The following is a 115,343-nucleotide window of genomic DNA, read 5'->3' as shown; positions in this document are numbered from 1 at the left end:
TCTGGTTTACCGTTCGTTTACGTGGTATTCAGGTCCGCAGATTCAAAGACATGGTAAAATGTCTGACAGAAAAGGGAGATAATAAGAAAGATACCGGTCTTTCAGCGTTTCAGGCATTTGCGACAACCGTAGGAGGACGTGTCGGTACCGGTAATATTGCAGGAACTGCAACCGCTATATTTATGGGTGGACCGGGAGCTCTGTTCTGGATGTGGATAACAGCAATCCTGGGAGCTTCCACCGGTATTGTGGAATGTATTCTTGGTCAGGCGTATAAGACCAGAAATTTAGGAGAGTTAACAGGCGGCCCGGCATTTTATATGTCAAACGGGTTCAAAAATAAGAAGGTTGGAAGAATCCTGGCAGTATTATTCTGTATTGCGGTTTTCATTGGACCTGGTTTTCTGCTTCCTGCAATGCAGACACAGACTGCAGCAACTGCGATCAAAGGAGCATTTGGAATTCCGTTTATCGTAGTTGGAATTGGTATGGTCCTTATTGTTGGAGTAGTAACAATGGGCGGTATTAAACGTATCGGTCAGGTTGCAGAAGTCCTTGCACCGATCATGTGCGGAATTTATTTCTTGATCACCATTGCAATTTTTGTTATGAATTATAAAGAAATTCCGGGGATGTTTGGTTCTATTTTTGCCAGTGCATTTGGAAAGGATGCAATATTTGGAGGAATTGTAGGATCTGCTGTGGCATGGGGAATCAAGAGAGGCTTCTTCTCAAATGATGCAGGAAACGGAATGAGCCCGCTGATCTCAGCGACAACCGATACTTCCCACCCGGTAAAACAGGGGCTTGTACAGGGACTTTCTGTATATATTGATACACTTCTGGTGTGCAGCTGTACCGGATTTTGTATTTTACTTGCAGGTACATATAATGTAGCGGCTGACGGAACAGGAGCAGTACTTCTTGTAGAACAGGTACCGGGAATCCAGTATGGTATTTCTTTCATGCAGGAAGCACTCAGGGTATCAATTGGAAAAACAGGGGCCATGTTTCTGGCAGTAATGCTGTTTATCTTTATTTTTACTACAATGTTATCCTACTCCTATCAGCTGGAGTCTACCTGCAAATATCTGTGGGGAGAAAACAAAGTAGTAGTTACCATCGTACGTATTTTGTTCCTGATCTTCTGTCTGTTCGGAATCCTTATTGACGGAGATACGATCTGGTCAATGGGTGATATCGGAGTTGGCTGTATGCTCTGGGTAAATACATTCAGTATCCTTCTTCTGACGCCGCAGGTTATTAAAATTGTCAGAGATTATGAAAAACAGAAAAATGCAGGGCTTGATCCGTTATTTGATCCGGAGACAGTTGGTATCAAAGATGAGGCAAACGTGTGGGGGCCATACGTGGAAAAGAAAAAAGCCAGAGGGGATTATAAGAACCCGGATCTGGGATATATAAAAAAATAAAACAGGCGGCGGAACAACGAATGCTTGAGCTGAAACAGAAAAAGAAAAGAGAAAAGCACAAGGGACGTTAAAATCCCTTGTGCTTTTGCTCAAATAATCATTTATGACTTGATAAATAAACGACCGTTTACTAAAATAGGACTGTAAACGGTCGTTTATTTGTAGTAAGGGAGATGATTATGTATGGGAAGTACAAAGGAAGAGATTATGACTGTGGCCCTTCACTTGTTTGCGAAAAATGGATATGAAGCTGTATCTGTGAGTCAGATTGCAGGGGTTCTTGGAATGACTAAAGGAGCGTTATACAGACATTATGAAAATAAGAGAGACATATTTTTGCACATTGTGAAACGAATGGAACAGCAGGACAGTGAACAAGCCAGGCAGAATGAAGTACCAGAAGAAAGTATTGAGAAAATGCCGGAAGAATATCAGAACGTATCAGTAGAAGATTTTGTAGGATACAGCAAATCAATGTTTGAGTATTGGACAGAGGATGATTTTGCATCATCATTTCGGAAAATGCTTACGCTTGAACAATTTAGAAATGAAGAAATGCAGAAGTTGTATCAGCAATATCTGATATCTGGACCGGCAGAATACGTGAAGGATCTGTTCAAAAATATGAAAATAGAAAATCCAGAGGAGACTGCAGTTAAATTTTATGCAAATATGTTTTTCTATTATAGTGTGTATGATGGAACATCAGATAAGGTGAAAGTAAAATGTCAGTTTGAGCATATGCTGACCGAAATCACAGAAGAAATTAGAAATAGCAATAATTAAAAAACATAAGAGCCAGACGCTTAGACGCAGAGCCATTAATTTTGATAAATGCAAAGTAATCAAAATTAGTGGCTTTTTATCTAGAATAATTTGAAAGGATATGAAAGAAATGGAAAAAAGTAATATTACGATTCGTTTAGAGAAAAAGGAAGAACATCAGAAAGTAGAAAATCTGGTAAGAGAAAGTTTTTGGAATGTGTATCGTCCAGGATGCCTTGAGCATTATGTATTGCATCAGCTCCGAAATGATCCGGCATTTGTTCCAGAACTGGATTTTGTGATGCTTCTTAATGAAAATGATGAAGATGGTAAGTTGATCGGTCAGAATATGTTTATGAGAACAAGTATTAAAGCGGATGATGGAAGAAATATTCCAATTATGACTATGGGACCGATTTGTATTACTCCAGAACTGAAAAGACAAGGATATTGAAAAGTCTTACTGGATTATTCATTAGACAAGGCTGCGAAATTTGGTTGTGGTGCAGTCTGCCTTGAGGGAAATATTGATTTTTATGGGAAAAGTGGATTCAGACCGGCAAGAGAATTTAACATTCGTTATCATGGACTGGAAGAAGGGCAGGATGCGACTTTCTTTTTATGCAGAGAGCTGATTCCTGGCTATCTGGATGGTATTACGGGAGAGTATGCGACACCAGCGGGATATTTTGTAGACGAAAAGGAAACCGAAGAATTTGATAAGTTGTTTCCTTATAAAGAGAAGAAAAAACTACCGGGGCAGTTATTTTAGTGAAGTGGATTGTGAATATCCACTTCACATGTAAAGGGCAGGAGATTTTACTGGTAAACCATCATCGGATAATGATATTCAATTAATGGTTTATTCGGGACGGAATTAAAGTAAAACATGTACTTGAATTATGCAGATCAATGTGACTGAGTGCATCCAATGCACCATCACTCAGGTTATGGAATCAACTGAGCAGTCTGTATAATGTATGTACTTTGGTATGTGCCATGATGGTGTGTCTCGGAATTCAGAAAAAAGGAACCCGGCTTTTAAGAAGTGGAGTTTATTTATTTACGATCATGGAGTGGGTGTCTGCAGTTGGTTTTGGAATGTTTCCGTTAAGTGACAGCGGATATGCTGGAACATTTCAGGATCAGATGCACATTTTGTCAACGGTAATCGTTGTATTGTTATCTATCATATCACTAATCTTAATCATTATTTCCGGGATAAAAAACAGAAGCTGTTGTTCCTATGGGGTATTTGCAGGAATAGCACTTGGAATGATGATGGTTGGTGCATTAGGTATGAACATTGTTCCGAAAGAGTATTTTGGAATAGTCGAGAGGTTCAGTGTTTTTGCAGCAACAGGTTTTCAGGCGGTTTTGGGAATGCACCTTTATAGGATGGAATTAAATAATTAAAGGAGACGAGGAAGAGTGAAATCAATCATAACGGATAAATGGATTTTATGTCCAGAGTGTAAAGCGAAAACAAGGACGCAGGTTTTGGAAAACACAGAACTAAAAAATTTTCCTTTGTTTTGTCCGAAATGTAAAAAAAATTTTATTATCAATGTAAAAGATCATATAGTGGAATATAAGAAAGACGCCAGACGCTAAGACGCAGAGCAGAAATAAAAAATTTTTGCCTGTGTCTTTTTTTGTACAATAAGCAGGAAAACCGCTGATAAAAGATTTGTTTATATGAAAATTAGAGACAAAATAAAATAAGCTATCTGTGGAGAAAGCAGGAATATAATTGTGAGTAAATACAAGAAAAACAGAAAACATAAGAAAAGGAAATATTCAGTCTTGAAATACGGGCTATTGACAGTAGTGGCTTCTGTAGCTTTGCTTGGGAGTATTTATTCTTATTTTGGCGGACTGGGAACGGGAAAATGTGCCGATATAAATGAATTTGAAAAATATGCGGTAACAGTTGAAGATATTTCAATTCCAGAACAGGCAAAGATTGTTGCATTAGGTGAAGCAACTCATGGAAATCAGGAATTTCAGCAATTATTTGTGTTGGGTGCGGGAACATCCAGTAAAGTCGATCTGTAAAGAAACAAATATTTTATATGGAACTCAGGATGAAATGATCCCGTATAAGATTGTAAAGAGATTTTCGGAAGAAAATAATTGCCGACTGAATTTTGTGGAAAATGGGCAGCATTGGCTTCATACAGACAGGGAAGTAGCGGCTATGCGGAAGTGGGAACAGACCGTATTGGAAGAAAGCAGGAGTATAATTCCAAATAAATAAAGAATTGCATCAAAATATGATATATCCACTAAAAAATAGAGAGAAATAAAATAATGAACAAAAAAATCAATCATCCGGTATTTCAAATCAACGACAGTACCTGGGGACATCTCATAAAAACGGTAAATCCCGATACTTATACCATCGAGTATGGGCACATTGCAGGTTTTTCATCAAAGGAAGAAGCTGAAAAAAGTTACAGGGAGTATGTGAATTCTTATCAGACGCAGATTTTCAGATTAAAAGGATCCAGAAACATGCCTTCCGTTTGCAGATTCCTTCCAAAAAGAAAAATTATCGTAACCAGATAAAGGCATCTTCGAAAGTTCCAGTCGGTAAAATTTATGAAAATCCGTTTGACGACGATTATCTGCTTGAACTTATGGAATAATCTAGGTATAATAGGAACATTATGGGGTGTTCAGAAACTCCAGGTCAAAAACTCTTATGGCAGCTTGAAAAAAGTTTGTGACCAAATAGATTTTTTGATGAATGATAAGCTCCAAAAGTGCTCACAGTTTTGTACACTTTTGAAGCCTGTTCAAAGACAATAACTGCATACTCATCCTTAAATTATATACCTGTTTTTGTTGAGTATGTACAAAAAATTGAAAGGATAAAGATGAGAAAGTTAGCATTAAGTGATAAAATTTTACTTAAAGTTGATAAGGCCGCCCGCTATATCGGTGGCGAAGTCAACTCTGTCATGAAAGATAAAAATGAGGTAGATATCCGTTTTGCAATGTGTTTCCCGGATGTCTATGAGATCGGCATGTCAAATCTCGGCATGATGATCCTCTACAACATGTTCAACCAGCGTGAGGACGTATGGTGTGAGCGCCTTTTTTCTCCATGGCCGGATCTGGATAAGGTGATGAGAGAACAGAATATCCCGTTATTTGCACTGGAGTCCCAGGAGCCGATCCGTGATTTTGATTTCCTTGGGATCACTCTTGGTTATGAAATGTGTTATACCAATATCCTCCAGGTACTGGATCTCAGCGGGATTCCGCTGAAAAGTGCGGACCGTGGTGAGGATTTCCCGATTGTGATCGGTGGTGGTGCCTGTGCGTATAATCCGGAGCCGTTGGCGCCGTTTTTTGACCTGTTTTATATTGGAGAGGGCGAGACGGTTTACGATGCTCTTTTTGATGCTTATAAGGCCAATAAGAAGGTCGGGGGCAGCAGGAGAGATTTCCTTCTGGCAGCAGCTAAGATTCCGGGAATTTATGTTCCATCTCTTTATGAGGTTACCTATAAAGAAGACGGCACGATTGCGTCTTTTGTACCAACTGAGGAAGGTGTTCCGGAAAAAGTCCAGAAACAGCTGATCATAGATATGGAAAAAGAATATCGTGCAGTGGAGGCACCGGTTGTTCCACATATCAAGGCTACACAGGATCGTGTGACTCTGGAAATCCAGCGAGGATGCATCCGTGGATGTCGTTTCTGCCAGGCAGGAATGATCTACCGTCCTACCCGTGAACGTGATGTTGAAACTCTGAAAGAATCCGCACGGGTCATGCTGAAAAATACAGGACACGAAGAGATTTCCCTCAGTTCTTTAAGTTCCAGTGACTATTCTCAGTTGAAAGAACTGGTGAATTTTCTGATCGAGGAGTTTCATGGAAAAGCGATCAATATTTCTCTTCCGTCCCTCAGGATCGATGCCTTTGCGTTGGATGTTATGAGCAAAGTGCAGGATGTAAAGAAAAGCAGCCTGACTTTTGCACCGGAGGCAGGTTCACAGAGACTTCGTGATGTTATTAACAAAGGACTGACAGAGGAAGTAATCCTCCATGGCGCTGGCGAGGCGTTTAAAGGCGGCTGGAATCAGGTAAAACTTTATTTTATGCTTGGCCTTCCAACAGAAACAGAAGACGATATGAAGGGAATCGCACATCTGGCTCAGAAGATCGCGGAAACCTATTATGAAGTGGTTCCGAAAGAACAGAGGAAGGGCAAAGTACAGATCAATGTCAGCACCTCTTTCTTTGTACCGAAACCGTTTACACCATTCCAGTGGGCACCGATGTATACAGAGCAGGATTTTGTGGAAAAAGCCAAAGTGGTTAAGAGTGAGATCCGTGCACAGCTGAACCAGAGAAGCATCCGTTACAACTGGCATGAGCCGGATGTAACAGCACTGGAGGGATTCCTGGCACGAGGTGACAGACGATGTGCAGATGTGATCCTGAAAGCTTATGAAAAAGGTGCTCTCTATGATGCATGGACAGAAAATTTTGATTATGGTATCTGGAAAGAAGCTATGGCTGAATGTGGCGTGGATATGACATTCTACACACTTCGTGAAAGAAGCCTGGATGAGATCCTTCCATGGGATTTCATTGATACTGGTGTCAGCCGTAAATTCCTGGAGCGTGAATGGCAGCGTGCAAAAGAGGGTGTTGTGACAGAAAACTGCCGTCAGAAATGTTCTGCATGTGGAGCTATGAAATTTAAAGGAGGTGTCTGCCTTGAAGGTAAGAATTAAATTCAGTAAAGAGGGTCCTATGAAGTTTGTGGGACATCTGGATACCATGCGTTATTTCCAGAAGGCGATACGCCGTGCAGAGCTTCCAGTGGCTTTTTCGGGAGGATACAGTCCCCATATGATCATGTCTTTTGCAGTTCCTCTTGGAGTTGGAATGGAAAGCCTGGGAGATTATTTTGACTTGGAGATGGCAAAAGACATGGCTACGTCTGAGATTGCGGCTCGTCTGGATGAACAGATGGCAGAGGGGATGCATATCGTAAGTGTCCGCAAGGTAGAGGATGGAAAAGCTGGTAAAGCGATGGCGCTGGTGGCAGCAGCAGATTACCTTGTGGAGTTCCGGCTGGGCAAGGAGCCTTCTATTGAATGGAAAAGCCGAGTGGAAGAATTTCTGGCACAGCCGGAGATCAAAGTGACCAAGCAGACCAAGCGCAGTGAAAAGGAAATCGATCTTCGACCGAATATCTATAAAATGGAAGTAAGGGAGAATGGCTTCTTTTATATGCTGGCATCTGCAAGTTCCAATTACACGAAACCAGAACTGGTAACAAATACATTCTTCAAATGGCTGGGAGAAGAACTTCCGGAATTTGCCTTTACAGTGAAACGTCTGGAAATGTATGCAGACCAGGGAGAAAATGCAAGCCCGCGTTTTGTAACGCTGGAATCATTAGGTGAGGAAATTGAGTAAACTGATCATAACAAGGATGGAGATCCATGATGTTCCGTGTACAGTTGCGGCTCTTATTGAAGAGGAACGGATTGTGGAGGTCCGGCTGGAATCCGATCAGGAAAAATCCATTCTTGGAAATATCTATACCGGACAGGTTGAAAATATCGCATCCAATATCCAGGCGGCTTTTGTCCAGATCGGATCTGGAAAGAGATGTTACTATCCCCTTGCGGAAGCGCAGAGAGCTGTTTTTTCCGCAGGAAGAAAAGGAAACGGACCATTGCGGCCGGGAGATGAACTTCTGGTCCAGGTGAGCAGGGATGCCATGAAGGGAAAACTTCCTGCACTGACGTCTAATCTGAATTTTACAGGAAGATATCTTGTTCTTACCACAGGAGATAAAAAATTTGGCCTGTCTTCCAAACTGACACAGGAAGACCGTCATCGTCTCAGCGGATGGCTGAAAGAAGAAGCAGACCGCCCGGATAAAGAATTCGGGATCATTGTCCGTACCAATGCCGCAGATGCTTCCAAAGAAGAAATCCTGAAGGAACTGGAATGGCTGAAGGGCCGTTACCATAAAGCTGTGGTTCAGGGACGGAACCGTACCTGCTTCAGCCTTGTTCTGGAGACCGAACCATTTTATGTGGCGGCTGTACGGGATGCCTATGGCCGTGATCTGGATGAGATCATCACCGATGTGCCCGAGATCAGGGAAGTGATTCAGGGATATCTGGAAGAGATCAGTCCAGAGCTTAAAGAAAAGCTTCGTTTTTATCAGGATAAACTACTTCCTCTTTATAAGTTGTATCGTGTGGAAACGGCACTGGATACGATCCAGAAGGAAAAGGTATGGCTGAATAGCGGTGGTTTTCTGGTGATCCAGCAGACGGAGGCTTTTGTATCGATTGATGTAAACAGCGGAAAATATACCGGAAAGAAGAAAATGGAAGAAACTTTCCGTAAGATCAATCTGGAAGCTGCAGCGGAGATCAGCCGGCAATTACGGCTTCGGAATCTTTCAGGCATTATCCTGATCGATTTTATCAATATGGAAAACCCGGATCACAGAGATGAACTCTTCCATGTTTTACAGAAGCTTCTCAGAAAGGATCCGATAAAGAGCCGGGCCATTGATATCACGCCATTACACATCCTGGAAATGACCAGAAAGAAAGTAAGACGCCCTGTGATTGAAGATATCCGGGAAATTGCAAAAAAATAATAAAAATGTCAAAAAAACTATTGACAGAACAGTAAGTCGCTGTTATGATAATCGAGTATGCCGCACAAAGAGGTTAAAGAGCTTCAGTTTTAAGACAGAAGCCACCGAATTTGGCGAGTAAATAATTAGGAGGTGCCACAGATGTACGCAATTATTGCAACAGGTGGTAAACAGTACAAGGTTGCCGAGGGTGACGTAATTAAAGTTGAAAAGCTCGGTGTAGAAGCTGGTGAAACCGTAACATTTGACAACGTAATCGCAGTTAGCAATGACGGATTAAAAGTTGGCGAAGATGTAAAAGATGCCAGTGTTACCGCTTCTGTAGTTGAAAACGGTAAGAATCGCAAGGTCATCGTTTACAAATACAAACGCAAAACTGGATATCACAAGAAAAACGGACACAGACAGCAGTACACCAAAGTTAAGATCGAAAAGATTAACGGTTAATCTGGTGTCATCATGATTACAATTAAAGTCAGAAAGAAAAACGGATCTTACGTAGAATTTATTTCGAAGGGACATGCCGGTTATGCGGAAGCTGGACAGGATATTGTCTGTGCTGCTGTGTCTGCACTGATTATTACCACTGTAAATTCTCTTGAGAAGTTTACAGATGATAAATTTGATGTGCAGGAAAAGGATGGATTTGTTTCCATTCATTTCAGAAATGATCTTTCTGAACGGGGGATGCTCCTTATGGATTCCTTACTTCTCGGTCTGACGGAAATTGCTGGTAGTTATAACAATCGATATTTGACAGTAAAAGTCAAGGAGGTGTAACAACAATGATGAAGATGAACCTTCAGTTATTCGCACATAAAAAGGGAGTTGGTTCTACAAAGAACGGTCGTGATTCCGAGTCTAAGAGATTAGGTGCGAAAAGAGCAGACGGACAGTTTGTAAAAGCCGGAAACATTCTTTACAGACAGCGCGGAACCAAGATTCACCCAGGTGAAAACGTAGGCTGCGGTAAAGACTATACTTTATTTGCACTTACAGACGGAGTCGTAAGATTCACAAGAAAAGGTCGCGATAAGAAACAGGTTTCTATCGTTCCTGTAGACGCAGAGTAATGAAATAGGTAAAAGGCTTCAAATCGATCCGGTTTGGAGCCTTTTTTTGGAATAGAGGTGTAATATGTTTGCAGATAGAGCAAGGATCATTATCCGCTCCGGTAAAGGCGGCGACGGACATGTAAGCTTCCGCCGTGAGCTGTATGTGCCGAATGGTGGCCCGGACGGCGGCGATGGCGGTCGTGGCGGTGATGTGATTTTTGAGATCGACGAGGGGCAGAATACTCTCGGAGACTACAGACACAGAAGAAAATATAAAGCTGAGGATGGCCAGGAGGGCGGTAAAAAACGCTGTCATGGCGCCGATGGCAAAGATGTTGTCCTGAAAGTTCCGGAAGGAACGGTCATCATGGATGCGGAATCCGGCAAGGTCATTGCGGATATGTCCGGTGAGAACCGCAGACAGATCGTGTTAAAGGGCGGCCGTGGCGGAAAAGGCAATCAGCACTACGCAACAGCTACTATGCAGGTACCGAAATACGCACAGCCAGGACAGCCGGCTCAGGAGCTTGAAGTTCTCCTTGAGCTCAAAGTGATCGCTGATGTTGGTCTAGTAGGATTCCCGAATGTTGGTAAATCCACTTTCCTTTCCCGTGTGACCAATGCACAGCCGAAGATCGCCAACTATCACTTTACAACATTAAGCCCGAATCTTGGCGTTGTAGATACGGATAACGGCGGTTTTGTTATCGCAGATATCCCGGGACTGATCGAGGGTGCATCGGAAGGTGTGGGACTTGGACATGAATTCCTCCGTCATATTGAGCGTACACGAGTTATCATCCACATTGTAGATGCAGCTTCCGTAGAAGGTCGTGATCCGGTAGAAGATATCCACAAGATCAATAAAGAGCTGGAAGCTTACAATCCGGAAATCGCGGCAAGACCGCAGGTGATCGCAGCCAACAAGATCGACTGTATTTTCGACGATGGAGAAGAAAACCCCATCGACCGGCTGAAAGCAGAATTTGAACCGCAGGGTATTTCTGTATATCCGATTTCAGCAGTTACCGGACAGGGTGTCAGAGAGCTTCTTTTCCATGTGAAAGAGCTTCTGGACAAGAGTCCTATGAAACCGGTTGTGTTTGAACAGGAATTCTTCCCTGAAGATGTTCTGGTAAATGAGAATCTTCCGTTTACTGTGGAACGCAGTGAAGAAGATCCGGAAGTCTTTCTTGTGGAAGGTCCTAAGATTGAAAAAATGCTTGGCTATACAAATCTGGATTCTGAGAAGGGATTTGCGTTCTTCCAGAGATTCCTGAAAGAAGGCGGCATTCTGGAAGAACTGGAAAAAGCAGGTATCCAGGAAGGCGACACAGTTCGTATGTATGGCTTTGATTTTGATTATTATAAATAAGAGGTATGACAAATGACAAGTAAGCAGAGAGCATATTTAAAAGGTCTTGCCATGACCATGGATCCGATTCTTCAGCTTGGCAAGGGAGGTCTTACTCCTGAAAATACTGCTGCTGTTGAGGAAGCTCTTGCAGCAAGAGAGCTGATCAAGATCAGTGTTCTTCAGAACTGTCTGGAAGACCCACGTGAAATGGCACAGGTCCTTGCAGAGAGAACAAGATCTCAGGTAGTACAGGTGATCGGTAAAAAGATCGTTCTCTACAGAGAAGGTAAAAAGGATAAGAAAAAGATCATTCTTCCGTAATTTCGGGAGGTCATAATTGAGCAAAAAAGTAAAAAAAATAGGAATCATGGGCGGCACTTTTGATCCCATTCATATGGGGCATCTGATCCTGGGAGAAAAAGCCTATGAACAGCTGGGCCTTGATAAGGTTTTGTTTATGCCCTGTGGAAATCCCCCGCATAAACGAAACCGGAAAGGCCGGGCTACCGATGAACAGCGTGCAGAAATGGTTCGTCTTGCCATAAAGGACAATCCTCATTTTGAGCTGTCTCTGATCGAGATGCATGAGGAAGGCTATACGTATACTTACCGGACGTTGGAACAGTTGAATGCAGCGAATCCGGATACAGAATATTATTTTATTATCGGTGCGGATTCCCTTTATAATTTTGATACCTGGAGGGAACCGGGACGCATCTGTCAGGAAGCAGTGCTGGTAGTAGCAACCAGAGATCATACCCCGTTAAAGGAGCTTGATCAGCAGATGGAACTTCTGGCACAGAAGTACAGCGGGAATTTTATCCGATTGGATACGATGAATATTGATGTTTCCAGCGAGCTTCTCCGTTCCTGGCATAAAAGTGGACAGAGTCTCCGCTACTATGTTCCTCAGCCTGTGATTTCCTATATTGAGAAAAACGATATATATAAAGGAAATGATTCAGATGGGAAAATATGATTTTATCAAGATAAAAAAGAAACTTTCCAAATATCTGGATGAAGCCAGATTTGAGCATACGATGGGAGTTATGTACACCTGTGCCGCACTTGCCATGGTTTATGGTTATGATCTGGAGGATGCACAGGCTGCTGGTCTTCTTCATGACAGTGCAAAGTGCATTCCTAATAAAAAGAAACTGAAACTGTGCAGCCAGCATGATATTCCGGTATCAGATTTTGAAAAGGATCATCCATTTCTTCTTCACGCAAAACTGGGGGCTTATGTGGCCAGCAGTAAATATGACATTAAAGATGAAGAGATCCTGACAGCGATCACGTATCATACGACAGGAAGACCGGGAATGAGTCTTCTTGAGAAGATTGTATATATCTCAGATTATATCGAACCAATGCGTGACAAAGCCCCGAATCTTCCAAAAGTTCGAAAGATCGCTTTTGAAGATCTGGATGAGTGTATGTATGAGATTTTGAAAGATACACTGGAATATCTGGAGGAAAATCCCAAGGAGATCGACAGTACGACCAGGGATGCTTATGTTTATTATAAAGACCTCCATGACAGAAAAATGCAGGATGCAGCCAACAGACAGGAGGATTAAAATTCTATGAGTATCGAAAAAGAGATGGTCCGGATCGCCTGCAAGGCACTGGATGATAAAAAAGCAAAAGATATCAAGGTCATTGATATCCATGAGGTTTCCGTGATCGCAGATTATTTTGTGATCGCAAGTGCTTCTAACCAGAATCAGGTACAGGCTATGGTTGACAATGCAGATGAAATGCTTGACCGTGCCGGATACGAGGCAAAACAGATCGAGGGAACCAGAAACTCCAGTTGGGTTCTTATGGATTACGGTGATATGATCATTCATATCTTTGACGAAGAAAACAGACTGTTTTATGATCTGGAGAGAATCTGGAGAGACGGAAAGATTCTTGACGCACAGGAATTTCTGGCAGAGGGTGAAGAATAAATTTTGTTTTAAAGTTTACTGTAAAAACATTATGTAAACCATGAAAGGCAAAGAATAACTTCGTATAGAGTCAAGCGGATATTCGCAATCCGCTTCGCTACTTACTTGATTTGGTTAAACAAGCTGAACAAAAAATGCGGTATCCTTTAAACAGATACCGCATTTTTGCTGCTTTCATATAACTGGAAACTGCAGTTTAAGAAAAGAAGCGGAACACTCCAAATACCTTGCCAAGGATTTTCAGGTTTCCAGTGATAATAATCGGTTCCATATTGTCATTTTCCGGCTGAAGACGATAATAACCATTTTCTTTATAGAATGTTTTGACTGTGGCAGAATCATCAATCAGAGCAACTACCATATCTCCGTTTTCGGCGGTGGACTGCTGTTTTACAAGCACCTGATCGCCGTCAAAAATACCTGCGTTGATCATACTGTCACCTTTTACTGTTAACATAAAGCTCTGTTCATTTGGCATATATTCTGCCGGGATTGGAAAGTAGGCATCAATGTTTTCGACAGCCAGGATCGGCTGTCCGGCTGCAACGGTACCTACAAGTGGGACATTGACAACCTCACGGCGTACCAGATTGAAATTATCGTCTATAATTTCAATTGCACGGGGTTTGGTTGCATCTCTGCGAATATATCCGTTTTTTTCGAGAGCTTCCAGGTGAGAGTGAACAGAAGAGGTGGACTTCAGATTTACTGCTTCACAGATCTCACGTACAGAAGGCGGAAAACCTCTGTTGAGAATTTCATTTTTCATGTAATCCAGTATTTCCTGCTGTTTTTTGCTGATTCTGCCATATGTCATATGTATTTACCTCCCTGGGTTAAAGTTTATCTGCTGCCGGATATGATATGACAGCGTCACGAAATTATATTTTGAATATTATAACATACTTTTGCGAAAATAGCAAACGGATATTCGGAAAGTATGTTCGCCCGTTTTAGAGCTTGTATTCAGGAAAAGAAAATGTTACAATAAAACGGATTTTAAGAGATGAAAGATGTAAAGGAGGCATTCATTTGCCTGATAATAAAACGCATTCCAGCAGCACACCTGGAATACTGGCAAAACTTCGTAAAATTTTTGGTCTGAACATTGGAACGGTAATGTTTGGAGCGATACTTATCTATATGATTTTCAGTGTGATTCTTTATCTTACGGCTTCTCATATGGAGTCCTATCAGGTTCCGTCAGGTCCTTTGTCCATGAATGAAACATACACCGGATTGTCTATTATGACAGAAAATGTAGTACAGGCAGATGCTGGTGGGTATGTTACCTATTATGCAAGAGAGGGAACCAAGATCAATGCAAATGGAGCTGTATACAGTTTAAACAGCTCCAAGGCTGCGGGCAGCGGTTCTTCTCTGAGTAAGGAGGAGCTGACGGATATCCGCAGTAATATGCAGAGTTTTTCCAAAGGGTTTGATGCAAGTAAATTTAACAGTACATACAGTTTTAAATATCAGCTGAACGGAAGCATTCTTCAGTATGCTTCTGATAACTCCAGTGTATCTACGACCAGTACAGTGAACGAAGACGGGGAGGAAGTTACAACAACTACAACAACAGCTTCCAGTGACCCGAATATACGTCGTGCCCAGACAGACGGTATTATTTTGTATTCTACGGATGGATATGAATCCAAAACCGTCGATACCGTTACAGCAGCTGATTTTGATCAGAATTCTTATCAGGAAACAGATCTGAAAACAGATGGCCAGGTAAATGCCGGAGACGATATTTATACAATTATCACGGATGAACGATGGAGTCTTTTGATTCCGTTAAGTGAAAAACAGGCTGCCAATCTGAAAGACCGCACATCCATACGTGTTAAATTTTTAAAAGATGATCTGACTCAGACCGGAGATTTTTCCATTAAGGAGATTGATGGATCTAAATATGGAAAGATTGATTTCAATAAAGGTCTTATCCGTTATGCATCGGATCGTTTCCTTGAAATAGAACTGGTTACCAATAATGTGACCGGACTGAAAGTTCCGTTATCATCTATAGTAACGAAGGAATTTTATGCAATTCCCTCGAAATATATGACAACGGATAAAGATACACAGCAGTCAGGCTTTATGCTTTCAGGCAGAAACAAAAAAGGAAACAGCATTACAACGTTTATAAATACGGGTATTTACGGACGTGATGAGGCTACGGATGAAAAAACACAGAAAGTAAGTTATATTTATTACGTTGATAAAAGTAAATTCAATGAAGGCGATGCAATCATTGATCCGGACAGCGGAGAAAAGTTTGTAATCGGAGATACAGAAGTTCTGGAGGGCGTTTACTGCATCAACCAAGGGTATGCTGTATTTCGCAGAATTGAAATTCTGGATGAAAATGAAGAATACGCGGTTGTTTCCAAAGAAACATATAATGGACTTGTCAGATATGACCGTATTGTAAAAAATGCAGATAAAGTAAGTGAACAAGATATACTCTATTAATAAAGGAGGCTTTCGGCTATGGTAGCGGAAAATTTAGTACAGGTACAAAAAAATATTGAAGAATCCTGTAAGAAGGTAAATAGAGATCCGGGAGAGGTGACACTTATTGCTGTCAGCAAAACCAAACCAGTGGAAATGCTTCAGGAGGCTTATGCCGCAGGTGCACGTGTTTTCGGAGAAAATAAAGTACAGGAGATTGTGGATAAATATGATCAGATGCCGTCAGATGTTCAGTGGCATATGATCGGACATCTTCAGCGCAATAAAGTAAAATATATTGTGGATAAGGTTGCGATGATTCATTCTGTAGATTCTCTTCGACTGGCTGAAACCATAGAAAAAGAGGCAGAGAAAAAGGATGTAGTCGTACCGATTCTTATAGAAGTAAATGTAGCTCAGGAAGAGAGCAAATTTGGATTAAAGCCGGAAGAAGTTTTGCCGTTTATTGAACAGATTGCAAGTTTTCCACATATACAGATCAAAGGTCTTATGACAATTGCTCCTTATGTAGAAAATGCTGAGGAAAATCGTGAAATTTTCCGTGAACTCAAGAAATTAAGTGTTGACATTGCAGCTAAAAACATTAATAATGTTACTATGAGTGTTCTGAGTATGGGAATGACCGGAGATTATATGGTCGCCGTGCAGGAGGGCGCTACAATGGTGCGTGTAGGTACCGGTATTTTCGGTGCAAGAAATTACGCAATATAAGACTAATAAGATTGGAGATTTAAAATGGGCGTTTTAGATAAATTTTTAGATGCCATCAAACTGAACGACGATTATGACGATGACGAATTATTGGATGATAGTATTCTTGAGGATGAGGACGATTATGATGATGACGATTTCCTCGATGATGACGATGATATGGAAGAGAAGCCAAAGAAGAAATTCTTTGAGAAGTTTTCCAAGAAAAAGAATGTAGAAGAGGAAGACGATTTTCTGGACGATGAGCCGGAGGAAGAACCGATGAAGGTTTCTGCCCCAAAAGTAAGTGCAAAAACAGCTGCTGCCAAAGCTCCTGTAAAACAGGAACGTGTTTCCAGACCAGCGCCTTCGTCTAAGATCACACCTATGCGTACAAGTAAACGTTCCTCACAGTCAGTAAATATGGAAGTGTGTGTAATTAAACCAACTACTATGGAAGAGGCAAGAGAGATTGCAGATACACTTGTTGAAAATTCTACAGTGATTCTGAATCTTGAAGGAATTGATGTGGAACTTGCTCAGAGGATCATTGATTTTACTTCTGGAGCATGTTATTCTCTTGGAGGAAGTCTTCAGCAGGTATCCAGCTATATTTTTGTACTTGGACCATACAATGTGGATATTACCGGTGATCTTCAGAATATCCTTGGAGGATCTGTACCATCTGTAAGAGTGGGTTACTGATTCCATGGATAAAGAAGAACTTTTTATCAAGAGAATCCGTGAGTTGGCAAACATGGCATATCAGCGGGATATTACCACATTTACGGATTTTCTTAATTTAAATGAACAAAATATTTTAAACAGTCAGAATTTTCATAAGCTGGGCGTAACAGCAGAAAGTTTTGGAGGATATGAAAATGCAGAGCGTCAGATGGTAGCCTTTCATTCTGATGCTCTTACTTTTACATGGGAATATCCCATTGATTGCATCCGCCTGGAGCCCAAAGCAGTAAAATTTTCGGAAGATTTGACACACCGGGATTATCTTGGAGCAATACTGAACCTTGGCGTTGACAGAAGTGTTGTGGGTGATATTCTCATAGAAGACCATACGGCGAGTTTCTTCTGCCTGCATAGAATGACAGATTTTTTTCTGGAGAATCTGTGCCGTGTAAGACATACCACCGTTGTGGCTTCCAGGATAGAAGACCCCGGTGAATTTCCACAGCCGAAAATGACACCAATTACAGGTACCTGTGCTTCTGTACGTCTGGATTTATTGATCGCACTGGCTTTTGGGACGTCAAGAAGCAGTATTGTACATTGTATTGAAGAAGGTCTTGTATTTGTAAATGGAAAACTGATTACATCCAATGGCTATGAGCCTAAAGAAGGCGATATTATATCCGTTCGAAAAAAAGGACGTTTTATTTTTGATGGAGTATCCCGCCGGACGAAAAAAGGACGTCTCGGTGTACGTATTCTGCTTTATATCTGACAGCAAGGAGGAAAACGCGATGGCTGAATCAAAATTACTTGTAAAGCGTGAGGGGGATTTTAGATATCCAATCTGTTTTGAAGAGGATTTTTCCAATCTGGCTCAGGTTATGAGAGAAGAAGGACTTGCGGACAGAAAAATCTGTATTGTAACAGATTCTAATGTAGGTCCATTGTATGAAGCACCTGTAAAAAAAGCTTTAAGTGAAGTAAGCTCTGATATTTCCGTGTTTACTTTTGAGGCCGGAGAAAAAAATAAAAATCTGGATACCGTTTCCAGCTTGTATCAGGCACTGATTAGTAACGGACTTGATCGAAAAAGTCTTCTTGTTGCTCTGGGTGGCGGTGTTGTAGGTGATCTTACCGGATTTGGAGCGGCTACTTATCTTCGGGGAATTGATTTTATTCAGGTTCCAACGACGTTACTTGCTCAGGTAGACAGCAGCGTTGGTGGAAAAACAGGAGTAGATTTCCAGCAGTATAAAAATATGGTTGGAGCTTTTCATCAGCCACGTCTTGTTTATATGAATATGAGTACTCTTTCTTCTCTGCCGGCAGAACAGTTTGCGTGTGGAATGGGTGAGATCCTGAAAACAGGACTGATCTGTGATGAAGAATTTTTCCGTTTTGTATGCCGTGAGCAGAAAGAGATTAAAAAGCTGGACATGAAACGGATTGCCAGAATGGTACGCAAATGCTGTGAGATCAAAGCTGGTGTTGTGGAGCGTGATCCAAAGGAGCAGGGAGAGCGTGCACTTCTCAACCTGGGACACACCGTAGGTCATGCGGTAGAAAAACTCAAGAATTTCACCTTGCTTCATGGGCAGTGTGTGGGAGCCGGACTGGTAGCTGCGGCGTATCTTTCCATGAAACGAGGACTTTTGACAGAAGAAGAATATCAGGAAATTCGTCAGGGATGTGCGGACTATGATCTTCCTGTACATGTAGATGGCCTTATTCCGGAAGAAGTTCTTTTGGCAACAAAGAAAGATAAAAAAATGGAACAGGGTCATATTAAGTTTATCCTGATGGACGGCATCGGAAAAAGTTTTATTGACAAAACAGTTACCGATGAAGAACTGTTATCCTGTATTCAGGAGATAACTTTATGATCAGCCGTGTTAACCATCATCAGAAAATGTCTCCTGGCAAATGTCTGGCAGGGGATATTTTCCTGATGATCTTACTTGTAGCCGCAGATCAGGTGGCGAAATGGCTGTCATATCTGTATCTGAAAGGGCAACTGTCGATTTCGCTGATTCCCGGTGTACTTGAACTTCATTATCTTTATCCGGAAAACAGGGGAATTGCTTTTGGAATGTTTCAGGGAAGTGTACTTTTCTTTGCAATTGTAAGTGTGCTGTTTCTGGGAGTGATTCTCTATGCATGGATCCGTATTCCAAAAGAGCGTTTTTATCTGCCGTTACTTACGATTGCTACCGTACTTGCTGCCGGTGCTCTGGGAAATTTTATTGATCGTTTTTTCAGAGGATATGTGATTGATTTTATCTATTTCTCCCTGATTGATTTTCCGGTGTTTAATCTGGCAGATATTTATGTGGTTGCAAGTGGGATTTTTCTGATTCTGTTTGTGTGTACCAAATACAGAGATGATGATTTTTCATTTCTGAATATTAAACGGTGATTTGGTCAGAGGATGATGGATTCATCTGATTTTGCAGGAGATATAAAATGGAAATATACGATTATACAGTAGAAAAAGAAGAATCAGGTATACGAATCGACCGCTATCTTGCAGAAAAAGACAGCGGTCTTTCCAGGTCGTTCATTCAGAAACTTCTGAAAGATGGACAGATTACAGTTGGGGATAAGGCTGCCAAATCCAATTATAAGGTCAGGGAAAACGACAGAATTCATCTGGAGATTCCGGATTCCAGTGAACCGGATATTGTTCCGGAGGATATTCCGCTAGATATTCTTTATGAGGATGAAGATGTGCTGATCGTTAATAAGCCCAAAGGAATGGTGGTACATCCTGCTGCCGGGCATTATCAGGGAACACTGGTAAATGCGGTTATGGCCCATTGTGGTGACAGCCTTTCCGGGATTAACGGGGTGATGAGACCTGGAATTGTCCACAGAATTGATAAAGATACTACCGGTGCGCTTCTGGTGTGCAAGAACGATACGGCCCACCGGGATCTGGCAGAACAGCTGAAATGCCACAGTATCCGGAGACGTTATCGTGCAGTTGTACAGGGAAATCTGAAAGAGGACGAGGGAACCATAGAAGGTCCTATCGGACGTCATCCAACAGATCGTAAAAAAATGGCCATCAATTACAAAAATGGGAAAGATGCGGTAACACATTACAAAGTACTGGAACGTTTTGGACAGGCAACCTATGTGGAATGCCGGCTAGAAACAGGGCGTACCCATCAGATCCGCGTGCATATGGCCAGCATCGGACATCCACTTCTGGGAGATACGGTATATGGGTCTTCAAAAAATCCCTATCATCTGGAGGGACAGGCTCTTCATGCAATGATTCTTGGGTTTGTTCATCCACGTACCTGTGAATATATGGAATTTACAGCTCCACTTCCGGAATATTTTGTTAAATTGCTGTCAAAATTGCGAAAATAACTGGAAAACTTGTGAAATATATTGTATAATAGCTATATTAAAGAGGAAGCGGAGCTTATATTTGTAAATTCGCTGAATCGGAACAGAAAGGATGTGGCTGTTATGAGTAACAATACAACAAGTTCTATTATTACAATCGGTCGTAAATATGGTAGTGCCGGAAGACAGATCGGTCAGGAAGTTGCCAAGTATTTTGGAATTAAATGCTATGATAAAGAGCTGCTGGAGCACGCAGCCAATGACAGTGGAATCTGCAAGGAACTGTTTGAGCATCATGATGAGAAGCCGACAAACAGTTTTCTTTATTCTCTTGTAATGGATACGTATTCTTTTGGATATTCATCAGCAGGGTTTACAGATATGCCTATGAACCATAAGATTTTCCTTGCACAGTTTGAGGCGATCAAGAAGCTTGCTTCAGAAGGCCCCTGTGTAATGGTAGGCAGATGTGCAGATTATGCACTTGCAGATAATCCGGATTGTTTCAGCGTATTTGTCCATGCAAACCTTGACTGGCGTATCAACCGTATTTCCCAGAAATACAATAAGAACGCCAAAGAAGCCAAAGACATGATCAACAAAACAGACAAGAGCCGTTCCAGTTACTATAATTATTACACCAATAAGAAATGGGGATCTGCCGACAGCTATAATCTTTGTCTGGACAGCAGCAAGCTTGGTATTGATGGAACTGCAAAGGCCATTATTGAAGCCATTCACATTTATGACAGCCTGAAAAAATAAACGTCAGATTTTTATAGGCACCCTGCCATTTTATGGCAGGGTGTTTTCGGTATCAGCGAAAAAATACAGACAGAATTCATCCTTATGAGTTTTGAGAGAGAATGTTTATGCTTTTTTTAGACACAAACCGGAGATGCTATGTTATAATCACATGGTGGAGGAAATTACTATGAAAATTCGTTGGAATCATCGCTACGTGCAGTTAGGTGTGACTGCATTTCTGGTCATTGCTGCCAGTATTTTATTTTATTACGGGATTTTCCATATGAAATCCCTGGTTACCGGAATTAAAACATTTTTCAGCATTATGGCGCCGATCATTTATGGAGCCGCCATAGCATATCTGTTAACCCCCATTGTTAATTTTCTGGAGCGGAAGATTATTTTTCCTATTTTTGAAAAAAGACACAAAACCCTTCAGAAAAAGGGCAGAAAAGTAGTACGCTGGATCTGTGTAATTCTTTCTGTGTTTTTTATGTTCCTGATCATTTATGCCCTTGTCATGATGATCCTTCCGCAGTTGATCCGAAGTATCATGAATATCATCTACAGTTTTCCTCATTATGTAAATGTTGTGGAGAACTGGCTGAATTCCGTTGTGGAAAAGGGCTGGAAGCTGAATCCGGATATGATCAGCCAGATCAACCAGTATTCCAGCAGATTGCAGGAATATCTGACAAATACGATCCTTCCTCAGATGCAGTTCATGATGAAAAACATATCTGCGAGTTTTCTGGATCTTCTTGTTTTTTTGAAGAATTTCCTTATTGGAGCGATTGTATCACTTTATATCCTGGCAGATAAAGAGGGATTTGTTGCAAAGGCCAAAATGGCTACCTATGCGGTTCTTCCGGCCAAATGGGCGACTTTTCTTGTTCATTCCATGCGTTTTACGCATAAGACTTTTGGCGGATTTATCAGTGGCAAGATCCTGGATTCTGCAATTATCGGTGTATTGTGTTATGTGGGAACATCCATCATTGGAACGCCATATGCGATTCTGGTCAGTGTGATCGTTGGCGTGACAAACGTTATCCCGTTTTTTGGACCATATCTTGGAGCGATTCCGTGTATTCTTCTTATTTTGCTGGTAGATCCGATTCAGAGTCTGTATTTCCTGATCTTTATTCTGGTTCTTCAGCAGTTTGATGGAAATATTCTTGGACCTAAGATTTTGGGGGAATCTACCGGATTGTCCAGTTTCATGGTCATTGTTGCAATTATGGTTGGCGGTGGTTTATTCGGAGTTCCGGGAATGATTGTCGGCGTTCCGGTTTTTGCGGTTCTGAATGCGGCTGTATGGAAGCTGATCGGACGTAGCCTTGATGAAAAAGAGATGTCTGCAGATGCTGAGTTTTATAAAGATATTGACTGTGTAGATCCCGTTTCCGGAAAAGCGTTGCCCATGCCGGTAAAAGAATCTGCAACAAAAGCAAAAATGCAGGCAGTTGCAATAAAAGCAGAAAAACACAGAGTGTGGACAGGAGCATGGAACGAAATCAAACGAATGTTTGCATTTTTGGCCAAGTTTGTCCAGGCAAAATATATAGGTTTTCGACTGAAACAGAAAAACAGACGGAGGAAGAATAAACGATGAAATTTGTAATTCAGCGTGTAAATCATGCAGAAGTTAAAGTAGATGGAGAAACAGTTGGAAAAATTGGAAAAGGATTTCTTGTTCTGATCGGCGTTGGCCGTGGGGATACCAGGGAAGATGCAGACTGGTATTTGAAAAAACTTCTGGGACTTCGTATTTTTGAGGATGAAAATGGAAAGACCAATTTATCCCTGGCAGATGTAAACGGGGAATTGCTTTTGGTTTCACAGTTTACTTTATATGCAAACTGCCGTAAGGGAAATCGTCCAAGTTTCATAGAAGCCGGTGCGCCAGATGAAGCAAATAAATTATATGAATATATTATTTCAGAAGCCAGTAAACAGGTTCCGGTTGTGGAACACGGAATTTTTGGTGCAGATATGAAAGTATCTCTGGAAAATGACGGACCGTTTACCGTTATTTTTGATGAAAACCTCAGAGGGTAACGACAAATAATAATAAAAAGTGCTTCCATAAGGAGGCACTTTATTTACTTGAAAATTTATCAAAAACAGGCAATTTTGCAGGAAGTAGCTGTTTATACTACCCATCTATTTGAAAAACTCGGGTTTGTCGTATAGATATAGATGAGTGAGTAACTACTTCTTATGAGGGATTTCTGGTTATCCCAATCTGTTCCTGGTTTTCTGGAAATATGGTTGTTTTTGTGATAATATAAAATAGGTTTGTGACAATTATTATAAAGGAGTTTTTATGGAGAATAAAATTACTTACCACGAACAAAATGACATTGACAATGTTTTAAAGCTTCGAGAAGTTTTGAAAACGCTTCCTCCATTTTGCCGGGATTATTTTCGTGCTATTGATGCAACCACAACGACCAAGACCAGAATTTCCTATGCGTACGATATCCGCATATTTTTTCAGTTTTTATTAGATCAGAATCCAATGTTTAAAGATAAAACAATGAAGGATTTCACGGTGGATGTCCTGGACCAGATCAAGGCTGTTGATCTTGAGGAATATGAAGAATATCTGAAGGTTTATAAATCCGCGGACTCTTCCAAAACCGAAACAAACGGCGAACGCGGTGTCAAACGTAAAATTTCTGCGCTGCGGAGTTTTTATGCTTATTATTATAAGCACGAAATGATCACCACGAATCCGTCAGTTCTTATTGATGTTCCCAAGATCCATGACAAAAGTATCATCCGCCTGGATACAGATGAAGTCGCTCTGCTTCTTGATTATATTGAACATTGTGGGGATACTCTGACTGGTCAGAAACGTATGTATTATGAAAAGACAAAGGACAGAGATCTTGCTATTGTTACTCTTCTCCTTGGTACGGGAATTCGTGTGTCTGAATGTGTCGGACTGGATGTTGAGGATGTGGATTTCAAAAATAACGGGATCAAGGTCACACGAAAAGGTGGAAATGAGATGGTCGTTTATTTTGGTCCGGAGGTAGAAAAAGCTCTGAAAAAATATCTGGAAGTGCGGGAAAATATTACACCTCTGGCCGGCCATGAGCATGCACTCTTCTATTCTACCCAGCGTCGCCGGATCGGTGTCCAGGCTATCGAGAATCTGGTGAAAAAATATGCCAGAGAGATCACAACTACCAAAAAGATCACGCCTCACAAGCTGCGAAGTACATATGGCACAGCGCTTTATCAGGAAACCGGCGATATTTATCTTGTAGCGGATGTTCTTGGACATAAGGATGTCAATACTACCAAGAAGCATTATGCGGCTCTGGACGATGCCAGGCGGCGTCAGGCGGCCAAGGCTGTACGGCTTCGTGAGGACTGATAAGCTGCGTAGCAATTATTTGGTTATGAGCAAGTAGCGAAGCGGATTGCGAATATCCGCTTGACGTATCCTGAGATGTATGGGTGTAAATAATAATATAGAGGTGGTTGGTTCACATAATATACGTTATGTAAATCGACCGCCTCTATATTTATATACGTTTTATATCCACTATTAAAACAGATATAGAATATTATTTATCAAAATCCGTTTCAAATACGCCTTCTGGAGTACGCATGGTAAGAACACCCAGATTAAACTCGCTGTCCATGATCGTGATATGATATTCAAAGATCACATCATCATCAAACTTGGAAAGCAGCACATAACTTCCGTTTTCCTTTCCGTCAATCTGATCACAGATGTCATCGTAAACCTCTTCTCCGGAAATCTTTCGCGGGTATCCGCTTTCCTTGATCTTCTCCTCGATCGCTTTATATAATTCTTCCATACTTTATCCATATCCTTTCTGAAATTAATTTGCTGATAAACCAGATATGTTTTTATCATACCAGATTTATCAGCAAAAATCAGCAAATATTTGGTTGTTTCCGATAAATTTTCAGAGAAATACAGGCTGTATAATTTGTATCATATGAAGGATCTTATTTCTTCTCGTAAAGGAATTCTTCCGGCAGAGTTACTTTGAAATCTTTTGCAAGGGCACGGAAATCATTCGGTGTGATAGTCTGCAGTTTCTGTGGAGCCATGGATAAGATCTTAACCAGAATCTCTGCGGATTTTTCAACAGTATGAAGAAGGCCGAAGGTCAGGTCAAAGTCCTCGCCGGAGCAGAACATTCCATGATGTGCCCAGATGACGACGTCATATTTTTTCATCAGTTCTGCGGTTTTGACAGCGATATCTCTTCCGCCTGGAACCATCCATCCGATGACACCAACACCATCCGGGAATACTACCGGACACTCCGTTGCAGATTCCCAGAGTTCACGGGTGAATACTTTGTCATCCAGAGGAAGAACAAAGGTAAGTGCAATGGTATTGGTAGTATGTGCATGGTAAATAACACGATGTTTTCCGTTGGTAAGTTTTTTCTTTACTTCATGGTTCATCAGATGAGTTGGAAGCTCACTGGTCGGACGGCCACCTTCCACCAGTCCCCAGCGAATACGGTAATTTGTTCCTGTTTCGTCAAGCTCGATGATCGCAAGACATACTTCCGGGTCAACGATAATATTACGGAAATATTTGCCGCTTCCGGTTACCAGGAAAAACTCTCCTGCAAGCCCCGGAACTTCAACACCAATAGGGATCCACTCTCCTGGGGCGTTCAGTCGTGGACGGATCATCTCCACTTCTTCTGCTTTCAGACGATAGCTTAAGTTTCCGCCGTTTCTCTCATGCCATCCCTGCTGATATCCATCATCCGCCATTTTGATAAAGCCCTGTACAAATTTAGATTCAAGAATTTTCATATTATATTCCCTCCGTGTTTATATGTGGTTTGTTGTTGAGATTTCAATCTTTTTATATTGTTTCTTGTTGTTTGTGGCTTTATTATACGACCGATGATGTGGATTTGTAAAGACCTTTTTTGAAAAAATGTCAACAAATCCACACTCACAACACAAAAAACATTGTAAGCATTCAACAAACCACATAAAAGTAAACATAAAGCAACAAAAAAGCAAACAATCAATGGAAATATCATGTGATTTGAATGTGGTTTGATGTTGTTTTATAATGTGGAATTTATAATATTGTAAGAAAAGAAAAAGCAGGAACATTTTCGTATTCTGTAGCTTAAATACTTATACGAAAATATTCCTGCCAGTTTAACCGAATCAGGCAAGATATCCATCTGCTTCTGTATGTGCAGCCTTTTTCTGAAGCATACTGAGATAAGAAGTCTGTACAGTATCTGACATGTGATATCCCAATATGGCAAGAAGATCTTCCATCCTGGATAAAATTTCTTCCCGTTCGCTTTCCTGCTCTGCGATCACTTCAAGCTCCAGAAAGTCTCCAAGTCCCTCTACCTGATCCAGACAGGCGGTAAATCTGCCGCATTTCAGGTATTTTCGCAGTTTTATAACCGACGCTACAGGAGAAAAATCCAGATGGATGAGAATATTTTTAAGCACTTCTGTATCGGATACTTCTGTTTCCAGTTCCATTCGGGACATGGAGACTTTATCCAGTTTTGGACCTTTAAAATTAATCTGAGTTTTGGAAATACCGGATCTGCAGTCTGTGCTTGTTCGGATTCGCAGTGCTTCATCACGTTTTTTCACATCATGGTAGATGCTGTTAAAATAGGTATCTTCTTCCCTGATTTCTGCTGTCTCATGAAATCCCTGATCTGTCAGAAGTTTCAGAGTTTCCTTAAGATTCTTTAATGGAAGCTTGACCTCAATTTCAAACTGATCCATGCTATTACTTCAGAATTTCAGATTTTTTGTTCAGAAGTGCTTCGCAGGCTGCACATGCCGGGCAGTCACAGTATTTTGCACCTGCAGCTTTGATCTCCTCAGCGTGAGCCAGGATCTTTTTTGCGCCATCTGCGCCAAATACCTGAGCACCCATGTCAGAACCTGCAAAAGAGATCAGTCCGTCGATGGGCATGATATCTGCTTCCAGTTCTTTTACGTAAGCAGTTGCCGCATCTGCTTCTTTCTCAGTTCCTGCAGCATCCAGATAATTCTGTGCCGCTTCTTTTACTTCTTTGCATGCAGAGGGTGCCTGAAGAAGATCCTGTGTTAATTCTTTGATTGTTTTTGCCATGGTAATTTCTCCCTTCTGATTATAGCATTCCCGGAAATGATTGTATCAGGTTGAACTGTACAAAACATGAATTGCTGGAATTGCTATAGTAACAGATAAAATCTTTCTGTTATGTATTTATAACAATATCATACCACAACTCTGGATTATTTGCAGAAAATATTGAAACGTTTTTTATAATGGCATGCAGGAGCATCCGATCCCCAGCCCGTCCGGACCAATATGGCAGGAAAGACCAAGGGAAAGATCATCACACATCACATCCATTCCCGGAAAGCTTTCCCGGATCTGTGAGATCCAGTCTGCGGTAACTTCCGAAGTACTGCTGGATGCAGCCATAAGATATATTTTTCCGGCCTCATATTCTTTTTTGAAAGTTGTTTCCAGTTCGTTGTGCATGGCATCGAGCATGGCTTTTCTCGATTTCTTTATGCCTCTGCATTTCTGAAAAATATCCAGCTTACCGGTCCCAAATTTCATAACCGGTTTGATATTGAGAAGATTTGCGGCCAGTGCTGTGGTGGCATTGATGCGTCCTCCTTTTTTCAGATATTCCAGTGTACTTAAGCCAACATAGATCACGGTTTTTTCACGGGAAGCCTCCAGGATATCCTTGATCTGCTGTGCTGTATATCCATCTTCCACCAGGTCTATTGCATCCAGAATAGAGCGGTGAAGAGGTGTGGAAACCCGTCCGTTATCTACCACAAACACTTTATTATCGTATTTTGGTTCCTGCAACAAGGCAGAAGCAGTCATGCAGGAACCACTTAAACTGCTGCTTAACGGAATGTAGAGGATCTGCTCATAAGATGAAAGCATTTCGTCCCACATTTCCATAACCTCCTGAGGGGAAGGCTGTGAAGTTGAGACATCTGCTCCTTCACGGAGTTTTTCATAAAATCCTTTTCTGGAAAAATTTAAGTCTTCCTGAAAAAGTTCTCCGTTCAGATAAAAAGGCATGGGAAGAACATGAATATCCAGTTCCTCTGCTTCCTTTTTTAAAATACCGCTGTGGCTGTCAGCCATAATTCCAATTTTTCTCATATCATATTTTCTCCTGTGTAATTCATAAATGCATTTCTCAATGGGTTTTCTTCTGATAAAGAGCTACGCTTTCCCGGAAGCGTTTTTTGTTCAGCTCCCGCATCTGGGAAACCTCGTTTTTCTTTATGAAACCATGGCTTTCCATAAACGCTCTGTGATCCAGCTGGTCCATATATATAGAACAATCGGTATTTTTTTCTGCTAAAATCTGTTTAAGAAGCCCGGTACCGATTCCGTTTCTGCGATAATCTTTGCTCACATAAAGAAAGAGGATATTTGGGGAAGCGGAGTTTTCGCTGGAAATGGTCAATTGTTTTTTCATATCCTGAAGTTTGTTGAAATGTTCCAGATTCTTGCGGCCTTCTCTGGTAAGTTTCAGGCGCAGGAAATGATAGCCTTTTTTCAGACGAAAAACCGGAGCAAAACGGACCTTGGATCCTTTGCCGGTTATAAGCACTCCAACTACCTGATCGCGGTAGGTTGCCACGGTAATACTGTCTCTGGAAATCATATAAGTATAAAACAAAAGTCTGGTCAGGCGTTTTTCTGTATGTGCTTCCTCAAATTCCCAGCGGTCTTTATAATTTCTCCGGATAAATTCCCGGATCAGTGGAAAATCTTCCTTTTCTGCCTTCCTGTAGGCAGGTTCTTTTTTTAATAACATATTTCACATCTCCTGTTTTTTTATAAATAACTATCTTATACTTTAAAAGATGATCTGCAACCAAATATCAACTGTTTCTCAACAATTGTTGAAGTTTATAAAAAAATTTGTGCAAAATAAAAAACAACGGAAACACCTCATTGTAGTAAAAATAAGATGTCCGTTGTTTTCATTTTCAAGATATAATAAAGTATTTATTTTACAGTATAACAGTAAAACGGCAGCCACTTCCGGGAATATTTTCTACAGAGATCGTTCCCTTGCACAGATTCAGGATCTGTTTTACAAGGGCAAGTCCAAGACCGTTCCCCTCCTGTTTATGGGAACTGTCGCATTGGTAAAATTTGTCAAAAATATGTTTCATGGAGTCTTCACGGATCTGGGGCCCTTCGTTTTCTATGGAAAAACGGATCTTTTCCCCTTCCGGCATCATCCGGATATAGATCGTACCACCACAGGGACTGAATTTGATGGCATTGGAAAGCAGATTGTCCCATACATGGCAGATGAGATTCTCATTTCCCAGATACTCCACATCTACCATGTCCACATCAAATTCGAGCTCTTTTTCGGACCATTTCGGTTCCAGCATAACAATGGACTGCCGGATCTGCTCATCCAGGCGGTACCAGTTCTGGCGGGTCTGGATCGCCTGATGCTCAATTTTGGACAATAGCAGGATATTTCCAGCCAGGTGTGAAAGCCTTCCGGTATTAAAAAGGATTTTGTCTATGTACTGTTCCTGCTCTTCTGATATAGGCATGTCACTATCCTGCAAAAGAGTTGCATATCCCTCAATGGCACTGATGGGTGTTTTAAATTCGTGGGAAACATTGGAAACGAAATCTGTCTGCAGAATTTCCGTTGCTTCCAGTTCCTGGACCATCAGATTAAAATTGGAATAAATGTCCTGGATTTCCTTCAGATGTTTTCCGGTTTTTAGTCGGACGGAGAAATCTCCCTCTGCTACCTGCTGCATGGCTTTTTCCAGCTTTAATACAGGGCCAAAATACCGGATACTGAGGAAATTGTTGAGAACGCCCCCTGCGATCACACTGGCCAGGATGATCCATACAATGTACGGAACATCTGAAATATGCAGTACATCCATAACAATCCAGGATATCAGAGATACACAGATAAGCTCCAGCATGATCATAAGTATAAAACGTATGCGGATGCTTAAATTTTCGAAAGGTTTCTTTTTCATGCTTTTACCACCTTATATCCAACTCCACGGATCGTCACGATCTTAAAATCCGGATTATCGCGGAAACGTTCCCGAAGCCTTCCGATGTGGACATCCACAGTATGGGCATCACTTGCGGAATCATATCCCCAGATATCATCCATAAGCTGTTGCCTGGTAAAAATCTTTCCCGGAAAGGATACCATTTTATACAAAAGCATGAACTCCTTCTGAGGAAGAACCATATTTTCCGAGGAGGTGGATACCGTCAGGGAATCGCACTCCAGGATGGTATCCCCGATCCGCTGTTTCCGCTCATTGATCATCTGTGCTCTACGAAGAAGGGCACCCACCCGCAAAACCAGTTCATTGATATTAACTGGTTTTATCATATAATCATCCGTACCGGACAGAAATCCCATACGCATATCATCAAAAGCATCTTTGGCGGTAACCATAAGTACAGGAATGGAATCTCCGGCATCTCTGAGCGAACGGACCAGTTCATAGCCGTCCATGTTTGGCATCATAATATCCGAGATGATCAGATCATAATAGTCTTTTTCCAGGGCATTCAGTGCTTCCTGTCCGTCGGAAACCCCTTTTACCGTATAACCGTTTTTCAGCAGGATATGCTGGAAAAGCTGGCGAAGTTCCCGGTCATCTTCCGCAATGAGAATTTTAAACATTTTTACATCCCTATTCTTTGATCTTTTCAATATCCATGTTTTCAGGAAGGATACAGCTTAAAACAATAGATATGATAAACACAACAGCAACTACATTTTCCGCAAAAACAGACTGTATGATAGACGGGAAAATATCCCAGATCCCGCTTTCACTTGCTGTGGTAAATCCAATTCCCACGGCCAGGGAAAGAGAAACAATGGTAATGTTCCGCTGGGAAAAACCGCAGGAAGCGATCATCTGTACACCAGATGTCAGAATGGAACCGAACATCATAATGGTACATCCGCCCACAACAGAATCCGGAAGTGAAGCGAAAAAGTTTCCGATGGGTGGCAGCAGTCCGGCCAGGATCATACATACAGCTCCTGTCATAATGGTAAAACGATTTACGACTTTCGTCATAGCAACCAGTCCTACATTCTGTGAGAAGGATGTTACCGGAGGACATCCGAACAGGGAAGAGATCGTGGAAGCATAACCATCACAGGCAAGAGAACCGGAAATTTCTTTTCCAGTGATCTCACGGTCCAGTCCGGAAGAAACAAGTGCGGAAGTATCGCCGATGGTCTCCGCCGCAGATACCAGGAAGATAATGCAGGTGGAAACAATGGCTCCTGCATGAAATTCCGGTTTTACAGGAAGCAGATGAGGAAGGGAAATAAAGCCTCCGGATAAGATGGAACCAAGGTCGACTTTTCCCATAAAAATGGCAATGATGTATCCGACTACCAGTCCGGCAAGCACAGATAACTGTTTCAGATATCCTTTGCTGAGTACATTCCAGAGAAGACACACAGCAAGTGTGATAGTACCAAGAAGCAGGCTCTGCGCAGAGCCGAAATCTTCATTGTACCCGCCGCCAAAAGATCTGGCACCTACGGTAAACAGTGAAAATCCAATAGAGGTTACGACAGAAGCGGCAACTACCGGTGTGATGATCTTCCGCCAGTATTTTGCAAGGAGGCCAAGGGTTCCTTCCATGATACCGCCGATCATAACTGCACCGATCACGGCAGGATAACCGTAATTGGCTGCAACCGTACTTAAAACAGTGACAAAGGTAAAACTGACTCCCATTACAACCGGAAGTCTGGAACCGATCTTCCATATGGGGTAAAGCTGGATCAGCGTAGCGATTCCTGCCACAAACATGGCATTCTGGAGCAGGATTGCGATCTGTGCCTGGGTAAGAGCAGGCTGGGCTGAGGCTGCGATCAGCGTGATCGGTGTCAGGTTTGACACAAACATGGCAAGGATGTGCTGAAGTCCAAATGGGATCGCTTTTGCGACAGGGACTCTTCCCTCCAGCTGATAAATGTTGTTGATGCTGCTTTGCATTCTTTTAAATTCTCCCTTCTATTATAGAAAAAGTTACGGAACAATCATAACATAGCTTTGTTGCAGAAACCAGAGGTATGCACGAAAAAATAAAATACCCTCTTGCATTTTCGGAATTTTTACTGTAGAATTATTAATCAGGTAAACACAAATGTATGCCATACCCGAACACTGATTACGAAGATGTAACCAATCTTAACTGTATCAGTGTTTTTTAATATACAATGGGGAAACGAGGAAAAGATTATGGAAAAAAAGCATGAAATGATGAGTCTGGAGGACTCCGAACAGCTGAAAGGCAGAATGAAATTCTTTGAGCAGGAGCTGCTGAAGCATCACCACATTGATCCCAATCTCTATGTGGAATATGATGTAAAAAGAGGCCTTCGTGATTCTGCAGGTAAAGGTGTACTTACCGGTCTTACTGAAATTTCTGATGTTACCGGATATAAGCTGGTCAATGGCAGACGTATTCCGGCAGACGGTGAACTGTATTATCAGGGAATCAATGTACAGGATATCGTAAACGGTCTGAAGGACAGACGTTTTGGCTTTGAGGAAACGATCTATCTTCTGATCTTCGGTAAACTTCCAAGTAAAGATGAGCTGTCCAGGTTCCTGGAACTTCTCTCTGATATGGAAGATCTGGGAGGACGTTTTGTACGTGATGTTGTCATGAAGGGAACCAATGCCAACATTATGAATGCCATGGAGCGCTGCGTACTTGCTCTTTATACATATGATGATAATCCGGAGGATATTTCCGTAGAGAATGTGCTCCGCCAGTCTCTGGAGCTGATTGCCAAGCTTCCTGAGATCGCGGTTTACTCCTATCACGCATACTGCCATTTCCGAAAAGATGAAACACTCTTTATCCGTAATCCGCAGAAGGGACTTTCCCTTGCAGAGAATATCCTGCTGATGCTTCGTCCGGACGGCAAGTATACAGAGCTTGAGGCCAAGGTTCTTGATATCGCACTTGTGCTTCATGCAGAGCATGGCGGTGGTAACAACTCTACATTTACCACACATGTAGTAACTTCTTCCGGAACAGACAGCTACTCTTCCACAGCCGCTTCTATTGGATCACTGAAGGGTCCGCGTCATGGTGGTGCCAACCTGAAGGTCCAGAATATGTTCACAGATCTGAAGGCAAATGTAAAAGACTGGGAAAGTGACGAAGAGATCACGGAATATCTGCAGAAAGTGCTGAATAAAGAAGCCTTTGACCATGCAGGGCTGATCTATGGTATGGGACATGCAGTCTATACCCTTTCTGATCCGCGAGAAGTGATCCTGAAGCGTTTTGCACAGGCTCTTGCAGAGGAGAAAGGCATGACAGACGAATTCAAACTTTACGATAAGGTTGAAGGTATTGCAGGCAAGCTGATCATGGAGCACAGGAAGCTGTTCAAGAATGTCTGTGCAAATGTAGACTTCTACAGTGGATTTGTATATACCATGCTTGGTATCCCGGAAGAACTCTTCACTCCGATCTTTGCCATTGCGCGTATGCCTGGCTGGAGTGCACACCGTCTGGAAGAACTGATCAGTGCAAACAAGATCATCCGTCCTGCTTACAAATATGTGGGACATCATACAGATTTTGTGCCGTTTGATGAACGATAATCAATATGGATAAACGAAAATGGCGGAAGTTTAAGGCTTCCGCCATTTTTTGTTTACCTGTATGAAGTGCAACTCCTGCTTCAAAGTATACATGTTAGCTGCTGCTGTGTGATGCAGTGGATATTTGTCTCATCAGGATCGATCCAATCTTTCAGCCAGATGACCTTGTTGTATCCAAGGCTCTTGGCAGTGAGGCCGATAATTACGCGAAAATCATCCAGAAGAACCTCACTGTTTTTGTATTTGGGATCAAAAAGATCCGCATAAGAAGTAATATCATCGGATATACAGACAAAGGCGGTCCGGTATGAAACCAGATCGCCTTTGATTTGTATATCATCATTAAATTGAGTTTATTTTACTATATTTTTGCAAAAAATCAATATACAGATTTATAAAAAATAAGAATAAAATTAGCAGAAAATTCTGTGATCTGCGCAAAATTACAAAATATTTATAAATCATGTTCTGAATTTTAGCGGAAGCTCTTCAGCCAGTTTACAAGGGAATCATGCCAGATGTTGTCGTATACGGTTTTTTTCATCTGGTCTGTGACCGGTCCGTTTCCTGCCATTTTTGCAAGGATAGCAGCCTGGAGTTCGCCTACGGTCATTTCTTCCGGTGTTTTATCCGGATTCGATACCTCCGCTGCTGTTTCCTGTGAGCTGGAAGCTTCCGCTTCAGGAGTGGATGGAGCTTCTGCTACAGAGCCTGCTTCAGCCGCCTGATTCTCTTCTGTCTCAGGCGCATTGCTTTCGTTCTCTTTTGCTGCGGCAGTTTCTGGAACTTCAACCTGAACCGGTTTATATTCCGGCATATCTCCAGCTGGAAGCCAGATCTCACCACTGTTTGCAGCAATACTGACACGGATCCTTCCGTACTCTACCCGTACTTTTTTACCTGTAAGAGCGCCAACATATTCATCTGCGCTTCCGGTTGGAAGATTCATCTCCGCCTCACTGTCATCATTATTAACGGTAACGATCACGCGTACCCCATCCAGATCCCTGGCAAAAGCAAACTGCCGGTTGGTAAGAGCAAGCTCCGAATAGCTTCCGTAACTTAAAGCAGGCGTACCCTGACGGACTTTACCTAAAGCAGCGATCAGAGCTGTGCATGGATTTTTGGTAACGGCATCTGCATAATCCTTCAGATCAAGTGCCGGTCTTAAACTTGCATCGGAAAATTTCTCTTTTTTTCCATCAATTCCGAATTCAGATCCATAATAAATACTTGGAACACCAGGCAAAGTATAAAGAAGCACATGTACCGGTGCAAAATGTGCCTTATTCTGAAGTTTGGTATGGATCCTCTCCACATCATGGTTGTCCACAAAATTATAAAGATCCAGATCTCCCATATTCTGAAGATATTTTACTGTGTGGGCAATCTCAAAATAGTTGTGATCATTGTGTCCGCTGTAAAGAGCTTTATGAAGGGCGTAGTTGGTTACGCTGTGAAGGGTCTGTCCGTTTACCCAGCGGCTGTAATCTCCGTGGATGACTTCACCCATCAACCAGAAATCCTTTTTGACTTCATCTGCTGTATGACGGAGAACACGCATAAAATCAAAATCCAGGACATCAGCGGCGTCCAGACGGATTCCGTCAATATCAAACTCGGAAACCCAGAAACGGATCACATCACAGATATAGTTCTGAACTTCCGGGTTACGCTGGTTTAATTTCACCAGAAGGTTGTAACCGCCCCAGTTCTCATAGGAGAATCCGTCGTTGTATTCTGTGTTACCGCCGAAATTTACATTACAGTACCAGTTTACGTAAGGAGAATTCTCCCGGTTTTTCTGGATATCCTTGAAAGCAAAGAAATCACGGCCTGTGTGGTTGAATACACCGTCAAAGATCACACGGATCCCTTTATCATGGCAGGCTTTTACAAAATTTGTAAGGTCTTCGTTGGTTCCCAGACGGGAGTCCAGTTTTTTATAGTCGGTTGTCTCATAGCCATGTCCTACACTCTCAAAAAGCGGACCTATATATAAGGCAGTACATCCGATTTCCTTAATGTGGTCGATCCACGGCAGCAGTGTGTTCAGTCGATGTACAGGAGTTCCGTAATCATTTTCTTTAGGAGCGCCTGTAAGTCCAAGTGGATAAATATGGTAGAAGGTTGCTTCGTTGTACCAGCTCATAATATTACACCTCTGTTCTAAAAATTTGTAATTTCCTGATAATTAGAGAAATTACACAAATATCTTCTTTATAATACCAGATTTTTGCAAAATAATCCAGAAACAATTAGACGTTTTTTTCGCAGAAAATCCGGCAGATTGTCAACTGCCGGATCATAACCGAATCAGGCATGTACCCTGAAAGGGGGCAGATATCTGATCAGCAGTATGCTTATTCGTCAAATTCTGCAGTAACAATAAAGCCACGCGGTGTATGCTCAATGCTTTTTATAATCCCTTCTTTGGACTTGATACGGTCTGCGTTTCTATAGCAGCCGGACATGGCTACTGCAGGCTCAATAATGTAGCTGTAGTTTGTAGCAGAGAGAAATTCGGAGATTTTCACTTTATCTCCTACCTGGATCAGTCCCTGCCTTTCCATTTTAAATTTTTCTTCGCGCATAAATATGCCTTCTTTCTGTATGAATATGCAGTATAAATATATCTGCTTCGCTTGACAGATTTTATGAACCAGATGGGATTCGCACCAGAAGCTTCTGGCCGTCTTTTTCTATTACTGTAAGGACAGGAATATGTTTTTTTCGCAGTGCATGGACGATCGGGTACAGAGAAAACATGGCATTGTCTGCGAAAACTGCCTCCGGCCTGTATCGGAGGATTTCTTTCAGCTGGTCTTTTATATGGCTTTTCCATTCTGCTTTTTCCATGGATAGTTCTCCGTAGATCCCGTTCAGAGTCAGTTCCGGAAGCTGAGGAACCGGCAGATGCACGATCCTGGCAGAAGGAAGCTCCGGAAGATTCTGAAGCAGCATGTCAGTCGTATCATTTCCACCAAGGCTTACGATCACAGCTTCCTCATGAAAAGCAGCAAGACTGCTCCGGCAGGCAAGAATGGAATCCTCAAGAGTTCCACAGGTCATGAGAAAACCGCCTTTATGGCAGAAGATCGCACTTTCAAGGCCGGTTACCGAAGCCAGCTCCTCTCCTTCCAGGCCCAGCCAGGAAGAAGGAAAGCTGCATTTATAATTCATGGAATATTCTTTTTTCTGTGGCTGGATACAATAGCCGCCCCGGTTGGATGGAAAGATCACAAAAGCGATATTGGTTTCGGAAAGGCGCTTCTGGCAGGGAATAAATTCCGGAAGTACCAGGATATTGGTATTTTCTGCCGGAGTTTCACCGGAAGCCAGGGCTTCGGTGTGTTCTGCAAGAACTTCTTCCACCCGTCTGTCCGCACGCTCATTTCCAAGGTAACGCTCAAATTTATTTTCCAGGATCATGCCGGCGACACTGACTGCCTGGAAAAATGCCTCGTCATTGCTGCCTTTGGAATCCCATCCAGGATTAAAATTGCCGATGAGCGTGGCAAGTTCGTTTTTTTCACCGGTATTGTCATTGATATCCAATGGCTGGACAAAGGATTCATCGAATTTCTGTGCCAGCTCCTCACCGAGGATTTCCGGCCCGAGTTTTTCCCAGAGAAGACCAAATGCCGCATAGGGAACGCCGTTGTCACGGATACGGCTGTCTTTCTGGTGGTGGTCATACTGCCCTCTTCCAATATCAAAAACAAGACCTTCATAATTTTCCGGAACAATGTTTCCACGTGCGATGGTGATCTCAGGATTCAGATATAAAAGCAGTGCGGCAGAAAAAACATCGTCTGCATGAAATTTTCCGCTGTGGGTAAATGCGGATGCATTTTTCTGTTTGATTTTTTCCAGTAAATGATTCATAAGAAACGCTCCTGTATGTTTATTCTGCCATTCAGTATACCACAGAAATGAAGAATAAACAAAGCCTCCTCACTGGAAGCTAAAAAAGCACTCCATAAGAAGGCATAAATTTCAGATATTCACCGGAATCTGGATTTCCGTAACAAATTTATCGGTATTGTTTGTAATTCCATAATCGATCAACGTGGTTTCTCTGGAAAATCCGGTGATACAGAGTTTTTTCTCTTCAATGTATGCAAGGAGTTTCTGATAATAAGCCGGTGCTTCCCTGTGGCTTCCGCAGAAACGGATGGTTACGCAGGTCTGTCTGGGAAAAGTTTCCGTTTCTCCGTCATATCGGTCTTCCTGATCCAGAAGAAGAAAGATCCGGTCGTAATCCTGAAAAGATTTTTGGGAAAGCTGTTCTTTGGAGATCCCGATTCCGATCTTTCCCATAAAAACCAGAGATTCCTTCTGATTTTCTACCAGTTTTCGGATGGAATTCTCAAGATCCAGATATGTTTTCGGATGCAGGGAATCCCGGAGCCAGACAACGCGGCTTTCGGGAATTTCGACAGTTTGGATCACATCAAGCCTGAAATTCATGGCATCCCGGAGCTGTTCCAGGCGATGGTCGATCTTTCGGGAGATCAGCTCCAGCTCTTTTTGCTTCCTTGCGATCACTTCTTTCTGATGGACCAGCTTTTCTTCGATCACATCGGTATCACGGTTATCCAGAAAAGTTTTGATCTGGGCGAGTGGAAAATCCAGGACTCTGAGATAACGTATGGTGTTGAGAAGCTCAAACTGTCTGGTGCCATAATACCGGTATCCAGTGTCCGGGTCTGTATATTCCGGTGTTAAAAGACCAGCCTGCTCATAGTGGCGGAGAGTCCCCATACTGATATGGAACATTTTGGCTACTTCTCCGATAAGAAATAATTTTTTATCTTCCATTGGAATCTCCTTTGCATCTGGATACAGGACCAGGACCGGCATGGTGTTTCAACCAGAAATAGGCGATCAGGCAGATCAGAACCGAAAGCAGAGAACCTGCCGGCGCTGCCATTCCCATAGGGAACAGCGTATGGGGAAAATATCTGGAAGCCAGATAAGATCCCGGGATACGGACCAGAATAATGGCAATGATATTGTGGATAAAACCAATATAGGATTTTCCATATGCACAGAAATATCCGGTAAAGCTGAAATGGATGCCTGCAAAAATGCAGTCCCAGATATAGGAATGGATATACTGAGTGCCAAGAAGTACGACCGTGTCATCTCCGGTAAATGTCTGAAGGATATGTGGAGCGGTAAACTGAACGATCAATGAGATAATGATTCCGTAAACACTTGTGATCAGGATGCTGTACTGGAGCGTTTTTGCCGCACGGTCATGCTTCCCGGCACCGATATTCTGAGCAGCCAGAGCAGAGACCGCAGCCAGCATGGAAGACGGAACCAGAAAGACAGCGCTGATCACTTTTTCCACGATACCAACAGCAGCTGCGTCATTTAATCCCCTGTGATTGGCGATCACCGTGATCACAATAAATGCAACCTGGATACATCCATCCTGTACAGCTACCGGGATTCCGATTTTCAGGATCTGCGTCATCACACGAGGATCCGGGCGGAAATCTTTTCCTGTAAGATGGATTCCGGTTTCTCTGTGGCGAATGAATATCAGGGCAATGATCACACTGAGAGTTTGGGCAAGTGTGGTTCCAAGGGCTGCTCCGGATGGTCCCATATGGAAAAAGCCAATGAAAACGTAATCCAGTACAATATTGGCAGCACAGGCAATGGCCACAAAATACATGGGAGTTTTGGAATCACCAATGCCACGGAATATGGAGCTGATTATGTTATAAGCTGTAATAAAGGGAATTCCGATAAAACAGATGATAAGATATTGTGTGGTACCTGTCACCGCTTCTGTCGGGATACCGATCAGTACAACAATGGGCCTGACGAGGAGAAGAAGCAGGAGCGTAAAAAGAATGGAAACAGCCATGAATAATGTGACCGTGTTTCCGATAGCTCTGGCTGCGTCCAGCTTCCTGTCTGCGCCGACAGCCCGGCTGATGGTAACGGTTGCGCCCATGGCCAGTCCTACAATAATGACTGTTAACATATGCATGACCTGGCTTCCGTTTGATACAGCAGTGATGGCATCAACATGGTCAAACTGTCCGATGATAAAAAGATCTGCCATTCCGTAAAGTGTCTGAAGAAAATAAGATAACAGGTATGGCAGGGCAAAGTACACAATAGTTTTAAAGATATTTCCGGTTGTAAGATTTTTTTCCATGATTCTCTTTTGTCTGATCGGTCGGATGTATTAGCCGGATGGCAATATTCCCGGTCAGATAACCTCCCGGATATAATTTAAACCTTATAACGGTTGTAATGTCAATGCTTTTTTGCGTGATTTACCATATGAGGAATCGGCTTGCAATCAAGAGGATATTCGCAATCCGCATTCGCTACTTGCTCATAATCGAATAACTGTGAAGCAGTTATTCGATTAAAAAAGGAATCTGCCCTGCGACAGATCCCTTTAAAATTTACGTTCTTTTATGTTTTATGTACAAAATAGGACGTTCATATTCAATTTTATTATAATGCGCAGATAATCTTATCCTGATATGCTGCCGGAACTTCTTCTTTATCCAGAGACATACTGATAATAAAGGAAACTTTGAAGGTTTCACCGATGGCACTTAACTGATCCAGTGTTCCGGTTGCATCCTTTCCTTCAAGTTTGGCTGTTGTAAGGAAGCTGTCCAGATATACCTGCTCCAGATCATGATCCTGAGAGAGGATACCACAGATAAATCCTACGAATTCATCCGCATTCTTAACCGGAAATCCGGAAACATCAATGAGGCGGACTTTGTTGTTCAGCTCATACATGTGCTTGGTGCTTTTGTCTAAGTAAACAATGCTGCCGCTGGCATCCTTCACAGCCCCGTTTACTTTGTCTAACAGTACTTTTGTTTTTCCTTTGCCTTTCTTTCCTACGATCAGTTCAACCATCCTGTTTTCCTCCTTAGACACATATAATAATTTTGAATAAAATTGCTATTGATATGTTTCAAATTATAGTGCATTGTGAATAAAATTGCAAGGGGTTTTTGAAAGAATCTGGTAAATTTTCATCAAACATTATTGTTCTCTCTCATTTTCCATCTGCGCTTTTGCTTTTCTCCCGATCCGGGCGGTACTGTTCATGATACTGGCGCGGGTAACCTTGTCATTTCCGTATTTAAGTCGGATAGAATCCAGGGCTGCATCCAGTTTCTGGCGGCGTTCTTTTTCCCTGATATCTTCAAAGAATGATAATTGTTCAAAGGAGTCGTCGGTAAGTCCGGTAAGTGATACCCCCAGAAGACGCAGCGGCTGTCCTCTCCAGGATTCTTCAAAAAGCTTTCGGGCGTGGAAATAAATTTCGTCGGTGATGTCTGTGGCGTTTTTCAGTTTCATCTGGTGTGATCTGTTCTGGAAATCCAGCGTTCGAAAGGTTACAGAGATGCAGGTACATTTTTTCTTTTTGCGGCGCATACGAGCAGCAAGGACATCGCATTGTTCCAGAAGGATCGGAAGCGCCTGCTCCATGGATACCAGATCATCATTAAAGGTTGTTTCCAGACTGAATCCCTTAGCTTCATCTGGTTTCATTTTTACCGGGGAGTCATCCAGACCGCGGGCGTACCGGTATAACTGCTGTCCTGCTTTTTCACCCAGAAGTGCCTGGATCTTGGGCTTTTTCTCATGGGCAAGATCACCGATGGTTCGTATACCCGCCTCCTTAAGCTTCTTTTCAGAGGATTTTCCAAGGAAAAGAAGATCTCTTACGGGAAGTGGCCACATTTTTACAGGGATCTCTTCCGGGAACAGGGTGTGTACTTTATCCGGCTTTTCAAAATCTGAGGCCATTTTTGCCAGCAGTTTATTGACAGAGATGCCGATATTTACAGTGAATCCCAGTTCGGTCCGTATCTTATCTTTCAGCTCATGGGCAGTTACAATCGGATCCGGGTAAATGTAGGAGGTGCCAGTCATATCCAGAAATACCTCATCAATGGAAAAGGATTCCATCACAGGGGCATAGGATGCACAGATACTTTTGAAAGACCTTGAATATTTATCATAAAGCTCAAAATCTGCCGGAACGGATATCAGTTCCGGGCATTTACGAAAGGCCATAGCCATTGGTTCTCCTGTCTGTATCCCGTATTTTTTTGCAGGGATGGATTTGGCAACTACGATGCCGGTCCGTTTTCTGGGATCTCCACCAATGCAGGAAGGAATTTCCCGAAGATCCGGAAGCCCCTGCTTTACTCTTCGGGTAGCTTCCCAGGAAAGGAAGGCGCTGTTTACATCAACATGAAAAATCAATCGTTCCATACATACTTCTTCTTTCAATCATGATCAAGTAAATTTGAATTGTGAATATCCGCCCGCAATTGCTTAAATAACATCCGATATTCGTCTTCCACTTCCTGGAAAGGACGGACTGTATAATCTATGGGAACACAGACCGATGGTTTGGGCTGCGGCGGTTCTTCGTTGAGAAGAAATTTCAGATCATACCAGAGAAGATCATTATCAATGTTTTTCAGCTGTTGCTCCTCTTTGGCAGAAAGTCCGGTGCCCAGATATTTTTCATATATGATGCAAAGAAGCTTTTCTTCCTGTCGCTGATATTCGGGAAGGCTTTTTTTAAACGGTCTGGGAACATCAGACATATAGCATTCACTGGCATCATGAAGAAGAGCTGCCAGTGCAAGACGTCTTGGCAAGCCACGGGCCATGGCTTCCTTTGCACAGAGGATACAATGCTGTCCTACGGAAAAAAAGGTCTTTACATGGCCATTTCCGCGGCATAAAAGAGAAAGGGCATGTGCGATATCATCTATGCAGATCCGTTCTTTTTCAGGTTGTGTGGGATCAAAATGTTTTCCCGTATAAGTGGTGATACAGTTACTCATGAAATATCCTGCCTTTCTGTGTAAAATACTCGATGGCTACATGGAAATCAATCTTATTGTTTATTATAAACACGAAGGGAAAATGTGTCTACACTGCCCAAAAATAAATTTCATGAAAAACAACAACAGGTTTACAAATACGACTGGTTCTGTGCTATAATACAAAAAAATGACAGGGAGACTGACGTCTATGAAACATATGGAAGAAATGAAGATCGCCGGACTTGCCATGGCATTATGTATTGTAATGCTTGGGATTTATATTGTGGTCCCCAAAGATGGAAACATTTCTCATCTTACGGCAATTCCGGATAACAACGCAGCGGAGCCCGTTCCTGACTCAACTTCACAGGGATCCGTAGATGCAGATTCTGACAGTGCTGATTTTCCAATCTACACGGAAGACAGTTATTACAGTGGATCGGATGATTCCGATGATAACACAGATACCGGTGATCCAGATACCGGAGACGACGGAAATTACGATCAGGGATATACTCCTGATGACGGGAACGTTAATGACACTTCTGATCCAGATACTTCACAGGGAGATGATACCTCCGATAATGATACTGGTGATGTTGTTGATGATGGTACGGATACCGGTGACAATTCTGATTCGGAACTGGATGACAGTAGTTCCGGAGATACCGGAGATGATACCGTAGAAGTCTACTGATCTTCAGAAAACACATGCATAAATAAAAAACAGGTACGCTTCATGAGCAGGTTTGACCAACTCACAGCGTACCTGTTTTTTTATCTGCCTGACAGATGAATCTTATTGTCTGGTTCAGATACTTTTTTTCTTCAGATTAATGTAATCAATGATCAGCTGAGCAGATTGTTCGATGCCCACAAGACCGGTATCAATAGACAGCTGATACTGGTTCGAATCACTCCAGGAGGTATTGGTGCAGGATTTATGGAACTGCTCTCTTTTTTTGTCTGTTTCCCGGATCTGTTTTCGTGCTTCTTTATCAGAAACATGGTCGCGCTCCATAATACGATGTACCCGATGTTCCATATCTGCATGGAGATAAACAGTGGTGACATCTGGCATATCCTGATATATGATATTGGCACATCGTCCGATCATAACAACAGATTTTCCTTTGGTAAGTTCCCGTACCAGGTTGAATGAATTCGTCATTGGATTTCTTTCACCATAATTCATTGCGATGGAATATAACAGGCTGTTTACCGATTTTTCATCAAAGAAATCGCTGTTTTCCTCGAATTTACCGATTTTTTTTGATTCTTCCAGAAGCTTCTTTTTGTCATAAAGCTCCAGTCCCAGTTTTTCTGCCAGCAGAACACCTACACGGTGCCCGCCACATCCACATTGTCTGTCAATTGTAATGATCATTGCCTTGTCCTCCTTATGATGTAATGATTTTCTGTCAGTTGATATTCTGAAGCAATGATGTCATTTCCTGATACAGAACATCTTTGGAAGATGCACCCATAACAATGGAAATAAAAGGCTTTCCGTAAGCATTCTGGCTTAAAAGAGCCAGACAGTTTCCTGCTTTATCCGTTGTTCCTGTTTTTCCACCGAGGATGGTGACATCCTTCGGTGTTGTGGCCTCACCGGTAAGGTAATGGTCAGTAGCGGTTAAGGTAGTACTTGCATCTGAGCCATCCGAATGTTTGTAGGTAACTGTATAGGACGACATCTGCGTGATGTCTGTAAATTCCGGATAATTCAGCGCCTCTTTTAACATCAGATAGATATCATAAGGCGTTGTATAATGATTTTCGTCCTGAAGGCCATGAGGATTGGTAAAATGAGTTCCTGTGCATCCAAGCTCAGCGGCAAAACTGTTCATCATTTCCACAAATTTATCTGTGGAACCGCCTACATGTTCTGCAATGGCAGAAGCTGCATCATTGGCGGAATAGACCAGAAGGCAGTGAAGCAGCTGGTCCATGGTGACCTGGTCGCCTTCCATAAAACCTGCAACCTGTGACCCGGATTCCAGCGTAACATTTTCCTGGGAGATCGTTACGGTATCATCCATATTGCCGTATTTCAGAGCCAGCATTGCGGTCATGATCTTTGTGATACTGGCTGGATATACCTTATTGTAGGCACCTTTTGCATAGAGGACCTTTTTGTCACTGAGGTTCAAAAGAACACCGGACTGGTTATCATCCAGACTGACCGAGTCCAGAGGAACATCCTTGGTAACAACGCAGAGATTCTGAGCAAAGCCCTCTGCTCTCTGTTCCTCTTTTGAGACCAGTGTATTATCAAATTCGGAAAAGGCGTTGAAAGAATTAACCGGGGTGGAAAAATTCCCGCCTTTTAACATGTAGACTCCAAATCCCCCTGCTCCACACAGGACGACCAGCAGAAGAAGCAGAAGAACGGTATTGCGGATCTTTTTGCGGCGCATCCGTTTCATTCTGACTGATTGTGTTTTGCGCCTGGAGGGAACAGCTTTTGCAGATGGATCAGAAACTCTGTCTTTCCCAGCGGAAGCTGTGCGAGTTGCGGCTTTGGAAGACCGATGTCCGGGAGTACTTCCAGGACGTGCAGTTTTTTTCACAGGTTCTTTATGTGTCATAAATATTCCTCTTTCCGAAAGTAGGCATCCTTTTTCTGCTCTTTCTTCTGTAATTCTTTATTATATGCACTGCTCTGCAGTCCTACATTGAGAACAAGTCCCATACCAATGAACAGACTGATCAGAGAGGTAAGACCATAGCTTACAAAAGGCAGCGGAGTACCGGTATTAGGCGCAAGTCCGGTAGCAACACAGATATTGATAAAACTCTGTATGGAAACAATGCTTCCCACTCCACAACATATGATCTTTCCGGCAAGATCCTTGGCCCGAAGGCTCATCCGGATACATTCAAAAGTAATCAGAAACAGCAGCAGCACGATCAGAGTACAGCCAATAAATCCATATTGCTCTCCTGCCACTGCAAAAATAAAGTCTGTCTGATTCTCAGAAACAAAGTTTCCATCATTCACGGAAGTAACACTTGTGTCATTACTGAAAGCACGTCCTACAAGTTCTCCGGAGGCAATCGCTGTTTTTGAGTTGTTCTGCTGTTCAATATCATCCGCATATTCTTCGTTCTCCGGATACAGGAACGACATAATACGGTTTCTCTGATAATCCTGAATCAGTTTCTGATCCGGCTGTACAACAATCGACAGAAAAATAATTGCAAGAGGAATTGCAATCAGAGCCGCTCCTCCGATAATTTTGTAACTGAGTCCTGCAATATAGATCAGAATACAGAACAGAATTACTACAGTAATTGTATTTTTCATATCTGGCTGTACATAGATCAACATTAACGGAATTACCAGAAGAACTGCTGACTGTGCCAGAGTTTTCAATGTATTCAGATCATCTTCGTGATCCATGAAAAATTTTGCAAAAAACAGGATAATGATGATTTTAGATAACTCTGTCGGCTGGAAGCGAATAAAACCAAGATCCACCCATCTTGCTGCGCCGTTGGCACTTGAGCCGAAGAAACGAACCGCCAGAAGCATTACAATATTAAAACCATACATGATCCATTGAAAATTCAGCAACCAGGAGTAGTCCATCAGTGAAAGAAGCAGCATAAAGACTACTCCAATGATTACACCCAGAAGCTGACGGGTGCGAAGATAATCGGCAGCTGTTCCTACAAGATGGATTCCAATAAAGCTGATCGCCAGAAGAAAAACTACCAGACGAAAGTTGTAAAACCGCAGCTTATACTGTTTAATCATAAATTATGCATCCCTTTTCTTAAGTACAGGTATGACAGCATGCAGAACAGGTGGTTCCTGTGAAATCTGTATGGTCACCCTTGTTTCATCAATTACAACGTATTTTTTTACGGTATGTATGAGGTCATTCCGCAAAAGTTTCATCATCTGTGGAGAGCAGTCTATGCGTTCCGATACAAGAAGAAGTTTCATTCGGTCACGGGCATAACCTGCGGAGCGTTTTTTTTCGGAGAAAAACCGCATATTTATTCCTCCCTCTGTGATGAAAAGATAATCTGGCAGTGCTTATTTATCTGCGAAAAATACTGCCAAGCCGTTGGAATACACTGCTTTTTCGCCGGACGGTAGTATAGGGAACATCTTCTCCAATAAGTCGTCGACAGATATTGCGGTATTCCTCCTCTGCCTGTGAATTTTTCCCAGACAGTGGTTCACCCTGATTTGTGGAAATTACAATCTGTTCATCATCAAGAATGGCACCGATCAGATCTACAGCAAGGATTTCCAGGACATCTTCTACTGACATCATATCTCCTTTTGCGATCATTTCAGGCCTGAGCCTGTTGATAATCAGCCGGATATCCCGAATCCCTCCGGATTCCAGCAAACCTATGATACGATCTGCATCACGGATTGCGGAAACCTCCGGAGTTGTTACCACAAGGGCACGATCTGCACCGGCTACCGCATTTTTAAATCCCTGTTCAATTCCGGCAGGACAATCCAGAAGAACATAATCAAATTCCTCCCTGAGATCGTCCGTAAGCTTGATCATCTGTTCCGGTGATACAGCAGTCTTGTCCTTTGTCTGTGCAGAAGGAAGAAGGTACAGATCCTGATGCCGTCTGTCACGGATCAGAGCCTGTTTCAGGCGACAGCTTCCATTGATGACATCTACCAGGTTATAAACAATACGGTTTTCAAGTCCCATAACAACATCCAGGTTTCGAAGTCCGATATCCGTATCCACAACAGCAACCCGTTTTCCCATGGCCGCCAGCCCGGTCCCGATATTTGCTACCGTAGTGGTTTTACCCACGCCGCCTTTTCCGGATGTAATGACAATGACCTCACTCATATTTTCTGATTCCTCCCATTAAAATGTTCCACACTTCTGGTATCCTCATAAAGTTTGTTTAGTCATTCGATACATTACTGGTGTCGCTTGCGGCATAACCAGTGAGAATGGTGCTTTCATCTGCAAGTCCGAAAATGTATTTAAAAATATCATTAGCTGCAAGGCAGGCATTACCGGATGCATATCCGTTTGCGATTCGAACGGATATTGCGTATTTCGGTTCGGAAACCGGAGCATATCCCACGAAAAGAGCATTATTTGGATGATAGTAATCAATTTCGGCAGTACCGGTTTTTCCGGCAACTTCCACACCAAGTCCGTTAAACTGATCATGAGTCTGCACTACACGGTACATACCATCATGGATATCATCCCATATATTGCTGGAAATGTCCAGCTGTCCCTCTGTTTCAGAAGGATATTCCTTGATCAGTTTGCCCTTGGAATCTGTTACACGGTCCAGCAGAGAAAGCTTGTAGATCGTACCGGATGTAGCAATCGTTGAAGCATATCTTGCAAGCTGGCTGGTGGTAAACATATTCGTACCCTGTCCCATATAGGAAGGAACTGCGTTTTTGTCTGAAATCTGAGGAGAAGCTTCAGAAATTTCAATGCCAGTTTTTTTGTCGAGTCCCATAAGGGATGCATACTTCTGAAGCATACCAAGACTTCTTGCTTCAGAAAAGTTTCCTTCGGAATCTTTTCCAAGTTCAAAACCGATCGTACTGAAAAATACGTTACAGGACTGCTCGATCGCTCCACGGATATCCAGAGCTCCGTGCCCCTGTTTATTCCAGCAGTTGATCGGTGGTGTTACAAGATCGAAACTTCCTGTACATTCAATATAAGTACCGTCATCGATAACACCTTCTGACATGCCTGCAACGGTAGATAATATCTTCAATGTAGAACCTGGAGCCGTTCTCTGCTGTGTTGCCTTATTAAAAAACGGACTAGAAAGATCAGTTGATAATTTGGCATAATAATCAGTATCCATATTATTGGTCAGTCTGTTATTATCATAACCAGGATAGGAAACGCAGGCAAGAACATCTCCACTTGTAGTATCAGTAATAACAGCAGATGCAGAACATGGTGCCAGTGCAAGCTGAGCTGGAGTGATCTCAAGACTGGCAATCTTTCGATACATAAAGGTATATGCATCCAGACCTCCGGAAAGCATTGTCTGATACAGCTCATCTTCTTTGGAAAGAACTCCCTGTTCATACAGAACAACACAAAGTTCTTCACCACTGATGGTGTCTTCCTGAAGCATATATTTGTACAGAAGCTTGGAGAATCCGGTATCTGTCTTCAGATAGTCGATAATATAATTTGTCAGTGCCTGATAGATTTCTTCAGAATCCAGATATTCATTAGAAGTGGAAATCTGAGAAATATCAATCCAGTTCTGACTGGCAGCATAATTCAGATAATCTTTCAAACTGATGCTCTCATCATTTTTCCATGCTTTATATGTTTCATCAGAGGTATCAATGGAATCACTTTTCAGTATGTTTAATGTGTTTGTTAAAAGATCATCACAGATATAGGTAAGATATTCCTGCATTTGTGAGTCTTCGTCTTTATATGCCGGAGGATTATCTCCTGTCAGCCTGTTACTTATTGTATCAAAAACCTGTTGCTGTTTTTGCTGAAATTTGGCATATAAATTTTTTTCTGTATCGGATGCATCATCGTTACTGAATTTATTGATATCAATAACGCTGTTGGCAATAAGAGCATTATATACAGAGTAGATTGGAATTGTGATTTTACTTGCGTCTTTCTCTGCTTCATAATCAAAACTCTTATCAGGGGTCAGTTTGGAAAGAACAATACCGGCTACACGCTGCTCAAGAATCTGGTAAATACTCTTCTGCCAGTCAGAATCAATGGTGAGATACACATCGTTTCCGGCTATTGGCTCAACAGTTTTGGAATTATCAATATCAAGAACTTTTCCAAGATTATCAACTGTAACGGTTTCTTCACCGTCTTTTCCCTGAAGCTGAAGTTCCATATACTGTTCAATCCCGGCTTTTCCGACAATGGCATCATTGGAATAATCTGGATTATCTTTCCGAAGAGTTTCCAGTTCTTCAGAAGAAGCCTGACCGGTATAGCCAAGAATCGGTGCCATACTCTCATCTTCCACATATTGCCTTGTGGAATCTTCCACAATATCAATTCCCTGAAGTGCGGATTGATTTTCTTTTATGGCAGCAACTGATTTTTCGCTGACATTCGTTGCAATCGTTACCGGCATATATTTTTTGAAACTGTTCGTATTCAGCTGATAGCGCATGATCGCAATTTCAAGGATTTCCTGTTTGGTAAGCTCTTTGGGGAGAGAATGCGCTGCCAGCTCTTCGTCAGTATAGGCATCTTTTCCGTAGAGTACAATGGAAAATCCATTGCTTCCTGTAAGATAATCCATCATTTGTGCTGCAGTTGCGTTTTTCTGCTCATCACTCAGATTATCAATCTGTGCTTCACCATAAACATCTGCACGAAAACGGTTCAGAGTAAAACCTTCCTCCACATCGAAAGCATAATCACCGTGATCATTAACAATAATATGAAAATTGTCGGCCAAACTGTCCCCGTTTTTGGAGAGAATCTGCAATACCTGGTATGCGATACCATTTAATGCCAGATTTTTTTCACGTGTGCTGTTATATGTTCCACTATCTTCAAAAGTAACAGAATAGGCAAGAACATTGGAAGCTACAACAGTGCCGTTTCGGTCATAGATATTTCCTCGTGTACTTTTGATCACACGTGTTTTTGTGGTACGTGTCTGAAATTTACTGATATAGTCTTCTCCCTGTATGATCTGCAGGCTGAAAAGCTGCCGAACAAGAACAGATGAAAGAAAAACAAATACGATCACAAGAACAGTAGTACGTTTCAGACGGATTTTTTTGATGATTTTTTTTATTTTAATTCCCAAATAGACTCACTTTCTTTCCTTACAGTATCCATTAAGTGGTAGTTGATCCAGTAAAATATCCGATATACGATAATTGTGAGAAAAACCGTATAAACAATCTCGGGGATAATAATTCTGTATATGTAGGTCAAAAATCCAAGTCGGCCCCGGAGAAGAAACTGAAGGCCGTATACAGACAGATTATAAAGAAGATCTGTTCCTGCTACAAGAAAAAGCGGAACTTTCAGATCATCATCATAAAAGCTGCGGAATGCGTAGCCGCTGATATATCCTGCATACATATAAATCAGCGCATAGAAACCAAACAGTGATCCGTAAAAAAGATCAATAAAAAGTCCTGAAAAAAATCCTGTCCAAAGTCCGACTTTTCTTCCGCGCATCAATCCCATGGCTACACACAGGATCAAAGGCAGGTTTGGCGTAATGGAACCAATGGAAATGTAATCCATTATTGTACATTGCAGGAGAAAACAGACAATAATGGTAATAAATAATACTATTTTATTTTTCATTGGACGCATCCTCCGTTTTGTCTATTGCGTCCTGTTTATTGACGGTAATGACAAACACATCTTTCAGATGGCCGAAATCAACGGGTGTAACGATCGTACCTGTTTTTGTCAAGTTATTGGGATCCTGTTGGATTTCGCTGACATAACCGATAAACAGTCCTTCCACGTATTTTTCGCTGATATTTGAAGTGACAATACGTTCTCCCACGGTTACTTTGTTATCCTGGTCATAGAGCTGTTCAAAACTCAGTTTTCCCTCATCGATCAGCTCCAGATCTCCGGTAACAACGCAATTATCAGAAGTGCTGACAGCCATGGCACTGACATTACTGCTGTCATCAATAATGGAACGAACGGTAGCCCATGATGGGCCAACTTCCGTGACGATCCCGACAAGTCCTTTTCCTGCAATTACGTTGTTGTCAACATGGATTCCATCATTAGTACCTTTATTGATCATAAATGTATCGTACCAGTTGCCTGGATCTTTGGAGATGATCCTTGCCGCAACTTTTGGATAATCAGTGTATTCCTGATCAAGATTATAAAGTTCTTTCAGCCTGGTAAGTTCTGTCTGATCCTGGATCAGGATATTATTCTGTTCGGTAAGACTGTTGATCTGATTTTTAAGTTCCTCGTTTTCCTGAAGTACGTCCTGCTTATCACGAAGACTGTTTTTTACATCTCCGAACATATTACTGACACCGGAAATGCCCTTTTCAAAGGGAACAACCAGAAATCCGGCCACATTCTGCAGAGGTGCTGAAGTTGTTCCGGAAGCTGCGGTAGCAACAATACAGCTTCCACAGAAAAGTGTCATGATTACCAGAAGATGTTTGCTTTTTAAATTAAAATGAAAACGCACTTTTTTTCGGATGTTTTTCATTATATATGCCCCTTTACAGTTTTTTCTGCTTTACAGGCTGTGCCCATCTGCGCAGTTCTCTGTCGTGAATGATCTTTTCCAGTCCATGTACAGCAGAAGTTTCGTACAAATCAGAAAGATTAAAGGCAAATCCTGTATAACTTGCCAGATAGTTGTCGATATATGGAAGTCGAGTACTGCCACCGGTAAGGTAAATTCCCTCTTTTGCAATATGATAGGCAATCTGTGGTGGTGTACGTTCCAGAAATGTTTTCATTTCTGCCGCGATCTGATTTACGCAATTGGTGATTCCCTCATTAACAACATAGGCGGAAACAACTTCTTCTCTGGGAAGTCCGGAAACGCTGTCGATTCCTACAACTTTCCGGGCTTCCTTTTTCTGGTCGTTAAGCCGTCCCATGACTACTTTCAGGCGTTTGGCCGTACGTGTTCCGATCTGCAGATTGTAATGTTTACGAATCTCACTGCAGATGGATTCATTCATCTGCCGGCCTCCAAGAGGGATCTTACGGCTTATGATGATCTTGCCATCTGTAAGGATTGAAAATTCTGTACTCTGTGCACCAATGTTTACAACCATACTGCCTTCATTTTTTTCAAGATTGATGTTCATGGCTACCGCATCTGCAATCGGAGATTCTACCATGAAAACCCGGTTTTTTCTAAGCCAGTGTCCATTGACCAGATGATAGTAGGCTCTTTTTTCAATGGCCGTCATATCAAGAGGAACCGAAAAAAACATATCCGCACCAAGGCCGGATGTATGATCGATCTTTTTCAACATGCTGTAAAGTACGATTTCCTGTAATTCGAGATTCGCAAGCATTCCAAAAGCCATGGGAGAATCTACAGAAATATCCGAAGGTGATTTTTCAAACATTTCATAGGCCTCATTTCCAATAGCAAGGATTCGACGCCCCCGGTAGGCAACCATGTTTTTTTCTATGTAAGTTTTATTTCTGAAAAAAGAATAGACTTTTACAGAGCTGCTCCCCAGGTCTACCCCGTAATTATTTCTAAAAAGCATAAATCTGCCCCTTCACTTAATATACTCATCAAAAATCCCCTTTTCCCGGAAACTGATGTACCTGTGATCTCCAATGATAATATGATCCAACAGATGGATTCCAAGAAGCTCACCAGATTCGAAAACCCGTCTGGTGACTTCCAGATCGGCCTGACTGGGGGAAGGATCACCGCCTGGATGATTATGCACAAGGATCAAATTTACAGCATGATATTTTACAGCTTCTACAAAAACTTCTCTTGGAGTGATCAGTGTGGCGGTGGCAGTCCCACGGCTTAAAAGCTGCTCTCCTGTGAGATGATTATGTCCGTCCAGCATCATACAGTACAATAATTCCTGTTCTTCGTGACGAAGCTGTTCCATATAATACTTTGCAATTGTGACAGGATGCTGAAAAGACAGTTCCGGCTTCGCTGCAGCAGTTGCCATACGTTTGGAAAGCTCCCCGATGCATTTCAGCTGTATGGCTTTTACCTTGCCAATCCCATGGATCTTCATCAGCTCCGGTACAGAAGCATGAAACAGACCCAAAAGTCCGGAATGACCTGTTTGTTCCGATAAATTAAGGATTTTATCAGCCAGTGTCAGAGAACTTAATCCCTGTACGCCACAGCGCAGGATCACAGCAAGAAGCTCACGATCGCTTAAAGACTGTTCTCCCTCCCGAAGACATTTTTCATACGGGCGCTGATAATCTGGCATTTCCATTATAGTATCTTTCATATGATTTCCCTTTTCGCTCTCGAAGAAGGGTATGCAAAATTGCAGAAGTTATTTTAGCATAAAAAAGCAGGAATGTACACTCTATCCCGGAAATTTCCACTTTTTTCACATTTTATTTACAGGCAGGGCATAAATGGAAGCTACTGCTTCTGCCACTTTAATTCCGTCCATTGCTGCAGATGTAATGCCACCGGCGTAACCAGCGCCCTCTCCGCAGGGGTAGATTCCTTCTATATTGGAAGTGAGTTTTTTTGGTTCCCGCACGATCCGGACAGGAGAAGATGTACGGCTTTCTACTCCTTCCAGCAATGCATCCGGCCGGTCAAAACCGGAAAGTTTTTTTCCAAAAGCATGGATTCCGGCTTCAATGGAATCCCCGATCTCTTTCGGGAAAATGCTGCGGACATCGGTAAGTGTATAGGCTCCTTTGATACAGGGGCTCACATCTCCAAGTTTGATACTTTTCTTATGCGCACAATAATCTTTGAAAAGCTGTACCGGAACTTTTCCGTTTCCGGCTTCCCAGGCAGCACGTTCCAGCTTTCGTTGGAGTGCGATTCCTCCAAGAACGCCTTCCTCCGGAAAATCAGAAGGATTTACTGTAACGATGATGGCACTGTTGGCATTACGGCTGTCACGTGCCTGGTAACTCATCCCATTTACTGCCAGCATGCCTTCCTCAGAAGAAGCATTTACCACATAGCCACCGGGACACATGCAAAAAGAATAAACGCCACGTCCGTTTTCCAGTGTATGGGTAACTTTGTAGCTGGCTGCGCCCAGGTAATCATTTTCCGGCTCTCCGTAAAGATCCTGGTTGATCATGGTCTGTGGATGTTCCACTCGTACTCCTACTGCGAAAGATTTTGGCTCCATGGAAAGATTGTGCTTGTTCAGCATGGCAAAAGTATCTCTGGCACTGTGGCCGGGAGCAAGAACGCAGATTTCTGCCGGTATTTCTTCTTTTTCATTGACGATGACAGCCGCAAGTTTCTGGTCACGGACCACCAGATCAGTCACTGTGGAACGGAATCGGAATTCCCCGCCCATTTCTTCAATCTGATGGCGCATAAACTGAACGATTCCCACAAGCTGATCCGTACCAAGGTGGGGTTTCTGCTGGTAAAGGATTTCAGATGGAGCTCCTGCTTCTACAAATCTGGAAAGGACTTCTTTTCCTCTTCCGTAGGTATCTTTTACCAGAGTATTCAGCTTTCCGTCGGAAAAAGTTCCCGCACCGCCTTCTCCGAACTGCACATTGGAATCCGGATCCAGGATGCCGTTCTTCCAGAAATTTTCTACAGTTTCCTGGCGTTTATCTGCTTCTTCTCCACGTTCCAGTACCAATGGACAGTATCCGGCTTTTGCCAGATACCAGGCGCAGAATAATCCGGCCGGTCCGCTTCCGATCACTACCGGTCGATGGGACAATGTTTCAGAACCAGGTGTCGGAAAATGATACTTTCTCTCTGCGGTTAACATAATGTTTTTATCGTAAACCTTTTTTAAAACACGGGATTCATTATCCACTTTAATGTCTACAGTATAGACAAATTTTTTGTCCTCTTTATGCCGGGCATCCAGAGATTGTTTTCGGATCTCATAAGTGAACGGCTGATTTCCAAGGCGAAGTGTTTTCGCTATTTTTCTGTGAAGCTGCTCTTCTGTATGGGTGATGGGAAGCTTCAACTGTGTGATCCGGATCATTGTTATTCCTCCTTTGCTGCCCAGATACCGGCGGTAGCTCCACTTGACCATGCCCACTGCAGGTTGTATCCACCGCAGGTGCCGTCAATATCAAGGAGTTCTCCGGCAAAATAAAGGCCTTTATGAAGTCTGGATTCCATGGTTTTACTTTGAACTTCAGAAGTATCCACGCCGCCGGAACAAACCTGTGCCTGTTCAAAAGAAAGGCTGTCTTTTACCGGAAGGCGAAAATCATTGATCCCATGGATCAGATCCTTCTGTGCACATAAGACACGGATCAGTTTTTCCGGAAAAAGTCCGATGAGAAGTTCTTTTTCTGTTTTATAAGGGCAGGCTGTTTTTCTCTGTTCCAGGTATTCTTCCAGTTCTTTCTGGTTCAGTTCCGGAAAAAAATTTATGGAAAGCTCTGCGTTTTTGTTTTCGTGAACCGCTCGGATGGCGTAGCGGGAAATCTGAAATACCGGGATCCCGGATACACCGTAATCGGTAAGCTGCAGTTCTCCCTGCTGAGAGGCTGCCGGAATGCCATCTATATAAAGGGTTATCTTACCTTCTGTCCGCACACCACTCCAGCCGGAAAAAGAATTTCCCTTACATTTCAAAGCTGTCAGAGCTGGAAGAGGTTCGATCAGATGATGTCCGAGACTTTCTGCGATTTTGTATCCACTTTCACTGGAACCTGCAACGGAAGAGGCGCGGGAACCGTTTGCAAGAATCACGGCATCACCATTGTAGGTCCATCCGTCAGTATGGATCTTCCACTGTCCGTTTGTGAAAGACACGCCGGTAACAGTCTGATTGGTTTTCAGTTTTACTTTCAGGCTGCGTGCTTTCATGGTAAGAACATCTACCACACTCTGCGCCTGGCTGCTCCGGGGATAGATCCATCCGTCGCGGTCTGTGGTACAGATTCCCAGTTCCTGAAAAAATTCCAGAGTCTTTTCCACAGGAAACTGTGCCAAGGCATCTTTGACAAATTCCGGATGGGATCCCCGGTAAGCGTTTTCATCCTGGTTCAGATTTGTCATATTACAGCGTCCATTTCCTGTAGCACAGATTTTTCTTCCGGGACGGTCATTCTGTTCCAGAACCGTAACCGCTGCTCCGTTTATGGCAGCCTGAATAGCCGCCATAAGGCCGGAAGCACCTGCTCCTACGACAAAGACCTGCTTTTTTAAGTCCTGTCCTTCGGATTTTTTCATAATTTCACAAGTTCCTTATCAACCATATACTGAAGAGATTTCAGGATTCCAAGTTTAGCATGCTCCCAGGTAAGACCACCCTGGAAATAAACAGCATAAGGTGGTTTCATAGGACCATCGGCAGAAAGCTCGATGGAAGAACCCTGGATGAAAGCACCTGCAGCCATGATGACCTGACTGTCATACCCTGGCATATCCCACGGTTCCGGTGTCACAAAACTGTCTACCGGTGCTGCAGCCTGGATACCCTGGCAGAATGCTACAAGACCTTCCGGTGTTCCAAGGGTGACTGCCTGGATGATATCCTGACGTGGTTCTGTGCTGTTCGGTACCACCGGGAAACCAAGTTTTTCGTAAATGTTTGCTGCAAAAACGGCGCCTTTTAAAGCTCCTTTGGTAACCATCGGTGCAAGGAAAAATCCCTGGTACAGAGAACGGTTTACACCAAGGGTTGCCCCCACTTCCATGCCCAGTCCCGGGCAGGTCATACGGTAGGAAGCGTTTTCCACACAGTCTTTTCTTCCGGCGATATATCCGCCGATAGGGGCAAGACCGCCGCCTGGATTTTTGATCAGGGAACCCACCATGATATCTGCACCTACATCACTTGGCTCTATGGTATCTACGAACTCACCGTAGCAGTTATCTACCATGCAGATCACATCCGGTTTGATCTTCTTTACAAAAGCGATCAGCTCACCGATCTGTTTTACAGAGAAGGAAGGACGAGTCTGATAGCCTTTGGAACGCTGAATGGTTACCAGTTTTGTTTTTTCATTGACTGCCTTTTTGATATTTTCGTAATCAAAGGTACCATCCTCAAGAAGGTCTACCTGACGGTATTTTACACCATATTCTGTAAGAGAACCGTTGGACGGACGGATCCCGATGACTTCTTCCAGAGTATCATATGGTTTGCCTACAGGGGAAAGAAGCTCATCGCCCGGGCGTAAGTTTCCAAACAGTGCAATGGCAAGTGCGTGGGTTCCGCAGGTGATCTGCGGGCGGACCAGGCAGGCTTCTGTGTGGAATGTATCCGCATAGACCTGCTCCAGGGTCTCGCGTCCAAGGTCATTGTAGCCATAACCGGAGGAAGCTCCGAAACATGCCTCACTGACACGGTTTTTCTGCATGGCATGGATAACCTTCATCTGGTTATACTCTGCAGTTTTATCAAATTTTTCAAAACGTTCTTTCAGGGAATCTTCTACAGTTTTACCGAAATCGTAAACTGCGGAAGAGATTCCAAGCTGTGCATATAATTCTTTCATGATCATTTTTCCTTTTTTATTTTATTTGGCAGGCAGGATCCCTTTTTCTCTGCATACAGAAAGCATGTAGGAAAGGATCCGGCTGTCATCGTAATCAAAGTTATCTTTATCTACCCAGGTTACCTCGCCTTCTCTTCGGAACCAGGTAAGCTGGCGTTTGGCGAAATGTCTGGTGTCACGTTTCAGGATGCGAACGGCTTCCTCGTAAGGGTATTCTCCGTCCATCCAGTCCAGGATTTCTTTATAGCCCAGTCCCTGCATCGAAACCATTCCTCTGTGGCAGCCCATTTCCCGGAGCTTTTTTACTTCTTCTACAAGCCCGTTTTTCAACATCTCATCCACTCTTGTGTCTATGCGTTCGTAGAGAAGGGGACGGGGTGCGTTCAGGACAAAGTATGCCAGGGCATAGGGGCTGGTATGTTCTTTCTGCTCTTCATTATGTTCGGAGATCCTGGTACCGTTCTGTTTATAAAATTCCAGGGCGCGTATCACTCGCTTGACATTGTTCTCATGGATGTCCTGGGCTGACTTGGGATCAACCTGTGCAAGCATATCATGAAGAAATGAAGGGCCTTTTTGTTCTGCCAGCTCTTCCAGCTCCCTGCGGTAATGGTCATCCTGGTTGGAACTGGTAAAATCAATATCTCTGGTTACGGCCTGAATATAAAATCCCGTGCCGCCTACCAGGATCGGGATCCGGCCTTTATCATAAATTTTTTCCATGGCTTCTTTTGCCATCTGCTGGAAAAGGACAATATTAAAATCTTCTGTGGGCTCCAACACATCCACCAGATGATGAGGGACGCCATCCATTTCTTCCGGTGTGATCTTGGCGGAACCAATATCCATATGGCGGTAAACCTGCATGGAATCTGCGGAGATGATCTCTCCGTTTACTGCTTTTGCAAGGGCAATGGAAAGTTTTGTTTTTCCCACGGCAGTAGGTCCGGTAAGGACGATAAGAGGTTTTTTCATAGATTTTCTCCGTTTATGATAGGTATCTTACACGATACGTTTAAATTTTTTTTCAATCTCTGTCTTACTCATGGCAATGATGGTTGGCCTTCCATGAGGACAGTTATAAGGATTTTCCAGTGTCAGAAGTTCATCGATCAGCTTGTCGGCTTCCTGGGGTGACATGGAATGATTGCCTTTTACAGCAGCTTTGCAGGCCATAGTTGCAAGCCTTGCGGTAAACAGTTCAAATGCATCTTTGGAGCCGTCTGCAGTGAGATGGTCCAGCATTTCCAGAAACAGCTCTTCCTCTGTCATTCCCAGAAGACTGGATGGCACCGCACTGATACTGTACTCTCTTCCCCCAAAAGGTTCGATCTCAAAACCGAAATCCCGAAAATATTTTTCGTTTGCTTTTAACAGGTTTTCTTCCTCAAGGCTGAGTGAAACGATCAGCGGAGGGCTTACGTACTGAGACTGGATGTTCTGAGACTGGAACAGCTTTACGAACCGCTCATAATATACTTTTTCATGGGCCGCATGCTGGTCAATGATATAAAAATTATCTTCGAACTGTACCAGCCAGTAGGTGTCAAACAGCTGTCCGATCAGCCTGTGGCGGCTTCTGGATTCCGGGGCAAGAAGCCGTTCTTCGAAAAGTTCCAGCTGTTTTGGCGTTTCCTGTTCCAGGGATTTGATCGGCTCGCTGTTTATCTCAGGAGATGTCGATTCGGCAGGTTTTTCAGATATCACTTCTGGATCAGCTGTTTCTACAGCGGAAGTCTCTTTTTTTCCGTCCTTCAGTGTGCCGGAAAACATTTCCTCTTCTTCTTTTGTAAAGGGCTGAGATCTATATACGGGATTTTCCCGCAGAGAACCCATATGCCTGTATTTATCTGTAAAAGAATCTGAAGAACTGTGAGCTGTTTCAGCTGAGCCATAGGAGGCTGTACTATTTGTCAACTTATTATAAGGTATCGATGAAACCGGCGATGTACGTACTTCAGAAGCTGTCGGTGCAATATGGGAAGCTATATTCGCCGTCCGGTTCTGGTGTCCGTACATCTCCTGCCGTCTTTTTACCTCGAAAGGTTCCGGAACATTTCCTGGCTTCATCTGCTCGTTGTGAGATGTCGGTTCGTCTTTTCCCACAGATACCTGCGGGATTAGTTCTCTGTGAGTCAGTACCTTACGAACAGTTTCATAGATAGCCGTATAAACTTCGGTTTCTCTGGCAAAACGCACTTCTCTTTTTGCCGGATGTACATTAACGTCCAGGTCATTACCATCCATTTCGATCCGAAGGGAAACAAATGGAAATTTATGCTGCATGACCAGTCCTTTATACCCATCCTCAATAGCCTTGGTAATGATCTTGTTTTTTACATACCGGCCATTGATATAATAATTCTCAAAAGTGCGGTTTCCTCTGGAAATCTCCGGTTTTCCCACAAAGCCTTCGATCTTCATAAAATCATTTTCATAGGAGACTTCCAGAAGTGCTTTGGCGATCTCCCGTCCGTAAACGCTGTAGATCACATCCTTTACGCTGTAATTTCCGGAACTGGAAAGTTTCACCTGACGATTCTGGATATATTTAAAGGAAATTTCCGGATGGGAAAGCGCCAGCTGTTCCATCAGCGTATTGATGTAACCGGCTTCTGTCATGTCGGATTTCAGAAATTTGCTTCTTGCAGGTGTGTTGTAAAAAAGGTTCCGGATCAGGAAGGTGGTTCCCTCCGGTGCGCCCATCTCCTCCAAAGACTGTTCTTTTCCACCTTCGATCACATAGCGGGTACCGCTGATGGCAGAAGGAGTTTTTGTGATCAGTTCTACCTGGGAAACTGCGGCAATACTGGAAAGAGCCTCGCCACGAAAGCCCAGGGAGGCAATATGTGTCAGGTCTTCCACTTTTTCAATTTTGCTTGTAGCATGACGTAGAAAAGCAAGGGGAACCTGTTCTGCTTCCATTCCGGAGCCGTTATCTGTGATACGGATCAGCTTTTTTCCACCATCTGTGATCTCTACTGTGATGGCGGTAGCTCCTGCGTCAATAGCATTTTCCACAAGTTCTTTTACAACAGAAGAAGGCCGCTCCACAACTTCACCTGCTGAGATCTTATCAATGGTATTCTGGTCTAAAACTGCAATTTTTCTCAAGGTATCACCACCGGTTCTTTATTTTGTTCTGCAGATTATAGAGAATATTCAGGGCCTCCATTGGAGTCAGGTTGCCAATCTCCAGGCCTTTGATCTCTTCGATGACATCATTATCCTGCACCGTGTCAAAGAGTGACATCTGTGCCATATCCACCTGATCATAGGTGATCTTCTGCTTCTTTTTCGGAGCAGTCAGGTCTTTTACCGCTGCGGTGATATCTGCGTCACTGAGCTCTTCCACAAGTTCCTTGGCACGCTGGATCACGGAATCCGGAACACCGGCAAGCTTGGCCACCTGGATACCATAACTCTTGTCAGCGCCACCTTTTACGATCTTACGAAGAAATACGATATCGTCACCCTTTTCTTTGACAGCAATACAGTAATTGTTGACACCGGAAAGTTTTCCCTCCAGTTCGGTAAGCTCATGATAATGGGTCGCAAATAAGGTTTTGGCACCGCAGAGCTTGGTATTGCTGATATGTTCGATCACTGCCCAGGCAATGGAGAGGCCGTCAAAAGTACTGGTTCCACGTCCGATCTCATCCAGGATCAGAAGGCTACGGGAAGTGGCATTGCGAAGAATATTGGCAACCTCCGTCATTTCCACCATAAAGGTACTTTGTCCGCTTGCAAGGTCATCAGATGCACCTACACGGGTGAAGATCCGATCAACCACACCGATGTTTGCACTGTCTGCCGGAACAAAGCTTCCGATCTGTGCCATCAGTACGATCAGGGCTGTCTGGCGCATATATGTGGATTTTCCGGCCATGTTTGGTCCTGTGATAATGGAGATCCGTTTTTTGTGGTTGTCAAGATACGTATCGTTTGGAATGAACATATCATTTTCGATCATCTGCTCCACAACCGGATGACGGCCGTTTCGGATATCAATGAGGCCTGTCTCATTGATCTTTGGCCGGACGAAATTATTCCTCTGGGCAACCAGCGCAAGAGAAGCGAAAACATCCAGTGCAGCCACTGCTTTTGCAGTGCGCTGGATACGGACAACTTCCGCTCCAACCTGATCACGGATACTGGAAAACAGTTCAAATTCCAGCGCATAAAGCTTATCCTCAGCTCCAAGGATCAGATCTTCCAGATCTTTCAGTTCCTGAGTGATATAACGCTCTGCATTGGTAAGGGTCTGTTTGCGGATATAATCCTCCGGCACAAGATCTTTGAAAGTATTGGTAACTTCCAGAGAATAACCAAATACACGATTGTACTTGATCTTCAGGCTTTTGATACCGGTACGTTCCCTCTCTCTTGCCTCCAGCTCAGAAAGCCATTTCTTTCCATCTGTCCGGGAACGGCGGAATTTATCTACATCTTCATTATATCCTTCCCGGATAATGCCACCGTCTTTCTGGGCAAGAGGCGGATCATCGGTGATAGAGTTCCGGATCAGCGAGGTAATGTCTGTCAGAGGATCCATATCTTCGTTGATCTTAGTAAGCAGTGGAGATTTGAATTCTGCCAGGACCTGTTTTATATAAGGAAGCATTTCCAGAGAAGAGGCAAAAGAAACCAGATCTCTCGGATTAGCGGATTTGTAACTGATACGGCTGATCAGACGTTCCAGATCATAGATCGGGTTTAAATATTCCCGGATCTCATCCCGTTCCATGGGTTTTTCATTCAGTTCTTCCAGAGCACCCAGTCTCTTTTCGATTTCCTCTGCATCGATCAGAGGCTGTTCCACATAAGACCGAAGTGTTCTGGCTCCCATAGCTGTTTTGGTCTTGTCCAGTACCCAGAGAAGAGAACCTCTTTTCTGTTTTTCGCGCATGGTTTCCACAAGCTCCAGATTACGACGGCTGGAGCTGTCGATAAGCATGTATTTCTCGGCAGAGTAAGGGCGGATACTTGCCATATGGGAAAGTGCTGTTTTCTGTGTTTCTTTCAGATACAGGAACAGGGCACCGGAAGCGATGATCCCGCTGTCGTAGTCACCAATTCCTAACCCCTCCAGATTTCCCACATGGAAATGTTCTTTTAGAGTTTTCTGACACAGCTGATCGTCAAAGTACCAGGGATCCAGGGCGAATACGCAGATTCCAAGACGTCCTTTCAGATCCTCCACATCCACACCACTTAAAAGAAACGCATCGTTGCAGATGATCTCTGCAGGTGTGAATTTATTGATCTCATCCAGAAGTTTCTGAGGCTTATCCAGCTCTGTAAGAAAGCAGTCACCGGTTGTGATATCTGCAATAGCACAGCCAAAATGATCTCCGATGGAGACAATGGACATCAGATAATTGTTTTTGGATTCGTCCAGTGACATGGCATCCAGTGTGGTTCCCGGTGTGACAATACGAACAACTTCACGTTTTACAAGACCCTTGGCTTTTTTCGGATCTTCTACCTGTTCACAGATGGCAACTTTATAACCTTTTTCTATCAATCGGTTGATATAAGTTTCCGCAGCATGAAAAGGAACGCCACACATGGGCGCTCTCTCTTCCAATCCGCAGTCTTTTCCTGTAAGTGTGATCTCCAATTCCTTGGATGCAGTCAGCGCATCATCAAAGAACATTTCATAAAAATCGCCCAGACGGTAAAAAAGGATACAGTCGCTGTACTCTTCTTTGGTCTTTACGTATTCTTTCATCATCGGTGATAATGTACTGGTATCAGCCGGAAACCCAGTGTTTATGCGGGTTTCAGATGCCTCATATTCTTTTTTGACCCACTTTTGCCCCATTTTTTTTTCTTCTTCAGTGTTTCTTGCTTTTTCCAAATATTTAAACCTCTTCCTAAATTGTCATTTTATCAGTAAAATCAGATTTCTTTTCCATACTTTTCTTCATAATTTCTTATCGTGGTTGCTTTAAGATTCCGAACCTTATAAAGTTCCATCCATTTCTCATACCATTTTGAAACGGACATACTCGAATCAAAGCCTGGAATACCTGGGAGAACTTCCGCCAAATACATGTTTCTTTGCTTTTTCACCTGCTGAAGATTTGTTCCATAGATAGAAAAAGGCGGTTGCCAGATCCCTTAATTGTGATTCTGGCTTCTTACCGCCCATCTTTTCTTTGTCGGATTCCCTTACCTATTTCTTTTCCTCTTAGATTTTTTCCATAACATTACCATCCTTTTTCTAATAACAATAGATGATCATGCATGGCACTGGACTTAATTTTAACACAACCCCAAAAACCTTTCAAGACTGCCGATCTATCCATTTCTGAAATTTTTTCTTATCAATCAGGGTTCTTCGCCCAATTCGTACCATGAAGGTATTATTCTTCATAAGAATTCTCATGGTTTTCTCTGAAAGACCTGTGCGTTCACAGGCTTCCTTGACTGATATAAGAATCTTATCGTTATCTGCTGCTTGTATTTTTTATGTATCATATATATTACAGCCAATATCTGAAGGCAGATGATATTGGCTGTTCCTCTCTTCGATAAAATTATTCTTTTGTCATCTGATTTTAATTTCTATTTTTCCTTCCACTTGGCTATATAAATCCAGAGGATCTTCATCACTTTCATAAACACGTCCTTCGCCTTCTCCGTAAGTATCTTCTATTCCAGTTTCATATTTTTTATATGTTGTGCTGTTTTTTTCTTCTTTATTTACATATAATTCTAATGTCACCGTTTTAGCATCTGGCGAAATTCCTTTGTATTTTGTATTATTTCTGCTTTCTTCAAACACAGTCTCTGCGTCTCCATAATTTGTCATTCTATAAAGCCCCTGATTTCCTTTATCGTCGGTTCCTAGTAAATAATAATCTTCATATTCTTTATTATCCAAATTTCCATAAATTGTACTTGCCAAATCGTTTAAGCTCATTTTTGAAATCGTCAGATTTTGATTTGGAGATATCTTTATTTTTTTATTCACATTTACATTTATGGTATTCTTCTCTAGTTCTTCCCAATTTGATGAAAATTCAAAAATATAGTCATCCGTATCTTCTGTATCTGCAGTATCCATTTCTGTTGGATCAAATAACCATACTTTCATTTTTATATCTGCTGTATTATCTTTAAAAGTTGTATCTTCCAACCTATAATGACAAACCTGACCATCTGTTCCGTTCTCCTTTTTCTCCAGAGCATATGTTCCATCTAACTGTGCTGCTTTTCCATTTATCTCCACTTCTGTTAGTAGAATAGTCTCCTTTTCTTTTGAATCATTTATATTATCAGATATTGCCACCCATAAATTCTCCTTATCAGCAGCAATTTCATCTAACGTAATAGAAATTCCATTTTTAGTAATCGTTTTTCCAACACTATCTATATATGATTCTACATTTTCATTAATCCCCAATGCAGTTTGAATCCACGAAGTAATCTGTTCCCAGGCCGCCTTTATCTCATGCGGATGTCCCAAGCCTCCTATCAATAATGCTATTACAACTCCTGCTGCTGCAATCTTTGCTAATTTTAATTTCAAATTAACATTTCGCTTTTCCCATGGCAAGGAAGCTTCATAAACAAATTTTTCATCTATTTCTCCCATCAGATCCAAAAAATTGTTTTCTTTTTTCATATGATTTCTTTCACCTCTTCCCATAATCTGTTTCTGCTTCGAAAAAGACTGGATTTAATTTTAGTCTCAGAGCATCCATGTCTTTTTGCAATGTCTTTAATATTATCCATATACCAATATCGCCTGACAAAAATATCCCTGTCCCCTGCTTTTAAATCACTTAAAAATTTTTCTAAAATATTCAAAATTTCCTTTTTCTTTATGTCCTCTTCCACATAATCCTTTATTGTATTTTCCAGTTTTTCCACTTCACCACAAATATCCATCATATGTGTATCTGCTCTTTTTGAAGCATTTTTCTTTCTGAAATTGTCCAATGCCAAATTTCTGGTTATTTTTCCAAGAAATGCAGATAATTTTGTTGGCGTTTTAGGCGGAATCTTATTCCACGTTATCAGCCACGTATCATTTACGCATTCTTCTGAATCTTCTGTGTTATATAAAATATTCCATGCAATCTTAAAGCAAAATTTTTCGTACTTTACTTCTACCTGGCGAATTGCATCTTCTGATCTTTCTAAAAATAAATTTATAATATGTATATCTTCCATATCACATTTCTCCCCTGTATATTAGTGTTTTTATGCAGATAGGCTATTTGCAGTGTGCCATATTAATGTTGTCTATTATATATAACGTATTTTTTTCTGTTTGGTTGCACTTTTTTTATAAATTTTTTTGTTACCATAATTCCATTATCACTATAACATATTATCTAATCATTCTTCTCTCCCTGGTCAACTATTAATATCGTAATCTGCTTCTGCAAATAAAGCTACATGCCAAAAATGAAAAAAAGGAGCTGCCATTCAATGTGCATTCATGAACGGCAGCTCCTTTTTAAATCATTTTTATTTAACAACTACTTTTACTTTTTTGCAACTATTTCCAGATTTCACTGTGATATAGGCTGTTCCCTTTTTCTTTCCAGTGATCACACCACTGGAACTTACCGTTGCAATCTTCTTATTCGAAGAACTGTAGGTAACCTTCTCCTGGGAAGTGATCGGGCTGATGACTGGTTTCGACGTAAGTTTTTTTATTCCTTGCAACGGTCACGCTTGATTTCAGTCCGGTGATCTTTGTTGTCCTTACCGTTGTTTTCTGCACAGTAATGGAAATGACCTGTTTTTTGCCGCTGGCCAGTGTAATGGTCACTTTGATTATTATTTGAATTCCAGCCCTCAGCCTTTTCATTGACAGAGGGCTAATTTGGGCTTAACAATTATTGAGCATCCCTTAACTGATCTACAATGCTGCATTTCGCTGCATTATCATACATCATGCAGGGAATCAGCCACCCAAGCAGAAGAAATACCGGAATTGTCAGCAGGACAGGCAGAACGGTGAACCGATACTCAAAGAACCAGAACATACTGCCCAGCATTTTCCCCGCAAGAGGTCCCACCGCCAGTGAAAGCACAAAGGCCACCGATACGGAAGACATTGCGTAAAACAACCCCTCGTAGATCAGCATGGTTTTGAGCTGTCGGGGCGTCATTCCTACAGCCTGAAGCACCGCAAATTCCCGGCGGCGGGAAAGAATACCGGTCATCATGGCGTTGAAGAAATTTAAGAGTCCCACCAGCCCAATGATAGCACAGAGGATACCACCGATCAGAAGGAACATCTGCCGGAACTGAGCAAACTCAGAGCGAACCGTGGCTTTGCTTTCATACATCAAGGGCGAAAACTCACCGGCCGTGAGCTTTGACAGATATTGCTCTGCTTCGGCCTCGTCAGCTTCGTCCGCTGTGTCGAACAGGTAGAGCATCGGAACGACTGCACCACCGCTGTCCCTCTGTGCGGTGTCCACAGGCAAAACTGCGTTATATCCAATACCACCATAACGATAACCCATGGAGTTCGGAAGTTCTACCAAGGCGCAGACCGTGTACTCTACATCTCTGGCCCCATACAATTTTGCCTGAATGTACTCCTCCGGTGTGTCTTCGTTGCACAGTTCCCCGGTGCGGCTGTCGATATATTTCATATCATCCGCATAGGTAGCCGTGATCGTGTCTCCCACCTTGGGGTAGTATTCAGGATTGGGCAGATTGCCGTAATCATCCAAAGAAACCGCAATGGCAATGGCGTTATTGTCCGGCTCCAGCATAGGAGAAATATCTCCGTCGAACACTTGCAGCTTGTCAAACAGACTGTTATCCAGAGCCTCGATTCTGGTATCTCCCATCACCATATTGCCCCGGTGCTCCAGACGGCTCATATGGCTGTCCAACTGCTCGACGCTTTCGTACCTTGCATAGTCCTGCCGCAGAGCATCTTCCGTCATCCACAGGTATGCATTTTTTCGCACAGCATATCCCGTGCCGGAAAGACTGGCCTTTGTGTTTGCTGTGATCTCCTCAATCTGTTCTGGCGTGATGAATTCATCTGCCGGGTTGTAACGGAAATAGTCGGGAGTGCTGACGATAAAATCGGCACAGGTCATGGAGGATACATACTTCTCCATGCTGAAGCCTCCCACAAAGGCACACAGCGCATTGAACAGTGTCACCGACAGTGCCAGAGACAACACCACCAGCACCGTCTTTTTCTTGTTTCGTCCCAGATTGGCAAAGGCCATCTGATGGAGCTTGGCTCCCCGGGTGCTGCGCTGTTTTTTCTTAGTCTGCATCACATCCGTATATTTGGCAGCCTCCACCGGAGAGACCCTGGCTGCCATTTTTCCGGGCTTGGAACAGGACAAGAGCACCGTCAACAGGGCAAACAGCATGGAACCAAGGAAGATCACAGGCGAAGTGCTGATGGTAGTGATGCCTGCATCCAACTGGGTGGAGCGCAAGACAACAGGTACCAGAACAGCGCCGATGCCGTAGCCCAGCAACAGTCCTGCCGGAATGCCGATCAGACAAAGCAGAAGTGCCTGCTGGCGAATGATGCGTTTGAGCTGCCGGGGCGTTGTGCCAATGGTTTTCAAAAGTCCGTAAAACCGGATATCCCCCGCAACAGAGATCTGGAAAATGTTATAGATGATAAGATACCCGGTGAAAATCACCAGTAGCAAAAAAGCTGCTATGGCGACCATCAGCTCTGGATCGAGCTGCGACTCCAGCTGGGATGAGGTATATCCCCAATTGACGCCGATTCGGACGCTGTTGGGATCGGTATAGCTGTCCCATGTGTAGCCAAGATCGGTATCCACCTGCTCCATCTGCCCTTGAATGTTTGTGCCGGAAGCCAGCATGACATTCAAATCGGTGCGGAAGGGCTGTAACCCTGTTTTCACTGCCTGCGCTTCGATGTCATCTGCGTAATCACGGCTGATGTTGATGTAGTGAACAGGCATTAGTTCATCATAGTCCCAATAGCCCACCAGCGTAAAGGTATCTGTTACAGTAAAGGCAGTTTGATCCTTGTCCGTGATGGAATAGGAAACCGTGACCTCTGCGCCCAGCTCCGGCGTTACGCCAAGTAGCTGCAATGCTGCCGTATCCATGGCCGCCTCTTTGCCGCTTTCGGGCATCCGCCCGGTAGTGGGGGTGGCATAGCTCCATTTGGTGCAGTTGGCATCCATGTAGCTGATCTCTGCAGGGGTTTTGGAAAAGACACCATCCACTGTGATGCCGATCACCTTCCGTGCCCCAGCAGCCTTCACCTTTGGGTGGGCAGCGATACGTTCCGCCTGCTCGGGGGAAACATCTTTAAAGGTACCGTGTGCATAGCCGCCTACCTGCCGAAACTGGTAGGTTTCATAACTGGCGTTCAACGACAAGACAATGGTGAACATGGACGTAAATAGCAGCGTTGTCAGCGCAATGGCAAAAATAGCGATCAGATTGCGGCGGCGGTTCGCATAAAGAGATTTTAAGCTGAGCTTTCGAATACATTTTTGATTTCTTACCTTCATCACGGTCACCTCCTCATCGGCCCGTGACAATGCGGCCATCTTCTATGCGGATGATCCGGTCAGATAGTTGGGCAATCTCTTCGTTGTGGGTGATCATCACGATGGTCTGGGCGAACTTTTGACTGGTGACTTTCATAAGGCTCAATACATCCTGGCTGGTCTTGGAATCCAGATTGCCGGTCGGTTCATCTGCCAGAATGATAGCGGGTGCTGCTGCCAGTGCACGGGCAATGGCTACCCGCTGCTGTTGACCACCTGAGAGCTGATTGGGCAGTGCATCCAGACGGTCGTTCAGTCCAAGCGTCTGCACGATCTGCTTCACAAAAGATTTATTTACCTTTCCACCATCCAGTTCAATGGGTAGAATGATGTTTTCATATACATTCAGCACCGGAACAAGATTGTAGCTCTGAAATACAAAACCGATTTTTCTGCGGCGGAAAATAGTCAGAGCTTCCTCCTTCAGGGAGAAAATATCCTGTCCGTCCACCATGACCGTGCCGCTTGTAGGGCGATCCAGACCGCCCAGCATATGCAGCAGCGTGGATTTGCCGGATCCGGATGTGCCGACAATTGCAACAAATTCGCCCTTTTTTACACTTAAATCAACTCCATCCAACGCATGAACGGCGTTATTGCCGGAGCCATAAATCTTTTTCAGGTCTTTTGCCTGTAAAACCTCCATAAATGAGTACCTCCATGAAAAAATCTGTATGTATGAAAGGAAACGATCCTTTGATACATACAGATTATCGCATAGGATTCTTTCCACATTCTTTCCGGCGGAAAATGAAATCTAACAATTTTGAAAGAATGGATGCTATTTCGGCAGAAACACGGAAAACGTGCTTCCTTTGCCGGGGACAGAGGCGACTTTGATATAGCCGCCCTCGCCGGATATGATCTGTCGGGCAAGGTATAAGCCGATGCCAACCCCTTCTTGTTCCTGAACAGCATTTGAACGATAAAAACGGGAAAATATCTTTGCCTGCTCGTTTTCCGGGATACCTGAACCGGTATCCGATATATCGATCCTTGTAAACATTTCGTAACTTACGGTAGAAATCGTGATTGTTCCATGCTCCGTATATTTGATGGCGTTGTCTACGATATTAGCCAGTGCTTCCGCTGTCCATTTGAAGTCAAATGTAGCGGAAATATCTGTATCGTACAGATATATGGATAATCCTTTTCCAGAAGCCTTGGAGGCATATTGTTCTACTACGCTTTCAAGCAGCGGCTGAAGTGATGCTTGCTGAGGGGAAAGTGAAATGATCCCATTTTCCAGTCTGGAAAGTTTTACGAGAGAATCAATCAGAAATCGTAGCTTTTCCGATTGTTTGTACAGTGCCTCCACATTTTCCTTTGCCGATGCAGACAGAGTTTCCTCCATCAAAAGCTCGCTGTATAACAGCAGGTTTGCAATCGGCGTTTTCGTCTGGTGGGAAATGTCCGCAATCAAGGATTTGATTTTGTCTTTTTCCTGTGCCATATTTTGAGAAGATGCTTCTGCGGCAGAAAGATAGTGTGCAAACTTTGTTTCCAAAGCAGACAGTTGGCTTTCATCAAAATTGGTTTCAGAAAAGGAGCCGGTCATGGCGGCGTCCAGCATCCTTTCGATTTCTTCCATCGTTTTTATGACCTTTCTCCGCTCCCATAATACAACAGCTGACGCCGCCAGAAAACACAGCAGTATGATCACAATGCCGGTTTTATTCATCTTTTATCACCCAGCTATAACCAATTCCATAGACGGTTTTAATGTATTTTTGTGCCCCAAGCTTATCCCTCAGACGCTTGATCGTGACAGACAAAGCATTTTCATCCACATATTCTGCGCCATCTGTCCAGATCCGGTCTACAAGGTCTCCACGGGTCATGGTTCGACCACGATTTTCAACAAGAAGACGCAGTAATTTTTGCTCTGTTTTACTCAATTCCACTTTTGAATCTCCCACATAAAAGGTCATAGCCTCAAAGTCAAAGTGAAATAGATCAATATGGATCGGCGCATTTTTATGGTTTGACGCTTGCTTTCGCAGTTGGGTATTCACCCTTGCCCGCAAAACCGAAAGAGAAAAGGGCTTGGTAATGTAATCATCAGCGCCCCTCTCCAGTCCGTCCACGATGTCCAGATCGGTATCATTGGCAGTCAGCAGAATAACAGGAATCCCGGGTGTGTTTTCCTTGACCTCCCGTAGCAATTCAAGCCCACTGCCATCCGGCAGATTGATATCCAACAGGATCAGGGATACACCGCCGCAAAGCAGCTGCTCCTTCGCCGTTTTCAGGTCTTGGCAGGAAATGATTTTCCGATCATCTACTTTCAGTGCTTTGCATAAACCTTGATTCAAACCAATATCATCTTCAACAATCAATAATTGCTCCATATATCTCACTCCCTCGTTACTCAAAGGTATTCGGCAAAGTTAATAACAAGACACAAAAATAACCGCTTCAGCCTCGCAAAACTGAACGGTTATTTTCAATCAATTAAGTATGTGGACTAACCGTCTATCGGCAGCACACTTTTTCTATAATCATATTAGCACGCATATGTGACAATGTCAAAAAATTTCTTCATTCTCTTGGTTATTAATCTCCTTGATCAGCTGTACTGCCTTCTTTGCATCATCGGTTTTCACGAATATATCCACACCATATATTCCAAATCCAGGTGCTCCATGCATTGCAACATTCGCACCTGCTTCCTGGGAAAAAGCTTCTATTCCACTTTGCTTTAACATTTCTACGAGCTGTTCTGTCTCTACTATATTCTGTGCATTATAAATCTTTGTCCATTCTGTCTTAGATTGGGAAGTTTCTTTTCTCTCCTGAACATTTGGTGAATTCTGATTTCTTTTTCGATTAATAAATGCTAAGGTCCTAAGAATAATAAATGACACAATAGTAATACCTATCAGAAATCCCAATGCCAATCGTGTTATCTGTGTTTCTGTAGCTCCCATTCTAAATAAACATATACCATAGATGACTGTAAAAATTCCTGCACATATTACACTGGTGAGAAAATTTCGCCATATAGCAGCACTTTTTGGCAGGCATTTATCCCATATTCCATTATACACCATAATAGCTACATATAGGATTCCTCCTACTAAGACAGTTACTATCTCTCCCAAAACCAAACGAGTATCCACCATTAATAGCATCTGAATAATAATCGCTAACACACCAATCACAAACATTGATGCAAATGCAAGATTTCCAGCCTTTAATGCTTTTTGTTTCACCCATTCTTCATACACCGCAACTTTGTCCAGTGTTTCTTTCATATCTTTATTCATAGTCTGGCTCCTTTCTCCATCCAGGAGCTCTCTCATCTCAACATCGTAATATTCAGCAAGTTGAACAAGTACACTGAGATCTGGCATATTTATTCCTGTTTCCCATCTGGAAACTGTTCTTGCAGATACCCCAAACTTCTCGGCAAGCTGTTCTTGCGTAAGATTCTTTTCTTTACGACATTGCTTTAAAAAAGCTCCAATCTTTTTTGTATCCATATCTCTACCTCTCTTCCACTTACAGCTTACCAATATGCACCAAAATTACCACGACATAAAACGAGAATCCGTTAATTTTCAACCGGACATCTTATGTCTGGAATAAATAAACGGTATTTTCATACCGAAAACAAATACCTATAATCATTCCAACATTCAAACAAGAAGTATCTCTCGCCCAATGCGCTCGGTCATATGTGAGAATGTCACAATTTTTTTAAACTCAATATTGCAAGACTGCTGGCATTGTTATTTCTTCTCATTCAATAATTCTTTTACTCTTTTAACCGGAAATCTATCTTCAATATCAACTACTTCAAACAGATTTAATGGCAATTCCTTTTCACCAATCAGGGAAAGGTATTCATTAACAGCTCTACGATCAACCATAATCTTTCCATGTCCTGCCCAATGACGATTGCTCTCTTCCTTTTTCAGTCCGGAAATCCAATATTTATCACCATTCTCAATATCTATATAATTTGCATAGTTACCGATATTTTTCTGAAAGGCATGGTCATTAAAATAGATTGTTTTCTTACTTTTTGAAGTTTTGACATATCCAATCCATGCCGGAACATCATCAGAATATCCCGTTTTTAATTCAATATACATCAAATTGTTAATCATTCTTATTCTCTCCTGATTCCAAATTTTGCAACATCTCAACTAACTGGAAGTTATTACTTTCTGCATAGCGTGTTTCCCAAAATGATAATTACCGCGACATCAATCAAAATAATTCCCAATGCAATATATACAAAAAATGCAGGCAAAATATTTTCAAGCACGCCCATAATTAATGCAAGAATTGCTATAATAGACATTCCAATTCCCATTGTTCTGCATAACTTCTTTTCATCATATTTTTCCTTTTCTTCTTTTGTAGCTGTATTATATCCAGAAATAAACCAGCTTCCGTGTCCAGAAAGTAAAGTTATAGAAAGTGCAGCAAATATTACAAAGACAATCCACACTATCCAATCAGAACCTGTTGCTAAATCTGCTAATTTCATCTATATGCTCCTTGAATTCCAATTTTCTAAACTCTCAATTCCATCTTCTTGCCATTCAAACAAGAAGTATCTCTCGCCCAATGCGCTCGGTCAATCCCGATTTGAGTTAAAGCCCAAGAGGCTTTTAATGCCCCTTATGCTTTTCTCTTTTCTTTTGCTGTTTCAATTCAAACATTCGCTGTTCTTTCGCCTCTTTTTTCTTGCGATTTCTCTCTTTACGCTCCTGTTTGTTATGTTCCTGCTGTAACTTCAATGCTTGCTGCGATTTTGTGCCAATACCTGTCCCTATTGTCTGCTTTTTTACTTCTCGATGCATCCGTTTCGGATTTCTTTTTATATCCTTTACAACAGTTTCAACAGCCGGACTGAATTTCAAACTGAAATAGTATTGTTGAATATATTCCTGCACTTCGTAATCTTTTGGTTCTGCACCAAATATTACCTTCGCTACAGATAATTTACCATCCTCAATACGCTCGAATACGCCTACCCAAAATGGTTCTTCAAAATATACCGTCAGTTTTCCATTTGTTTTGTCCATAAAAATCCCTCCTAAAATGAATTGAACAAAGAATGGACAACCCGGAGGGGCAGGTTACTTACCCTATTTACATAGGACGGCTGGGCTACCTACCAGCTCTAGCATATCTTAAAAATATGCATTGCGTTTTTATCTTGTTTTTATCATATAAAGTGCAATATCACACAATATATCCTTACAATTTATATATTCTAATTTCTATAGTAAATCTATACAATCATCTTTTCCATTGATAGTACGAGACGATTTTAACATAATACTTTATCTGCTTTCAACACATAATCATGGGAACATATAATTCTGCTTCTCTGAATGATATCACCTCTAACAGAACAGTTTCCTTTTGCACAGCCTTCTATCGGTGTAAAATTTTCGCAGGAACCACATTTTCTGCGTTCCTTTTTCATTCCACGTCCATCGCACCGGATCATTTCATAACCAACAATGTATTTTTGCAATTCATCTTCCGGGATTGTCTTTTCGAGCTTTTCCCCTGCATCATTTCTCAGTTCAAAATGAATATCCTTGCCATTTATGTCTGCTTGCAAGGCTATATTATTATTTAAGAGACCTTCCTCGTTTAACTCATTGATTTCTTCACAATCCAGATTTTCAATAAATTGCAAAATATCTTCCATTATGTCCACAGACAAGCCATATCCTCCAGAGCTGTATTCATAGAATATATTTCCATAATAATCGCCTTATTTTAAGGTTATCGCAATCACATAGTCCCTGGATTTGTAATCATCAGATAGATCATGGTACATTTTTGTCTTCTCCTTATACTGATATCTGTTCTGGTTTTCTTCCCTATACTTTTCATTTTTTATTTTATCGACTGCATTTTGTTTTTCTATCTTTGCTTCCATTGCAGCATAACCATTTTGCTTAAATTTTTCTATCAGCTCGTCCCCATAACAATCACGAAATTCTTCTCTACATTTCTTTAATGCATCCAGCTGTGTAGATAAAAACTCATCAAAGAAGCTTTCCGGAATATGTAGCCTGCTTGAAAATTGTCTTTTTCTCTTTGGTATCGTTCTTTGAGTGCTGGCATATCCCAACACTCCCATAGACACATCTAACACCCCTGCTAGTTCTACCGAATTTAATTCATATACTTTTTCAATCGCATCATAAATATTTATTTCTACACCGACTCCCTGTTCATCCTGTTGTAAAAGATCCAGAAATTTTTCATAACTTATTTTACATTGATCATAAGGTTTCTTAATATACCAAGGTGCTTTTTTCGTAATCTCGGTATAATACTCCAAAGAAGCTTCCCAGTCATCGCACTCTTCGCCTTCCTTGCATGTGGTATACATGCCACACACACCATTGGAGTCAAATCCACACGTTTTACAAATCTTATCAATTCTCACACTTATCACCTCTCAATCCATCAACATTTTTCTGCATAGATAAATTTTTTCATCAATTCTTTCCTTGTAATTATACACTTTTTCTGATGATATTGTTATCTGCAAGGATATTTGAACTGAAAAACACTCTGACTACTAATAAGTTGGAGTGTTTTTATAATTCATATTATATTTATAGATTTACTCTCAGTGCTACACATTCCGGGGGTTGAGGCCGTCCCCAAAGTGCGTTTTGATATCCAAACGCTATGTTTGCCAGGTACTTCCGAACACTTTTTAAGGAAACCATACCATCCGTCCAACCATTTTATATTAATTCTCATCCATATTATCTTTCTTCTCCATCAGCTGTTTCAGCTTTTTATTTATTTTACTTCTATTCTCTTCCTGTAATTTTCCGCAGAATAGATAGCAAAATTTCAGTGCAAACCACCAGATATACAAAGCCTTAAAGCTCTGGAATGCCTGATCATCCAGCATTCCATGTGCCACATTGTTGCGCATGTTAAATCCAAATTTTGAACAAAAAATCGTATTTAAAGCAAATATAAGGTCTTCATCCAGACTTTCTTTTACTCCTTCCAATTCTAAGACAGCGTGCATTGATTTTATTTCTTCAATCCCTTCTTCATTCATGTTATAAACAGGTTCTCCACATTCCACTGCCAGATATCTTACTGCATTTTCTATCTGTGGAATCAGGATACTGAGCGCCGTCAAGAAATCTCCAGAAAAGCCAAACATGAGACCCTTGGTATACGATTCTTTTCTCCCCTCCGGAATCGCACAACTTACATCTACAATCTTTTTTATATCACTCTCTTCGATCAAAAATTTGGAACGAATATATTCAAACGTATTGCTCACCAGGATCTGTGCAAAATAATCCATCTCCATGGTTGCTGTCCGCTCCATATTATCCTTAAGCGCACCTTCATTGATTGTTCCATCGGGCTTTTTCACAGGCCCGCTTTTAGCAATTAATTTTCCTCCTTTTCCAAGGATTGCCGCTGGAAATATCGTGTGCAGGATCCCAGTCCTATTTAATACCTGATTCTTTACCCTTTCTCTTTCCGGAATCGGAATAAATGAAGCAAAATAACATAATGCCTCTTCTTTATCAAGATCTTCCAGTTGGCGGAACAGTTCTTTTACAATGCCGCTGGCATCCTGTTTATCACTCCATACCATCATCTCCGAAAGGGAAGCTTCTTCTATCTGTGCTATTTCCTGCAACAGTGCCTTTCTTTCTTCTTCCGTACCTTGTATGGTCTTTAACAACTGAATAACCTCTTTCAAATTGTGAATCTTTCTCATTAAATTTCCTTTGGAAGAGGCCCCGGCATATTCAGCCTCCATCCGGACAGCCTGAATCTTACGTCTTCGTATCGCAATCAGTTTAGGTTCAGTAATACACTTTTTCTTCAGCCAGTTATTTTTTCTGCAATAGAGTTCTTCCAACAGATCACAAAACTTACCAATGAGCAGTGCATCGCAGCTATTATCATCGTAAGTTTTCAAGATATTTTCCACATAAGGGATCAGATATCCTGTATCCACTTTTTCCTCCATGGCAGTTTTTATCAAATATCCAATTTTTGCGTGGCTGCTGTTATCATACTCTTCTAATACTTTTATCAGCAGATTCTTTCGCACCTCTTCATTGATTTCCTTGCTTCGGATTTTTTTAGAGATAAACAAGATCCGGTTTATAGCCATGATATGATCTGCAAATGCACCGGTGTTCTTCAAGTGTTCGCAATAAGCCGTTTCTGCTATTTTAGCATTTGAAAAATCATTTTCCACAACCCATAAAAAATCCGATATCTTTGCCTTGTTGATCGGTGCGATGGGATAGCTTCGGATTTCCTCCAGCAATGCCTGATACTCTTCTCTATTTATATCTTTCCGATTCCAAATGCTGCGGGCATAGGAAAACGGTACGTCTTTAGGCGTATCAATCCATCGTTCCACAATAATATCCACCAGAAGATTCCTGAATTCCCCATCCATCGTTCCGCAGAAATCTGTCAGTGCTTTCTCTGCCGTTTGAAAATTAGGTCCTTTTAAAATCTCTGCGATCCGCTCTGCCATTTTTTCTGCCATACATATTCCTCCAACCTTTTTCTATAGGAAAAGTATAACGTATTTTTCTTTTTCCTGTAAAGCAGAAAGACCTGAAATTCCAGGTCTTTCTGTCATCATTGATTAGAAATTGAAATTGACACTCTATTTTATATCCTTGGAACCCATAGAAGCCGCCCATCCAGCCTGAATCCTTTGTATTACGCTTCCATCCCGTGCATCAATCGTAAGGAGTGGAACACCTGCATCATCCATCGTCACGTCTCCCATGACCGGTCCATCCTCCCCATTTCCGTACTCATACTCTGGCTCTTTGGATGTCCAGGTTCCATAAAAATCCCACACCGGGATCAGGACTGCTTCGGTATCGCTGCCTTCACTGTCTGGCATGCACATATAACCCAGCTGTACCTTTGTTATGGCTATCTCCGCACTCTGTGCATCAATGGACGGATAACGGTAGTGGCTTCCTCCATCGACAGAGATCAGCCGATTCTTGTCTTCTGTCATGACCTGCAAAGTGATCGTTTTTTCAAAGATATCCTTGACCTCATCAAAAGGAAGTAAGAACAGCCTCTCATCGGAAGCATTCGATGCTTCTATGGGATTTCGGTGCAGAAAACTCTGAAGTGTCCCACTGCAAAAGTCCATCGTCAGTACTTCATTTTCCCATCCTTCAGACTGTCCTTCATGAAGGGTTCCATCTTCGTTTTCCCATTCAAGAGCCTGTTCATTAACAGGCAGAGAGGTTTCCCTCACATAATTAACCGGAACCCCGTCTATCATCCGTTCAAAAATGAAATCATCTTTTTCCAGGGTAGTGCTTCCTTCAGTAAGTGCTTTTGAGGAACTTTCAAATATCTCCCAGTCTCCGGACACAAGACCTGAAACCTTCTCCTTTGCTTCCTTTTCAGACACTTTCCCGCTTCCTGCCTTTATATAATTTTGAAAGCGTTCTTCCCTTTCTTTTTTCTCGCTCGATTCCAGGGTCATGTCTCCACAATCGTCAAAGATAAACTTCGCTATCCCACATCCGAGTTCCTCCACATCCGATACCTGTTCACTCTGTGTATAAGAATACCGATAGGTCAGTCCATCTACTGTATATGTCCCCGCCTGTTCGTTCTCATTCTTCTCTTCCTGCATGGACTGTCCTTTTCCGAATGTGTCTTTTATTTTATTCTGTTCTTCTTCAGAAATCGCCATTCTTTTTACCTTTTTTAAACAGATTGCATCTACCTCCGGCACTTTTACCGGTGCATCCGCTGTCAGGGTAAAATTCATCGGGGTTTCTTTATCCTCCCGGTCCGCTGATCTTAGATCTGCCTGGATCGTTGTCTGGTATGTTTCCGGTGCCTGTACCTGTTCGGTAACGGTTTTCTGAACTGTCTCCTTTTTCTCTTCTTTTTTCTGTTCTGTCTGATCCTTTTCTTCCACAACAGCAGACTGGACAACACGGTCACATCCGGATAATGTCAAAAGATTCATACACAGAACGGCTCCCATAAACATTTTTATTTTCTTCATCCTTTTTCCATCCTTTCCTTTCGGTATTAAAAAAGGTACCCTCTTCTTATGAGAAAAGAGTACCATATTGCTTCGCCGATGTATTCATCAAGATGTAAACAAATTGTAAATCAGAAGATGGCTCTTACCGTGGTCCCCTCTCTCTGTCTGCTTTCGATTTTCAAGCATCCGCCATGGATTTCAGCCACCTTCACACAGAGTGCCAGCCCAAGTCCGGATCCGCCTTCTTTTCGGCTTCGTGATTTGTCCACCATATAGAATGCATCTGTGATCTTTCCCAGTTCTTCCTCCGGGATCCCCATTCCGGTATCCGACACCTCAAAGATCTTTTTTCCAGCTTTCTCATAAGCCTTTACCCAAATGCTTCCACCGGCATCCGTAGCCTTTAGGGCATTGTCGATCAGGTTTATCAGAAGGCTTTCCATCAAGGCCGGATCCATTTTCATGGAAAAAGCTTCACATTCCATCTTGAGATGCACCGCTTTCTTTTCTGCCTGTTCTTTTTCCATGTCTATGACATGGTTTAAAAGGTCACCTGCCATGGTCATTTCCATCTGTATGGCATGGTTCTGATAAAGCCCCAGCATCTGCAGCATCTTCCCAGAAAGAGCCTCCAGGCGCTTTCCCTCCCGGTTGATATGTTCCAGTGCCCGGTCTTTCTGTTCATCTTTCAGCTTTACATGGCGCAGGGTATCCGAATACCCGATAATGGACGTTAACGGGGTACGCATTTCATGGGAAAGTGCCCCCATGAGCAGCTCCTGTTTCTCTGCCACTTCCTGTAACTTCTCCATCTGTTCCACAGTTCTTCGCATCATCATATAAATAAAAAGGCCGGCGATCAGGAACACAGCCAGATAAATTCCCAAAAACCAGACAGCGGTCTGTCTCAGCTCTGCAAAAAGCCCTGTGACTTCCCGGACAGAGAGGACTTCGTATCCTTCCGGTCTGGATAATGGTTCCAGCTGGAGAAGGAGGTATTTCTGTCCCAGTTTCTGTATCTTGTAGGCATACGGATCTCCTTCATCCTTTAAGCCTAAGTTTTCGAGCCCCACCACTTTATAATCTGTCAGGTTTTCAATGACGGCATTGCTTTTTCGGTCGATCAGGGCCATGCCTTCCCCACAGCATCGCTGGAACTGAAAGCCCATATAAGCCTGCTTTCCAGTCTCGGACATCTGCTCATATTTGCTGTTATCCCAAAATTGTTCCAGGAGTATCTTGCCATTTTCCAGCTGTCTTCCGTAGGTCTCTGCAGCATTATTGAGGCTTCGTTTTCCTGTGATATAAAGACTTAGCGTTCCCACTGGGATCAGGGCACATAATAGCGTTACCAGCATAAGAAGTACCGTTCGTTTCCACAGCTTCATCCTTATTCCTCCAGACGGTATCCAAGTTTCGGGATCGTCCTGATCTCATCATAAAGTTCCAGCTTTTTTCTGAGCTGTCCGATATGGACATCCACCGTCCTGCTTTCTCCCAGGTAGTTTTCTCCCCAGACCCGTTTTAACAGTTCTTCCCTTCCAAGCGCAATGTTCTTATTTTGCAGGAGCAGCACAAAGAGGTCATATTCCATTGGCTTTAGGCTTACCGGAAGCCCGTCTTTGTAGACCTGATGGCTTTGCATGTCCACCAGGATGTTCCGGACCGTTAAGACTTTCTTGGCCCGTCCCGTCCTCTCCAGCACCTTCTCAATGCGTACCAGAAGTTCCAGCATCTCAAAAGGCTTTACCATATAATCTTCCGCACCCAGCTTTAATCCCTTCACCTTGGAAGCCACATCATCCTTTGCAGTCAGGTAGAGCACCGGAAGCTTCTTCTTTTTAAAATCCTCCATCAATGCAAACCCGTCTTTTCCCGGCAGCATGATATCCACTACTGCCAGGTCCGCGTCCTCCTGCCATAAGAGCAGCCTCTGGGCTTCTTCCCCATCATACGCTGCCACAGTCTCATACCCTGCTGCCTCCAGGTTCATGCACAGCAATTCTGAAATTGCACGGTCATCTTCTATCACCAAAATTTTATTTTTCATTCCCGCTGCCACCTCTAACGCTTTTCTATAGTATAGTTTTTTAAATCCCAGGTCTACATTGCATTTGTTCTTGTTTTCTCATCATTTATACGCATCAGGGCACGATAATGTGACCAGCTCAATTCAGGGCACAGTGTGTCTCGAATTAGAAAAGTACAATAAAACTGAAATTATAGATTTTTGTCCCTTTTCTTTTTTGCCATTACGAATCCAAACATTAAAATCAAGTTCATAAACAGTACAACTATGCCACCTTCAATTTTACAGCTGCCACCCGACAAAATTGAATTTCCACTAATTACCATGTTGAACAAATGCGGATAATCTTCTGCTAATGATACTCCACCCAAAATAATTGCACCAACTCCATTCCATAAAAAATGGATTACAATCGGAGCAACTAAGGATTCCGTGTATTCCAAAACTGCCGTCACGAAAAGACTCATCGTTATAACGTTTAGTACAGGAAGTATTCCTGCCTCAAAAGCCCCACCATGTGCAAATGTAAATAATCCGGTAGATATAAGGACAGCGACAACTATGTTGTAATTATTTTTTATCATCTGATATAAGTAACCACGAACTAACACTTCCTGCATAACGCTATTGATAAAAGCTGAAAATAACCATAACCAAAGCATAGAAATTTGGTTTCTGCCATTAATATGTATGGCCCCTGTTAAAGATAATATTACAACAGATACTCCTAACCAAATAGCTCCTGTGATACACCCAAGTACGATATTATAAACAGGTTTTCCAGTCAGATGTAATCGTATGTTTCTTTTATCTATTAACCAGAAAATAATTGTAAAACCAATAACTGACAATAATGGAATCAATTCTGCCCAAAATCTCCAGACTGCCGCACTTTTTGTATCTGGTATAGGCAAAATTGAAACACATATAGCCCAGCCTACAAAAAAGGCAAACGTTTTTAATGATACCAATACTAATTTCTTCATGTAATATTTTCCTCTACAATCCAGATTTTCTTAATTTCACAAACTTGAATCCGTCGATTCCTTTCTTGTCTAATCTGTTAGCAATTTATCCAACAGCATCTGCCTGTTGTTTATGAACATTTCTGTTATCCGATAGCTCTCTGTTTCTTCATATTCGCATAAATGTATTCGTCCATCATCAAAACAATAGATATCTGCATCAGGTATTCCTAACAAAATTGGCGAATGCGTAACTATAATAAACTGTGCTCCCTCTTTTGCACAACTATATATTTGCATCAACAATGTAAGCTGTCTCTGTGGGGATAATGCAGCTTCAGGTTCGTCAAAAAGATACAAGCCATTTGGACGCAGATTATTCTGTGCCAATGCGAGAAAACTCTCTCCATGTGATTTTTCATGATATTTAGCGGAAGGATGTGTGAGATCCGCATATTCTTCTTCCTTCGTTGCAACATTATAAAAACTTTCAGCCCTAAGAAAATAACCCCACTTTTCCTTCCGATAGCCTTTGGAAATTCTTATCGCATCACACAATTCTGAATGTGTATCATGCGTAGAAAAAACATAATTCTTTGTTCCACCCTCCGGATTAAAACCATGTGCTACAGCAAGTGCCTCCAATAAAGTAGATTTACCACTGCCATTTTCTCCGACAAAAAAGGTAATTGGTTTATTGAAAACAAGTTTTTCAATCCCTTTAAAAGCCTTAATTCTATTTAAATAACTATCGTTATCAATTCTATTCCAATCGAATATTACTCCTTGTAAGAATTGATCATTCATCTAATCACCTGCCTGTAAAAAACACTTTCTAATCTACCTTTTCTTGCTCTTTGGACAAGAAGCATCATTCGCTCTAAATAGCTCGGTCAACTTTTATTTATCTTCTAACTCAAATCCGAGTTCTTTCAATTCTTTTTCGTTTCTGACATCTTCTTCCGTTTTCTTTCCAGTAATGGCACTGTAGGCTTCTTTGATTCCATTTTTCACTGCCCATTTGATGACGAAATACAGCGCAATCAAAATAATAATTGCGGTTCCCCCGCTTAAGCCTAATTCATTCCACATAATCATTAACTCCTCCGATTTCGTGACTTTCAATTTATTTTCAATTTTGCAGGCTGGGATTTATCATTGAATAAAACACATCCATACTCCAACTGCTATAAGCAATATGCCTGATATTCTTCCTGCGAATTTTGACTTTTGATATCCTAGAAAATTAATTGTTTCAGGAGTTGTAAATGGCAATAAAACAACATCTATACCCATTACTATAATCCCAATTCCTATTATAAAGACATTATTGTTAGAAATAATGCCATAAAACATAACTAAGAATCCCAAAATAATGCCTAATGTAAAATACTTGATTTTATGGCTGTCTTTATCCATCATCTTTTCATAACAATTTTCACATTTACTGTTACAAAATTCAAAATTATCATTGAGTTTTTTGCCACAATATTTGCATTTTTTCACACTCTATTCCCTCCATAATTTCCGTTTTGTTACTAACATGATATCATATTTTTTCCTCAATTACATCCACCTAATTTTAATACACTGCCATTCGTTTTGCTTCTGTAACCAGCATCCTCTTGCTTTTCTCCTGCAAGATTTCCTTTGCATCTTCATCAATCGAATAGTTCTCATTTGTCTCGATTTTTTTCGGTTGCCGGTCAAAATGGTCAAAGACTTCTTTCCATATCTGGACGGAACATACACACTTTTCTTCCATGAAATTATTGCTGATAATTATAAAAAAACAGAAGACCAATTAAGATCTTCCATTTTATAAACAAACCTCTATATAAAACGATATATCCTGCCCATTTTTAATAAAAACAGACAATCGGCACACTTTCGTCTATCCTATTATAAAGTTCTGCCGCTTTGTCCGCCGGAAGATTAATGCATCCATGGGATCCACCACCTTCTCGGAAACGATTTCCTCCAAAGTATGGCTGCCATGAAGCATCATGAAACCCGATCCCCCCATTAAAAGGCATCCAGTAAGTTACTGGTCTTTCATATTCATATTTCCCATTTTCCAACATCTTTCCTTTCAGCACAGATGGACTTTTCTTGTAATACAGTTGAAAAATTCCCGGTGGTGTCTGCCGTTCTGCATACTGCATATCTCCTGACACAATATCCGATTCCAAAATGATCGAACCATCCTGATAGTAATATAAATGCTGTGCAGACAGGTCCACTTCAATATACGTGCTGCCTATATCATTCATACCCCGTGCATTTGCCCGCATAGCGTATACCGGTTCCCGGTTTATCTGTACTCCTGCAATCATTTCCTGCATAATGGTTTCTATTTCCTTTTCCTGATCGATCTTCCATCCATAAACGGAACTATACACCTGAACAGTACGTCCGCTTGTTGTACAAAATTCCCTCTCTGTATTTACGGTATCATGTGTGGCAGCCAGCTTTGCCACATATTCTGCCACGTACTGTCTCAGTTCATCCTCATTTTTTTGCAGCCGTCCTCTCTCATCAAAAATGAGCCAGTTTCTGATCTCGTCCCCCTCCAATGTTACCGTTTCTTCTCCAAATATATATACGATTTTGGTCCGGATCAGATTTTGGCATTCTTCCAATGAATTTTTAAGATCTGGATCATCTTTCATTACTGCCGCTTTTACATAAACAGCCGGACAGCTATTCAGGTCAATGGTTCTTTTTTTGTCAGTAACCGCTTCTGACAGTGCCTGATAAGCTCCATTGAAATCCAGGGTATTCCCTTCTGTTTCCGGTACGATTTCAAACTTCGAATCTTTATAAGCTACATAAGCATCTTCTGGTGCTGTCTGATTCTCTTTTTTTACACATTCCAGTTTTTCCATCTGTTCTTTTAACTTCACTTTATCATAGGTCATATTTTCCTTGGCTGTATAATTTTGCTTTTTCCAAAATCCCCGAACCCATTTATATGGTTTTTGTTCATCCAGATATTGGGAAATACTGCCATCCGAAACATAACGATATCCGATCAATTTTCCATTGATACTCTGCGATTTCAGATTTCTTGCCTTTACTTCCAGCAGATAATCCTCTGCTTTTTTTGCAACCGCCTGTTCTGCCTCTTCCGATGTTTTTCCAGAACAGTTAATTCCATTGATCGTTGTTCCCCGAAAAAATCTGTCTGAATAATAATAAGACATTCCTGCGTAGCCAGCCATAGCAAAGAACACTATGATGACAGTGATCATTATCCACATTTTTTGCTTTCCATTATCCTTACCGGTTATCTCTTTTCTTTTTCCCATCCATGCCCCCTGTTTTTAACGATAAACAGCATTCAGACAGATTTTTTAAATCGTCTGATTTTAATATCTCCGATTTAATAAAAAATAACCAAGGCTGCCGGAAAAAACATTTTCTTTTACAAACAGTAAGCTGATTTCTACAAAACATTTTCCCTCTGCTCTTTTACGGATAGAAACACCGCATCATCATTTATCTCACATTTAACACTTTTGGGGTACTTTCAGACACTTTCCTTTTTCTCTGTGAACAGAACCCTGAAAACAGGAAAAAAAAGGGCTGCCGTGACCGGTCAGGGATTTTTCATCCTAGACTGATTCATGACAGCACCTAATCAGATCTCACTTATTTTCTTCTGTACAAAATCGCTTCTCTGTTTTCTCCTTCTGTCCGGCCGGATTGTACACGTGTTTGTTTTACACTAATTAGATGCAGATACAAGCAAATCGGTTCTCATAATAATAAATTTTTTCTTTCTATCGAATTTTCCTGGTTCATTTGATAAAATGTCCTTATCTGACAGGAGGGGATTTTTGAAAAGAGTATTTGATAGTCCTTTTTTGAATAAAGCTGCACTGGTGCTGATCTGGCTTCTATTAATGGGCGGGACATTCTTTTATGCCAATAAAAACTATTTTCTTTACCATGAAAATCCAAATTTAATCAAAGCAGACGGATATTATCTTTATAATTTTGGTAGTCCGCGTCATTATTACTGGGCACTGCCTGTTAAATTCACCCATGAAGGCAAAGTATATCATTCTCAGCTTCCTTTAGATATACGCGATGAAAGTTCATCCTGTACTGTAGATCTTCGCATTTACATACCGGCAGATTCTTCTGGCAGTGCATTTGCATTCCGAAACAATATCACCATTCCTGCACTATGGAGGATCTTTATTTTTGTTCCACTGTTACTTCTTCTTACATCCAAAAGAAAAGCCTAGGAAAGTTTCACACCTTTTTCATCATCTTCCTTTTAAAAAATGGGAGGTTTCACTTACCTCCCATTTCCCAAAGAATCCTTTTATTTCAATTTTTATAATGTTTCAAGAAAACGCATGAATGCTTCTCTTCCCTCGGTCGTACATTTGTATACTCCTGCATCTTCCAGAACATGGGTAAATACGATTCCAATCTCTTTCTGAAGAATGCCATGGATGTTTTCTTTTGTGATTTCCGAATATTTCGGAAGGAACTTCTTAACCCACTCTGCATGTTTCTCAATCTGCTCATTTGAAGAAATATCTTTGCCTTCAAGAATATACTCTTCCAAAAGTTCCATCTCACCTTTTAATCTGGCCGGAAGAACTGCAAGTCCCATAACTTCGATCAGACCGATATTTTCTTTCTTAATATGATGATATTCTGCATGCGGATGGTACACTCCCAGCGGATGTTCTTCTGTTGTGATGTTGTTCCTTAATGTCAGATCCAGTTCGTAGGTATCACCTACTTTACGTGCAATTGGTGTAATTGTATTATGTGGTTCTCCATTGGTCTCAGCATAAATAAATGCTTCTTCATCGGTATAGCCTCTCCATACTTCCAGCACATGTGTTGCCAGATCTACCAAACGGTTGGAATCTTTATGCCGAATACGAAGCACAGATAATGGCCATTTTACAATTCCAGCCTCTACATCTTCAAATCCCGGAAGTACCACATGCTGCTCAATTGGTGCTTTTGCCATTGCAAATGTATAATGTCCACCCTGGAAATGATCATGGCTTAGGATCGAACCACCTACGATCGGCAGGTCTGCATTAGATCCAAGGAAATAATGCGGAAACAGTTTTACAAAATCAAACAGTTTAATGAATGCATTTCTCTCGATTTTCATTGGAGTATGCTGGCAGTTAAATACAATACAATGCTCATTGTAATACACATACGGAGAATACTGGAAGCCCCAAGGAGTATCATTGATCATGATCGGAATAATCCTGTGGTTCTGCCTTGCCGGATGATTAACACGTCCCGCATATCCTTCATTTTCCGGGCAAAGAAGACATTTCGGATAGCTTCCGGATTTTACATTCCTTGCCGCGGCAATTGCTTTTGGATCTTTTTCCGGTTTGGACAAATTGATGGTAATATCAATCTCACCGTATGGACTGTCTACCTTCCACTTTTGATCCATCTCTACGCGATATCTGCGGATATAATTGCTGTCCTGACTCAGTTTATAAAAATAATCGGTTGCTTCCTTTGGGCTTTCTTTATATTTATCCCAGAATTCTTTTTGCACCTGGCCCGGACGCGGCATCAGACAGTTCATTAATCTGGTATCAAATAGATCCCGGTATACAATACTGTCTTCGATCAGTCCTCTTTTTACAGCTTCGTCCAGCAATTCGCCCAATGTTGCTTCAAGATTAACAGGTTCCTCAATGCTGTCCGGTTTCTCATAGTCATCCTCATGAAAAACGTCCAGCAGAAGATTTGTTGTGTAATTTCTTTCACATTCTGGTGTCAGACCTGTTGTAATCCCATACTGTACCAGTTTTGCAATGCTTTCACTTAACATTTTTCTTCCTCCTGTGCTTCACTTTTAAATTTATATTTTTGGTAACATATATACCGATTTCCCTGATAAGTCAGCATACCTCGATCGCCTTTTTCCAATTCACGAAAATCTCCCTGTTGCATTTGAAATTCCATCAAACTTCCATCTGTCATCTCAAATACAACGCGAAACCAAGGTACATGTGATTCAGACTGCATATGGGTATAGATTCCTTGCTTCTTTTCAACTACAGTCGCATCAACAGATTCAACTGCCGCACTGCTGTTATTGCCAAAACTTAACAACATTTTGGTAAATACAAACATCATGATTATGAGTGCTGCTATACAGATTATAAATGCCATCCTATTTCTCCATTCCAGATATTTCATCCTGGGTCTGACTTATATATTGTTCATGATAAAGATTCCGGTATTCCCTTGACGTTACTTTATATCTTTCACGAAATACCCTGTTAAATGTCCTTTGGCTCTCAACTCCTGCATCCAGGCAAATGTCTGTGATGCTCTTACCAGTACATTCCAATTAATCTCCTGCAAGTTTTGTCTACTTTTTCTTCCCATTTGGCAAGTAATATACGTCTTCTGATATTATAATGTGCTTGTAAGATAAAGAAAGGAGGAAAACAAAATGAAAAGATTTAAAGCATACGTCAACTACCTCATGAACTTCTATGCCAACTACTTCAGAATTTACCGCTATATGTAAAGGACATTCCTGCCATCACAGGAATGTCCAATACGGAAACCCAGTTTCAATGGTTTCCCTTATTATACTCTAATTTAGTTGCATTTGTACATGAACAGGATTCTCGAAAACATAGACAAAATTGAACAGAATTATGAAAATACTCTTACCAAGTTTTTTGATTTGTCCAATTAATAATCTCTGAATTTCCATACATCTGATGGAGTTGCATTTTTCATACTCAGCATTCTTTGAAGCTGCTCTTCTGTAAACCACAGATCGTGCAGTATTTTTCCGAAATATAGAGGCTAGATATCAGACCGCTTCATTGCAATTATAAACTGTTGATTTACCAAGATTATTTACATATACGGTAATCAAGTCGCCTTTCTTAAGATCCGGCTTTTCCCATACCAAACGGCTTTTATGATAATACACTTTATCATGATATGTAAAACTATATAAAATCCTGTATGGAATCTGTCTTCTATATCTTGTGTATTTTTGCAAATATACTTTTTCTACCAAGCCCTTCACTTTTGTACCATTTTCGATTAATTGTAAATGTAATTTATCAAGCTTTGCAGTATAAATTCCAAGAGCAGCACTTATTATACACATAAGCACTCCCGTTATAGAAAACACAGTTCCCAACATGTCTGGATTCTGAATGCCTGAGTTTACTGCTGGTTTTAATATCCCAAGAAAACTTAAGACACCGGAAACAAGAAAGAATATTCCTATCCAAAAGAAGATAACTCTCAATAAATCTTCTGTATAATTAAGTTTTTTCATATTTATTTTCTCCACAAGCATTCCATCAAAATTTTTTATCCTGTTTCAATCATATCTAATTTTACTTCAATTTAGTTAAATCCTCTAAATACATTTCTGTATGTCCACACTCTGGACAGACTGCAACTTTAACATCATCTATAGTTGTCGTTTTTTGTTTTTCATCTACATCTACAACGATCCCATAGCCACCGCCATTAACTTTAAGTCTTAAATCCGCTCTCATGACTGTTCCACACTTTTCACATTTTCTCATTGCTGTCCTCCAAATATATGTTTCGCTTTCCTATTTTTCTTACTATATAATAGCAGACAAAATATTAACCACTGAATGATCTACCGTTCATACGATGCAATGATTTCCTTACTATCCGCTATTTTATAATCAAGCGTTTCCAAATTACCAATCAAATCAAATGTCATATCCGCATTAACTTGCAATTCATCTTCAATCTTAACTGCAGACGGCTCAACTTTTAGAAATACTGTTAATCCATAAGGCTTCGTTTCAGACTGTATCTGTATGCTATCATAAGAATATCCTTCCTGATACTCTTGCCCACTTACAATATTTATAACATTCGAAGAATCTCCTACATAATCTGTCTTGTACTGTGACAGGTTAGGAATCTCGTACAGTTCTTCTTTTCTGCCACATGCAGAAAGCAATATTGCTGATACCGTAAATAAAATAATTGGAATTACTTTTTTCATCATGAACCAGCTCCTCTTCACACTTTGATATAAAACAGCCTGCCCAATGAACCAGAAACTGCCATATATTTGCTTCTTTATTTATAGATCAGCCTTTAAACAAACGAAGCATAAATCATAAAAATTTCTGCAATCAAAATAATTCCTAAAACACAATCAATCATTAGGTTATATTGACCAACTGTTAGCCAAGTCTTCGAATGCATCAGAACATACTTTATACTTTTTATACCACTCAAGATTGTAACAGCCAGAAGGAGTATCGGCATTAAAAAAATTTCTATCTTATTGCCAAAGTCATCTGCGACTCCATTTCCAGCAAAGTGAACGGGAATAATCTCCGGTAAGAAAAAGAAGCTTATTATTGCAATCGCAATTCCAACGATGCAAATTCCCCATGTTAATTTCCTGCTGCTTATACCATCCATAACAGTGCCTTCCTCTCATATGTCAGATACTGGTACTTACTCAAAGCCCTCTAATAAGCTTACTTTTTGAGCAATTCTATAACAACCCAGCATGTAGCTATTGTTTGCATCAGAAAAACGAAATCACACACATATTTCATTCCAAATTTCATAGAAGAGCTCCCAATCAATCCAAAACCTATGCAAGTCGCACCTATGCTGAATATCAAAGCCAGAATACAAATAAGTACCTTATATTCTTTTTTCATATCCCTTTCCTCCCACATCTACATTAATTTGTTGATAAAGATTTAAGGTTCCATATTTCTATTTTACATGAAGAATATGCTGCCTTGCCTCATCCGGAACGATATCTAATAAATATGTTTCCTTAGAAGAAATTTTTTCAAGAAACTCATCCAGTAAATTTTCTTCCTTACCTTCTGCTATTGGCAGAAGGTCCTTATACAAAACCGTAGGAATTCCAATAGAATACTTTTCTTCCTCATATACGAGAGAACCAAATGTCCAGTCTTCCTGTTCCTCTGGGCCTAATTCCACAATCAACTCAACAATCGGCAAATAATGATATATTTGCAGGAAACTTAAATTGACTTCAATCTGTTCCATTCCACCCTCTGGGTCTTTTTCCGTTATCTCTATTCTCTTTCCTGTTACGGTCATTACAACTAAAGAATTTTTTGGAGGTTTTCCATTTATCTTATCTATTGATTTTGCTTGAATATAACCACGTTCCATAGCATTTGAATCATAAGCGCTATAACCTTTTGATTCGAAAACACCATAATAACGGTTCGAATTGTTTATTGCTATTAGATCCGGTGATTTGTATGTAGTTTTGCCATTAACTGAAAAAAATCGATGTTTTTTTATGCGTGGATATGAACTAAAGTTTGATATCATCGATAAGTGAACCATATACTCATAACCATATTTTTTCTTTCCCAGTACAGTGATAAGTATCATTCCAATCCAATAATTAATTGCACCAATTTCTGTACTATCCAAATAGACTTTTCTTGCAGGATCGAATAAAAGTTCTCCGTTTGGCAATAAAGCAACATATGTTTCAAACAGTTTAATTTTGAAATATATCTCCTCTTTACGATTTCTTTTGTTCGCCTTGTTCAAATATATATCTGGCATCCCAGCTGACACAATAGCATCCATTAGTTCCACTCCGGTAAATGACAATGTTCCATTGCTTCTTTTATTGTGGTCAGAAATTTTTCCAGGTTCCAGATACAACTCTATATAGTAAATATCTCCACGTTTTATCTTCATCGCCTGATTCCTCGCAATTAATCGTATTCGAATTCAATTGGTTCCCATCTCTACTTAAAGCATATTTTTCAAAGAATTGAAAATCTCAATATTCGTAAGAGACAATAATCTTTCTGCAAAAATCACAATTATAGGCAGCTATGCGGTCTCCAGATATCCTTGCTGCCAACTCTGGATCCGTATTTAACCGCAAACTCTCAGAGCCTTCTTTCCACTCCAGTCCTGCCCCTGGACCAACCGCATGCAACTGACCCTTTCGCATTTTTCCTTCACAATATGGACATCTCATATTCACGTCATCTCCTTTAAGTAATTAAAGTTCCTCTTGTTCCCGAGAATTATCCTGTTCCTGGATAGCTTGTATATCTTCTTTCGAATATAATTTTTGCCTAAATGTTCTTTTCTATTTTTTCTCGTTTCATACGTTCTTTCATCAATAAAACAAATTGAACGGTCCATATTACACACGCTGCAAAACATCCGATTCCACTGTATAATAAATCTATGGCTGCACCGGCTACAAATGGCAGTGCCATCCACATCATCCGATTTCCATATACTCTGCACATTTCTTTTTCATCATACTGTTTTCGTTCTTCCGTAGATTTCATATTATAGCCAGACAAAAATGCAGCGGCCTTTCCATTTGATTTTACAAAACTGATTCCAAATAAAAACATAATCACTGCCATTCCCAAATCAAAGATAACACAGATTATCATTGTAGACACCTCACTTCCCACTCTGGCTATCAAATAAAAAAAGCCAAACACAACAGTAAAACTTATTATGTTTGGCTAGGTCAACTTGTTATTTTTTTATCACTTCTTATGGTTGTATTATACTATATATTTCTCTATAGTAAAACAATTTTTTGTATTATTTTTTATTTTAATATTATATTTCTACTATCATCAATTTTTCAGATATTTTCAACGCATAAACAATGCTATTAACTACAATATTTCCAGAAAATTCATCATAGGTTTGTGTTGCCACAAAGAAACGCTGGCTCTGAAAATCAAAACCGTCGTTCCAAATTGTCTGCTTTTTCTTTTGCCGTCGTGCGGCAGATAATCAATTCGTTCTATTTTGAACTTCTTTTATGCTACCTGATGTCTGCAATAGGAATGAATCGCCAAGAATGTAAACACAAATAATTCAATTCCTGCCGAAAGCAAAATAATATGCGGTGTCCAGAAACTCATCCCACCGATATTCAGATAATTGAAATTTGCAAGCTGATAAAGGAAATTGTTCTGCATACCAATTCCGGCAGATGGAAGTATGGTAGAGAGCCATGTTGCTCCCACCGCCACATAAGCAAAAAGCGGCATGAGAAGAACTACAATAGAGATCAGCAAAACTGTCAATGGATCTCTTCCTCTTATATTTCTTCGTTTCCCCAAAAAGTCCCGTTATTGAGTGCTGCATCCACCCGGCGGATTCCTACCAGCTTCTTTTCATTTATGCCAAAATAAAACCGATAGCGTTTTCCCTCCAAAACTTTTACATTTTTATCCAGCAAAAGTTCACTCTGCCGTCCGGCCGGATCACTCACCCGGATTTTCCGTAATCTTGCAAAGGGATTTTTCCCGTCTATCCCGGTTACCAGCCCTTCCACGATTTCATAGGTCTTTTTATCCGCGGTGCGGAAAATAAGATATGTTCTTATAAACCCGATAATCCCAAGCAGGAAAGACCAGAAAATAAAAGTTTTGTCTTTCATCCATGTTCCCATAAATGATCCGAAAAGCAGGATAAAAAGAGACAGGATACCATATCGCTGGATCCTGTCCTTAAAAAAATCCGGTATATTCTGATAACGTGTTCCAAAATCTTCCAAACATCTATACAGCCTGTGCCAATACGGATGTTCCGTTTGCTTCAAGGCAGTCCTCCCTTCTTATGTTGTCGATCACAAGCTGTTTCTTATAGTAAAGCTGCGCTACACGGCTTATAAATTCCCGTTGTATCTGTTCCTGGAGGGAATCTGCTAAATTGGGTTCCCTGTTTTTTGCCTCTTCTTTTAAACATTTCAGGTGGCAGGAAACATCCCCTTCTCTTTGAAGATAGGAAAGTAGCTGGTATTCCTCTTCTGTAAGCAGCGGCTTTTTAAAAGCCCTCAGTGAAAACTTCAGTCCTTTTCCCATGGAAAGGGCTTCCATAAAATGCTTCATGCGTTCTGTCCGTGAAAAGGCCATGGGAGCCATGACTGACCGGCTGATAATGCTGTATACAGCTTCCTCTTTGGTACATCCTTCTGTCAACACAACCAGGCCCCGCTTTACCAGACGGTTCAGGCAAAACTGAAAATCCTCTTTGTCCGCCCATTCCTGTGCCTGTTTTTCTCCAAGGCTAAATACAAGAAGACGATGCATCTGGGAATGGACCTTATCCTCTTCACAGAAAGACCAGGTGAGCGCAGCCCACAAAATAGTTTCCATTTCTGTAAGTACTTTTTCTTCCCCATCTACCCAGACACAAAACCTTCCATCTGCATCATCTTTTTTCATTCCGATTGCTGTATACCATCTCATGACATTTCCTCCTTGTCATTTTCACTCTTTCTAATCTCTGCTTCTGATCTGTTTTCTTTCATATAACTTGTTACCCATACATCATTTCCAGGAGTTTTGGAAGTACATACCCCAAAAACATGCCTGCTGCCGTACAGATTCCGATATTCGGCCGCCGCAGTTTCCATACTTCCTGTGTTTTGGTCCCGATAATCCTTGTTCTTCCCGGTACGATCCACCTGAGTTTCCGATAAAACTCCATGAATCCCTGATTGTCAAAGCCAAATGATCGTACACAGAAAACATCCCGTTCCTGTTCTTCTTCATCCAAAAGGAAAAAGCTTTTCTGTTCTTTCCCTTCTTTTCGGATCACGATATAAAATTCCGGAATTCCCCGTCTGGTTCCTTCTACGATCTTATCCATCTCATCGTAAAAGATCCTGCAGGACTCATATTTTCCGTTTTTTTCCGGCTGGCAGACTGCCAGGCTGTCCTCTTCAAGTGCCATATAACAGTTTTCTGCCTCCATGATCCTCCGGCTGATTTTTATGGCCTGACGAAGAAGCAGGATTATCGCAAGTGCCAGTGCAGTACACAAATATACAAGATCCCAGCATCTTTTCTGGTATATGAAAAAGTATGCGCTGATTCCCTCTGCCACACTGCATATTGCTGTCATAATAAAATACTGTTCTTTAAGGTCCATCAGATGATATACATCATCTTCTGTCGCCTGTAGTCTCAAGGGCATCCATCCTTTCCGTCATGCCACGCTTATTTTATCCGGGGATTTCTTTTTCTCCTCTCGGCTTTTTATATAGTCTGTACATTCCCGGATGGTCTGTTCACACAGGTAATAAGAAAATTTCCCGATATGTGTGTCCTTTTCCCGGAGATTCAAACGGTTCTGAAGCCAGATATATGTGCTGTGTTTGGTCATATAACCATTTTTCCAGATTGCATCCAAAGCTCTGTGTGCTTCGATCCGCTTATTACGCAGATTGCTGTCAGCCATGGTTCCCATGGGACGCATACTTTTTTTGTGTGCCCCAATGTATGAATCACAGGAAGGATAGCCGCTGCATACATACAGGTATTTCTCCGGATCCAGGTTGTTATCCCCATAGACATAAGCTGCAGGCCTAAGTACCCCGGGTCTTTTGCAATATGGACAGTACAAGGTTTCCCGCATCTGTTTTTTCTTCTTTTTTGCCATCTGACGTCACTCCTTTCCATCTTTATCTCCGATGTTAAAGAAATCCCTTTTTCTGTGTCAACAGAATTCTTTGAAAATCATAAAAACATTTTCAGGAAGCTCTTTTGATAAGCCTTGTGATAATGCCTTCTGCCACTTCATAGTTGTCGTTGATGCGGGTCACCACAAATCCAATCTTATCTTTCTTTCCCGGAAGTGCGGACATATTGCAGGAATGTGCCACGGCATTGACTCCGATATCAAGGCGGATAAAATAGGTTCCCTTATAGACTTCCGTAATGATCCCTGTATATTTTCCCTGTTTATGGCATTTCCGGAGGTTATCTTTATTGATATTGGCTGTCGGACTCTTTGCATCCACTTCTATAATGATCTGGTCAACAGAGCTTGCTTCCACCTTATTGACCATGACCAGCACCAGATCACCTACCTGGAATTTTTCTCCGGCATCTACCATCCACTCCCAGGCCATGTCCCTGGCCCGGACAGATACTTCTACACCAAAGACTTCCAGGCGGACTGCTTTGGGAGCTACCGCGATCACCCTTGCTTCTACGATCCTGCCTTCATAGAGCATTGGTTTTTCTGTATCTTCCCCAAGGTAAAAAGTCTGTCTCTTTTTAAGCATTGCATCTTTTCTGGATGCTACAACGCTCCGGCTCTTGTTATCCAGATCTTTGATGATGAAATCAATATCACAGCCGAGCATGTTGTTAGCAATACGGACCTGACGGTTTAAGGTATCCGCGTTTTCACGCCCGTCTCCCTGAAGGTTGATCATCATTTCATTCATTGGGATAATGATCCGAAAGCCATTAAAGTATGTAACAGCAACCATCCATCCACTCTCCAGTTTTTCAATGCCCCCGAGCTGGCCCGTCAGGATCTTTCTGGTACGATGTGCATTCAAAAGCTGATGCCATCTGGCTTCTTCCTGTTCCTCCATGCTTTCAACCTGCGCGTCTACATCGATTGTCAAAACACCATCGTAGACTGCACGCGGAACATCTTTTTCCCCGTTTCCCGCCAAAACTGTTTTTTTGGTATCCTCCATATACTTCCTCCTGTTCTTATTTATTTTTTGTCTTCTCTGCTCCATCCAGAAAACTCCTTTTCCTCCGGTACTCAGGAAAGACAAAAGAAGACACAAAAAAAGCAGCCCGTTTAAAGCTGCTTTCTTCATGCCTTCTTTTTACAGATACCATTCTATAATACATGGAATTCTATGTCAATATTACCTCGATTGCAATAGTGTCGCATATTGATTCCTTTTATGAAGCCTGTACGACAGAAGGATTTGGTAACACTAAGAACTGCCAGATTCCTGTGTCCTTATAGAAAATTCCATCTCATGGAACAGATGTTAATTCCATTATGCGGGATATGATGTCTATCATTTTGGAAGGCGCCATTGATCAGGAACTGGATGAAGAACTGGGATATTCCAAATATGATTATCGAAATAAAGAAACCGATAATTCCAGGAATGGACATTCCCAGAAAACGTTACATACCAGTTACGGAGATATGGAGATTGATATTCCAAGGGATGCCTTCTTTCATCAGCATAATCATTGTATCAGGATAAAGTTCACAAAGTATCCGCAATACGTTCCCATAAGTTCATGTCATTATTAGAATCGTACATATTTCAGTGTAAAAAGTTCACTATTCAAATTCTGATTATTTATAGTTAATATGTTCTATCAAAATGACTATTTTCTTTTTCATTATTTAATTTAACAAAACAATTCCTATGCCAAAAGGCGGAGTTCACTTTACATTTTCCCCACTAAAGCTGAACAAGTCGAACTCTGTATATGATATTATCGTATACAGGAATATGTTTTGTTTGGTGTATCGAAGAAAATAAAAGTAACGGCATTGTATGTTACGAAAGTGATATACAGTGTCGTTATTTTTATGCTATAATGCGGATATGAATTTAACAAATCGGAATTGTGCGCCCAGACAAGGGCGAGTAGTCTAGCAGGTGGAATGCCTGTCTGGTAAGGTCTAACCAACCGCCAGTAGCGAGTCCTGGGTGACTGCCAGTAATGGTAGTTGCTAAGCGTAGACAGCGAGAAAATAGAGAGTGTGATTGAGCCTCGAAATTTTGATATCTAGAAGGCTGACGTTTTAATTCCAGCGGAAAGCAACACAAACCAAATCGTCATGGTAAGAAATGGTTTGCTTCTGCGGGGTCAAAGAGCACTTTATGTTTTACATTGTGACTATTCAGTCAACTGGGGAGAGCCTGTTGTTTCTTGTCATTGCAAGTATGGCAAACAACTGCAAAAGGGAGAATGCCAAAAGAACAGCAGGCAGTCAGATAGCTTCATAGTACTGAAGAAGTTGGGTAATGCCAATGGAGGGAAGGGAGCTACATAATAATGGTCTTTCTGAGGACACATCAACCGTACTCAGGGACGGAGGTATTGATGGAAACAAAATTGGAAAGAATAGCAGAAATATCGGCAAGTTCGCCGAGACCAGAGTTCACATCGTTGTATCATCTAATCAATAAAGAAATGCTTCTGCAATGTCACAAAGAATTAGACGGAAGTAAGGCAGTTGGTATGGATGAGATTACGAAGAGAGAATACGAGAGGAATCTGGAACAAAACATAGATGACTTGGTAGAAAGATTGAAAAGAAAATCATACAAACCACAGCCATCAATTAGGGTATATATCCCTAAAAGCAATGGAAAACTTCGACCATTGTCTTTTTCGTGTTTGAACCCCCAAAGCATGATCTGATAAAAAATCGGCATCAGGTCACGGCCCCGCTCGGTGAACGAATACTCTACATGAGGCGGGATTTCATTGAACTGTACCCGGTTGATGAAACCGTCCCGTTCCAGTTCCCGCAGGGAGTTGGTCAGCATGGTATTGGTGATGCCCGGAAGTTCCTTTTTTAAGGTGCCGAAACGGGCCGTATCATGGATGCACAGCTCATAGAGAATCTGTGTTTTCCACTTTCCCTGAAGCATCAGAAGCAGCGGCGTGACCGGGCTGTTGCCCAGATCGGTGACGATTCCCTTCTTGACATCGCGCAGATATTCCTCATATGTCATGATATGATCCATCTTGATTCCTCCTGTTTATAGCCTTGGTCAGTAGTTTGATACTATGTACGAACTTTCTGCGTACTTGCTTTCGTTTTCGGATACCGTACAATATTTATACAATGAATCGTCAAGAGAGGAGGCAACAAGGTGACTTCTTTAACCATAGAACAAAAAAGAGTGGACATATACCCAAGCGCAAAGCCGGGCAGCCCAGTTATCTATCTCAACACCTTTTCCAATGCCGTTAACAGTGTGTATAAAAACCTGATGGCGCTCGGCTGCCCAGATTTCTGTCTGGTGGCGGTCAGTAAGCTGAAATGGGATCATGACATGACACCGTGGTATATGGGGCCGATCTCTAAACACGATACGCCCTGCACCGGGGGTGCGGATGATTACCTGAAACTGCTTCTGGATGAAATTATGCCGGAAGCGGAAGCGCTCCTTCCCGGTGCGCCCGCCTGGCGGGGCCTCGCCGGTTACTCGCTGGCTGGGCTGTTCGCCCTCTACGCTCTCTACCAAACGGATGTGTTTGCCCGCGCAGCGAGTATGTCAGGTTCCTTCTGGTTTGAGGGCATCATGGAATATGTGTGCTCCCATGAGATGAAGCGCAAACCTGACTGTCTGTATTTTTCTCTCGGAGACAAGGAGAGCTCCACCGATAATCCGATTTTGAACGTTGTGCAGCAGAATACGCAGGAGATAGAAACACTGTGCCACGGGAAAGGCATCGAAACCACCTTCGTACTGAACAGTGGCAGCCACTATCAGGCGTGCAACAAGCGCACAGCGGCTGGCATTCACTGGATATTAAATAGATAAACCGACAAGGAGATAAAACGATGGATACGATTTATTCGCTTTTTCAGAAAGTAGTTAAAGAACATGAAAATGCCCCGGCTATCATTGAAAACGACCGCGCCATGACTTTTGGAGAGCTGTCCAACATGGTGGATATGATCACGTGCAGCTTTCCGCAGGAAGTACACAGCATCGGCATCGTCATGCGTCACCGAACCGAGATGATTGCCTCGATTCTGGCGGTACTCAAATGCGGCGGCCGATATGTCCCAGCCGAGCCGGATTTTCCCACCGGGCGCATCCATGACATGATGACCGAGGCACAGGTGGATTTTGTGCTGACGGAACACGCCTTTGCGCCCAAACTGAGCAGTTTCCCCATCCGCTATACAGATTGTGAGATCTGCGGCGTGGAGACGCCCTCCTGGAAGCGCAACGCCATCGAAGACCCGGAACGCCCCGCCTATGTGCTGTATACGTCAGGTACCACCGGGCGGCCCAAAGGTGTCTGTGTCACCAACCGCAATGTTTGCCATTATGTCCGTGCCTTTGCCAACGAGTTCCATCCCGGCCCCGGTGATGTCATGCTGCAATATTCCGTCTGTTCTTTTGACATCTTTGTGGAGGAAGTGTTCACCAGTCTGCTGAATGGTGCCGCTCTGGCCATCCCCGCTGACGAGGATAAGGCCGACATCCATGCATTGATGGCTTTTGTGGAACGCCACCATGTGACTATGATCAGCGGCTTTCCGTATCTGCTGGCAGAAATGAACCACCTGTCTGTCATTCCGTCCTCTCTGCGGCTGCTTATCAGCGGCGGCGATGTGTTGCGGGGCGTTTATGTGGATCACCTGCTGAACAAAGCAGAGGTTTACAACACCTACGGCCCCTCCGAGACAACGGTCTGTGCCTCCTATTACCGTTGTAATAGTGGAACTGTGCTGGAGGACGGTACCTATCCCATCGGTCATCCTGTACTAGGTGCGCAAATCAGGATTCTGGATCAGTCTGGCAACGAGGTTGCCAAAGGGCAGACGGGTGAGATTTGCATTTATGGCGGCGGTGTATCTCTGGGCTACATTGGCGACCATGCCGAGGAAAACAGAGCTTTTGAGCGGCAGCCGGACGGTAGCACCATGTACCGCAGCGGCGATTTGGGCTATATCCTGCCGGATGGCAACATTGCATTCCTGCACCGCAAGGACGACCAGATCATGATTTACGGCAAGCGGGTGGAACTTGCCGAGGTGGAGTCCCGGCTCTATCGGTGCAAGGATGTGCAGCAGGCTATTGTCCGGGCTTTTACAGACGAGGATGGACTGTCCTATATGACCGCCTATGTGGTGCCTTCCGACAATAAGCTGAAAGTCTCGGAAGTAAAAAAAGAACTGTCTGAAAATTTGACTTCCTTTATGATCCCAGAGTTCTTTGTGAAGATGAAGCAGATTCCTTTGAATGTCAACGGTAAGCCGGATGTGTCGAAACTGCCGGTGGTAATGAAAGCGGGGGCATTATAATGGAGATTCAGATCCGGCAGGCCACGATCCAGGACCTGAATGTATTGATGCAATGGCGAATGGAAGTCTTGCATGAGGTATTCTCCATCCCCTCGGAGCGGTCTGTAACAGAGCTGGAATCGGAAAATCGCCGCTACTATCAAACAGAACTGCCGCAGGGCGGACATATTGCCTGCTTTGCCTACGTAGGGGAGGAAATCGTCGGCTGCGGCGGGATATGCCTCTATCATGAGATGCCCTCACCGGACAATCTAAACGGGAAATGTGCCTACCTGATGAACATTTATACCCGGCCGCAGTTTCGCGGACACGGCATAGGGAACAGAATCGTCAGGTGGCTTGTAGAGCAGGCTCGTCAGCGGCATATTTCAAAAATTTATCTTGAAACCTCAAACAAAGGCAGGCCGCTGTATCAAACAATCGGTTTTGCCGATATGAAGGATATGATGAAACTGTCCCGCGAAAAATAAGCAAAATCAAAGGAGCATACATACAATGGAGCCAATCATCTGAAACGTTGAAGTAAAAAGCGTCCTCACAAAATCCAATTTGCCTGTGAGTGATTATTCGGTCAATCCTTATGTGGGCTGTGGCCACGGCTGCAAATATTGCTACGCATCTTTTATGAAGCGTTTTACCAATCACCCGGAGCCCTGGGGAGAGTTCATAGACGTTAAATTTTGGCCGGAAATCAAACACCCGGAGCGGTATGCAGGGAAAGAACTGTTTCTCTGTTACGTGACCGACCCATATCAGCCGCTGGAGGAAACCGCCTGCCGCACCCGCGCCATTTTGGAGCAGATGCAGGGCAGTGAATGTAGCCTCAGTATTGCTACCAAGTCTGACCTGGTGCTGCGTGACCTTGACCTCATTAAAACATTCCCCAATGCGCGGGTATCCTGGTCGATCAAACACACTGGACGAAGATTTTCGCGCTGATATGGACAATGCAGTGAGCATTGAGCGGCGGCTGGCCGCTATGAAAGCATTCCATGATGCTGGTGTGCGCACCACCTGCTTTATCTCGCCGATTTTCCCCGGCCTCACCGACCTGCCCTCCATCATCCACCGGGCGAAGAATCAATGTAATTTGGTCTGGCTGGAAAACCTAAACTTGCGGGGCGGTTATAAGAAAACGATTTTTGACTATATAACGGAAAAACATCCAGACCTGCTGCCGCTGTACGATACCATTTACAATAAAAAAGAACGCAGCTACTGGTCAATGCTGGATGCGCAGATGCGGCAGTTTTGCCAAGAGGAAGGGCTACTGTATGTCCAGGATGATGATTCCATCAAACGCCCTTTCAACGATCCGCCTATCGTGGTCAATTATTTTTTCAACGAAGAGATAATCCCTCGGCCAAAATGCAGAAGAACAGGTAATCAAAACTATATAGTAACATGCAGAAAGCTAGAAGTTGTAGAGGTGAGGTTATGAAACGCGCAGAATTAGAATCAGACATATAACGCCGAGACAGATTATCCGTGGCTCAAATATCCGAATTATGAGGTGTTCCGGCATTGTAATAATCGGAAGTGGTTTGCTCTGATTATGGATGTACCAAAGAACAAGCTGGGGCTGCAAGGCGAAGAAATGCTGGAAGTAGTCGATTTCAAATGTGACCCAATTCTGATTGGCACACTACGAGAGGAACCCGGCTTCTTCCCGGCGTATCACATGAGCAAGGATAGCTGGATTACTGTTGCACTGGATGTGCAGCGTATCAGATGACAAAATCAAAATGTTGCTTGATATGAGTTATGAAGCAACGATACCCAAAACATGCAAAAAGAGATACTGATAAATTCAAGTTTGGAGAATTGAGAAAATCGGAATTTTGGAGGTTATTATGGCTTTTGATTTTAAAAAAGAGTATAAAGAATTCTATATGCCGAAGAACAAACCAGAGATTGTAAATGTACCTAAGGCAAATTATATTGCAGTTAGAGAAAAAGGCAATCCAAATGAAGAAGGCGGAGCATATCAACAAGCAATCAGTGTTCTATATGCTGTTGCATACACATTAAAAATGAGTTACAAGACTGATTATAAAATTGAAGGATTCCTCTCCATTTGATAAGTACAAAATAAGTTCATAATACAAGTACATTTTAAGTACAAAACATGGTAAAATGGTTTAAATGAACTTGTTTTAAGTACTCTATATTTTATTATTAGGGGAGAGCATCAAAAATATGAAGAAAGAAAAGCGATATTATCAAATCCGAATGGATTATTTCTGGCTTTCCATTCTGGCAGTCATAATACTGCATGATGTTTCATCGTTTTAAATTCTTCATCGGTTAATTTTTCTGGTTTTTCCAGAATCTCATTCCCGATTGCGACCTTTCCTATGTCATGTAAAGCTCCGGCAATATACATTTTCTGATAGATATCCTTATCAAATCCCATGAACCTTGATATTTTTTCCGCACCTTCCGCAACACCCATTGAGTGGTTACTTGTAAAGGGTGATTTATAGTCCACAATATGGGCAAAAAGATCTGCAATAGCTTTAATCTGTGCAAAATTAAGTTCCAGCTTTATTCTGGGTACTTTCTTCCACAACATCGTATCCAGGGTTTCATTATCAATCATATGAATTTTTTCATCTGAAAAAGCATTAAAAAAAACTTCCACGCAGAAGGAATCAAACAATTTATCTTTTGACTTTATTACAAATTCTTCTGTTCTTTTCCACTCATCCGAATCTGATTTCATAGATCGGCAAAATATATCTATCGTATCACACATATGGATAATCCTTGCAAAAAACGGTACTTCATTCCATTGTTTTCCAAAAGGTTCACTTCCATCAGCGTTTTCATGGGGGGGGTACAGTATGACATTAGATACATCATTATGAAACGGTATATTTTTCAGAATTTTTTCTCCTATGGTACAATGCCTTCCCAGCTTCGTCACCCCGTTACGTAAAGCGTCATTTTGAAGCTCTTCCTGAATATATTGTGCCACTGCATTGTCGTGCAGCAATGCACACTCTGCCAGATCCTGCAGACTTTGACCCTGTATACCCATTTTTTTCAGCAGTACAAACCGCCATATATGCCACACGTTTAGAATGATTGTTTGTTACTTTAATCAGCTCTGCCTCTACACAGTCCAATGCATATGAGCAGGCTGCTAATAACCCCAGCACATCAAATTTCATTTTTGATCTTGTCTCCTCCTTTGTTCTGTTTTCTGAGAAATCTGGAATATGCTTACCATGACAGATTTCTCAGCCTCGGATCAATAAAAGCATATGTTTTGTCTTTTCTTTAATTTTTCCATGACCGTTGGATATTTTTTATAATCTGTGTGAGGTAAGGCCTGGGCAGCTACCATCTGTTCCAGAAAATCATCCACTTCCGCAAATTGTATATAAGTCATTTCTTCCAGTATCTGATCAATATCTGCAAGAAGTTCTTTGTTCAGCAAAAGCTTCTGTGCTCCTTCCAGCGAAGAATTTCCAGCATTGATCATCTTCTCCCGTTCCATGTCAGGATACATCCCAATGGTAATGGCTGATTCCACAGATACATATTTTCCAAAAGAGCCGGCTACATAAAATCGATCTGCCTGATTCAGTTCAAGTCCAGATTCCCGGAGCATGATCTCAACCATTATATGTGCTGCGGCTTTGGTAAGAATAAATTCGTCGATATCTTTCTGATAAAAATACAGACCCGGAGCATATTCTATGCAAAGCTGACCTTCTCGTTTCTGAATAAGATTCGTTTTTTCAGGAGAAAACTTACCACGAATATCTATCCATCCTTCTAAAAAAAGTTCCGCAATCAGATCGACAATACCGGAACCGCAGATACCCTTAGGGCTAATTTTTCCTGAAGAGTTACCAATTACATGAACATGGATTTTTCCACCTCTTATCCTCACGCTGTCCACTGCTCCGGCATCTGCCCTCATCCCGGTATGTACTACACCGCCTTCCAATGCAGGCCCCGCCGCACCGGCGCCGCAAAGAAGAAAATCTTTATTTCCTATCACAAGTTCACCGTTGGTTCCAATGTCAAAGAAAACACTGATTCCATCCTTTTTATATAATTCCGTTTCAATCATTCCACTGATGATGTCACCACCCAGATAATTAGACTTCGCCGGATAACAATATACATAACCATTCAGCGGAATGTCCAGATCTTTTGCCGGCTGGAATCCCGGACGGTCTGCATGAACAGCATGTGGCGTATAAAAGACACAGAAAGCATCTATTCCCAAAAGAAAGTGGATCATGGTGGTATTGCCTGCTACTACCATAGACAGACATTTTCGTGACACCGGATGCTTTACATCCAGCTTATCCATGCACTCTATAATAGACTCAACTGTAGCAAGCCGTATCTCTTCCAGTTTTTTCCTGTCATCTTTGCAGAAAAAAATACGTGATAAAATATCGGTTCCCCACTGAATCTGTTTATTAAAGCAGCTCTCTTCTCCCAATATCTCACCACTATTACAATCTAAAAGTCTCACCACTACCGTTGTACTTCCAAGATCCACAGCCAGCCCATAATGCTGTCTGGCTGTATCTCCGCTTTCTATATCAACCAGCTCCCATTTTTCTCCATTCCAGGAAAGCGAAACGGTTATTTTCCAACCTGCACGATCAAGTAATGGATATAGTTGTCTCAACATGCGAACCGGAATATGAACCTCCTCTTTCACGCCCTCCGCGGATAAAGCTTCCAGAATGCGCTGCTGGTCTGAACGCTGATCCTCTTCGGTTGGAACAGAAAGATCAAGATATAATTTTCGGCTAAGACCTCTCATAGTATTCATCTCCCTACAATTTGTGCATTTTTTATTCTGTAAAAAAAGAAGGTCATCCGTTATATCACATACTTGACATCCTTCCTTTTCATTGTTATTTATTATACTTCTGAGAAGATTAATGATAATCCTGCTGTCATCAAGCACTGAACGATATAATCTTTCACCCCAATAGTCATATAGATTTTTGGTATCTTCTATTTCAGCTTTCGCCTTCATCTCCAGGCGATGCCTTCTTTCATCAGCATAATCATTGTATCAGGATAAAGTTCACAAAGTATCCGCAATACATTCCCATAAGTTCATGTCATTATTGAAATTGTACATATTTTAGTATGAAAAGTTCACCATTCAAATTCTGATTATTATTTCTCCACATACTCTTCTGCCATATGTACTGCCATAGCACCATCTGCCACTGCTGTTACTATCTGACGAAGTAACTTTGTTCTGACATCTCCTACAGCATAAACACCCGGAATACTCGTTTCAGTGTTTTCACCTGCCACAATATATCCTTTATTATCCAGTTCTATCTGATTATCTAAAAAATCTGTTGTCGGTTTTCTTCCTATACTCACAAACACGCCGTCACATTCTATAATGTTTTCTTCTCCTGTAACTGTATCTTTCAACCGCACACCAGTCAATCGTTCTCCATAAATCAGTTCATTTACTGTATTGTTCCATCGAAACTCTATATTTTCAGTTTTCATCAGCTGGTCATGGTAGATTTTCGTTGCACGTAATGTATCTCTTCGATGAACAATGATGACTTTCTTAGCAATTCGACTTAAAAGAACAGCATCTGATACAGCAGAATTTCCACCACCAACAACCACCACGATCTTATCTTTATAAAACATACCATCACAGGAGGCACAATAAGCAACCCCATGACCTATCAATTCTTTTTCTTTAGCGAGACCAAGTTCTCTTGGATTTGCTCCAGTAGCAATCACTACTGTTTTCCCAATATAAATTCCCGAACTAGTTTCTACTCTCTTAAGCTTTCCTGTTAAATCCATATTAAAAACTTCAGCATATTCACTTTTAGCGCCAAATTTTTCCGCCTGTTTTTGCATTTTCTCTGCCAATGAAAATCCGTCAATTCCATTTTCAAAACCAGGATAGTTATCAATCTGCCAGGTCAATGACATCTGACCACCTGCAGATAATTTTTCTAAAACAATGGTATCAAATCCTGCTCTGGCTGCGTATAATGCTGAAGTATACCCTCCAGGTCCTCCCCCCACGATAATCATATCGTAAACATGATTTTCATTCATACAGCAGTCCTCCTTTTATTTTTCCAATGCTTCATTAATAAAATTCTCTATCATTATTTTTGATTCAGGTGCAACAATAGAATCTATTGCCTTTCCATTTCGATATAAAACCAGCGTAGGAATCACCTCAATCTTTTCAGCTTCTGCAATCTGTGGTTCTTCATCAATATTTACTTTTCCAGCAACAAGAATATCGCTGTATTCTTCACTTATTTTTTCATAAGCTGCTCCAATTCTACGGCAATAACCACACCAAGGTGCCCAGAAATCAACCAAAACCGGTTTTTCCTTATGAATTAATTGTCCAAACTTTTCTTTATTTATATTTATAGATGTCATATTTTTCAACTCCTTCTCCTATTTGAACTTAATATACCCCAAATAAGTGCTTGCTTCCGTGATGATATCACAGAAAAGATAATTTACTTTATTACACTTCTTTTTATTTCTATTTATGGCATATGCCAGTTATATAATTGACGCATCTAAAAAAAGCAAGTATACTATGTTCGTAAAGGAGATAACGGTTATGAACTTCGAAAATTGTTTTCCACTATGGAATGACTTAAATACAGCACAGAAAAAACTAATTTCAGACAATTTAATCACACGGGATGTAAAAAAAGGAACGATCATTCACAATGGAAACCTGGACTGTACTGGATTATTACTGGTTAAATCCGGGCAGCTTCGAACTTACATACTTTCAGATGAAGGACGGGAGATTACACTTTACCGTCTGTTCGATATGGATATGTGTCTTTTATCCGCCTCATGTATCATGCGGTCTATTCAATTTGAAGTAACCATTGAAGCAGAAAAAGATACGGATCTTTGGATCATCCCTGCTGAAATCTATAAGGGCATCATGAAAGAATCTGCTCCTGTCGCAAACTATACCAATGAGTTAATGGCTACCCGTTTTTCTGATGTCATGTGGCTGATTGAACAGATTATGTGGAAGAGTTTGGATAAGCGTGTTGCTTCATTTCTTTTAGAAGAAACATCCATTGAAGGAACAAATGAACTGAAAATCACTCACGAAACTATCGCAAACCATCTTGGTTCCCACAGGGAAGTTATTACTCGAATGCTTCGATACTTTCAAGGCGAAGGACTCGTCAGACTCTCTCGCGGCAAAATAACAATCCTTGATTCGAAAAGACTGGAAACACTACAAAGATCATAAAACGTTTTTTTCTCTAAAGAATCCTCCATTTATCAGAATTATGAAAGTCATTCTAATAAATGGGGGATCTTTTTATACTACAATCAAACTATAAAAATATTTTATTTATTTCTAATAATCCATACCACATGCATATGATCTTTCAATCAGTGCATGGTCATTAGCCACTGCATCATAAAAGCGGAATCCACCTGAAAAGTTGTATGTTTCATATCCATTTCCTTCCAAAATACGGCTTGCAATATAACTGCGTAGCCCACTCTGGCATATCAGGTAAACAGGCTTTCCCTTCTCAACTTCATTGATACGTTCCCTCAGTTCATCTACAGGAATGTTTTTAAATCCATTAATATGGCCCCTGCTAAATTCACCTACTGTTCTCACATCCAGCAACACAGCATTTTTATCTTTAGAAATCTTATCCATATCTTCCAAATGCCATTGTTTTAAGGTTCCTTTTGCTATATTGTCTATCATGAATCCTGCCATATTTACAGGATCCTTTGCAGAGGAATATGGCGGTGCATATGCGAGATCCAAATCTTTCAACTGGGTTGCCTTCAGTCCTGCATGAATTGCTGTTGCCAGCACATCAATACGTTTATCAACACCTTCATATCCAATAATCTGAGCACCAAGCAAACGATAAGTCTCTTTTTCAAAAACCACCTTCATGGTCATCACTTTTCCACCAGGATAGTAACCGGCATGACTCATAGGAGAAAGAATTACTGTATCTACATCTAACCCTGACTTTTTGGCATTGGTTTCATTGATACCTGTAGTAGCTGCTGTCATATCAAATACTTTGATAACGGAGCTTCCCTGACTGCCCAGGTAACGACTATCACCGCCACAAATATTATCAGCAATGATTCTGCCCTGTTTATTGGCTGGTCCTGCCAAAGAAATCAGCGCATCATTACCCGTAACATAATGTTTTACCTGAACTGCATCACCTGCAGCATAAATATCCGGTACAGAGGTTTCCATTCTGTCATTCACTACAATACTTTCCTTGATGCCAAGTTCCAGACCGGCTTCTTTTGCTAATACTGTGTCTGGTGTGACTCCGATTGCCAGAACTACCATATCAGCCTGAAGGGATGGATTATCTTTCAACAGGACCTCCACTCCGTTGTCTTTTTCTTTAAATCCTTCTACTGTATAGCCCAGTACCAGTTTTATCCCATGCTTTCTCATTTCATTATGGATCATGGATGCCATATCCGGGTCAAAAGGGTTCATCAGCTGCTTAGGCCTCTGGACAATCGTAACATCCATGCCAAGCTCCCTCAAATTTTCTGCCAGTTCCAGACCAATAAAACCGCCACCTGCCAATACAGCCGATTTTGGATGATTCTTATTTATATATTCCTTTATCCGAAAAGTGTCTTCTACAGTACGAAGTGTAAAAAGTTTATCAATACCTACTCCGGGAAGTCTCGGCTGTGTTGGCTTTGCACCTGGAGAGAGGATCAGCTTATCATATTTTTCTTCAAATATCTCACCATTCTCTAAATTTTTCACTGAAACCGTTTTACGTTCCGGATGTATGGAGATAACTTCATGATGAATTTTCATGTTAATACGGAAGCGTTTAAAAAAACTCTCTGGTGTCTGTAGTGTAAGTTCTTCCGGGTCTGTGATCACGTCTCCAATATAATATGGAAGTCCACAATTTGCATAGGATATGTATCCGGATCTTTCAAACACAGTAATTTCAGCATGTTCATTCAGTCTGCGTATTCTTGCTGCGGCTGTAGCTCCTCCGGCTACACCTCCTACAATTATTACCTTCATCTTATTTTTCCACCTTTCCTGAGTAAGCTACAATGCCACCGATATTATTTACTTTAGAATATCCCATTCGTTGCAGTATCCCAGTTGCCTGGCGGCTTCGTGAACCGGAATAACAGTATACAAACAGTGGGATATCCTTATTCTTCGCTACAGAAGCAATATTGTCAAGTTGCTGCAACGGCACATTTTTACTTTCTGGTATATGTCCTTCCTGATATTCCTGCGGTGTACGTACATCCAGCAGAACTGCATCATCAGTCCTTTTATATTCTTCTATGCCTTGATTAATATTCGACTGTTTAAAGAGATCAAAAAATCCCATTAGCACACCCCCCCTAAAGCATTTCTAAAATCGCATTCTTAGGTCTCGCCCCTGAAACCTGCTGTACAATCTTCCCATTCTTCATAACCACTAAAGTTGGAATGCTCATAATACTGAACTTATTTGCCAGTTCAGGCTCTTCATCTACATTAATCTTTCCAACTTTAATATCTCTACGCTCACTTGCAATCTCCTCTACAATAGGTACTACCATACGGCAAGGCGCACACCAAGATGCCCAAAAATCTAAAAGAACGGGTTTATCGGAATTCAGTACTTCGTTCTGAAAATTATTTTTATTGATATTAATAGCAGACATTTTACAGTCCTCCTTATCTTTCTCTTTTTGTAGATTTATTATAGTCTTAATTTCATTTATTTTCCGTGATTACATCACCATACCTCATTAACTTAACTTCTTGCCATACCATCTACACTTAATATAACACCTGTAATGTAACTCGCCTCATCTGAAGCAAGAAACACAAACGCGTTGGCAATATCTTCTGGCTGTCCAAGACGACGCAATGGAATTCTTTCAATCATAGGTTCGATAACTTCCTTTGGCACGGCCTTCATCATATCAGTTTCTGTAATCCCAGGTGCAACAGCATTAACACGAATACCTTTAGGTCCTAGTTCTCTTGCTAATGATACAGTCAATCCGTTTACTGCAAACTTCGATGCCGGATAAGCAAACCCACTTGGCTGTCCCGAAATACTCACCATGGAAGAAGTTGAGAGAATGACCCCCTTGCCTCTTGCCACCATACATTCTGCTGCTACACGAGTAGTATTAAATACTCCTTTTACATTTAGATCCATGACTTTATCAAAAGTCTCCTCTGTATAATCCATAAATGAGGTGTTTTCTGAAATCCCTGCATTATTTACCAGTATGTCGACACATCCATATTTTTCAGTTGCCTCTTTAAAAGCCTTTCTGACAGACTCCATGCTTGCCAGATTTGGACTAATTCCAGCAACTATTGCATTGGGATATTTTTCTTTTAATTTATCTACAGCAACATCTGCCGATTCCTGTGAACTTGCTGCCAACACAACTGAAGCACCTTCCTTCAAGAATTTATCAGCTGTAGCAAATCCTATACCACGGCTTCCACCCGTAATGATTGCAACTTTATCTTTTAATCTCATTTAGACTACCTCCTTACTTAGTTTCTAACTACATTATAAGCAAAAGGTAGATTATTTTCTGTGATATCATCACAAAATATCGCAATAAAAAACCCTGTTGCTCACGCACCAGGGTTTTGGTTTATCCATCTGTATTTAACACAAGATTAGGCTTCTATTCAACTTCTGAAAACTGATCTTTTCCAACATTACATAATGGGCATTCAAAATCTTCTGGAACATCCTCCCACTTTGTTCCTGGTGCAATACCACCTTCAGGATAACCTTCCTCTTCATCATATTCCCATCCGCAAACGTCACATACATATTTCATTAGTTTGTTCCTCCTTCTATTATTATAATAATCAATATTACTGATTACCTTTTATTTAAAATAATCATTCAATCATCATTTTTTCCGTTCAAAAACATATTCTGCATCTGATGATAAATCAGAGCGGAATGAATAGCCTAGTCTATCAAATTTCTTAATATCCTCAGGATTTTCAATTCTGTTTTCAGCCATGAACCTAACCATTTCACCACGGGCCATCTTAGCATATGTACCTTTTGTCACCAGTTTATCTCCTGATAACTCACAAAATGTAATCGTAATGTATCTATCCTGTCGTGTCAGATATTTTTCTATGCACTTAGAGTATTCTTTCGATGCCAGATTGATTATAATCCTGCTGTTATCAATCACTGAGCGGTATAATAAATCTCCCCAGTACTCATACAGATTTTTTGTTTCTCCTATTCCAACCTTCGCCTGCATTTCCAAACGATAAGGTGTCACACCATCCCTTGGTTTTAGCACACCATAAAATGCAGATATTATTCTCAAATGATTTTGTACATACTCGAATTGACTGTCCTCAAACACGGATGGAGCCATATATTGAAAAGCAATTCCTTCATATGATAAGACAGCTGGGGTAAGTAAATGATAAAGATCCATGTTTTCCAATCTATTGAAGTTCTGTTCTGTAATTTTGTCATTACATTTCCAGATAGTCTTCAGTTCTTCTTTTGACTTACTTTTCAACCAACTTTGTATCTCTGTCGTCTTTTCAATAAATTCAGGCAATCCATCCGGCGCTATGCTGTCAGTATCTGTAATCATCTTTTTAGCAGGGGATAATATTATCTTCATTAATCTAATTCCTTGAGCATATTTTCAGGATCATTTGCAGCCTTGACTTTATCATTTGCCTTTATAATAATCCCCTGTTCATCAATAAGATATGTGGTTCTTACTACTCCCATAGAGACTTTGCCATAATTTTTCTTTTCTTTCCATACATCATACGCTTCAATAACTTTCCGCTCTGGATCTGCTAAAAGTGTAAATGCCAATCCATATTTTTCCTCAAATCTCTTATGAGAGGATACAGAATCCTTACTGACTCCAAGAATAACTGCTCCTTTTTCGGTAAACTGAGGGTATCGCTCAGAAAACCCACATGCCTGTTTCGTGCATCCCGCTGTATTATCCTTGGGATAGAAATATAAAATCACTTTTTTTCCTGTATAATCCGATAATCTATGTATTTTCCCATTTTGATCTGGCAACTCAAAATCCGGTGCCTTAACCCCTACTTCCAACATTATTTATCCCTCCCTTTCTGTATCTTTCTCTTTATTCGCCTTTTTCTTCCCATTCCCGGTAATCATTTTATGACCTGTATATATCGCCATTACCATACATAACATAGAACTTAAAGCAAAGTATTTGTGACTTGATTTTTGCTTTTTATATCCAGTGTAAAAAGTCCCAAGCATTGTGATCAATGCTCCTACTGACCAATATTTATGTGCTTTCATGTAATTCCTCCATTTTTTCAGTGTATTCAATTCTAATTATACGCTACCATATTCCTATGTCAATTTGATAATAGAGCATTCCTATAAGTTTTTTCAAAATATCATTGTCAAAACTATGTATTGTTATCCTTTAATTTTTCTTTGAAATAATTGACAAAAAGCTTGCTTTCAAGAGATTACTATTTAATCTCTTTTCCATCTATATATAGTTGAAATTTATCAGGATTATTGACAACATCATAGTCCTTTCCGTATTCTACAGGTCTATATTCGGCTGTCATTACCGATTCCCCGTCTTCAATATCCTCTTTCCATAAATAGATGTTCATATCAATGCTCGTCGCATATCCTCTGTCTGTGGAGAATTTTGTCGAATGAAAAGAGACTTTACAACTTAAAATTGGATAAAAAGGACAAAAAAAAGAAGAGCTGCTTGCTCTTCCCATATAGTAGTAGTAAAATAATATGTCATGCCAGCGCAATATATTACCTAGAATATCGCTATAACAGGAAAGGGGCTGCATTGTGACAGCCCCTAATTTACTTCATCACGTTGTCTACATTCTGAGTGAACTCGTTCCCTGGTTTATTTTAGCATCGGTCTGGATTTTGTTTCATAAAGATAAATTTTGCCACAGAGCGGTCGTATGTTTTAATGTGTCCAAACAGCCAGTCGATTACATTTTTCTGTACAAGTTCACTGAACCGATCTGTTGGTCCTTCATACTCCTGAAGGTATTCATACAGTTCTTGAATTGTCTTTTTAAACTCTTCATGTTTTTCATAATGTTTTTCACGCTCTGGATAACCGGATTTTTCCTGAAGCTTTTCCTCTTCTTTGAAATGAAAGTCAGTATATTCATCCAGATAATCCAGCATTTTGATTGCTTTTACTTTGCTGTCGCCATTTTGACAGGCAGTTACAAAGTTCTGGATACGGTCAATCAATTCTTTGTGCTGTGTATCGATTGTTTTATTTCCTGTTACTAAATTGTCATCAAAGGTAATGTTTAAATCGTAAGTCATAATTTGACCTCCATTTCTTTTATATGTTCTCTTAGGCTCTTTTAATGTCTGGCAGTTTCGTACCTGCATTTTCTGCTTAGTCTTCTACAGGAACGAAAACATCTTTTCCTAATCCGCAGATTGGGCATGTCCAGTCATCTGGAATATCCTCAAATGCAGTTTCTGGAGCGATACCGGCGTCTGGATCTCCTACTGCCGGATCATAAATATATCCACATGGTTCACATTCATATTTTTTCATAGTCATTTTCCATTTTCAATGTCGATTTATTTTTGTTACCAAGTTCCTAGCAATTTTTCTAACACTTTGTTTCTTGTATATCTGTATTATACATGATAATTATTCTTTTGTCAATAATAGTAATTATTATTATTTTTGCACTTAGCATAAACTGATATTTGAATTGCACATTTACATATTGTATATATCATGGGAATAGTTGAATAAAAAAATGAACTCTATTCATTAAAGACAGAGTTGCTGGAAATTATTTCTCTCCAACAACTTTCTTCGTCTTTAAGTCCTTGAAACACAATACTGTCCCATCAGATTCATCCAACTGTTATATTTATTCTTTTCACACACCTTTCGACAAATTTCATTTTCCATCAATACACAGAACATCTTATCATAATCAAATGCCCAAACAGCACCATTCACATGGTTTT

General features: G+C 41.6%; 129 protein-coding genes and 5 pseudogenes (1 of these 134 running past the window's edge). 41 read left to right on the top strand and 93 right to left on the bottom strand.

The features are described from left to right. From G5B12_RS05345 to rsfS, 18 genes are all read left to right on the top strand, one after another. On the top strand, positions 1-1,433 hold the 3' portion of the coding sequence (locus tag G5B12_RS05345) for an alanine/glycine:cation symporter family protein (RefSeq protein WP_021978059.1). 85 nt of this gene lie to the left of the window's left edge; only the last 1,433 of its 1,518 coding nucleotides appear in the window; the start codon falls outside the window, past its left edge; the stop codon is at positions 1,431-1,433. 258 nt (positions 1,434-1,691) lie between these two features. Beyond that, on the top strand, positions 1,692-2,219 hold the full coding sequence (locus G5B12_RS05340) for a TetR/AcrR family transcriptional regulator (protein ID WP_442859959.1): 528 nt from the start codon (positions 1,692-1,694) through the stop codon (positions 2,217-2,219). 109 nt (positions 2,220-2,328) lie between these two features. After that, positions 2,329-2,652, top strand: coding sequence for a GNAT family N-acetyltransferase (locus tag G5B12_RS18005; protein WP_021978057.1), 324 nt, complete (start codon positions 2,329-2,331; stop codon positions 2,650-2,652). 464 nt (positions 2,653-3,116) lie between these two features. Continuing rightward, positions 3,117-3,614 (top strand): DUF998 domain-containing protein, encoded by a 498-nt coding sequence (locus tag G5B12_RS05330; RefSeq protein WP_174087882.1) that lies wholly within the window; start codon positions 3,117-3,119, stop codon positions 3,612-3,614. 15 nt (positions 3,615-3,629) lie between these two features. Next, positions 3,630-3,812 (top strand): cysteine-rich KTR domain-containing protein, encoded by a 183-nt coding sequence (locus G5B12_RS05325; protein ID WP_243003902.1) that lies wholly within the window; start codon positions 3,630-3,632, stop codon positions 3,810-3,812. 141 nt (positions 3,813-3,953) lie between these two features. Further along, positions 3,954-4,256 carry a hypothetical protein gene (locus tag G5B12_RS05320; protein WP_174087858.1) on the top strand — a complete coding sequence of 101 codons (303 nt, stop codon included), beginning with the start codon at positions 3,954-3,956 and terminating at the stop codon, positions 4,254-4,256. Positions 4,257-4,511: 255 nt separating this feature from the next. Then, positions 4,512-4,769 carry a hypothetical protein gene (locus G5B12_RS05315; RefSeq protein WP_021978052.1) on the top strand — a complete coding sequence of 86 codons (258 nt, stop codon included), beginning with the start codon at positions 4,512-4,514 and terminating at the stop codon, positions 4,767-4,769. A gap of 311 nt (positions 4,770-5,080) precedes the next feature. Next, positions 5,081-6,952 carry a TIGR03960 family B12-binding radical SAM protein gene (locus tag G5B12_RS05310; protein WP_174087857.1) on the top strand — a complete coding sequence of 624 codons (1,872 nt, stop codon included), beginning with the start codon at positions 5,081-5,083 and terminating at the stop codon, positions 6,950-6,952. Continuing rightward, positions 6,927-7,643, top strand: a complete 717-nt coding sequence (locus G5B12_RS05305) for a TIGR03936 family radical SAM-associated protein (RefSeq protein ID WP_334295259.1) — start codon at positions 6,927-6,929, stop codon at positions 7,641-7,643. Before G5B12_RS05310 ends, G5B12_RS05305 begins: the two co-directional genes overlap by 26 nt. Further along, positions 7,627-8,850 carry a ribonuclease E/G gene (locus G5B12_RS05300; RefSeq protein ID WP_334297790.1) on the top strand — a complete coding sequence of 408 codons (1,224 nt, stop codon included), beginning with the start codon at positions 7,627-7,629 and terminating at the stop codon, positions 8,848-8,850. Before G5B12_RS05305 ends, G5B12_RS05300 begins: the two co-directional genes overlap by 17 nt. Before the next feature lie 141 nt (positions 8,851-8,991). Further along, positions 8,992-9,297, top strand: a complete 306-nt coding sequence (gene rplU / locus G5B12_RS05295) for a 50S ribosomal protein L21 (RefSeq protein ID WP_015525170.1) — start codon at positions 8,992-8,994, stop codon at positions 9,295-9,297. A 12-nt stretch (positions 9,298-9,309) separates the two neighbouring features. Then, the gene (locus G5B12_RS05290; RefSeq protein WP_021978048.1) at positions 9,310-9,630 is read left to right on the top strand and encodes a ribosomal-processing cysteine protease Prp; all 321 of its coding nucleotides are present in this window, start codon (positions 9,310-9,312) and stop codon (positions 9,628-9,630) included. Between the two features lie 5 nt (positions 9,631-9,635). Next, complete coding sequence (rpmA, locus tag G5B12_RS05285) at positions 9,636-9,923, top strand: 50S ribosomal protein L27 (RefSeq protein ID WP_015525168.1); 288 nt, start codon at positions 9,636-9,638, stop codon at positions 9,921-9,923. 64 nt (positions 9,924-9,987) lie between these two features. Then, positions 9,988-11,280 (top strand): GTPase ObgE, encoded by a 1,293-nt coding sequence (obgE, locus tag G5B12_RS05280; RefSeq protein ID WP_021978047.1) that lies wholly within the window; start codon positions 9,988-9,990, stop codon positions 11,278-11,280. A 12-nt stretch (positions 11,281-11,292) separates the two neighbouring features. Beyond that, positions 11,293-11,583, top strand: coding sequence for a ribosome assembly RNA-binding protein YhbY (gene yhbY, locus G5B12_RS05275; protein WP_021978046.1), 291 nt, complete (start codon positions 11,293-11,295; stop codon positions 11,581-11,583). A gap of 16 nt (positions 11,584-11,599) precedes the next feature. Further along, positions 11,600-12,241, top strand: a complete 642-nt coding sequence (nadD, locus tag G5B12_RS05270) for a nicotinate-nucleotide adenylyltransferase (protein ID WP_148446960.1) — start codon at positions 11,600-11,602, stop codon at positions 12,239-12,241. Further along, the gene (yqeK, locus tag G5B12_RS05265; RefSeq protein WP_021978044.1) at positions 12,228-12,842 is read left to right on the top strand and encodes a bis(5'-nucleosyl)-tetraphosphatase (symmetrical) YqeK; all 615 of its coding nucleotides are present in this window, start codon (positions 12,228-12,230) and stop codon (positions 12,840-12,842) included. The genes nadD and yqeK overlap by 14 nt, the downstream gene beginning before the upstream one ends. A 6-nt stretch (positions 12,843-12,848) precedes the next feature. Next, the gene (gene rsfS / locus G5B12_RS05260; protein WP_174087855.1) at positions 12,849-13,217 is read left to right on the top strand and encodes a ribosome silencing factor; all 369 of its coding nucleotides are present in this window, start codon (positions 12,849-12,851) and stop codon (positions 13,215-13,217) included. A gap of 196 nt (positions 13,218-13,413) precedes the next feature. Here rsfS and lexA read toward each other — a convergent pair whose 3' ends face one another. Further along, positions 13,414-14,034, bottom strand: a complete 621-nt coding sequence (gene lexA / locus G5B12_RS05255; protein WP_021978042.1) for a transcriptional repressor LexA — start codon at positions 14,032-14,034, stop codon at positions 13,414-13,416. Between the two features lie 215 nt (positions 14,035-14,249). On the opposite strand from lexA, the gene G5B12_RS05250 reads away from it, so the two are divergent. The 11 genes from G5B12_RS05250 to G5B12_RS05200 all read left to right on the top strand — a co-directional run bounded on the left by G5B12_RS05250 (position 14,250) and on the right by G5B12_RS05200 (position 24,570). Continuing rightward, positions 14,250-15,695 (top strand): HlyD family efflux transporter periplasmic adaptor subunit, encoded by a 1,446-nt coding sequence (locus G5B12_RS05250; RefSeq protein WP_244096045.1) that lies wholly within the window; start codon positions 14,250-14,252, stop codon positions 15,693-15,695. 18 nt (positions 15,696-15,713) lie between these two features. Beyond that, the gene (locus tag G5B12_RS05245) at positions 15,714-16,406 is read left to right on the top strand and encodes a YggS family pyridoxal phosphate-dependent enzyme (protein ID WP_174087854.1); all 693 of its coding nucleotides are present in this window, start codon (positions 15,714-15,716) and stop codon (positions 16,404-16,406) included. Between the two features lie 24 nt (positions 16,407-16,430). Further along, positions 16,431-17,090: a cell division protein SepF gene (locus G5B12_RS05240; protein WP_021978039.1), complete on the top strand. Its 660-nt coding sequence runs from the start codon at positions 16,431-16,433 to the stop codon at positions 17,088-17,090. A 4-nt stretch (positions 17,091-17,094) separates the two neighbouring features. After that, positions 17,095-17,847, top strand: a complete 753-nt coding sequence (locus G5B12_RS05235; protein WP_174087853.1) for a YlmH/Sll1252 family protein — start codon at positions 17,095-17,097, stop codon at positions 17,845-17,847. A 19-nt stretch (positions 17,848-17,866) separates the two neighbouring features. Beyond that, positions 17,867-18,958 (top strand): 3-dehydroquinate synthase, encoded by a 1,092-nt coding sequence (gene aroB / locus G5B12_RS05230; protein ID WP_118063860.1) that lies wholly within the window; start codon positions 17,867-17,869, stop codon positions 18,956-18,958. Then, positions 18,955-19,491, top strand: a complete 537-nt coding sequence (gene lspA, locus G5B12_RS05225; RefSeq protein ID WP_021978036.1) for a signal peptidase II — start codon at positions 18,955-18,957, stop codon at positions 19,489-19,491. The genes aroB and lspA overlap by 4 nt, the downstream gene beginning before the upstream one ends. Positions 19,492-19,538: 47 nt before the next feature. Next, a complete protein-coding gene (locus tag G5B12_RS05220; protein ID WP_021978035.1) occupies positions 19,539-20,453 on the top strand; it encodes an RluA family pseudouridine synthase in 915 nt (304 codons plus the stop codon). A 102-nt stretch (positions 20,454-20,555) separates the two neighbouring features. Next, complete coding sequence (locus tag G5B12_RS05215; protein WP_021978034.1) at positions 20,556-21,197, top strand: cytidylate kinase-like family protein; 642 nt, start codon at positions 20,556-20,558, stop codon at positions 21,195-21,197. Between the two features lie 169 nt (positions 21,198-21,366). After that, positions 21,367-22,794 (top strand): AI-2E family transporter, encoded by a 1,428-nt coding sequence (locus tag G5B12_RS05210; RefSeq protein ID WP_174087852.1) that lies wholly within the window; start codon positions 21,367-21,369, stop codon positions 22,792-22,794. Beyond that, on the top strand, positions 22,791-23,240 hold the full coding sequence (dtd, locus tag G5B12_RS05205; protein ID WP_118063858.1) for a D-aminoacyl-tRNA deacylase: 450 nt from the start codon (positions 22,791-22,793) through the stop codon (positions 23,238-23,240). Before G5B12_RS05210 ends, dtd begins: the two co-directional genes overlap by 4 nt. Positions 23,241-23,508: 268 nt before the next feature. Continuing rightward, positions 23,509-24,570 (top strand): tyrosine-type recombinase/integrase, encoded by a 1,062-nt coding sequence (locus G5B12_RS05200; RefSeq protein WP_021978031.1) that lies wholly within the window; start codon positions 23,509-23,511, stop codon positions 24,568-24,570. Between the two features lie 193 nt (positions 24,571-24,763). Here the strand turns inward: G5B12_RS05200 and G5B12_RS05195 are convergent, their stop codons facing one another. From G5B12_RS05195 to G5B12_RS05155, 9 genes are all read right to left on the bottom strand, one after another. Beyond that, a complete protein-coding gene (locus tag G5B12_RS05195; protein ID WP_021978030.1) occupies positions 24,764-25,021 on the bottom strand; it encodes a hypothetical protein in 258 nt (85 codons plus the stop codon). Between the two features lie 154 nt (positions 25,022-25,175). After that, positions 25,176-26,006, bottom strand: coding sequence for a rhamnulose-1-phosphate aldolase (rhaD, locus tag G5B12_RS05190; protein ID WP_118070038.1), 831 nt, complete (start codon positions 26,004-26,006; stop codon positions 25,176-25,178). A 369-nt stretch (positions 26,007-26,375) separates the two neighbouring features. Next, entirely contained in the window at positions 26,376-26,963 is a 588-nt protein-coding gene (gene cyaB / locus G5B12_RS05185) for a class IV adenylate cyclase (protein ID WP_118070036.1), read from the bottom strand. Between the two features lie 4 nt (positions 26,964-26,967). Continuing rightward, positions 26,968-27,315 (bottom strand): hypothetical protein, encoded by a 348-nt coding sequence (locus G5B12_RS05180; RefSeq protein WP_021978027.1) that lies wholly within the window; start codon positions 27,313-27,315, stop codon positions 26,968-26,970. A gap of 174 nt (positions 27,316-27,489) precedes the next feature. Further along, positions 27,490-28,362: a DegV family protein gene (locus G5B12_RS05175; RefSeq protein WP_174087851.1), complete on the bottom strand. Its 873-nt coding sequence runs from the start codon at positions 28,360-28,362 to the stop codon at positions 27,490-27,492. Between the two features lie 37 nt (positions 28,363-28,399). Further along, a complete protein-coding gene (locus G5B12_RS05170) occupies positions 28,400-29,026 on the bottom strand; it encodes a GNAT family N-acetyltransferase (RefSeq protein ID WP_118070032.1) in 627 nt (208 codons plus the stop codon). Between the two features lie 199 nt (positions 29,027-29,225). Further along, entirely contained in the window at positions 29,226-30,236 is a 1,011-nt protein-coding gene (locus G5B12_RS05165; RefSeq protein WP_021978024.1) for a HAMP domain-containing sensor histidine kinase, read from the bottom strand. After that, positions 30,233-30,904, bottom strand: a complete 672-nt coding sequence (locus tag G5B12_RS05160) for a response regulator transcription factor (RefSeq protein WP_021978023.1) — start codon at positions 30,902-30,904, stop codon at positions 30,233-30,235. Before G5B12_RS05160 ends, G5B12_RS05165 begins: the two co-directional genes overlap by 4 nt. A gap of 10 nt (positions 30,905-30,914) precedes the next feature. Then, positions 30,915-32,243 carry a uracil-xanthine permease family protein gene (locus tag G5B12_RS05155; protein WP_174087850.1) on the bottom strand — a complete coding sequence of 443 codons (1,329 nt, stop codon included), beginning with the start codon at positions 32,241-32,243 and terminating at the stop codon, positions 30,915-30,917. Between the two features lie 246 nt (positions 32,244-32,489). Here G5B12_RS05155 and G5B12_RS05150 point away from each other — a divergent pair, with 246 nt between their 5' ends. Together G5B12_RS05150 and G5B12_RS05145 are read left to right on the top strand one after the other, a co-directional pair. Next, positions 32,490-33,872, top strand: a complete 1,383-nt coding sequence (locus G5B12_RS05150; RefSeq protein ID WP_244096044.1) for a citrate/2-methylcitrate synthase — start codon at positions 32,490-32,492, stop codon at positions 33,870-33,872. A gap of 116 nt (positions 33,873-33,988) precedes the next feature. Continuing rightward, on the top strand, positions 33,989-34,183 hold the full coding sequence (locus tag G5B12_RS05145) for a hypothetical protein (protein ID WP_118070029.1): 195 nt from the start codon (positions 33,989-33,991) through the stop codon (positions 34,181-34,183). A gap of 164 nt (positions 34,184-34,347) precedes the next feature. Here G5B12_RS05145 and G5B12_RS05140 read toward each other — a convergent pair whose 3' ends face one another. From G5B12_RS05140 to G5B12_RS05105, 8 genes are all read right to left on the bottom strand, one after another. Further along, positions 34,348-36,024 (bottom strand): alpha-amylase family glycosyl hydrolase, encoded by a 1,677-nt coding sequence (locus G5B12_RS05140; protein WP_118070027.1) that lies wholly within the window; start codon positions 36,022-36,024, stop codon positions 34,348-34,350. Positions 36,025-36,235: 211 nt separating this feature from the next. Beyond that, complete coding sequence (locus G5B12_RS05135; protein WP_021978019.1) at positions 36,236-36,466, bottom strand: hypothetical protein; 231 nt, start codon at positions 36,464-36,466, stop codon at positions 36,236-36,238. Between the two features lie 61 nt (positions 36,467-36,527). Then, the gene (locus tag G5B12_RS05130; RefSeq protein WP_118070025.1) at positions 36,528-37,760 is read right to left on the bottom strand and encodes an MYG1 family protein; all 1,233 of its coding nucleotides are present in this window, start codon (positions 37,758-37,760) and stop codon (positions 36,528-36,530) included. 111 nt (positions 37,761-37,871) lie between these two features. Further along, positions 37,872-38,696 carry a MerR family transcriptional regulator gene (locus tag G5B12_RS05125; RefSeq protein ID WP_202031869.1) on the bottom strand — a complete coding sequence of 275 codons (825 nt, stop codon included), beginning with the start codon at positions 38,694-38,696 and terminating at the stop codon, positions 37,872-37,874. Beyond that, on the bottom strand, positions 38,686-40,056 hold the full coding sequence (locus G5B12_RS05120) for an MATE family efflux transporter (RefSeq protein WP_174087848.1): 1,371 nt from the start codon (positions 40,054-40,056) through the stop codon (positions 38,686-38,688). Before G5B12_RS05120 ends, G5B12_RS05125 begins: the two co-directional genes overlap by 11 nt. A gap of 308 nt (positions 40,057-40,364) precedes the next feature. Further along, a complete protein-coding gene (locus tag G5B12_RS05115; RefSeq protein WP_021978015.1) occupies positions 40,365-40,784 on the bottom strand; it encodes a hypothetical protein in 420 nt (139 codons plus the stop codon). 129 nt (positions 40,785-40,913) lie between these two features. Then, on the bottom strand, positions 40,914-42,155 hold the full coding sequence (locus G5B12_RS05110; RefSeq protein WP_174087847.1) for a Y-family DNA polymerase: 1,242 nt from the start codon (positions 42,153-42,155) through the stop codon (positions 40,914-40,916). Positions 42,156-42,169: 14 nt separating this feature from the next. Further along, complete coding sequence (locus G5B12_RS05105) at positions 42,170-42,739, bottom strand: hypothetical protein (RefSeq protein WP_174087846.1); 570 nt, start codon at positions 42,737-42,739, stop codon at positions 42,170-42,172. Positions 42,740-42,929: 190 nt separating this feature from the next. Between G5B12_RS05105 and G5B12_RS05100 the strand changes: the two genes are divergently transcribed. Continuing rightward, positions 42,930-43,418: a hypothetical protein gene (locus G5B12_RS05100; RefSeq protein ID WP_174087845.1), complete on the top strand. Its 489-nt coding sequence runs from the start codon at positions 42,930-42,932 to the stop codon at positions 43,416-43,418. Between the two features lie 114 nt (positions 43,419-43,532). On the opposite strand, the gene G5B12_RS05095 is transcribed toward G5B12_RS05100, so the two are convergent. The 40 genes from G5B12_RS05095 to G5B12_RS04900 all read right to left on the bottom strand — a co-directional run bounded on the left by G5B12_RS05095 (position 43,533) and on the right by G5B12_RS04900 (position 85,721). Further along, complete coding sequence (locus G5B12_RS05095) at positions 43,533-44,108, bottom strand: cytidylate kinase-like family protein (protein WP_174087844.1); 576 nt, start codon at positions 44,106-44,108, stop codon at positions 43,533-43,535. A 34-nt stretch (positions 44,109-44,142) separates the two neighbouring features. Next, positions 44,143-45,312, bottom strand: coding sequence for a D-alanyl-D-alanine carboxypeptidase family protein (locus tag G5B12_RS05090; protein ID WP_118063832.1), 1,170 nt, complete (start codon positions 45,310-45,312; stop codon positions 44,143-44,145). Next, positions 45,309-46,484 carry an FtsW/RodA/SpoVE family cell cycle protein gene (locus G5B12_RS05085; RefSeq protein ID WP_021978009.1) on the bottom strand — a complete coding sequence of 392 codons (1,176 nt, stop codon included), beginning with the start codon at positions 46,482-46,484 and terminating at the stop codon, positions 45,309-45,311. Before G5B12_RS05085 ends, G5B12_RS05090 begins: the two co-directional genes overlap by 4 nt. Before the next feature lie 3 nt (positions 46,485-46,487). Then, positions 46,488-46,727 (bottom strand): cell division topological specificity factor MinE, encoded by a 240-nt coding sequence (gene minE, locus G5B12_RS18275; RefSeq protein ID WP_021978008.1) that lies wholly within the window; start codon positions 46,725-46,727, stop codon positions 46,488-46,490. Between the two features lie 46 nt (positions 46,728-46,773). Beyond that, on the bottom strand, positions 46,774-47,562 hold the full coding sequence (gene minD, locus G5B12_RS05075) for a septum site-determining protein MinD (RefSeq protein WP_022427288.1): 789 nt from the start codon (positions 47,560-47,562) through the stop codon (positions 46,774-46,776). Positions 47,563-47,620: 58 nt separating this feature from the next. Continuing rightward, positions 47,621-50,518, bottom strand: a complete 2,898-nt coding sequence (locus G5B12_RS05070; RefSeq protein ID WP_118063830.1) for a penicillin-binding transpeptidase domain-containing protein — start codon at positions 50,516-50,518, stop codon at positions 47,621-47,623. Continuing rightward, complete coding sequence (gene mreD / locus G5B12_RS05065; protein ID WP_021978005.1) at positions 50,503-51,030, bottom strand: rod shape-determining protein MreD; 528 nt, start codon at positions 51,028-51,030, stop codon at positions 50,503-50,505. The genes G5B12_RS05070 and mreD overlap by 16 nt, the downstream gene beginning before the upstream one ends. After that, positions 51,020-51,916 (bottom strand): rod shape-determining protein MreC, encoded by an 897-nt coding sequence (mreC, locus tag G5B12_RS05060; protein ID WP_118070009.1) that lies wholly within the window; start codon positions 51,914-51,916, stop codon positions 51,020-51,022. Before mreC ends, mreD begins: the two co-directional genes overlap by 11 nt. 13 nt (positions 51,917-51,929) lie before the next feature. Continuing rightward, a complete protein-coding gene (locus tag G5B12_RS05055; RefSeq protein ID WP_021978003.1) occupies positions 51,930-52,943 on the bottom strand; it encodes a rod shape-determining protein in 1,014 nt (337 codons plus the stop codon). A gap of 12 nt (positions 52,944-52,955) precedes the next feature. Further along, the gene (gene radC / locus G5B12_RS05050) at positions 52,956-53,666 is read right to left on the bottom strand and encodes a RadC family protein (RefSeq protein WP_021978002.1); all 711 of its coding nucleotides are present in this window, start codon (positions 53,664-53,666) and stop codon (positions 52,956-52,958) included. 105 nt (positions 53,667-53,771) lie between these two features. Next, entirely contained in the window at positions 53,772-55,373 is a 1,602-nt protein-coding gene (locus tag G5B12_RS05045; RefSeq protein ID WP_174087843.1) for an NAD(P)/FAD-dependent oxidoreductase, read from the bottom strand. Positions 55,374-55,375: 2 nt separating this feature from the next. After that, the gene (locus G5B12_RS05040) at positions 55,376-56,575 is read right to left on the bottom strand and encodes an NAD(P)/FAD-dependent oxidoreductase (RefSeq protein WP_173761634.1); all 1,200 of its coding nucleotides are present in this window, start codon (positions 56,573-56,575) and stop codon (positions 55,376-55,378) included. Beyond that, entirely contained in the window at positions 56,572-57,846 is a 1,275-nt protein-coding gene (locus G5B12_RS05035; protein WP_021977999.1) for a methionine gamma-lyase family protein, read from the bottom strand. The genes G5B12_RS05040 and G5B12_RS05035 overlap by 4 nt, the downstream gene beginning before the upstream one ends. Before the next feature lie 21 nt (positions 57,847-57,867). Continuing rightward, complete coding sequence (miaA, locus tag G5B12_RS05030) at positions 57,868-58,821, bottom strand: tRNA (adenosine(37)-N6)-dimethylallyltransferase MiaA (RefSeq protein ID WP_021652027.1); 954 nt, start codon at positions 58,819-58,821, stop codon at positions 57,868-57,870. Positions 58,822-58,848: 27 nt separating this feature from the next. Next, positions 58,849-60,960, bottom strand: coding sequence for a DNA mismatch repair endonuclease MutL (gene mutL / locus G5B12_RS05025; RefSeq protein WP_174087842.1), 2,112 nt, complete (start codon positions 60,958-60,960; stop codon positions 58,849-58,851). A 4-nt stretch (positions 60,961-60,964) separates the two neighbouring features. After that, positions 60,965-63,583 (bottom strand): DNA mismatch repair protein MutS, encoded by a 2,619-nt coding sequence (gene mutS, locus G5B12_RS05020; protein ID WP_174087878.1) that lies wholly within the window; start codon positions 63,581-63,583, stop codon positions 60,965-60,967. Between the two features lie 555 nt (positions 63,584-64,138). Further along, the gene (locus G5B12_RS18485) at positions 64,139-64,288 is read right to left on the bottom strand and encodes a helix-turn-helix domain-containing protein (RefSeq protein WP_227588800.1); all 150 of its coding nucleotides are present in this window, start codon (positions 64,286-64,288) and stop codon (positions 64,139-64,141) included. A 114-nt stretch (positions 64,289-64,402) separates the two neighbouring features. Next, complete coding sequence (locus G5B12_RS05010; protein WP_174087841.1) at positions 64,403-65,506, bottom strand: DUF4179 domain-containing protein; 1,104 nt, start codon at positions 65,504-65,506, stop codon at positions 64,403-64,405. Further along, positions 65,479-66,033, bottom strand: coding sequence for an RNA polymerase sigma factor (locus G5B12_RS05005; RefSeq protein WP_015525029.1), 555 nt, complete (start codon positions 66,031-66,033; stop codon positions 65,479-65,481). The genes G5B12_RS05010 and G5B12_RS05005 overlap by 28 nt, the downstream gene beginning before the upstream one ends. A 300-nt stretch (positions 66,034-66,333) precedes the next feature. Next, entirely contained in the window at positions 66,334-66,534 is a 201-nt protein-coding gene (locus G5B12_RS05000; RefSeq protein ID WP_226845428.1) for an Ig-like domain-containing protein, read from the bottom strand. A 173-nt stretch (positions 66,535-66,707) separates the two neighbouring features. Beyond that, positions 66,708-69,353 carry an ABC transporter permease gene (locus G5B12_RS04995; protein WP_174087840.1) on the bottom strand — a complete coding sequence of 882 codons (2,646 nt, stop codon included), beginning with the start codon at positions 69,351-69,353 and terminating at the stop codon, positions 66,708-66,710. Between the two features lie 13 nt (positions 69,354-69,366). Beyond that, positions 69,367-70,038, bottom strand: coding sequence for an ABC transporter ATP-binding protein (locus G5B12_RS04990; protein WP_110103130.1), 672 nt, complete (start codon positions 70,036-70,038; stop codon positions 69,367-69,369). A gap of 135 nt (positions 70,039-70,173) precedes the next feature. Then, positions 70,174-71,073 carry a sensor histidine kinase gene (locus tag G5B12_RS04985; RefSeq protein ID WP_154780657.1) on the bottom strand — a complete coding sequence of 300 codons (900 nt, stop codon included), beginning with the start codon at positions 71,071-71,073 and terminating at the stop codon, positions 70,174-70,176. Beyond that, positions 71,066-71,743, bottom strand: coding sequence for a response regulator transcription factor (locus G5B12_RS04980; RefSeq protein WP_173899955.1), 678 nt, complete (start codon positions 71,741-71,743; stop codon positions 71,066-71,068). Before G5B12_RS04980 ends, G5B12_RS04985 begins: the two co-directional genes overlap by 8 nt. 177 nt (positions 71,744-71,920) lie before the next feature. Further along, complete coding sequence (locus G5B12_RS04975) at positions 71,921-72,877, bottom strand: helix-turn-helix domain-containing protein (RefSeq protein WP_110103127.1); 957 nt, start codon at positions 72,875-72,877, stop codon at positions 71,921-71,923. Between the two features lie 249 nt (positions 72,878-73,126). Next, entirely contained in the window at positions 73,127-73,507 is a 381-nt protein-coding gene (locus G5B12_RS04970) for a mannose-1-phosphate guanylyltransferase (protein ID WP_174087839.1), read from the bottom strand. A gap of 53 nt (positions 73,508-73,560) precedes the next feature. Beyond that, positions 73,561-73,893 carry a DUF3784 domain-containing protein gene (locus G5B12_RS04965; RefSeq protein ID WP_059085803.1) on the bottom strand — a complete coding sequence of 111 codons (333 nt, stop codon included), beginning with the start codon at positions 73,891-73,893 and terminating at the stop codon, positions 73,561-73,563. Positions 73,894-74,017: 124 nt separating this feature from the next. Then, positions 74,018-74,434, bottom strand: a complete 417-nt coding sequence (locus G5B12_RS04960; RefSeq protein ID WP_015525019.1) for a YjdF family protein — start codon at positions 74,432-74,434, stop codon at positions 74,018-74,020. A 248-nt stretch (positions 74,435-74,682) separates the two neighbouring features. Beyond that, positions 74,683-75,081 carry a hypothetical protein gene (locus G5B12_RS04955; protein WP_161208814.1) on the bottom strand — a complete coding sequence of 133 codons (399 nt, stop codon included), beginning with the start codon at positions 75,079-75,081 and terminating at the stop codon, positions 74,683-74,685. A 57-nt stretch (positions 75,082-75,138) separates the two neighbouring features. After that, on the bottom strand, positions 75,139-75,822 hold the full coding sequence (locus G5B12_RS04950) for a hypothetical protein (RefSeq protein WP_110103125.1): 684 nt from the start codon (positions 75,820-75,822) through the stop codon (positions 75,139-75,141). Between the two features lie 312 nt (positions 75,823-76,134). Then, positions 76,135-77,928, bottom strand: a complete 1,794-nt coding sequence (locus G5B12_RS04945; RefSeq protein ID WP_174087838.1) for a DUF4209 domain-containing protein — start codon at positions 77,926-77,928, stop codon at positions 76,135-76,137. Between the two features lie 123 nt (positions 77,929-78,051). Continuing rightward, entirely contained in the window at positions 78,052-79,434 is a 1,383-nt protein-coding gene (locus G5B12_RS04940) for a DUF6034 family protein (RefSeq protein WP_174087837.1), read from the bottom strand. A 110-nt stretch (positions 79,435-79,544) separates the two neighbouring features. Continuing rightward, a complete protein-coding gene (locus G5B12_RS04935; protein WP_118069960.1) occupies positions 79,545-80,804 on the bottom strand; it encodes a sensor histidine kinase in 1,260 nt (419 codons plus the stop codon). Between the two features lie 2 nt (positions 80,805-80,806). Continuing rightward, complete coding sequence (locus G5B12_RS04930) at positions 80,807-81,466, bottom strand: response regulator transcription factor (protein ID WP_117738848.1); 660 nt, start codon at positions 81,464-81,466, stop codon at positions 80,807-80,809. Between the two features lie 170 nt (positions 81,467-81,636). Beyond that, entirely contained in the window at positions 81,637-82,431 is a 795-nt protein-coding gene (locus tag G5B12_RS04925) for a CPBP family intramembrane glutamic endopeptidase (RefSeq protein WP_118069958.1), read from the bottom strand. Between the two features lie 69 nt (positions 82,432-82,500). Beyond that, a complete protein-coding gene (locus tag G5B12_RS04920) occupies positions 82,501-83,217 on the bottom strand; it encodes an AAA family ATPase (RefSeq protein WP_118069956.1) in 717 nt (238 codons plus the stop codon). Positions 83,218-83,310: 93 nt separating this feature from the next. Next, positions 83,311-83,502 (bottom strand): DUF6019 family protein, encoded by a 192-nt coding sequence (locus G5B12_RS04915; protein ID WP_059085796.1) that lies wholly within the window; start codon positions 83,500-83,502, stop codon positions 83,311-83,313. A gap of 63 nt (positions 83,503-83,565) precedes the next feature. Continuing rightward, entirely contained in the window at positions 83,566-83,916 is a 351-nt protein-coding gene (locus G5B12_RS04910; protein WP_021651963.1) for a DUF2116 family Zn-ribbon domain-containing protein, read from the bottom strand. A gap of 76 nt (positions 83,917-83,992) precedes the next feature. Then, positions 83,993-84,175, bottom strand: a complete 183-nt coding sequence (locus G5B12_RS04905; RefSeq protein ID WP_118070527.1) for a hypothetical protein — start codon at positions 84,173-84,175, stop codon at positions 83,993-83,995. Between the two features lie 97 nt (positions 84,176-84,272). Beyond that, positions 84,273-85,721, bottom strand: a complete 1,449-nt coding sequence (locus tag G5B12_RS04900) for a L,D-transpeptidase family protein (protein ID WP_174087836.1) — start codon at positions 85,719-85,721, stop codon at positions 84,273-84,275. 531 nt (positions 85,722-86,252) lie between these two features. Here G5B12_RS04900 and G5B12_RS04895 point away from each other — a divergent pair. Next, on the top strand, positions 86,253-86,666 hold the full coding sequence (locus tag G5B12_RS04895; protein ID WP_044961941.1) for a hypothetical protein: 414 nt from the start codon (positions 86,253-86,255) through the stop codon (positions 86,664-86,666). 92 nt (positions 86,667-86,758) lie between these two features. Here G5B12_RS04895 and galT read toward each other — a convergent pair whose 3' ends face one another. The 18 genes from galT to G5B12_RS04810 all read right to left on the bottom strand — a co-directional run bounded on the left by galT (position 86,759) and on the right by G5B12_RS04810 (position 96,946). After that, entirely contained in the window at positions 86,759-88,249 is a 1,491-nt protein-coding gene (gene galT / locus G5B12_RS04890; protein ID WP_174087835.1) for a UDP-glucose--hexose-1-phosphate uridylyltransferase, read from the bottom strand. After that, complete coding sequence (locus tag G5B12_RS04885) at positions 88,243-88,593, bottom strand: DUF2500 domain-containing protein (RefSeq protein WP_158526443.1); 351 nt, start codon at positions 88,591-88,593, stop codon at positions 88,243-88,245. The genes galT and G5B12_RS04885 overlap by 7 nt, the downstream gene beginning before the upstream one ends. Before the next feature lies 1 nt (position 88,594). After that, positions 88,595-88,774, bottom strand: coding sequence for a helix-turn-helix domain-containing protein (locus tag G5B12_RS18270; RefSeq protein WP_092072164.1), 180 nt, complete (start codon positions 88,772-88,774; stop codon positions 88,595-88,597). Positions 88,775-89,127: 353 nt separating this feature from the next. Continuing rightward, positions 89,128-89,223, bottom strand: coding sequence for a hypothetical protein (locus G5B12_RS18480; protein WP_180211300.1), 96 nt, complete (start codon positions 89,221-89,223; stop codon positions 89,128-89,130). A gap of 28 nt (positions 89,224-89,251) precedes the next feature. Further along, complete coding sequence (locus tag G5B12_RS04870) at positions 89,252-89,731, bottom strand: hypothetical protein (protein ID WP_092072167.1); 480 nt, start codon at positions 89,729-89,731, stop codon at positions 89,252-89,254. A gap of 61 nt (positions 89,732-89,792) precedes the next feature. After that, positions 89,793-89,987, bottom strand: a complete 195-nt coding sequence (locus tag G5B12_RS04865; protein ID WP_055056113.1) for a zinc ribbon domain-containing protein — start codon at positions 89,985-89,987, stop codon at positions 89,793-89,795. Positions 89,988-90,067: 80 nt separating this feature from the next. Then, positions 90,068-90,448, bottom strand: coding sequence for a DUF4825 domain-containing protein (locus G5B12_RS04860; RefSeq protein ID WP_092072171.1), 381 nt, complete (start codon positions 90,446-90,448; stop codon positions 90,068-90,070). A gap of 92 nt (positions 90,449-90,540) precedes the next feature. After that, positions 90,541-90,873, bottom strand: a complete 333-nt coding sequence (locus G5B12_RS04855; protein WP_055056115.1) for a DUF1648 domain-containing protein — start codon at positions 90,871-90,873, stop codon at positions 90,541-90,543. A 59-nt stretch (positions 90,874-90,932) separates the two neighbouring features. Then, complete coding sequence (locus G5B12_RS04850) at positions 90,933-91,121, bottom strand: hypothetical protein (RefSeq protein ID WP_055056116.1); 189 nt, start codon at positions 91,119-91,121, stop codon at positions 90,933-90,935. A gap of 58 nt (positions 91,122-91,179) precedes the next feature. Continuing rightward, complete coding sequence (locus G5B12_RS04845) at positions 91,180-92,157, bottom strand: hypothetical protein (protein ID WP_174087834.1); 978 nt, start codon at positions 92,155-92,157, stop codon at positions 91,180-91,182. Between the two features lie 85 nt (positions 92,158-92,242). Continuing rightward, positions 92,243-92,446, bottom strand: coding sequence for a PF20097 family protein (locus G5B12_RS18475; protein ID WP_420314364.1), 204 nt, complete (start codon positions 92,444-92,446; stop codon positions 92,243-92,245). A 100-nt stretch (positions 92,447-92,546) separates the two neighbouring features. Continuing rightward, the gene (locus G5B12_RS04840) at positions 92,547-92,879 is read right to left on the bottom strand and encodes a DUF3784 domain-containing protein (RefSeq protein ID WP_059085790.1); all 333 of its coding nucleotides are present in this window, start codon (positions 92,877-92,879) and stop codon (positions 92,547-92,549) included. A 381-nt stretch (positions 92,880-93,260) separates the two neighbouring features. Beyond that, positions 93,261-93,530 carry a hypothetical protein gene (locus G5B12_RS04835; RefSeq protein WP_244096043.1) on the bottom strand — a complete coding sequence of 90 codons (270 nt, stop codon included), beginning with the start codon at positions 93,528-93,530 and terminating at the stop codon, positions 93,261-93,263. A 14-nt stretch (positions 93,531-93,544) separates the two neighbouring features. After that, on the bottom strand, positions 93,545-94,003 hold the full coding sequence (locus G5B12_RS04830) for a hypothetical protein (RefSeq protein ID WP_174087833.1): 459 nt from the start codon (positions 94,001-94,003) through the stop codon (positions 93,545-93,547). Positions 94,004-94,007: 4 nt separating this feature from the next. Next, entirely contained in the window at positions 94,008-94,697 is a 690-nt protein-coding gene (locus G5B12_RS04825) for a hypothetical protein (RefSeq protein ID WP_154780670.1), read from the bottom strand. A 70-nt stretch (positions 94,698-94,767) separates the two neighbouring features. Beyond that, complete coding sequence (locus G5B12_RS04820) at positions 94,768-95,421, bottom strand: hypothetical protein (RefSeq protein ID WP_154780671.1); 654 nt, start codon at positions 95,419-95,421, stop codon at positions 94,768-94,770. Between the two features lie 18 nt (positions 95,422-95,439). After that, entirely contained in the window at positions 95,440-95,892 is a 453-nt protein-coding gene (locus tag G5B12_RS04815; RefSeq protein ID WP_055066318.1) for a zinc-finger-containing protein, read from the bottom strand. A 91-nt stretch (positions 95,893-95,983) separates the two neighbouring features. Beyond that, positions 95,984-96,946, bottom strand: coding sequence for a S1 RNA-binding domain-containing protein (locus tag G5B12_RS04810; protein ID WP_110925766.1), 963 nt, complete (start codon positions 96,944-96,946; stop codon positions 95,984-95,986). 287 nt (positions 96,947-97,233) lie between these two features. Here G5B12_RS04810 and G5B12_RS04805 point away from each other — a divergent pair. Next, positions 97,234-97,443, top strand: a pseudogene (locus G5B12_RS04805) (transposase); the annotation flags it as partial. A 994-nt stretch (positions 97,444-98,437) separates the two neighbouring features. On the opposite strand, the gene G5B12_RS18470 reads toward G5B12_RS04805, so the two are convergent. Beyond that, on the bottom strand, positions 98,438-98,983 hold the full coding sequence (locus G5B12_RS18470; protein WP_118069893.1) for a winged helix-turn-helix transcriptional regulator: 546 nt from the start codon (positions 98,981-98,983) through the stop codon (positions 98,438-98,440). A 129-nt stretch (positions 98,984-99,112) separates the two neighbouring features. Between G5B12_RS18470 and G5B12_RS04795 the strand changes: the two genes are divergently transcribed. The 6 genes and pseudogenes from G5B12_RS04795 to G5B12_RS04770 all read left to right on the top strand — a co-directional run. Beyond that, a complete protein-coding gene (locus G5B12_RS04795) occupies positions 99,113-99,787 on the top strand; it encodes an alpha/beta hydrolase (protein WP_118338790.1) in 675 nt (224 codons plus the stop codon). Positions 99,788-99,807: 20 nt separating this feature from the next. Next, positions 99,808-101,283 (top strand): amino acid adenylation domain-containing protein, encoded by a 1,476-nt coding sequence (locus tag G5B12_RS04790; RefSeq protein ID WP_118512127.1) that lies wholly within the window; start codon positions 99,808-99,810, stop codon positions 101,281-101,283. Continuing rightward, positions 101,283-101,753 carry a GNAT family N-acetyltransferase gene (locus tag G5B12_RS04785; protein ID WP_005924656.1) on the top strand — a complete coding sequence of 157 codons (471 nt, stop codon included), beginning with the start codon at positions 101,283-101,285 and terminating at the stop codon, positions 101,751-101,753. The genes G5B12_RS04790 and G5B12_RS04785 overlap by 1 nt, the downstream gene beginning before the upstream one ends. Positions 101,754-101,832: 79 nt before the next feature. Then, positions 101,833-102,724: pseudogene (locus tag G5B12_RS18255) on the top strand (radical SAM protein). 33 nt (positions 102,725-102,757) lie between these two features. Next, positions 102,758-103,018 (top strand): annotated as a pseudogene (locus G5B12_RS17400) (MmcQ/YjbR family DNA-binding protein); the annotation flags it as partial. 118 nt (positions 103,019-103,136) lie between these two features. Further along, positions 103,137-103,352: pseudogene (locus tag G5B12_RS04770) on the top strand (GyrI-like domain-containing protein); the annotation flags it as partial. Between the two features lie 194 nt (positions 103,353-103,546). Here G5B12_RS04770 and G5B12_RS04765 read toward each other — a convergent pair. From G5B12_RS04765 to G5B12_RS04750, 5 genes and pseudogenes are all read right to left on the bottom strand, one after another. Continuing rightward, positions 103,547-104,326 carry an HD-GYP domain-containing protein gene (locus G5B12_RS04765; RefSeq protein WP_244096042.1) on the bottom strand — a complete coding sequence of 260 codons (780 nt, stop codon included), beginning with the start codon at positions 104,324-104,326 and terminating at the stop codon, positions 103,547-103,549. Positions 104,327-104,539: 213 nt separating this feature from the next. After that, positions 104,540-106,081, bottom strand: a complete 1,542-nt coding sequence (locus G5B12_RS04760) for an ASKHA domain-containing protein (RefSeq protein ID WP_106492201.1) — start codon at positions 106,079-106,081, stop codon at positions 104,540-104,542. 114 nt (positions 106,082-106,195) lie between these two features. Continuing rightward, a pseudogene (yaaA, locus tag G5B12_RS18250) lies at positions 106,196-106,312 on the bottom strand (peroxide stress protein YaaA); the annotation flags it as partial. 134 nt (positions 106,313-106,446) lie between these two features. Beyond that, positions 106,447-107,370: a thioredoxin-disulfide reductase gene (trxB, locus tag G5B12_RS04755; protein ID WP_118069888.1), complete on the bottom strand. Its 924-nt coding sequence runs from the start codon at positions 107,368-107,370 to the stop codon at positions 106,447-106,449. A 15-nt stretch (positions 107,371-107,385) separates the two neighbouring features. After that, positions 107,386-107,709: a thioredoxin family protein gene (locus tag G5B12_RS04750; protein WP_015524989.1), complete on the bottom strand. Its 324-nt coding sequence runs from the start codon at positions 107,707-107,709 to the stop codon at positions 107,386-107,388. Between the two features lie 166 nt (positions 107,710-107,875). On the opposite strand from G5B12_RS04750, the gene G5B12_RS04745 reads away from it, so the two are divergent. Then, positions 107,876-108,559 (top strand): Crp/Fnr family transcriptional regulator, encoded by a 684-nt coding sequence (locus G5B12_RS04745; protein WP_106492460.1) that lies wholly within the window; start codon positions 107,876-107,878, stop codon positions 108,557-108,559. Positions 108,560-108,670: 111 nt separating this feature from the next. Here G5B12_RS04745 and G5B12_RS04740 read toward each other — a convergent pair whose 3' ends face one another. The 11 genes from G5B12_RS04740 to rd all read right to left on the bottom strand — a co-directional run bounded on the left by G5B12_RS04740 (position 108,671) and on the right by rd (position 114,915). After that, positions 108,671-110,362: an FAD-dependent oxidoreductase gene (locus G5B12_RS04740; RefSeq protein ID WP_118069886.1), complete on the bottom strand. Its 1,692-nt coding sequence runs from the start codon at positions 110,360-110,362 to the stop codon at positions 108,671-108,673. Position 110,363: 1 nt separating this feature from the next. Continuing rightward, positions 110,364-110,684, bottom strand: coding sequence for a rhodanese-like domain-containing protein (locus tag G5B12_RS04735; RefSeq protein ID WP_015524982.1), 321 nt, complete (start codon positions 110,682-110,684; stop codon positions 110,364-110,366). Positions 110,685-110,697: 13 nt separating this feature from the next. Next, positions 110,698-111,003 carry a thioredoxin gene (gene trxA, locus G5B12_RS04730; protein WP_005421612.1) on the bottom strand — a complete coding sequence of 102 codons (306 nt, stop codon included), beginning with the start codon at positions 111,001-111,003 and terminating at the stop codon, positions 110,698-110,700. A 92-nt stretch (positions 111,004-111,095) separates the two neighbouring features. Then, entirely contained in the window at positions 111,096-111,842 is a 747-nt protein-coding gene (locus tag G5B12_RS04725) for an SDR family NAD(P)-dependent oxidoreductase (RefSeq protein WP_005421611.1), read from the bottom strand. Between the two features lie 154 nt (positions 111,843-111,996). Continuing rightward, a complete protein-coding gene (locus G5B12_RS04720; protein ID WP_005339874.1) occupies positions 111,997-112,155 on the bottom strand; it encodes a rubredoxin in 159 nt (52 codons plus the stop codon). Between the two features lie 75 nt (positions 112,156-112,230). Continuing rightward, positions 112,231-112,977, bottom strand: coding sequence for a peroxide stress protein YaaA (gene yaaA / locus G5B12_RS04715; protein ID WP_005421606.1), 747 nt, complete (start codon positions 112,975-112,977; stop codon positions 112,231-112,233). Next, positions 112,977-113,432, bottom strand: coding sequence for a thioredoxin-dependent thiol peroxidase (bcp, locus tag G5B12_RS04710; protein ID WP_055053844.1), 456 nt, complete (start codon positions 113,430-113,432; stop codon positions 112,977-112,979). The genes yaaA (G5B12_RS04715) and bcp overlap by 1 nt, the downstream gene beginning before the upstream one ends. A gap of 3 nt (positions 113,433-113,435) precedes the next feature. Beyond that, positions 113,436-113,648, bottom strand: coding sequence for a DUF6219 family protein (locus tag G5B12_RS04705; protein ID WP_174087832.1), 213 nt, complete (start codon positions 113,646-113,648; stop codon positions 113,436-113,438). A 179-nt stretch (positions 113,649-113,827) separates the two neighbouring features. Beyond that, a complete protein-coding gene (locus G5B12_RS04700; protein ID WP_015524977.1) occupies positions 113,828-113,977 on the bottom strand; it encodes a hypothetical protein in 150 nt (49 codons plus the stop codon). A 262-nt stretch (positions 113,978-114,239) separates the two neighbouring features. Then, positions 114,240-114,674 carry a bacteriohemerythrin gene (locus tag G5B12_RS04695; protein WP_015524976.1) on the bottom strand — a complete coding sequence of 145 codons (435 nt, stop codon included), beginning with the start codon at positions 114,672-114,674 and terminating at the stop codon, positions 114,240-114,242. A gap of 76 nt (positions 114,675-114,750) precedes the next feature. Continuing rightward, entirely contained in the window at positions 114,751-114,915 is a 165-nt protein-coding gene (rd, locus tag G5B12_RS04690) for a rubredoxin (protein ID WP_015524975.1), read from the bottom strand. Positions 114,916-115,343: the final 428 nt, after the last annotated feature.

Source organism: Blautia sp. MSK.20.85 (assembly GCF_013317245.1).
GTDB lineage: Bacteria > Bacillota > Clostridia > Lachnospirales > Lachnospiraceae > Blautia_A.
This window is presented reverse-complemented; position numbering and strand designations above follow the sequence as displayed.

What these genes read in the sequence shown, in the direction of transcription:
- G5B12_RS18005 (WP_021978057.1), top strand. Translation starts at nt 2,329, where the DNA reads ATGGAAAAAAGTAATATTACGATTCGTTTAGAGAAAAAGGAAGAACAT.
- G5B12_RS05315 (WP_021978052.1), top strand. Translation starts at nt 4,512, where the DNA reads ATGAACAAAAAAATCAATCATCCGGTATTTCAAATCAACGACAGTACC.
- G5B12_RS05310 (WP_174087857.1), top strand. Translation starts at nt 5,081, where the DNA reads ATGAGAAAGTTAGCATTAAGTGATAAAATTTTACTTAAAGTTGATAAG.
- rplU (WP_015525170.1), top strand. Translation starts at nt 8,992, where the DNA reads ATGTACGCAATTATTGCAACAGGTGGTAAACAGTACAAGGTTGCCGAG.
- G5B12_RS05290 (WP_021978048.1), top strand. Translation starts at nt 9,310, where the DNA reads ATGATTACAATTAAAGTCAGAAAGAAAAACGGATCTTACGTAGAATTT.
- rpmA (WP_015525168.1), top strand. Translation starts at nt 9,636, where the DNA reads ATGATGAAGATGAACCTTCAGTTATTCGCACATAAAAAGGGAGTTGGT.
- obgE (WP_021978047.1), top strand. Translation starts at nt 9,988, where the DNA reads ATGTTTGCAGATAGAGCAAGGATCATTATCCGCTCCGGTAAAGGCGGC.
- yhbY (WP_021978046.1), top strand. Translation starts at nt 11,293, where the DNA reads ATGACAAGTAAGCAGAGAGCATATTTAAAAGGTCTTGCCATGACCATG.
- yqeK (WP_021978044.1), top strand. Translation starts at nt 12,228, where the DNA reads ATGGGAAAATATGATTTTATCAAGATAAAAAAGAAACTTTCCAAATAT.
- rsfS (WP_174087855.1), top strand. Translation starts at nt 12,849, where the DNA reads ATGAGTATCGAAAAAGAGATGGTCCGGATCGCCTGCAAGGCACTGGAT.
- lexA (WP_021978042.1), bottom strand. Translation starts at nt 14,034, where the DNA reads ATGACATATGGCAGAATCAGCAAAAAACAGCAGGAAATACTGGATTAC.
- G5B12_RS05245 (WP_174087854.1), top strand. Translation starts at nt 15,714, where the DNA reads ATGGTAGCGGAAAATTTAGTACAGGTACAAAAAAATATTGAAGAATCC.
- G5B12_RS05240 (WP_021978039.1), top strand. Translation starts at nt 16,431, where the DNA reads ATGGGCGTTTTAGATAAATTTTTAGATGCCATCAAACTGAACGACGAT.
- G5B12_RS05235 (WP_174087853.1), top strand. Translation starts at nt 17,095, where the DNA reads ATGGATAAAGAAGAACTTTTTATCAAGAGAATCCGTGAGTTGGCAAAC.
- aroB (WP_118063860.1), top strand. Translation starts at nt 17,867, where the DNA reads ATGGCTGAATCAAAATTACTTGTAAAGCGTGAGGGGGATTTTAGATAT.
- lspA (WP_021978036.1), top strand. Translation starts at nt 18,955, where the DNA reads ATGATCAGCCGTGTTAACCATCATCAGAAAATGTCTCCTGGCAAATGT.
- G5B12_RS05220 (WP_021978035.1), top strand. Translation starts at nt 19,539, where the DNA reads ATGGAAATATACGATTATACAGTAGAAAAAGAAGAATCAGGTATACGA.
- G5B12_RS05215 (WP_021978034.1), top strand. Translation starts at nt 20,556, where the DNA reads ATGAGTAACAATACAACAAGTTCTATTATTACAATCGGTCGTAAATAT.
- G5B12_RS05210 (WP_174087852.1), top strand. Translation starts at nt 21,367, where the DNA reads ATGAAAATTCGTTGGAATCATCGCTACGTGCAGTTAGGTGTGACTGCA.
- dtd (WP_118063858.1), top strand. Translation starts at nt 22,791, where the DNA reads ATGAAATTTGTAATTCAGCGTGTAAATCATGCAGAAGTTAAAGTAGAT.
- G5B12_RS05200 (WP_021978031.1), top strand. Translation starts at nt 23,509, where the DNA reads ATGGAGAATAAAATTACTTACCACGAACAAAATGACATTGACAATGTT.
- G5B12_RS05195 (WP_021978030.1), bottom strand. Translation starts at nt 25,021, where the DNA reads ATGGAAGAATTATATAAAGCGATCGAGGAGAAGATCAAGGAAAGCGGA.
- rhaD (WP_118070038.1), bottom strand. Translation starts at nt 26,006, where the DNA reads ATGAAAATTCTTGAATCTAAATTTGTACAGGGCTTTATCAAAATGGCG.
- cyaB (WP_118070036.1), bottom strand. Translation starts at nt 26,963, where the DNA reads ATGGATCAGTTTGAAATTGAGGTCAAGCTTCCATTAAAGAATCTTAAG.
- G5B12_RS05180 (WP_021978027.1), bottom strand. Translation starts at nt 27,315, where the DNA reads ATGGCAAAAACAATCAAAGAATTAACACAGGATCTTCTTCAGGCACCC.
- G5B12_RS05175 (WP_174087851.1), bottom strand. Translation starts at nt 28,362, where the DNA reads ATGAGAAAAATTGGAATTATGGCTGACAGCCACAGCGGTATTTTAAAA.
- G5B12_RS05170 (WP_118070032.1), bottom strand. Translation starts at nt 29,026, where the DNA reads ATGTTATTAAAAAAAGAACCTGCCTACAGGAAGGCAGAAAAGGAAGAT.
- G5B12_RS05165 (WP_021978024.1), bottom strand. Translation starts at nt 30,236, where the DNA reads ATGAAAAAGAAACCTTTCGAAAATTTAAGCATCCGCATACGTTTTATA.
- G5B12_RS05160 (WP_021978023.1), bottom strand. Translation starts at nt 30,904, where the DNA reads ATGTTTAAAATTCTCATTGCGGAAGATGACCGGGAACTTCGCCAGCTT.
- G5B12_RS05155 (WP_174087850.1), bottom strand. Translation starts at nt 32,243, where the DNA reads ATGCAAAGCAGCATCAACAACATTTATCAGCTGGAGGGAAGAGTCCCT.
- G5B12_RS05150 (WP_244096044.1), top strand. Translation starts at nt 32,490, where the DNA reads ATGGAAAAAAAGCATGAAATGATGAGTCTGGAGGACTCCGAACAGCTG.
- G5B12_RS05140 (WP_118070027.1), bottom strand. Translation starts at nt 36,024, where the DNA reads ATGAGCTGGTACAACGAAGCAACCTTCTACCATATTTATCCACTTGGA.
- G5B12_RS05135 (WP_021978019.1), bottom strand. Translation starts at nt 36,466, where the DNA reads ATGCGCGAAGAAAAATTTAAAATGGAAAGGCAGGGACTGATCCAGGTA.
- G5B12_RS05130 (WP_118070025.1), bottom strand. Translation starts at nt 37,760, where the DNA reads ATGAATCATTTACTGGAAAAAATCAAACAGAAAAATGCATCCGCATTT.
- G5B12_RS05125 (WP_202031869.1), bottom strand. Translation starts at nt 38,696, where the DNA reads ATGGAAGATAAAAAATTATTTCTTATCGGAGAAGTAGCCAAAATGTTC.
- G5B12_RS05120 (WP_174087848.1), bottom strand. Translation starts at nt 40,056, where the DNA reads ATGGAAAAAAATCTTACAACCGGAAATATCTTTAAAACTATTGTGTAC.
- G5B12_RS05115 (WP_021978015.1), bottom strand. Translation starts at nt 40,784, where the DNA reads ATGGTTGAACTGATCGTAGGAAAGAAAGGCAAAGGAAAAACAAAAGTA.
- G5B12_RS05110 (WP_174087847.1), bottom strand. Translation starts at nt 42,155, where the DNA reads ATGGAACGATTGATTTTTCATGTTGATGTAAACAGCGCCTTCCTTTCC.
- G5B12_RS05105 (WP_174087846.1), bottom strand. Translation starts at nt 42,739, where the DNA reads ATGAGTAACTGTATCACCACTTATACGGGAAAACATTTTGATCCCACA.
- G5B12_RS05100 (WP_174087845.1), top strand. Translation starts at nt 42,930, where the DNA reads ATGAAACATATGGAAGAAATGAAGATCGCCGGACTTGCCATGGCATTA.
- G5B12_RS05095 (WP_174087844.1), bottom strand. Translation starts at nt 44,108, where the DNA reads ATGATCATTACAATTGACAGACAATGTGGATGTGGCGGGCACCGTGTA.
- G5B12_RS05090 (WP_118063832.1), bottom strand. Translation starts at nt 45,312, where the DNA reads ATGACACATAAAGAACCTGTGAAAAAAACTGCACGTCCTGGAAGTACT.
- G5B12_RS05085 (WP_021978009.1), bottom strand. Translation starts at nt 46,484, where the DNA reads ATGATTAAACAGTATAAGCTGCGGTTTTACAACTTTCGTCTGGTAGTT.
- minE (WP_021978008.1), bottom strand. Translation starts at nt 46,727, where the DNA reads ATGCGGTTTTTCTCCGAAAAAAAACGCTCCGCAGGTTATGCCCGTGAC.
- minD (WP_022427288.1), bottom strand. Translation starts at nt 47,562, where the DNA reads ATGAGTGAGGTCATTGTCATTACATCCGGAAAAGGCGGCGTGGGTAAA.
- mreD (WP_021978005.1), bottom strand. Translation starts at nt 51,030, where the DNA reads ATGAAAAATAAAATAGTATTATTTATTACCATTATTGTCTGTTTTCTC.
- mreC (WP_118070009.1), bottom strand. Translation starts at nt 51,916, where the DNA reads ATGAAAAACATCCGAAAAAAAGTGCGTTTTCATTTTAATTTAAAAAGC.
- G5B12_RS05055 (WP_021978003.1), bottom strand. Translation starts at nt 52,943, where the DNA reads ATGCTTTTTAGAAATAATTACGGGGTAGACCTGGGGAGCAGCTCTGTA.
- radC (WP_021978002.1), bottom strand. Translation starts at nt 53,666, where the DNA reads ATGAAAGATACTATAATGGAAATGCCAGATTATCAGCGCCCGTATGAA.
- G5B12_RS05045 (WP_174087843.1), bottom strand. Translation starts at nt 55,373, where the DNA reads ATGATCCGGATCACACAGTTGAAGCTTCCCATCACCCATACAGAAGAG.
- G5B12_RS05040 (WP_173761634.1), bottom strand. Translation starts at nt 56,575, where the DNA reads ATGAAAAAATCCGAAGGACAGGACTTAAAAAAGCAGGTCTTTGTCGTA.
- G5B12_RS05035 (WP_021977999.1), bottom strand. Translation starts at nt 57,846, where the DNA reads ATGAAAGAATTATATGCACAGCTTGGAATCTCTTCCGCAGTTTACGAT.
- miaA (WP_021652027.1), bottom strand. Translation starts at nt 58,821, where the DNA reads ATGAAAAAACCTCTTATCGTCCTTACCGGACCTACTGCCGTGGGAAAA.
- mutS (WP_174087878.1), bottom strand. Translation starts at nt 63,583, where the DNA reads ATGATGAAAGAATACGTAAAGACCAAAGAAGAGTACAGCGACTGTATC.
- G5B12_RS05010 (WP_174087841.1), bottom strand. Translation starts at nt 65,506, where the DNA reads ATGGGAAGAGGTGAAAGAAATCATATGAAAAAAGAAAACAATTTTTTG.
- G5B12_RS05005 (WP_015525029.1), bottom strand. Translation starts at nt 66,033, where the DNA reads ATGGAAGATATACATATTATAAATTTATTTTTAGAAAGATCAGAAGAT.
- G5B12_RS04995 (WP_174087840.1), bottom strand. Translation starts at nt 69,353, where the DNA reads ATGAAGGTAAGAAATCAAAAATGTATTCGAAAGCTCAGCTTAAAATCT.
- G5B12_RS04990 (WP_110103130.1), bottom strand. Translation starts at nt 70,038, where the DNA reads ATGGAGGTTTTACAGGCAAAAGACCTGAAAAAGATTTATGGCTCCGGC.
- G5B12_RS04985 (WP_154780657.1), bottom strand. Translation starts at nt 71,073, where the DNA reads ATGAATAAAACCGGCATTGTGATCATACTGCTGTGTTTTCTGGCGGCG.
- G5B12_RS04980 (WP_173899955.1), bottom strand. Translation starts at nt 71,743, where the DNA reads ATGGAGCAATTATTGATTGTTGAAGATGATATTGGTTTGAATCAAGGT.
- G5B12_RS04975 (WP_110103127.1), bottom strand. Translation starts at nt 72,877, where the DNA reads ATGGATACAAAAAAGATTGGAGCTTTTTTAAAGCAATGTCGTAAAGAA.
- G5B12_RS04970 (WP_174087839.1), bottom strand. Translation starts at nt 73,507, where the DNA reads ATGATTAACAATTTGATGTATATTGAATTAAAAACGGGATATTCTGAT.
- G5B12_RS04965 (WP_059085803.1), bottom strand. Translation starts at nt 73,893, where the DNA reads ATGAAATTAGCAGATTTAGCAACAGGTTCTGATTGGATAGTGTGGATT.
- G5B12_RS04960 (WP_015525019.1), bottom strand. Translation starts at nt 74,434, where the DNA reads ATGGACAAAACAAATGGAAAACTGACGGTATATTTTGAAGAACCATTT.
- G5B12_RS04945 (WP_174087838.1), bottom strand. Translation starts at nt 77,928, where the DNA reads ATGGCAGAAAAAATGGCAGAGCGGATCGCAGAGATTTTAAAAGGACCT.
- G5B12_RS04940 (WP_174087837.1), bottom strand. Translation starts at nt 79,434, where the DNA reads ATGAAGAAAATAAAAATGTTTATGGGAGCCGTTCTGTGTATGAATCTT.
- G5B12_RS04935 (WP_118069960.1), bottom strand. Translation starts at nt 80,804, where the DNA reads ATGAAGCTGTGGAAACGAACGGTACTTCTTATGCTGGTAACGCTATTA.
- G5B12_RS04930 (WP_117738848.1), bottom strand. Translation starts at nt 81,466, where the DNA reads ATGAAAAATAAAATTTTGGTGATAGAAGATGACCGTGCAATTTCAGAA.
- G5B12_RS04925 (WP_118069958.1), bottom strand. Translation starts at nt 82,431, where the DNA reads ATGAAGAAATTAGTATTGGTATCATTAAAAACGTTTGCCTTTTTTGTA.
- G5B12_RS04920 (WP_118069956.1), bottom strand. Translation starts at nt 83,217, where the DNA reads ATGAATGATCAATTCTTACAAGGAGTAATATTCGATTGGAATAGAATT.
- G5B12_RS04915 (WP_059085796.1), bottom strand. Translation starts at nt 83,502, where the DNA reads ATGTGGAATGAATTAGGCTTAAGCGGGGGAACCGCAATTATTATTTTG.
- G5B12_RS04905 (WP_118070527.1), bottom strand. Translation starts at nt 84,175, where the DNA reads ATGGAAGAAAAGTGTGTATGTTCCGTCCAGATATGGAAAGAAGTCTTT.
- G5B12_RS04900 (WP_174087836.1), bottom strand. Translation starts at nt 85,721, where the DNA reads ATGGGAAAAAGAAAAGAGATAACCGGTAAGGATAATGGAAAGCAAAAA.
- galT (WP_174087835.1), bottom strand. Translation starts at nt 88,249, where the DNA reads ATGTTAAGTGAAAGCATTGCAAAACTGGTACAGTATGGGATTACAACA.
- G5B12_RS04885 (WP_158526443.1), bottom strand. Translation starts at nt 88,593, where the DNA reads ATGGCATTTATAATCTGTATAGCAGCACTCATAATCATGATGTTTGTA.
- G5B12_RS04870 (WP_092072167.1), bottom strand. Translation starts at nt 89,731, where the DNA reads ATGAAAAAACTTAATTATACAGAAGATTTATTGAGAGTTATCTTCTTT.
- G5B12_RS04865 (WP_055056113.1), bottom strand. Translation starts at nt 89,987, where the DNA reads ATGAGAAAATGTGAAAAGTGTGGAACAGTCATGAGAGCGGATTTAAGA.
- G5B12_RS04860 (WP_092072171.1), bottom strand. Translation starts at nt 90,448, where the DNA reads ATGATGAAAAAAGTAATTCCAATTATTTTATTTACGGTATCAGCAATA.
- G5B12_RS04855 (WP_055056115.1), bottom strand. Translation starts at nt 90,873, where the DNA reads ATGGATGGTATAAGCAGCAGGAAATTAACATGGGGAATTTGCATCGTT.
- G5B12_RS04850 (WP_055056116.1), bottom strand. Translation starts at nt 91,121, where the DNA reads ATGAAAAAAGAATATAAGGTACTTATTTGTATTCTGGCTTTGATATTC.
- G5B12_RS04845 (WP_174087834.1), bottom strand. Translation starts at nt 92,157, where the DNA reads ATGAAGATAAAACGTGGAGATATTTACTATATAGAGTTGTATCTGGAA.
- G5B12_RS18475 (WP_420314364.1), bottom strand. Translation starts at nt 92,446, where the DNA reads ATGAGATGTCCATATTGTGAAGGAAAAATGCGAAAGGGTCAGTTGCAT.
- G5B12_RS04840 (WP_059085790.1), bottom strand. Translation starts at nt 92,879, where the DNA reads ATGATAATCTGTGTTATCTTTGATTTGGGAATGGCAGTGATTATGTTT.
- G5B12_RS04825 (WP_154780670.1), bottom strand. Translation starts at nt 94,697, where the DNA reads ATGAGATGGTATACAGCAATCGGAATGAAAAAAGATGATGCAGATGGA.
- G5B12_RS04815 (WP_055066318.1), bottom strand. Translation starts at nt 95,892, where the DNA reads ATGGCAAAAAAGAAGAAAAAACAGATGCGGGAAACCTTGTACTGTCCA.
- G5B12_RS04810 (WP_110925766.1), bottom strand. Translation starts at nt 96,946, where the DNA reads ATGGAGGATACCAAAAAAACAGTTTTGGCGGGAAACGGGGAAAAAGAT.
- G5B12_RS18470 (WP_118069893.1), bottom strand. Translation starts at nt 98,983, where the DNA reads ATGGATCATATCATGACATATGAGGAATATCTGCGCGATGTCAAGAAG.
- G5B12_RS04790 (WP_118512127.1), top strand. Translation starts at nt 99,808, where the DNA reads ATGGATACGATTTATTCGCTTTTTCAGAAAGTAGTTAAAGAACATGAA.
- G5B12_RS04785 (WP_005924656.1), top strand. Translation starts at nt 101,283, where the DNA reads ATGGAGATTCAGATCCGGCAGGCCACGATCCAGGACCTGAATGTATTG.
- G5B12_RS04765 (WP_244096042.1), bottom strand. Translation starts at nt 104,326, where the DNA reads ATGGGTATACAGGGTCAAAGTCTGCAGGATCTGGCAGAGTGTGCATTG.
- G5B12_RS04760 (WP_106492201.1), bottom strand. Translation starts at nt 106,081, where the DNA reads ATGAGAGGTCTTAGCCGAAAATTATATCTTGATCTTTCTGTTCCAACC.
- trxB (WP_118069888.1), bottom strand. Translation starts at nt 107,370, where the DNA reads ATGAATGAAAATCATGTTTACGATATGATTATCGTGGGGGGAGGACCT.
- G5B12_RS04750 (WP_015524989.1), bottom strand. Translation starts at nt 107,709, where the DNA reads ATGACATCTATAAATATAAATAAAGAAAAGTTTGGACAATTAATTCAT.
- G5B12_RS04745 (WP_106492460.1), top strand. Translation starts at nt 107,876, where the DNA reads ATGTTCGTAAAGGAGATAACGGTTATGAACTTCGAAAATTGTTTTCCA.
- G5B12_RS04740 (WP_118069886.1), bottom strand. Translation starts at nt 110,362, where the DNA reads ATGAAGGTAATAATTGTAGGAGGTGTAGCCGGAGGAGCTACAGCCGCA.
- G5B12_RS04735 (WP_015524982.1), bottom strand. Translation starts at nt 110,684, where the DNA reads ATGGGATTTTTTGATCTCTTTAAACAGTCGAATATTAATCAAGGCATA.
- trxA (WP_005421612.1), bottom strand. Translation starts at nt 111,003, where the DNA reads ATGTCTGCTATTAATATCAATAAAAATAATTTTCAGAACGAAGTACTG.
- G5B12_RS04725 (WP_005421611.1), bottom strand. Translation starts at nt 111,842, where the DNA reads ATGAGATTAAAAGATAAAGTTGCAATCATTACGGGTGGAAGCCGTGGT.
- G5B12_RS04720 (WP_005339874.1), bottom strand. Translation starts at nt 112,155, where the DNA reads ATGAAATATGTATGTGACGTTTGCGGATGGGAATATGATGAAGAGGAA.
- yaaA (WP_005421606.1), bottom strand. Translation starts at nt 112,977, where the DNA reads ATGAAGATAATATTATCCCCTGCTAAAAAGATGATTACAGATACTGAC.
- bcp (WP_055053844.1), bottom strand. Translation starts at nt 113,432, where the DNA reads ATGTTGGAAGTAGGGGTTAAGGCACCGGATTTTGAGTTGCCAGATCAA.
- G5B12_RS04705 (WP_174087832.1), bottom strand. Translation starts at nt 113,648, where the DNA reads ATGAAAGCACATAAATATTGGTCAGTAGGAGCATTGATCACAATGCTT.
- G5B12_RS04700 (WP_015524977.1), bottom strand. Translation starts at nt 113,977, where the DNA reads ATGAACATCTATTTATGGAAAGAGGATATTGAAGACGGGGAATCGGTA.
- G5B12_RS04695 (WP_015524976.1), bottom strand. Translation starts at nt 114,674, where the DNA reads ATGACTTACGATTTAAACATTACCTTTGATGACAATTTAGTAACAGGA.
- rd (WP_015524975.1), bottom strand. Translation starts at nt 114,915, where the DNA reads ATGAAAAAATATGAATGTGAACCATGTGGATATATTTATGATCCGGCA.